The 115027-nt window shown below is 69.9% G+C and carries 98 protein-coding genes and 12 pseudogenes (1 of these 110 cut by a window edge); 54 read left to right on the top strand and 56 right to left on the bottom strand.

What is annotated here, in order from left to right:
• Window positions 1-70: 70 nt before the first annotated feature.
• The gene (locus NRF20_RS38890; protein WP_413754086.1) at window positions 71-2089 is read left to right on the top strand and encodes an NPCBM/NEW2 domain-containing protein; all 2019 of its coding nucleotides are present in this window, start codon (window positions 71-73) and stop codon (window positions 2087-2089) included.
• A gap of 116 nt (window positions 2090-2205) precedes the next feature.
• Here NRF20_RS38890 and NRF20_RS38885 read toward each other — a convergent pair whose 3' ends face one another.
• Window positions 2206-3156: an ROK family protein gene (locus NRF20_RS38885; RefSeq protein ID WP_398634681.1), complete on the bottom strand. Its 951-nt coding sequence runs from the start codon at window positions 3154-3156 to the stop codon at window positions 2206-2208.
• A 179-nt stretch (window positions 3157-3335) separates the two neighbouring features.
• Between NRF20_RS38885 and NRF20_RS38880 the strand changes: the two genes are divergently transcribed.
• Complete coding sequence (locus NRF20_RS38880) at window positions 3336-4364, top strand: LacI family DNA-binding transcriptional regulator (RefSeq protein WP_398634692.1); 1029 nt, start codon at window positions 3336-3338, stop codon at window positions 4362-4364.
• 51 nt (window positions 4365-4415) lie between these two features.
• On the opposite strand, the gene NRF20_RS38875 is transcribed toward NRF20_RS38880, so the two are convergent.
• From NRF20_RS38875 to NRF20_RS38850, 6 genes are all read right to left on the bottom strand, one after another.
• The gene (locus NRF20_RS38875) at window positions 4416-5714 is read right to left on the bottom strand and encodes a DUF6986 family protein (RefSeq protein ID WP_398634680.1); all 1299 of its coding nucleotides are present in this window, start codon (window positions 5712-5714) and stop codon (window positions 4416-4418) included.
• A gap of 183 nt (window positions 5715-5897) precedes the next feature.
• The gene (locus NRF20_RS38870) at window positions 5898-6860 is read right to left on the bottom strand and encodes an electron transfer flavoprotein subunit alpha/FixB family protein (protein ID WP_398635371.1); all 963 of its coding nucleotides are present in this window, start codon (window positions 6858-6860) and stop codon (window positions 5898-5900) included.
• A gap of 54 nt (window positions 6861-6914) precedes the next feature.
• A complete protein-coding gene (locus tag NRF20_RS38865) occupies window positions 6915-7700 on the bottom strand; it encodes an electron transfer flavoprotein subunit beta/FixA family protein (protein ID WP_413752363.1) in 786 nt (261 codons plus the stop codon).
• Window positions 7701-7901: 201 nt separating this feature from the next.
• Window positions 7902-8408 carry a flavin reductase family protein gene (locus NRF20_RS38860; RefSeq protein ID WP_329832242.1) on the bottom strand — a complete coding sequence of 169 codons (507 nt, stop codon included), beginning with the start codon at window positions 8406-8408 and terminating at the stop codon, window positions 7902-7904.
• Between the two features lie 43 nt (window positions 8409-8451).
• On the bottom strand, window positions 8452-8532 hold the full coding sequence (locus NRF20_RS38855; RefSeq protein WP_323180820.1) for a putative leader peptide: 81 nt from the start codon (window positions 8530-8532) through the stop codon (window positions 8452-8454).
• A gap of 72 nt (window positions 8533-8604) precedes the next feature.
• Window positions 8605-8931: a TlpA family protein disulfide reductase gene (locus NRF20_RS38850; protein ID WP_266364080.1), complete on the bottom strand. Its 327-nt coding sequence runs from the start codon at window positions 8929-8931 to the stop codon at window positions 8605-8607.
• Window positions 8932-9149: 218 nt separating this feature from the next.
• Here NRF20_RS38850 and NRF20_RS38845 point away from each other — a divergent pair, with 218 nt between their 5' ends.
• Complete coding sequence (locus NRF20_RS38845; protein ID WP_329832245.1) at window positions 9150-9872, top strand: lysophospholipid acyltransferase family protein; 723 nt, start codon at window positions 9150-9152, stop codon at window positions 9870-9872.
• Window positions 9873-9902: 30 nt separating this feature from the next.
• On the opposite strand, the gene NRF20_RS38840 is transcribed toward NRF20_RS38845, so the two are convergent.
• The 5 genes from NRF20_RS38840 to NRF20_RS38820 all read right to left on the bottom strand — a co-directional run bounded on the left by NRF20_RS38840 (window position 9903) and on the right by NRF20_RS38820 (window position 14555).
• Complete coding sequence (locus NRF20_RS38840; protein ID WP_398633321.1) at window positions 9903-10595, bottom strand: B3/4 domain-containing protein; 693 nt, start codon at window positions 10593-10595, stop codon at window positions 9903-9905.
• Between the two features lie 26 nt (window positions 10596-10621).
• Entirely contained in the window at window positions 10622-11233 is a 612-nt protein-coding gene (locus NRF20_RS38835; protein WP_398633320.1) for a transglutaminase domain-containing protein, read from the bottom strand.
• Between the two features lie 69 nt (window positions 11234-11302).
• Window positions 11303-12385 carry a threonine aldolase family protein gene (locus NRF20_RS38830; RefSeq protein ID WP_398633319.1) on the bottom strand — a complete coding sequence of 361 codons (1083 nt, stop codon included), beginning with the start codon at window positions 12383-12385 and terminating at the stop codon, window positions 11303-11305.
• Complete coding sequence (locus NRF20_RS38825; RefSeq protein WP_398633318.1) at window positions 12364-13131, bottom strand: SDR family NAD(P)-dependent oxidoreductase; 768 nt, start codon at window positions 13129-13131, stop codon at window positions 12364-12366. Before NRF20_RS38825 ends, NRF20_RS38830 begins: the two co-directional genes overlap by 22 nt.
• Before the next feature lie 26 nt (window positions 13132-13157).
• Window positions 13158-14555, bottom strand: coding sequence for a DUF6421 family protein (locus NRF20_RS38820; RefSeq protein WP_266364071.1), 1398 nt, complete (start codon window positions 14553-14555; stop codon window positions 13158-13160).
• A gap of 523 nt (window positions 14556-15078) precedes the next feature.
• On the opposite strand from NRF20_RS38820, the gene NRF20_RS38815 reads away from it, so the two are divergent.
• Window positions 15079-15762, top strand: a complete 684-nt coding sequence (locus NRF20_RS38815) for a glycerophosphodiester phosphodiesterase (protein ID WP_398633317.1) — start codon at window positions 15079-15081, stop codon at window positions 15760-15762.
• Between the two features lie 12 nt (window positions 15763-15774).
• On the opposite strand, the gene NRF20_RS38810 is transcribed toward NRF20_RS38815, so the two are convergent.
• Window positions 15775-16326: a GNAT family N-acetyltransferase gene (locus tag NRF20_RS38810; RefSeq protein ID WP_398633316.1), complete on the bottom strand. Its 552-nt coding sequence runs from the start codon at window positions 16324-16326 to the stop codon at window positions 15775-15777.
• 78 nt (window positions 16327-16404) lie between these two features.
• On the opposite strand from NRF20_RS38810, the gene NRF20_RS38805 reads away from it, so the two are divergent.
• The 6 genes from NRF20_RS38805 to NRF20_RS38780 all read left to right on the top strand — a co-directional run bounded on the left by NRF20_RS38805 (window position 16405) and on the right by NRF20_RS38780 (window position 20644).
• The gene (locus NRF20_RS38805) at window positions 16405-16791 is read left to right on the top strand and encodes a VOC family protein (protein WP_398633315.1); all 387 of its coding nucleotides are present in this window, start codon (window positions 16405-16407) and stop codon (window positions 16789-16791) included.
• A 538-nt stretch (window positions 16792-17329) separates the two neighbouring features.
• Complete coding sequence (locus NRF20_RS38800) at window positions 17330-17920, top strand: DUF5134 domain-containing protein (protein WP_413754085.1); 591 nt, start codon at window positions 17330-17332, stop codon at window positions 17918-17920.
• Between the two features lie 86 nt (window positions 17921-18006).
• Window positions 18007-18942, top strand: a complete 936-nt coding sequence (locus tag NRF20_RS38795) for a M56 family metallopeptidase (protein WP_383972351.1) — start codon at window positions 18007-18009, stop codon at window positions 18940-18942.
• A gap of 33 nt (window positions 18943-18975) precedes the next feature.
• Window positions 18976-19674 (top strand): phosphatase PAP2 family protein, encoded by a 699-nt coding sequence (locus tag NRF20_RS38790; protein WP_398633313.1) that lies wholly within the window; start codon window positions 18976-18978, stop codon window positions 19672-19674.
• Window positions 19675-19693: 19 nt separating this feature from the next.
• Window positions 19694-20395, top strand: coding sequence for an HAD family hydrolase (locus tag NRF20_RS38785; RefSeq protein WP_398633312.1), 702 nt, complete (start codon window positions 19694-19696; stop codon window positions 20393-20395).
• Window positions 20396-20464: 69 nt separating this feature from the next.
• Window positions 20465-20644, top strand: coding sequence for a hypothetical protein (locus tag NRF20_RS38780; protein ID WP_398633311.1), 180 nt, complete (start codon window positions 20465-20467; stop codon window positions 20642-20644).
• A 108-nt stretch (window positions 20645-20752) separates the two neighbouring features.
• On the opposite strand, the gene NRF20_RS38775 is transcribed toward NRF20_RS38780, so the two are convergent.
• A complete protein-coding gene (locus NRF20_RS38775) occupies window positions 20753-22243 on the bottom strand; it encodes an LVIVD repeat-containing protein (RefSeq protein ID WP_398633310.1) in 1491 nt (496 codons plus the stop codon).
• Window positions 22244-22401: 158 nt separating this feature from the next.
• On the opposite strand from NRF20_RS38775, the gene NRF20_RS38770 reads away from it, so the two are divergent.
• Together NRF20_RS38770 and NRF20_RS38765 are read left to right on the top strand one after the other, a co-directional pair.
• On the top strand, window positions 22402-23088 hold the full coding sequence (locus tag NRF20_RS38770) for a DUF305 domain-containing protein (RefSeq protein WP_398633309.1): 687 nt from the start codon (window positions 22402-22404) through the stop codon (window positions 23086-23088).
• A 77-nt stretch (window positions 23089-23165) separates the two neighbouring features.
• On the top strand, window positions 23166-24584 hold the full coding sequence (locus NRF20_RS38765) for an FAD-dependent oxidoreductase (protein ID WP_413754084.1): 1419 nt from the start codon (window positions 23166-23168) through the stop codon (window positions 24582-24584).
• A gap of 2 nt (window positions 24585-24586) precedes the next feature.
• Here the strand turns inward: NRF20_RS38765 and NRF20_RS38760 are convergent, their stop codons facing one another.
• Both NRF20_RS38760 and NRF20_RS38755 read right to left on the bottom strand, forming a co-directional pair.
• A complete protein-coding gene (locus NRF20_RS38760) occupies window positions 24587-24967 on the bottom strand; it encodes an ArsR/SmtB family transcription factor (protein WP_398633307.1) in 381 nt (126 codons plus the stop codon).
• Window positions 24968-25057: 90 nt separating this feature from the next.
• Entirely contained in the window at window positions 25058-25435 is a 378-nt protein-coding gene (locus NRF20_RS38755; protein WP_398633306.1) for a winged helix-turn-helix transcriptional regulator, read from the bottom strand.
• Window positions 25436-25536: 101 nt separating this feature from the next.
• Between NRF20_RS38755 and NRF20_RS38750 the strand changes: the two genes are divergently transcribed.
• Together NRF20_RS38750 and NRF20_RS38745 are read left to right on the top strand one after the other, a co-directional pair.
• Complete coding sequence (locus tag NRF20_RS38750) at window positions 25537-26172, top strand: NAD(P)-dependent oxidoreductase (protein WP_413754083.1); 636 nt, start codon at window positions 25537-25539, stop codon at window positions 26170-26172.
• A gap of 70 nt (window positions 26173-26242) precedes the next feature.
• Window positions 26243-26647, top strand: a complete 405-nt coding sequence (locus NRF20_RS38745) for a transcriptional regulator (RefSeq protein WP_398633304.1) — start codon at window positions 26243-26245, stop codon at window positions 26645-26647.
• Here NRF20_RS38745 and NRF20_RS38740 read toward each other — a convergent pair.
• The 4 genes and pseudogenes from NRF20_RS38740 to NRF20_RS38725 form a co-directional block, all read right to left on the bottom strand.
• Window positions 26637-27053, bottom strand: coding sequence for an acyl-CoA thioesterase (locus NRF20_RS38740; protein WP_398633303.1), 417 nt, complete (start codon window positions 27051-27053; stop codon window positions 26637-26639). The genes NRF20_RS38745 and NRF20_RS38740 overlap by 11 nt on opposite strands.
• 178 nt (window positions 27054-27231) lie before the next feature.
• On the bottom strand, window positions 27232-27558 hold the full coding sequence (locus tag NRF20_RS38735) for a hypothetical protein (protein WP_398633302.1): 327 nt from the start codon (window positions 27556-27558) through the stop codon (window positions 27232-27234).
• A 164-nt stretch (window positions 27559-27722) separates the two neighbouring features.
• A pseudogene (locus NRF20_RS38730) lies at window positions 27723-28400 on the bottom strand (aldose epimerase family protein); the annotation flags it as partial.
• Window positions 28401-28556: 156 nt separating this feature from the next.
• Window positions 28557-30998 (bottom strand): GH92 family glycosyl hydrolase, encoded by a 2442-nt coding sequence (locus NRF20_RS38725; RefSeq protein WP_413754082.1) that lies wholly within the window; start codon window positions 30996-30998, stop codon window positions 28557-28559.
• 181 nt (window positions 30999-31179) lie between these two features.
• Here NRF20_RS38725 and NRF20_RS38720 point away from each other — a divergent pair.
• Window positions 31180-31535, top strand: a pseudogene (locus tag NRF20_RS38720) (DinB family protein); the annotation flags it as partial.
• 115 nt (window positions 31536-31650) lie between these two features.
• Here NRF20_RS38720 and NRF20_RS38715 read toward each other — a convergent pair.
• The 4 genes and pseudogenes from NRF20_RS38715 to NRF20_RS38700 all read right to left on the bottom strand — a co-directional run bounded on the left by NRF20_RS38715 (window position 31651) and on the right by NRF20_RS38700 (window position 34621).
• Window positions 31651-32748 (bottom strand): NADH:flavin oxidoreductase/NADH oxidase, encoded by a 1098-nt coding sequence (locus NRF20_RS38715; protein WP_413754081.1) that lies wholly within the window; start codon window positions 32746-32748, stop codon window positions 31651-31653.
• Window positions 32749-32922: 174 nt separating this feature from the next.
• Window positions 32923-33303, bottom strand: a complete 381-nt coding sequence (locus tag NRF20_RS38710) for a hypothetical protein (protein ID WP_398633299.1) — start codon at window positions 33301-33303, stop codon at window positions 32923-32925.
• 35 nt (window positions 33304-33338) lie between these two features.
• A pseudogene (locus tag NRF20_RS38705) lies at window positions 33339-33908 on the bottom strand (glycosyl hydrolase); the annotation flags it as partial.
• Window positions 33909-33982: 74 nt separating this feature from the next.
• Window positions 33983-34621 (bottom strand): hypothetical protein, encoded by a 639-nt coding sequence (locus NRF20_RS38700; RefSeq protein WP_413754080.1) that lies wholly within the window; start codon window positions 34619-34621, stop codon window positions 33983-33985.
• A 211-nt stretch (window positions 34622-34832) separates the two neighbouring features.
• Here NRF20_RS38700 and NRF20_RS38695 point away from each other — a divergent pair, with 211 nt between their 5' ends.
• Window positions 34833-35375, top strand: a complete 543-nt coding sequence (locus tag NRF20_RS38695; RefSeq protein ID WP_413754079.1) for a GNAT family N-acetyltransferase — start codon at window positions 34833-34835, stop codon at window positions 35373-35375.
• Here the strand turns inward: NRF20_RS38695 and NRF20_RS38690 are convergent.
• The gene (locus NRF20_RS38690) at window positions 35363-36079 is read right to left on the bottom strand and encodes a cupin domain-containing protein (RefSeq protein WP_398633296.1); all 717 of its coding nucleotides are present in this window, start codon (window positions 36077-36079) and stop codon (window positions 35363-35365) included. The two genes, NRF20_RS38695 and NRF20_RS38690, sit on opposite strands and share 13 nt — an antisense overlap.
• Window positions 36080-36262: 183 nt before the next feature.
• Between NRF20_RS38690 and NRF20_RS38685 the strand changes: the two genes are divergently transcribed.
• A complete protein-coding gene (locus NRF20_RS38685; protein ID WP_398633295.1) occupies window positions 36263-37351 on the top strand; it encodes a WD40/YVTN/BNR-like repeat-containing protein in 1089 nt (362 codons plus the stop codon).
• 140 nt (window positions 37352-37491) lie between these two features.
• On the opposite strand, the gene NRF20_RS38680 is transcribed toward NRF20_RS38685, so the two are convergent.
• Window positions 37492-38169 carry a uracil-DNA glycosylase gene (locus tag NRF20_RS38680; RefSeq protein ID WP_398633294.1) on the bottom strand — a complete coding sequence of 226 codons (678 nt, stop codon included), beginning with the start codon at window positions 38167-38169 and terminating at the stop codon, window positions 37492-37494.
• 216 nt (window positions 38170-38385) lie between these two features.
• Between NRF20_RS38680 and NRF20_RS38675 the strand changes: the two genes are divergently transcribed.
• Together NRF20_RS38675 and NRF20_RS38670 are read left to right on the top strand one after the other, a co-directional pair.
• Window positions 38386-39441, top strand: coding sequence for an N-acetylglucosamine kinase (locus NRF20_RS38675; protein ID WP_398633293.1), 1056 nt, complete (start codon window positions 38386-38388; stop codon window positions 39439-39441).
• A 119-nt stretch (window positions 39442-39560) separates the two neighbouring features.
• Window positions 39561-40484: a sirohydrochlorin chelatase gene (locus NRF20_RS38670; protein ID WP_266364016.1), complete on the top strand. Its 924-nt coding sequence runs from the start codon at window positions 39561-39563 to the stop codon at window positions 40482-40484.
• A 98-nt stretch (window positions 40485-40582) separates the two neighbouring features.
• Here the strand turns inward: NRF20_RS38670 and NRF20_RS38665 are convergent, their stop codons facing one another.
• The 5 genes from NRF20_RS38665 to NRF20_RS38645 form a co-directional block, all read right to left on the bottom strand.
• A complete protein-coding gene (locus NRF20_RS38665; RefSeq protein ID WP_398633325.1) occupies window positions 40583-41653 on the bottom strand; it encodes a lactonase family protein in 1071 nt (356 codons plus the stop codon).
• 145 nt (window positions 41654-41798) lie between these two features.
• Window positions 41799-43304: an FUSC family protein gene (locus tag NRF20_RS38660; RefSeq protein ID WP_398633292.1), complete on the bottom strand. Its 1506-nt coding sequence runs from the start codon at window positions 43302-43304 to the stop codon at window positions 41799-41801.
• 278 nt (window positions 43305-43582) lie between these two features.
• Window positions 43583-44884 carry a sensor histidine kinase gene (locus tag NRF20_RS38655; protein ID WP_413754650.1) on the bottom strand — a complete coding sequence of 434 codons (1302 nt, stop codon included), beginning with the start codon at window positions 44882-44884 and terminating at the stop codon, window positions 43583-43585.
• 216 nt (window positions 44885-45100) lie between these two features.
• Window positions 45101-46264: an acyltransferase gene (locus NRF20_RS38650; protein ID WP_398633291.1), complete on the bottom strand. Its 1164-nt coding sequence runs from the start codon at window positions 46262-46264 to the stop codon at window positions 45101-45103.
• Complete coding sequence (locus tag NRF20_RS38645) at window positions 46257-46538, bottom strand: hypothetical protein (RefSeq protein WP_398633290.1); 282 nt, start codon at window positions 46536-46538, stop codon at window positions 46257-46259. The genes NRF20_RS38650 and NRF20_RS38645 overlap by 8 nt, the downstream gene beginning before the upstream one ends.
• A gap of 229 nt (window positions 46539-46767) precedes the next feature.
• Here NRF20_RS38645 and NRF20_RS38640 point away from each other — a divergent pair, with 229 nt between their 5' ends.
• The 5 genes and pseudogenes from NRF20_RS38640 to NRF20_RS38620 all read left to right on the top strand — a co-directional run bounded on the left by NRF20_RS38640 (window position 46768) and on the right by NRF20_RS38620 (window position 53663).
• Window positions 46768-47253, top strand: coding sequence for an Lrp/AsnC family transcriptional regulator (locus NRF20_RS38640; protein WP_413754078.1), 486 nt, complete (start codon window positions 46768-46770; stop codon window positions 47251-47253).
• A gap of 25 nt (window positions 47254-47278) precedes the next feature.
• Window positions 47279-47671, top strand: a pseudogene (locus NRF20_RS38635) (HAD family hydrolase); the annotation flags it as partial.
• A gap of 354 nt (window positions 47672-48025) precedes the next feature.
• Entirely contained in the window at window positions 48026-49219 is a 1194-nt protein-coding gene (locus tag NRF20_RS38630; RefSeq protein WP_398633288.1) for a protein kinase domain-containing protein, read from the top strand.
• Window positions 49220-49368: 149 nt separating this feature from the next.
• Window positions 49369-49932 carry a hypothetical protein gene (locus tag NRF20_RS38625; RefSeq protein ID WP_398633287.1) on the top strand — a complete coding sequence of 188 codons (564 nt, stop codon included), beginning with the start codon at window positions 49369-49371 and terminating at the stop codon, window positions 49930-49932.
• A 251-nt stretch (window positions 49933-50183) separates the two neighbouring features.
• Window positions 50184-53663, top strand: coding sequence for a M28 family peptidase (locus NRF20_RS38620; protein ID WP_413754649.1), 3480 nt, complete (start codon window positions 50184-50186; stop codon window positions 53661-53663).
• Window positions 53664-53722: 59 nt separating this feature from the next.
• Here the strand turns inward: NRF20_RS38620 and NRF20_RS38615 are convergent, their stop codons facing one another.
• Window positions 53723-55168 (bottom strand): helix-turn-helix domain-containing protein, encoded by a 1446-nt coding sequence (locus NRF20_RS38615; protein ID WP_413754077.1) that lies wholly within the window; start codon window positions 55166-55168, stop codon window positions 53723-53725.
• Between the two features lie 495 nt (window positions 55169-55663).
• Between NRF20_RS38615 and NRF20_RS38610 the strand changes: the two genes are divergently transcribed.
• The 5 genes from NRF20_RS38610 (at window position 55664) to NRF20_RS38590 (ending at window position 60225) form a co-directional block, all read left to right on the top strand.
• Window positions 55664-55864, top strand: a complete 201-nt coding sequence (locus NRF20_RS38610) for a hypothetical protein (RefSeq protein WP_398633285.1) — start codon at window positions 55664-55666, stop codon at window positions 55862-55864.
• A 187-nt stretch (window positions 55865-56051) separates the two neighbouring features.
• Window positions 56052-56720 (top strand): DedA family protein, encoded by a 669-nt coding sequence (locus NRF20_RS38605; protein ID WP_266364000.1) that lies wholly within the window; start codon window positions 56052-56054, stop codon window positions 56718-56720.
• 173 nt (window positions 56721-56893) lie between these two features.
• Window positions 56894-58030, top strand: coding sequence for a sensor histidine kinase (locus NRF20_RS38600; protein WP_398633284.1), 1137 nt, complete (start codon window positions 56894-56896; stop codon window positions 58028-58030).
• Window positions 58030-58665 carry a response regulator gene (locus NRF20_RS38595; RefSeq protein WP_266365812.1) on the top strand — a complete coding sequence of 212 codons (636 nt, stop codon included), beginning with the start codon at window positions 58030-58032 and terminating at the stop codon, window positions 58663-58665. Before NRF20_RS38600 ends, NRF20_RS38595 begins: the two co-directional genes overlap by 1 nt.
• A gap of 231 nt (window positions 58666-58896) precedes the next feature.
• Window positions 58897-60225 carry a geranylgeranyl reductase family protein gene (locus NRF20_RS38590; RefSeq protein ID WP_398633283.1) on the top strand — a complete coding sequence of 443 codons (1329 nt, stop codon included), beginning with the start codon at window positions 58897-58899 and terminating at the stop codon, window positions 60223-60225.
• A 437-nt stretch (window positions 60226-60662) separates the two neighbouring features.
• Here the strand turns inward: NRF20_RS38590 and NRF20_RS38585 are convergent.
• A pseudogene (locus NRF20_RS38585) lies at window positions 60663-61434 on the bottom strand (FG-GAP repeat protein); the annotation flags it as partial.
• A gap of 29 nt (window positions 61435-61463) precedes the next feature.
• Complete coding sequence (locus tag NRF20_RS38580) at window positions 61464-62225, bottom strand: LysR family substrate-binding domain-containing protein (RefSeq protein WP_398633280.1); 762 nt, start codon at window positions 62223-62225, stop codon at window positions 61464-61466.
• Between the two features lie 58 nt (window positions 62226-62283).
• Here NRF20_RS38580 and NRF20_RS38575 point away from each other — a divergent pair, with 58 nt between their 5' ends.
• The 3 genes from NRF20_RS38575 (at window position 62284) to NRF20_RS38565 (ending at window position 65271) form a co-directional block, all read left to right on the top strand.
• A complete protein-coding gene (locus NRF20_RS38575) occupies window positions 62284-62688 on the top strand; it encodes a DUF5997 family protein (protein ID WP_266363991.1) in 405 nt (134 codons plus the stop codon).
• A 652-nt stretch (window positions 62689-63340) separates the two neighbouring features.
• Complete coding sequence (locus NRF20_RS38570; RefSeq protein WP_413754076.1) at window positions 63341-63994, top strand: GntR family transcriptional regulator; 654 nt, start codon at window positions 63341-63343, stop codon at window positions 63992-63994.
• Window positions 63995-64083: 89 nt separating this feature from the next.
• Window positions 64084-65271, top strand: a complete 1188-nt coding sequence (locus NRF20_RS38565) for an amidohydrolase (protein WP_413754075.1) — start codon at window positions 64084-64086, stop codon at window positions 65269-65271.
• 222 nt (window positions 65272-65493) lie between these two features.
• Here NRF20_RS38565 and NRF20_RS38560 read toward each other — a convergent pair whose 3' ends face one another.
• From NRF20_RS38560 to NRF20_RS38535, 6 genes are all read right to left on the bottom strand, one after another.
• The gene (locus tag NRF20_RS38560) at window positions 65494-66300 is read right to left on the bottom strand and encodes a thioesterase II family protein (RefSeq protein WP_413754074.1); all 807 of its coding nucleotides are present in this window, start codon (window positions 66298-66300) and stop codon (window positions 65494-65496) included.
• A 525-nt stretch (window positions 66301-66825) separates the two neighbouring features.
• Window positions 66826-67980, bottom strand: a complete 1155-nt coding sequence (locus NRF20_RS38555; RefSeq protein WP_398633276.1) for a glycosyltransferase family 4 protein — start codon at window positions 67978-67980, stop codon at window positions 66826-66828.
• Between the two features lie 16 nt (window positions 67981-67996).
• Entirely contained in the window at window positions 67997-68680 is a 684-nt protein-coding gene (locus tag NRF20_RS38550) for an FkbM family methyltransferase (protein WP_398633275.1), read from the bottom strand.
• Window positions 68681-69290: 610 nt separating this feature from the next.
• Entirely contained in the window at window positions 69291-69962 is a 672-nt protein-coding gene (locus NRF20_RS38545; RefSeq protein WP_413754073.1) for a response regulator, read from the bottom strand.
• Entirely contained in the window at window positions 69959-70414 is a 456-nt protein-coding gene (locus tag NRF20_RS38540; protein WP_413754072.1) for a sensor histidine kinase, read from the bottom strand. Before NRF20_RS38540 ends, NRF20_RS38545 begins: the two co-directional genes overlap by 4 nt.
• Before the next feature lie 102 nt (window positions 70415-70516).
• Window positions 70517-71479: an alpha/beta hydrolase gene (locus NRF20_RS38535; RefSeq protein ID WP_398633272.1), complete on the bottom strand. Its 963-nt coding sequence runs from the start codon at window positions 71477-71479 to the stop codon at window positions 70517-70519.
• A 306-nt stretch (window positions 71480-71785) separates the two neighbouring features.
• Between NRF20_RS38535 and NRF20_RS38530 the strand changes: the two genes are divergently transcribed.
• Window positions 71786-71989: a hypothetical protein gene (locus NRF20_RS38530; RefSeq protein ID WP_398633271.1), complete on the top strand. Its 204-nt coding sequence runs from the start codon at window positions 71786-71788 to the stop codon at window positions 71987-71989.
• Between the two features lie 109 nt (window positions 71990-72098).
• Window positions 72099-73820, top strand: coding sequence for a protein kinase domain-containing protein (locus NRF20_RS38525; protein WP_413754071.1), 1722 nt, complete (start codon window positions 72099-72101; stop codon window positions 73818-73820).
• 78 nt (window positions 73821-73898) lie between these two features.
• On the opposite strand, the gene NRF20_RS38520 is transcribed toward NRF20_RS38525, so the two are convergent.
• The 4 genes from NRF20_RS38520 to NRF20_RS38505 all read right to left on the bottom strand — a co-directional run bounded on the left by NRF20_RS38520 (window position 73899) and on the right by NRF20_RS38505 (window position 80682).
• A complete protein-coding gene (locus tag NRF20_RS38520) occupies window positions 73899-77456 on the bottom strand; it encodes an indolepyruvate ferredoxin oxidoreductase family protein (protein ID WP_398633269.1) in 3558 nt (1185 codons plus the stop codon).
• 373 nt (window positions 77457-77829) lie between these two features.
• Entirely contained in the window at window positions 77830-79506 is a 1677-nt protein-coding gene (locus NRF20_RS38515) for an FAD-dependent monooxygenase (protein ID WP_398633268.1), read from the bottom strand.
• Window positions 79506-80018, bottom strand: coding sequence for a VOC family protein (locus NRF20_RS38510; RefSeq protein ID WP_398633267.1), 513 nt, complete (start codon window positions 80016-80018; stop codon window positions 79506-79508). The genes NRF20_RS38515 and NRF20_RS38510 overlap by 1 nt, the downstream gene beginning before the upstream one ends.
• Window positions 80019-80115: 97 nt before the next feature.
• A complete protein-coding gene (locus tag NRF20_RS38505) occupies window positions 80116-80682 on the bottom strand; it encodes a TetR/AcrR family transcriptional regulator (RefSeq protein WP_413754070.1) in 567 nt (188 codons plus the stop codon).
• 145 nt (window positions 80683-80827) lie between these two features.
• Here NRF20_RS38505 and NRF20_RS38500 point away from each other — a divergent pair, with 145 nt between their 5' ends.
• Window positions 80828-81718 carry a fumarylacetoacetate hydrolase family protein gene (locus NRF20_RS38500; protein ID WP_413754069.1) on the top strand — a complete coding sequence of 297 codons (891 nt, stop codon included), beginning with the start codon at window positions 80828-80830 and terminating at the stop codon, window positions 81716-81718.
• 140 nt (window positions 81719-81858) lie between these two features.
• Here the strand turns inward: NRF20_RS38500 and NRF20_RS38495 are convergent, their stop codons facing one another.
• Window positions 81859-82824: an aldo/keto reductase gene (locus NRF20_RS38495; protein ID WP_398633323.1), complete on the bottom strand. Its 966-nt coding sequence runs from the start codon at window positions 82822-82824 to the stop codon at window positions 81859-81861.
• A 347-nt stretch (window positions 82825-83171) separates the two neighbouring features.
• On the opposite strand from NRF20_RS38495, the pseudogene NRF20_RS38490 reads away from it, so the two are divergent.
• A pseudogene (locus NRF20_RS38490) lies at window positions 83172-83639 on the top strand (DUF6519 domain-containing protein); the annotation flags it as partial.
• A 182-nt stretch (window positions 83640-83821) separates the two neighbouring features.
• Here the strand turns inward: NRF20_RS38490 and NRF20_RS38485 are convergent.
• The 3 genes from NRF20_RS38485 to NRF20_RS38475 all read right to left on the bottom strand — a co-directional run bounded on the left by NRF20_RS38485 (window position 83822) and on the right by NRF20_RS38475 (window position 86872).
• A complete protein-coding gene (locus NRF20_RS38485) occupies window positions 83822-85699 on the bottom strand; it encodes a transketolase (protein ID WP_413754068.1) in 1878 nt (625 codons plus the stop codon).
• 145 nt (window positions 85700-85844) lie between these two features.
• Entirely contained in the window at window positions 85845-86600 is a 756-nt protein-coding gene (locus NRF20_RS38480) for a dienelactone hydrolase family protein (protein WP_398633263.1), read from the bottom strand.
• 8 nt (window positions 86601-86608) lie between these two features.
• Window positions 86609-86872 carry a hypothetical protein gene (locus tag NRF20_RS38475; protein ID WP_413754067.1) on the bottom strand — a complete coding sequence of 88 codons (264 nt, stop codon included), beginning with the start codon at window positions 86870-86872 and terminating at the stop codon, window positions 86609-86611.
• A gap of 270 nt (window positions 86873-87142) precedes the next feature.
• On the opposite strand from NRF20_RS38475, the gene NRF20_RS38470 reads away from it, so the two are divergent.
• Together NRF20_RS38470 and NRF20_RS38465 are read left to right on the top strand one after the other, a co-directional pair.
• On the top strand, window positions 87143-87541 hold the full coding sequence (locus NRF20_RS38470) for a DUF6221 family protein (RefSeq protein ID WP_398633261.1): 399 nt from the start codon (window positions 87143-87145) through the stop codon (window positions 87539-87541).
• Between the two features lie 568 nt (window positions 87542-88109).
• Window positions 88110-89381, top strand: coding sequence for an FAD-dependent oxidoreductase (locus tag NRF20_RS38465; protein ID WP_398633260.1), 1272 nt, complete (start codon window positions 88110-88112; stop codon window positions 89379-89381).
• Window positions 89382-90249: 868 nt separating this feature from the next.
• On the opposite strand, the gene NRF20_RS38460 is transcribed toward NRF20_RS38465, so the two are convergent.
• The 3 genes and pseudogenes from NRF20_RS38460 to NRF20_RS38450 form a co-directional block, all read right to left on the bottom strand.
• Complete coding sequence (locus NRF20_RS38460) at window positions 90250-90765, bottom strand: transglycosylase SLT domain-containing protein (RefSeq protein ID WP_413754066.1); 516 nt, start codon at window positions 90763-90765, stop codon at window positions 90250-90252.
• A gap of 745 nt (window positions 90766-91510) precedes the next feature.
• Complete coding sequence (locus NRF20_RS38455) at window positions 91511-92452, bottom strand: NADP-dependent oxidoreductase (protein WP_413754648.1); 942 nt, start codon at window positions 92450-92452, stop codon at window positions 91511-91513.
• Window positions 92453-92621: 169 nt separating this feature from the next.
• Window positions 92622-92789, bottom strand: a pseudogene (locus NRF20_RS38450) (LuxR C-terminal-related transcriptional regulator); the annotation flags it as partial.
• A 203-nt stretch (window positions 92790-92992) separates the two neighbouring features.
• Here NRF20_RS38450 and NRF20_RS38445 point away from each other — a divergent pair.
• The 5 genes and pseudogenes from NRF20_RS38445 to NRF20_RS38425 all read left to right on the top strand — a co-directional run.
• A pseudogene (locus NRF20_RS38445) lies at window positions 92993-93070 on the top strand (acetyl-CoA acetyltransferase); the annotation flags it as partial.
• A 116-nt stretch (window positions 93071-93186) separates the two neighbouring features.
• On the top strand, window positions 93187-93840 hold the full coding sequence (locus tag NRF20_RS38440) for a flavin reductase family protein (RefSeq protein ID WP_398630895.1): 654 nt from the start codon (window positions 93187-93189) through the stop codon (window positions 93838-93840).
• Window positions 93841-94724: 884 nt separating this feature from the next.
• On the top strand, window positions 94725-95822 hold the full coding sequence (locus tag NRF20_RS38435; protein WP_398630894.1) for a hypothetical protein: 1098 nt from the start codon (window positions 94725-94727) through the stop codon (window positions 95820-95822).
• Between the two features lie 490 nt (window positions 95823-96312).
• Window positions 96313-96819, top strand: a pseudogene (locus tag NRF20_RS38430) (molybdopterin dinucleotide binding domain-containing protein); the annotation flags it as partial.
• Window positions 96809-97453 carry a protein-L-isoaspartate(D-aspartate) O-methyltransferase gene (locus NRF20_RS38425; protein WP_398630893.1) on the top strand — a complete coding sequence of 215 codons (645 nt, stop codon included), beginning with the start codon at window positions 96809-96811 and terminating at the stop codon, window positions 97451-97453. The pseudogene NRF20_RS38430 and the gene NRF20_RS38425, both read left to right, overlap by 11 nt.
• A gap of 5 nt (window positions 97454-97458) precedes the next feature.
• Here the strand turns inward: NRF20_RS38425 and NRF20_RS38420 are convergent, their stop codons facing one another.
• On the bottom strand, window positions 97459-97911 hold the full coding sequence (locus NRF20_RS38420; RefSeq protein ID WP_398630892.1) for a YbhB/YbcL family Raf kinase inhibitor-like protein: 453 nt from the start codon (window positions 97909-97911) through the stop codon (window positions 97459-97461).
• A 109-nt stretch (window positions 97912-98020) separates the two neighbouring features.
• On the opposite strand from NRF20_RS38420, the gene NRF20_RS38415 reads away from it, so the two are divergent.
• The 8 genes and pseudogenes from NRF20_RS38415 to NRF20_RS38380 all read left to right on the top strand — a co-directional run bounded on the left by NRF20_RS38415 (window position 98021) and on the right by NRF20_RS38380 (window position 108936).
• On the top strand, window positions 98021-98578 hold the full coding sequence (locus NRF20_RS38415) for a nucleoside-triphosphatase (RefSeq protein WP_398630891.1): 558 nt from the start codon (window positions 98021-98023) through the stop codon (window positions 98576-98578).
• An 844-nt stretch (window positions 98579-99422) separates the two neighbouring features.
• Window positions 99423-99689, top strand: coding sequence for a hypothetical protein (locus tag NRF20_RS38410; protein WP_398630890.1), 267 nt, complete (start codon window positions 99423-99425; stop codon window positions 99687-99689).
• Between the two features lie 3 nt (window positions 99690-99692).
• Window positions 99693-100025 carry a hypothetical protein gene (locus NRF20_RS38405; RefSeq protein ID WP_398630889.1) on the top strand — a complete coding sequence of 111 codons (333 nt, stop codon included), beginning with the start codon at window positions 99693-99695 and terminating at the stop codon, window positions 100023-100025.
• A 591-nt stretch (window positions 100026-100616) separates the two neighbouring features.
• Window positions 100617-102126: pseudogene (locus NRF20_RS38400) on the top strand (ISL3 family transposase).
• Between the two features lie 377 nt (window positions 102127-102503).
• The gene (locus tag NRF20_RS38395; protein WP_413754065.1) at window positions 102504-104180 is read left to right on the top strand and encodes a hypothetical protein; all 1677 of its coding nucleotides are present in this window, start codon (window positions 102504-102506) and stop codon (window positions 104178-104180) included.
• A 12-nt stretch (window positions 104181-104192) separates the two neighbouring features.
• Window positions 104193-107198 (top strand): DEAD/DEAH box helicase, encoded by a 3006-nt coding sequence (locus tag NRF20_RS38390; protein WP_413754064.1) that lies wholly within the window; start codon window positions 104193-104195, stop codon window positions 107196-107198.
• Window positions 107195-108412, top strand: coding sequence for a hypothetical protein (locus tag NRF20_RS38385; protein WP_413754063.1), 1218 nt, complete (start codon window positions 107195-107197; stop codon window positions 108410-108412). The genes NRF20_RS38390 and NRF20_RS38385 overlap by 4 nt, the downstream gene beginning before the upstream one ends.
• Window positions 108409-108936 carry a hypothetical protein gene (locus tag NRF20_RS38380; protein ID WP_398630885.1) on the top strand — a complete coding sequence of 176 codons (528 nt, stop codon included), beginning with the start codon at window positions 108409-108411 and terminating at the stop codon, window positions 108934-108936. Before NRF20_RS38385 ends, NRF20_RS38380 begins: the two co-directional genes overlap by 4 nt.
• A 204-nt stretch (window positions 108937-109140) precedes the next feature.
• On the opposite strand, the pseudogene NRF20_RS38375 reads toward NRF20_RS38380, so the two are convergent.
• Window positions 109141-109359, bottom strand: a pseudogene (locus tag NRF20_RS38375) (DUF2399 domain-containing protein); the annotation flags it as partial.
• A gap of 197 nt (window positions 109360-109556) precedes the next feature.
• Window positions 109557-109760, bottom strand: a pseudogene (locus tag NRF20_RS38370) (TIGR02679 domain-containing protein); the annotation flags it as partial.
• A gap of 89 nt (window positions 109761-109849) precedes the next feature.
• Here NRF20_RS38370 and NRF20_RS38365 point away from each other — a divergent pair.
• From NRF20_RS38365 to NRF20_RS38355, 3 genes are all read left to right on the top strand, one after another.
• Window positions 109850-110005, top strand: a complete 156-nt coding sequence (locus NRF20_RS38365; protein ID WP_229846167.1) for a hypothetical protein — start codon at window positions 109850-109852, stop codon at window positions 110003-110005.
• A gap of 396 nt (window positions 110006-110401) precedes the next feature.
• Window positions 110402-111892 carry a DUF4139 domain-containing protein gene (locus tag NRF20_RS38360; protein WP_413754062.1) on the top strand — a complete coding sequence of 497 codons (1491 nt, stop codon included), beginning with the start codon at window positions 110402-110404 and terminating at the stop codon, window positions 111890-111892.
• An 8-nt stretch (window positions 111893-111900) separates the two neighbouring features.
• Window positions 111901-113463: a mucoidy inhibitor MuiA family protein gene (locus NRF20_RS38355; protein WP_413754061.1), complete on the top strand. Its 1563-nt coding sequence runs from the start codon at window positions 111901-111903 to the stop codon at window positions 113461-113463.
• A 1-nt stretch (window position 113464) separates the two neighbouring features.
• Here the strand turns inward: NRF20_RS38355 and NRF20_RS38350 are convergent, their stop codons facing one another.
• Both NRF20_RS38350 and NRF20_RS38345 read right to left on the bottom strand, forming a co-directional pair.
• Complete coding sequence (locus tag NRF20_RS38350) at window positions 113465-114571, bottom strand: hypothetical protein (protein ID WP_398630882.1); 1107 nt, start codon at window positions 114569-114571, stop codon at window positions 113465-113467.
• A protein-coding gene (locus NRF20_RS38345; protein ID WP_413754060.1) for a hypothetical protein crosses the window boundary here: on the bottom strand, window positions 114562-115027 show its 3' portion. The gene runs 785 nt beyond the window's last position; only the last 466 of its 1251 coding nucleotides appear in the window; its start codon lies beyond the right edge, outside the window; the stop codon is at window positions 114562-114564. The genes NRF20_RS38350 and NRF20_RS38345 overlap by 10 nt, the downstream gene beginning before the upstream one ends.

The following is a 115027-nucleotide window of genomic DNA, read 5'->3' as shown; positions in this document are numbered from 1 at the left end:
CTAACGTAATCGCACGCTTTGGCGTGCACATGCCGTGACCGATCCAGCACGAGTATGGAGGAACGTAACGATGCGTCATCTTCCAACCCGTACAACCCGAACCAGCCACCGCGGAGTCATCGGAGCGCTGCTGGCCGGGCTGCTCTGCGCCGCAGGGGCGACCGTTCCCGCCGTCGCGGACTCGCCCGCTCCGCAGGCCGGCAACGGCCTTGCCCTCACCCCTCCGATGGGGTTCAACAATTGGAACTCGACCCACTGTCGTACCGAGTTCAACGAGGCGATGGTCAAGGGCATCGCCGACATCTTTGTCGAGAAGGGCCTCAAGGACGCGGGCTATCAGTACGTCAATCTCGACGACTGCTGGGCAAAGCCGCAGCGTAATGCGGACGGAAAGCTGGAGGCCGATCCGCAGCGCTTCCCGAACGGCATCAAGTCCGTCGCTGACTATGTCCACTCCAAGGGCCTGAAAATCGGCATCTACACCAGCGCCGGCACCAAGACCTGTGACAGCTTGGGACTTCCGGGCGCGCTCGGCCATGAGTACAGCGATGCGCAGCAGTTCGCGGACTGGGGCATCGACTACCTCAAGTACGACAACTGCAACAACCAGGGCGTCGACGCGAAACAGCGCTATACGACAATGCGGGACGCGCTGGCGGCGACCGGCCGCCCCATCGTCTACAGCATCTGCGAGTGGGGCGAGAACAAGCCCTGGGAGTGGGCCGGCGAAATCGGCAACCTCTGGCGCACGACCGGCGACATCAACGACAGCTGGGGCAGCATGCTGTCGATCATGAAGCAGAATCTGCCCCTCGCCGCCGCAGCGGGCCCGGGGCACTGGAACGACCCCGACATGCTGGAGGTCGGCAACGGCGGCATGACGGACACGGAGTACCGCACCCACTTCTCCATGTGGTCCGTGATGGCGGCACCGCTGCTCATCGGTTCCGATCTGCGCAAAGCGGGCCCGGAGACCTTCGAGATCCTCTCCAACCACGAGGTCATCGCGGTCGATCAGGACCCGCTGGGCAAGCAGGGCACCGTGCTCTCCTCCACCGGCGGGCGCTGGGTCGTCACCAAGGAGATGCAGGACGGCAGCCGCGTCGTGGCCCTCTTCAACGAGACCGGCAGCGCACAGCGCATCTCGACGACGGCCGAGGCGGCAGGGCTGCCGAAGGCCACCGCGTACACGATGCGTGACCTGTGGGAGCACACGACGTACAACACGGCGGGCAGCATCTCGGCGACCGTCCCGGCGCACGGGACCGTACTGCTGCGCATCACCGCCGACCGCAAGTGGGCCGCGCATCCGCCTGCCGTGCAACTCGACCTGAACGGAAGCCCGTTGGTCGAGGCCGGGCGCACGGCCGCACTGACGACGACGGTGACCGACCTCGGCCGGACCCCCGCCACGAAGGTCTCCGCGGCGCTCACCGGCCCCTCGGGCTGGCAGGTGAAGGCCGCATCGCCGACCGGATCGCCGGCTCTGCCGACCGGCCGGGCCCTCAACACCCGCTGGCAGGTGACTGCCCCTGCGGGCACAGCCACCGGTACGTACGATCTGACGCTCACCGCGCAGTACCGCTCGCCGACCGGGACACGGGTGAGGTCCACGGTCCCGTTCCAGGCCCATGTGGTGGTCGCGCCACCTGCGGGCGCCGGCTACCTCAGCGATCTGCCCCAGCTCTCCGCCGCCAACGGCTGGGGCCCGGTCGAGAAGGACACCAGTAACGGCGAGAGCAGGGCGGGTGACGGGAATCCACTCACCATCGGCGGCGCGGTCTTCGCCAAGGGCCTCGGTGTGCATGCCGACAGCACCGTCGAGTTCTACACCGGCAAGGCATGCAGCGCCGTGACGGCGCAGGTCGGGGTCGACGACGAGAAGGGCGCCAAGGGAACGGTCGCCTTCGAGGTCTGGGCCGACGGTACGAAGGTGGCGTCGACCGGCGTACTGACCAATGCGATGCCCGCGCAGCCGCTCTCCGCGGATGTGAGCGGTGCGCAGGTGGTACGTCTGGTGGTCACCGACGGCGGGGACGGTGTCGATTCCGACCACGCGGACTGGGCGGACCTGCGGATCACCTGCTGACAGGAGAGCCGACAGGGAATCGCGGTCGCGGCCATGCCGCGCCTTCGATCGCCGGACGGGCCCCGGGACACCGGTCCTGCCCGTCCGGCGCTTCTCGCCCCGCCCGACAGCAGGCCCTAAACGGCCACCGCCCCGCCCGAGTCCACCCGCACCGCCGCGGCCGCCGCGCCCACCAGCCCCGCGTCGGTGCCCATCACCGCCGGGGCCACCGTGAGCTGCTGGACGAAGGAGAGCGTGGCGTACTGGCGCAGGGCGCGGCGCAGCGGAACGAAGAGGATGTCGCCCGCTCCGGCCACTCCCCCGCCGATCACCGCGATGTCGATCTCGACGAGCGTGGCGGTGGCGGCGATGCCGGCGGCCAGTGCCTGAGCGGCGCGCTCGAACGAGGCGATGGCGATCTGGTCCCCGGCGCGCGCGGCGGCAGCCACGGCGGCGGCCGAGGCATCGCCGTCCGGTCCGGGACGCCAGCCGGCCTCCAGCGCCCGGCGGGCGATGTTCGGTCCGCTGGCGATGCGCTCGACGCAGCCGCGCGAACCGCACGGGCACGGGTCACCGTCCAGGTCGACGCTGACATGGCCGATGTGCCCGGCGTTGCCCGTGGGGCCGGGGTGCAGTTTTCCGTCGAGGACGAGTCCGCCGCCCACACCGGTCGACACGACCATGCACAGCGCATTGTCGTAGCCGCGGGCCGCGCCCAGCCAGTGCTCGGCCGCCGTCATCGCGACGCCGTCACCGACCAGTTCGACGGGCAGTCCACCGGCCGCCTTACCGACCCGTTCCACCAGCGGGAAGCCGCGCCAGCCGGGGACATTGACGGGGCTGACCGTACCGGCCGAGGCGTCCACCGGGCCCGCGCTGCCGATACCGACGGCCGTCGCCCGCTCCCACAGCGGCGATCCCGACAACTCGGCCAGGACCTCCGTCACGGCCCCCATCACCGTCTCGGCGCTCTCCCGGGCGGGCGTCGGCCGCTGCGCCCGCACGAGGAGCGCGCCGCTGCCGTCCACCAGCGCGGCGGCGATCTTGGTGCCGCCGATGTCCAGCGCGGCGACGAGGTCGGTATGCATCGGTACGGCTCCGTGAGTAGGTGGCGAGGACCTGCGGCTTCGGTAAACAGTCTGCCCAGTCTCCATTCAGCTGACAACGTTGTCCAGGGCCTATGCTCGACGGCACAGCCTCCGGCCCCTCCGCGGCACCGCTCGCGGGCCCGCCGGACCGCCCGCACCCGACGACAGGACAGCGCACCGTGGCCGAGACCGCCCGTCACTCCGAGACCCGTTACGGCAACCGGCCGACCATGAAGGATGTGGCCGCCCGCGCCGGAGTGGGCCTCAAGACGGTCTCCCGTGTGGTCAACAGCGAGCCGGGGGTCACGCCCGACACCGAACGCCGGGTCCAGGAGGCCATCGAGGCTCTCGGCTTCCGCCGCAACGACAGCGCGCGCGTCCTGCGCAAGGGCCGCACCGCTTCCATCGGCCTGGTCCTGGAGGATCTCGCCGACCCGTTCTACGGTCCTCTGAGCCGCGCGGTGGAGGAGGTCGCCCGGGCACACGGCGCCCTGCTCATCAACGGGTCGAGCGCCGAGGACCCGGAGCGCGAGCAGGAGCTCGTACTCGCCCTGTGTGCGCGCCGGGTGGACGGGCTCATCGTGATTCCGGCCGGCGACGACCACCGCTATCTGGAACCGGAGATAAAGGCCGGCATCGCCACCGTCTTCGTGGACCGCCCGGCAGGCCGTATCGACGCCGACATGGTCCTCTCCGACAGCTTCGGCGGCGCCCGCCAGGGCGTCGCGCATCTGATCGCGCACGGCCACCGCCGGATCGGCTTCATCGGCGACCAGCCACGCATCCACACCGCCACCGAGCGACTGCGCGGCTACCACGCGGCCATGGCGGACGCCGGGACAACGGTCGAGGACTCATGGGTCTCCCTCGGCTCGACCGACCCCGACCGGGTCCGGGCCGCCGCCGAGCAGATGCTCTCCGGCCCCGAGCCCGTCACCGCGCTGTTCGCGGGCAACAACCGGGTGACGGTGACGGCGGTACGTGTCCTCGCCGAGCAGGAACGCCGGGTCGCCCTGGTCGGCTTCGACGACATCGAACTGGCCGACCTGCTCGGCATCACCGTCGTCTCCCAGGACGCCGCCGCCGTCGGCCGCACCGCTGCCGAGCACCTCTTCCGCCGTCTGGACGGCGCGGACCACGCCCCGGCCCGCGTGGAACTCCCCACGACGCTCATCCAGCGCGGCTCGGGCGAACTGCCGCCCGCCTGAGCCGCCGCGCCGCCACGGTCACCATGACACGACGGCCGGCGCGAGCACCTGTTACGGCGCGGTCACCGTGAGCCCGCCCCGCCGCGGCGACGCGAATGCGTCCAGGTCGGCGCGCGTCAGCCCGGTCAGGCGGGCGACCTCGGCGGTGTCCAGGGCGCCGCAGTCGATGCCGCGCAGGAGGTACCCGCTGAGCGCCTTGGCGGTGGCGGGTTCGTCCATGACGTCACCGCCGGCCTTGGCCACATACGCGGCGAGCCGGGCTGCGGCCTGCTCCAGGCCCTCGCGGTAGAAGGTGTAGACGGCTGCGTAACGGGTCGGCAGGTGGCCCGGATGCATGTCCCAGCCCTGGTAGTAGGCGCGGGCCAGGGCACGACGGGTGAGGCCGTAGTGGAGTCGCCAGGCCTCGTGGACCTGGTGGGTCGGGCCGACCGGGAGGACGTTGGTGGAGCCGTCGCAGACCCGTACACCGGTGCCTGCGGCGGCGACCTGCATGACGGCCTTGGCGTGGTCGGCGGCCGGGTGGTCGCTGGCCTGGTAGGCGGGGCTGACGCCGATGCAGGCGCTGTAGTCGAAAGTGCCGTAGTGCAGACCGGTGGCGCGGCCCTGCGCGGCGTCGATCATGCGAGCCACGGCGGCGGTGCCGTCGGCGGCGAGGATGGACTGGCTGGTCTCGATCTGGATCTCGAAGCCGAGGCGGCCCGACGGCAGCCCGTGCGCCTGCTCGAACGCTTCGAGGAGCCTGACGAAGGCGGTGACCTGCTCGGGGTACGTCACCTTGGGGAGAGTGAGGACAAGCCCGTCGGGGAGGCCGCCCGCCTGCATCAGGCCGGTGAGGAAGATGTCCGTGGTGCGGATGCCGCGGTCGCGTACGGCGGCCTCCATGCACTTCATCCGGATGCCCATGTACGGGGCCGCCGTGCCGTTCCCGTACGCCTCCGAGACCAGCCGGGCGGCGCGGGCGGCGGCCTCGTCCTCCTCGGCATCGGGGCGGGGGCCGTAGCCGTCCTCGAAGTCGATGCGCAGGTCTTCGACGGGCTCGCGCTCCAGCTTGGCACGTACCCGGTCGTGGACGGGTGCGGCGAGCTCGTCAGGGATGCCGAGGACGGCGGCGAACGAGGCCGCGTCGGGGGCATGCTCGTCCAGGGCCTTCAGCGCCTGGTCGCCCCAGGAGCGGATGGTGCCGGAGGTGAACGTGTCGCCGGGGACGTAGACCGTGTGGACCGGCTGGCGCGTCCCCGGGTCGCCCGGGTAGCGGTGGGCAAGCTCGGCGTCGACCGCGGTGAGGGAGGCGCTGATCTCCTCGCTGACCGCACCGGCGAGGCTCGTCGACACCTTCTCCTGCTGACCCATTTCCACACCCTCCACAGTCACACCGTTTCCGCTTCCCGGAATCAACAATCCGTATAGTGAAGTTATAAGGCCACCGGATCTGCGTCAATGGTGATCGGAAACGGTCCGGGGCCGCGCGGTGAGTTCACACCGTGCGGCCCCGGACCGTCGGAAAAAAAGGGGGGAGTGCAGCTGGACGGCGAGTCAGCCCTTGCGGGACTTGACCTCGTCGGTGAGCTGGGGGACGACCTGGAAGAGGTCGCCGACGACGCCGTAGTCGACGAGGTCGAAGATCGGGGCCTCGGCGTCCTTGTTGATCGCGACGATCGTCTTGGACGTCTGCATGCCGGCGCGGTGCTGGATCGCGCCGGAGATGCCGGAGGCGATGTACAGCTGCGGGGAGACCGACTTGCCGGTCTGGCCGACCTGGTTGGAGTGCGGGTACCAGCCGGCGTCGACCGCGGCACGCGAGGCGCCGACGGCCGCACCGAGCGAGTCGGCCAGCGCCTCGATGATCGCGAAGTTCTCCGCACCGTTGACGCCGCGGCCGCCGGAGACGACGATCGCGGCCTCGGTCAGCTCGGGGCGGCCCGTCGACTCGCGCGGCGTGCGGGACAGCACCTTCGTGCCGGTGGCCTGCGCGGAGAACGACACCGCCAGGGTCTCGACCGCACCCGCCGCCGGGGCGGCCTCGACCGGAGCCGAGTTCGGCTTGACCGTGATGACCGGGGTCCCCCTGGAGACACGGGACTTGGTGGTGAACGACGCGGCGAACGCGGACTGCGTGGCGACGGGACCCTGCTCACCGGCCTCCAGGTCGACGGCGTCGGTGATGACGCCCGAACCGATCCGGACCGCGAGACGGGCCGCGATCTCCTTGCCCTCCGCGGAGGACGGGACCAGCACCGCCACCGGGGAGAGTGCCGCGTGAGCGGCCTGCAGCGCGTCGACCTTCGGCACGACCAGATAATCGGCGAACTCCGGCGCATCAGCGGTCAGGACCCTCACCGCACCGTGCTCGGCCAGCACCCCCGCGGTGCCGGCGGCACCCTCGCCGAGCGCGACCGCGACCGGCTCACCGACCCGACGCGCCAGCGTCAAAAGCTCCAGGGTCGGCTTGCGGACGGCACCGTCCACGTGATCGACATAAACGAGAACTTCAGCCATGGGACTTCAATCTCCTGCGAGTAGCGAAGAAACGACGGGGGACGAACAAGGGGGTCAGATGAACTTCTGGCCGGCCAGGAACTCGGCCAGCTGCCTGCCGCCCTCGCCCTCGTCCTTGACGATCGTGCCCGCCGAACGGGCCGGACGCTGCGCCGCGGAATCCACCACGGTCCAGGCACCCGCCAGACCGACCTCGTCCGCCTCGATCTCCAGGTCCTCCAGATCCAGCGACTGAACCGGCTTCTTCTTCGCCGCCATGATCCCCTTGAACGACGGGTAACGCGCCTCACCCGACTGGTCCGTCACCGACACCACCGCCGGCAACGACGCCTCCAGCCGCTCCGAGGCCGTGTCACCGTCCCGGCGGCCCGTCACCGTGCCGCCCTCGACCGACACCTCGGACAACAGCGTGACCTGCGCAACCCCCAGACGCTCCGCCAGCACCGCCGGCAGCACACCCATCGTGCCGTCCGTCGACGCCATCCCACAGATCACCAGGTCGTAACCCGTCTTCTCGATCGCCTTCGCCAGCACCAGCGACGTGCCCATCACATCACTGCCGTGCAGATCGTCGTCCTCGACGTGAACAGCCTTGTCCGCACCCATCGACAGCGCCTTGCGCAACGCGTCCTTCGCATCCTCCGGACCCACCGTCAGCACGGTGATCTCCGCATCGTCCGCATCGTCCGCGATCTGCAGCGCCTGCTCCACCGCGTACTCGTCGAGCTCCGACAGCAGACCGTCGACATCCTCACGGTCCAGCGTCAGGTCATCGGCGAAGTGCCGGTCGCCGGTGGCGTCGGGCACGTACTTCACACAGACAACGATCCTCAAGCTCACGCCGGCTCTCCTACTGCATCGTCATTTCTGGGCTGCCTTGTTGCACGCAGCATAGGCGCCTGATGGGGCGGTTTCCGGTCGGGGCGACCGACGCTCCGAAGGAAATATTACTAGCCAGTACACCCAGTGTTTCCCCCATGAGCAAGCGCTTGGAACTGTGATCTGGCCAACGTGCGGCGCCCTTGCGCCGCTTGGGAATTCTCAGTCCCGCAGAGCGGTGAAACGTCCCTGGTGATACAGCAGCGGGCGACCGCCTCCGGCCGGGTCGCCGACCACGGCCTCCGCGATCACGATCCGGTGGTCCCCCGCCGGAACCCGGGCCACCACGCGGCAGACCAGCCACGCCAGCACACCGTCGAGCACCGGCACGCCTTCGGGCCCACTGCGCCAATAGGTGGACGGGCCGAACCGGTCGGCGCCGCTGCGGGCGAAGGTGGCGGCCAGCTCCTGCTGGTGCTCACCGAGTATGTGGACGCCGATGTGTCCGGCCTCGGCCACGACCGGCCAACTGGAGGACGAGGTCCCCACACCGAAGGAGATCAGTGGCGGCTCGGCGGCGACGGAGTTGAGAGAGGTTGCGGTGAATCCGACCGGCCGGTCACCTGCGGCGGTGATCACTGCCACACCGGCGGCGTGCTGCCGGAAGACCGAGCGGAGGAGTTCGGGGGATGCCGTGCGGGAGGTGCCGAGCTCGGGCGAAGCCGTCATGGAGGTGTCCTTCTGCGGAGGAGGCGTACGGGGCCGTGGTTGCTCAGGCACCCGGACAGCGCGCACTCGCGGTGCGGGCGAGATCCACATGGACCCGGCCGTAGAGAAGGAGTTCCGGCGGCATAGCGTCAGACTGACGATGCTCGGTGGGGGCAGTCAAGAGCGTTCCGCAATGTGGGAGATGCATCACGGTCCGTCACATCGCGCGTCCCAATGCGGCGACGACGTCGACGGTGCGCGGCTGCCCGACGGCCCGGCGGACGATGCGGCCGGTGGCGTCGAGGATCAGCACGGTCGGCGTCCGGCTGATCCCCAGCTCGCGCACGAGAGTGAGATGCGCCTCGGCGTCGATCTCGACATGGGCGACGCCGTCCACCATTCGCGCCACCTGGACGAGGGTGCGCCGGGTGGCCCGGCAGGGCTGACAGAACGCGCTGGAGAACTGCACAAGGGTTGCCCGCTCCCCCAATTCCGCGCCGAGTTGGGCCGCGTCCAGCGTTCCCTCGTATGCTTGCCCGTCCACCTTCGGCCTCCTGTCAGAGCTCTTCGCAAGGGGTCAGCGCCACCGGGTACCAAGACATTCCCGGCGGTTCCACGTGACGAGAATCTCGCGGCCCACGCCCTCGGAGACTGGCCACCGCGTCGCGCATGGGGCACGATCGGCGCAATGCCGAAAACCTACGGCTGCGTAACTTCCGCCGGGAGAACCCTCCTCAGGCGCTGAAGAAGGGTCTTCTCCAGATGGCAGAACTCGTCTATCGGCCGGTCATCGGCGCCGCATGCACGTTTTTCAAGGCGCTTGACCTGAAGATCGACACTCAGGGTTCCGAGCACATCCCGAAGACCGGTGGCGCGGTACTGGTCAGCAACCACATCAGCTATCTGGACTTCATCTTCACCGGGCTCGCGGCGCTGCCGCAGAAGCGTCTTGTCCGCTTCATGGCGAAGGAATCGGTCTTCCGGCACAAGGTCTCGGGCCCGCTGATGCGCGGCATGAAGCACATCCCCGTCGACCGCAAGCAGGGCGAGGACGCATATGCGCACGCCCTTGCCTCGCTGCGTTCCGGCGAGATCGTCGGCGTGTTCCCCGAGGCCACGATCTCGGAGTCGTTCACGCTGAAGAGCTTCAAGTCGGGCGCTGCCCGGCTGGCCCAGGAGGCCGGCGTGCCGCTGATCCCGATGGCGCTGTGGGGGACGCAGCGATTGTGGACCAAGGGCCGGCCGCGCAATTTCAAGCGCAACCACATTCCGGTGACGATCCGGGTCGGCGAGCCGGTGGAGGCACCCGCCGACCAGTACGCGGGCGCGATCACCCGGCGGCTGCGGGAGCGGGCCCAGGAGCTCCTCGAAGCGGCTCAGCGCGCCTATCCCGTGCGTCCGAAGGACGCGAGCGACACCTGGTGGGTGCCCTCGCACCTCGGCGGTACGGCTCCGACGCCCGCCGAGGTGCGCGAGAAGAGCTGACGCGGCCGGCTCACGGCCACGACCGGAATATCACTCCGGGGTGCCGACAGCGATCCGCGCCCCGGGGCTCAGCTTCTCCAGCCATTCGGCGAGTTCGGCGCCTGCGGCTTCGAGTTCGCCGATCGTCATGGGCGCGAGGCGCTCCAGCAGGAATACGGCGTTCACGGACTGCTCGGTGAGCCGGGTGCGCACACCCTGTCGCCAGTTCCAGCGACGGCAGGTGACGCCCTCGTCGTCGCACCAGACGACTTCGCCGGGCTCGGGGTGCTCCACGGTCTCCTCGCCGCCCGCGACGGTGGCGAAAGGCTCCTGGCCAGTGGAACGTACGAGCTGCATGGTGCCGTTGATGCGGTCGGTGTCCTCGCCGCCGACCGGAATCAGGTGGGCAACGCTGATGGCGTTGTAGAGGTCGACCAGGAGATTGATGCGCGGCAGCCCGGCGTCGGTGAGCGCACGCCGGGCCAGGGCTTCGGCGGAGTTGCGGGTGCGGGAGGGCTTGGCGCCAAAGGCTGTGTAGGTGTCGCGCCAGGCGGCGAGGTGGGGGTCCTCGTGCGGGGCCCGGCCGTCGAGCCGCCCGGCCAGGCGCCGGGCCGCCTCGTCCAGCAGGGCCGAGCTGTCGTCGTTGCTGGGCCCGTTGACCAGGCCGCGCGCTTCGACGGCGAGGTGACTGAAGCCGGGGGCGAGGGTACGTACGTCGTCGGAGACGGTGAACGTCAGGGTCATCGGCTGCCTTGCCTCGGGACGGGATTTCAGAGCGCTGTGGGGAGCGTGCGCCACAGCTGCGGGCGGTCCTCGGCGGACCGGAGGCCGCGCAGTACCGCCGGATGCGGTGCCACATAGAGTACTGGATAGTCCACTTCATTGAACTCCCGGCGGACGGGCCATGCCAGCCGCTCCTCGTCGAGCGAGAAGTGGGCGTCGACGCCCGGCTTGTTGCCCCGGGGGTCCTGACGGTCCCAGCGGCCGCGGCCGGGCAGCCGAACCGCGATCAGCCCGTGCACGGGGCCCGGATCCCCGTTCTCATCGCCGAGCCCCTGGTAGCAGAGGGCGGTCGGGATGCCCGCCGCGCGGAGGAGGGCGGCCAGAGCGTGGGACTTGGAGTGGCAGATACCGTTGCGCGTCGCGAGGACGTCAAAGGCGCGCCAGGCGACCCGCATGTCGCCCGAATCGGCGGAGTGCGGAATGGCATCACGCACCAAAGCGTAGGCGGCGGCCGCGTATGCGTATGCGTATGCGTATGCGTCGGTGGTATTGCTGCGGAGATCGGCGACCGTATCCCGTACCAGCGGATGCTCGTGGTCGATGGCCTCATCGGCGGCGAGACAGGCGGAAAGTTCCGGAACTTGCTGGATCAGCTCCATGGCCGTCGAGCGCAGGTAAGCGGCCGACTGGATGTCAATGACTTTCCGGTCGACCGCATACTTATTCAGCTACTGCTTCGCCATCTCTTCCTTCAGCGCAAGGATGAATGCGTCGACATCGTCCTCCGTGGTGTCGAAGGAGCACATCCAGCGCACATCACCGGCAGCCTCGTCCCAGAAGTAGAAGCGGAAGCGCTTCTGCAGCCGCTCGCTCACCTCGTGCGGCAGCCGGGCGAAGACGGCATTGGCCTGGACGGGGTGGAGGATCTCCACGCCGCCCACCGCACGCACGCCCTCCGCGAGCCGCTGGGCCATGGCGTTGGCGTGCCGGGCGTTGCGCAGCCAGAGGTCTCCGGCGAGCAGTGCCTCCAGCTGTACGGAGACGAAGCGCATCTTCGAGGCGAGCTGCATCGACAGTTTGCGCAGGTGCTTCATGGCACGGACGGCGTCCGGGTTCAGGACGACCACGGCCTCGCCGAAGATCGCCCCGTTCTTCGTGCCGCCGAAGGACAGGACGTCGACGCCGACGGTGTTGGTGAACGTACGCATCGGTACGTCCAGCGACGCCGCGGCGTTGGCTATCCGGGCCCCGTCCAGGTGGACCTTCATGCCGTGGCCGTGGGCATGGTCGCAGATGGCGCGGATCTCGTCGGGTGTGTAGACCGTGCCCAGTTCGGTGTTCTGAGCAATCGACACGACCTGCGGCATGGCGCGGTGCTCGTCGTCCCAGCCGTACGCCTGCCGGTCGATGAGCTCGGGCGTGAGCTTGCCGTCCGGGGTGGGCACGGTGAGCAGCTTGAGGCCGCCCACCCGCTCCGGGGCACCGCCCTCATCGACATTGATGTGGGCGGACTCGGCGCAGATCACCGCGCCCCAGCGGTCGGTCATCGCCTGGAGGGAGACGACGTTGGCGCCGGTTCCGTTGAAGACCGGAAAGGCTTCGGCGGTCGGGCCGAAGTGACTGTGCATGACGCGCTGGAGATGCTCGGTGTAATTGTCCTCGCCGTAGGCGATCTGGTGACCGCCGTTGGCAAGGGCGATGGCCGCGAGGATCTCCGGGTGCGTGCCGGCGTAGTTGTCGCTGGCGAAGCCGCGTACCTGCGGGTCGTGGTGGCGTCGCGCGTCGGTCCTTACGGTTGCGGGGTCAGCCACAGGCGCTTTCCGTTCACTTCCGGGGCGGGCCTGTCCCAGACGCCGGCGATGGCATCGGCCAGCTCCTTGACGTCGGTGAAGCCCGCGAATTTCGCATTGGGGCGCTCGGCGCGCATCGCGTCGTGCACCAGTGCCTTGACGATCAGGATCGCAGCCGCGGTCCTGGGCCCTTCGTCGCCCCCCGCTTTGCGGAAGGAGTCCGCGAGCGCGAGCGTCCAGGCCTCGGCCGCCGCCTTCGACGCGGCATAGGCTGCGTTTCCCTCAGTGGGCTTGCTCGCCCCGGCCGCGCTGATCAGCACATAGCGACCCCGGTCGCTGCGCTGCAGACCCCCCTGGAAGGCCAGCGAGGTGTGCTGGACCGTACGGATCAGCAGCTTCTCCAGCAGGTTCCAGTCGGCGAGGTCGGTCTCGGCGAAGGTGGCACTGCCGCGCCAGCCGCCGACGAGGTGGACCAGGCCGTCGATCCGGCCGAATTCCTTCTCCGTCTTGTCCGCCCATTCGCGGGCGGCAGCGAGGTCCAGCAGATCGACGGTGTCACCCGTGACCGTGGCGCCGCCGTGGGCGTAGCGGGCGGCGTCGACCGCCTCGGCCAGGCGGGTGGCATCGGCGTCGGAGGCGACGACGGTCGCACCGGCCTCGGCGAGCCTCAACAGGGCGGCCCGGCCGGCCGGGCCCGCGGCCCCGGCGACCGCGACCACGGCGCCTTCGAGAGCACCGCTCCCATTGCCCTTGCCATTTCCGTTCATGGCCACCGCCTCCTTGTGCCCGGCGCTCACGCGGCTGCCCGCTCGGCATCCGCGGCGGTGATCCCCTTGGTCGAGGCAATCACGTTCTTCAGCTTCTTGGAGAGTGCCTCATAGAACATGCTCAGGGGAAACTCGTCCGGAAGCACGTCGTCGACGAGCTTCCGCGGCGGCTGGGAAAGATCCAGCGCGTCCGGGCCCTTGGCCCAGCGGGAGCCCGGGTGCGGGGCGAGGTAGGTCGAGACCAGGTCGTACGCGGCGAACCAGTGGACGAGCTTGGGGCGGTCGATGCCGTCGCGGTAGAGATTCTCGATCTCGGTGCAGAGCTGGTTGGTGACCTGCGGGGCACGGTCCCAGTCGATCCTCAGCGTGTTGTCGGTCCAACGGATCACGTCGTGCTTGTGAAGGTACGCGAAGAGCAGCTGGCCGCCGAGGCCGTCGTAGTTGCGGACGCGCTCGCCGGTGACGGGGAAGCGGAACATCCGGTCGAACAGCACGGCGTACTGCACATCGCGGCCCTGCGGGAAGCCGTCGGCCTCCAGCTTCACGGCCTCCTTGAAGGCGGTGAGGTCGCAGCGCAGCTCTTCGAGCCCGTACATCCAGAACGGCTGGCGCTGCTTGATCATGAAGGGGTCGAACGGCAGGTCGCCGTGGCTGTGCGTCCGGTCGTGGACCATGTCCCAGAGGACGAAGGCCTGCTCGCAGCGCTGCTGGTCACCGACCATCTCGCGGATGTCGTCGGGCAGCTCGACGCCGAGCAGATCGACCGACGCCTCGGTGACCCGGCGGAAGCGGGCGGCCTCGCGGTCGCAGAAGATTCCGCCCCAGCTGAAGCGCTCGGGGGCCTCGCGCACGGCGACGGTCTCCGGGAAGAGCACCGCGGAGTTGGTGTCGTATCCCGAGGTGAAGCCCTCGAAGGTGATGCCGCAGAACAACGGGTTGTCGTAGCGGGTGGCTTCGAGCTCGGCCAGCCACTCGGGCCAGACCATCCGCAGCACGACCGCTTCGAGGTTGCGGTCCGGGTTGCCGTTCTGTGTGTACATCGCAAAGACGACCAGGTGCTGGAGCCCGTCGGTGCGGTCCTTGGCCGGCTGGAAGGCGAGCAGCGAGTCGAGGAAGTCCGGCACGCCGAAGCCGTCCGCGGCCCAGCGACCCAGGTCCATGACAAGGGCACGGTGGTAGGCGTCGTCGTGCGGAAGCAGCGGGGAGAGCTCCTCGACCGCGGCGATCACGCGATCCAGCGTCGCCCGGGCAGCCGCCCGGGACGGCGCGCCCTCGGCGTCGAAGTCGATGGAACCGTCCTTCGACTGCCAGGGGCGGATCTCCTCCACGGCATTCTTGAGCGCGGGCCAGGCGGGGTGATCGACCACCCGCTGGTCCGTAGGTATGTCACCTGCGGCAACGTCGTGCACAAGAATTTCCGTCATAACACTTCCTCCACAGGAGAACCTCGCGTCAAGCAACCGTATCCATCCACTGTTCCTTCGGACAAGTGGGCCCCAGAAGATTATCCTGCCGACCCCCTATGGTCACCGCGATTCTTCCTGCCCAGAACCTTTCCTGCGAACGCTTCCGTCGGCCGGACCCATTGTGGAGGCTCCGCTTCCGCCGGCCTCGCACACATGAGCGGTCAGGCCATGCAGGGCGCGCCCACGCACGGGTGACACAGCTCGCCCGGCACGGCCGTCTGCCGGTAGGACGGACGGGATCCGCCCTTCGCGCCACCTCTGGAGATCCGCCGCGTGAGTATCCGTGCCGTTCTTGTCGCAGCCGTCATCACCGGGTTCCTGCTCGGTGCCGCCGACGTCCAGGGACACAGCGCCACTCCCCCTCGTCCGAGCGGCCCTCTCTCGGGGGTGGGCCATTAGGCTGCCGAATTGCCGTAATGCCGTAGTGCCTCGTGGGTAGGAGCCGCACGCGGGAAGACGCCGTCGACGGAAGCGAGTTGCCTTGTCTTTTCTCACCATCGGTCATCGCGGAGTGATGGGTGTCGAGCCGGAGAACACCCTGCGGTCGTTCGTCCATGCGGAGCAGGCCGGGATGGACGCCATCGAACTGGACCTTCATCTGAGCAAGGACGGCGCGCTGGCCGTCATGCACGACGCCGATGTGGACCGTACGACGGACGGCAGCGGTCCGATCGCCGAGAAGACCCTGTCGGAGCTGCGCGAACTCGATGCCGGGCAGGGCGAGCGCGTGCCGGTCTTCGAGGAGGTGCTCGACGCCGTACGGTCCCCCGTTCAGGCGGAGATCAAGGATGTGGCCGCGGCCCGCGCCCTGTCCGAAGTGATGCTGCGACGCGGTCTCGTCGACCGGGTCGAGGTGTCGTCGTTCCACGACGAGGCGGTCGCCGAGATCGCCCGACTGGTGCCGGGGGTTCGGACCGTACTCATCGCGAGCCGCTGGCGCAGCGATGTGGTGGACCGGGCGAAGGCGGTGGGTGCGGCGACGCTGGCGCTGAACATCCGCCGCCTCACCCTGGAGGTGGTCGAGCAGGCGCACGCCGAAGGGCTGAAGGTCATCGGCTGGGTGGTGAACACCCAGGACCATCTGCGGCTGGTACGCGCCCTGCGACTGGACGGCGCGACCACCGACTACCCGGAGATCCGCCGCGCCGGCCGCTTCACCGCCTGATTGCCGGCCCGGTCAGACCAGGTCCTTGATCAGCAGCTCGAACGCGAGATCGTCGCGCTGCGGGACACCGAAGCGATCGTCGCCGTACGGGAACGGGCTGAGCTTTCCCGTACGGCGGTAGCCGCGGCGCTCGTACCAGGCGATCAGCTCCTCGCGCACCGAGATCACGGTCATGTGCATCTCGGTCACCCCCCAGCTCTTGCGGACGGTGCGCTCGGCCTCGGCGATGATCACCTTGCCGAGACCGGCTCCCTGCAGCTCGGGACGGACCGCGAACATCCCGAAGTAGGCGGCGTCACCGCGGTGTTCGAGCTGGCAGCAGGCGATGAGCGCACCGTCGCGCTCCACCACGAGCAGTCGGCTGCCGGGCGCTTCGACGACCTCGCGGACGCCGTCCGGGTCGGTCCGCTGCCCTTGCAGGATGTCCGCCTCGGTGGTCCATCCGGCCCGGCTGGAGTCCCCCCGGTACGCCGACTCGATCAGCGTCACGAGTGCGGGCACATCGACGTCGGCCGCGTCGCGGAAGGTCAGCTGTCCCGAGTCCTCGGCAGGGGCTATGTCCATGGTGGTGGCTCTCCATTTCTCTGCTGTGGCCGTGCCGAAGCAGCGTAACCCGCGTGTTCCGGACCTAGAGTTCGGCGCATGGTTCATGTGCTGAGCAGCCGGATCCTGCTGCGTCCGGCCGATCCCGAGCGGTCACGGATCTTCTACGGCCAGGCCCTCGGGCTGCCCGTCTACCGGGAATTCGGCACCGGCCCCGAGCGGGGCACGGTCTATTTCCTCGGCGGCGGCTTCCTGGAGGTCTCCGGGCGCGCCACCGCACCCCCGGCGCCCGGCCTCGAACTGTGGCTGCAGGTCGCGGACGTCCGGGCGGCGCACCAAGAGGTGTCGGCCCGTGGCGTCGAGGTGCTGCGACCGCCGGCGCGCGAGCCGTGGGGGCTCGTCGAGATGTGGATCCGCGATCCGGACGGGCACAGGATCGTCGTGGTGGAAGTACCGGAGGACCATCCACTGCGCCACCGCCCGTAGAAGTGCCGGTGCGCCGTCAGTGCGCGGCGCGGCTTCTCTGCGGGCAGTCCTGGACAGGGTGCCAATGATGGCGGCGCGCGGCAGCTGGGCGGCGAGGGAGCCGGTACGGCGTCGTGGTGCAGGGACAGTTCGCGTAGGCGTTTTCCTCCAACGGCGTACAGGCCCCGCTCAACCAGTACGGCGACCCAGGCACGGCGGGTGTGCTCGTCCACGCTGCGTCCGGTGGGGTTGTGGACGGAGGGCTGCGGATGGGCGAGGCGTGTGCGGATGCGGCCGGCCGTGCCAGTGCGGCGGCGTTGTCGCCATGGGCGGCGTCCGCAGGCAGCGGGAACAGCTCCCGCCGAGCGCGCCATCACCGACCGGGCACGCACCTTCAAGTCCTTCACGATCGGCTGACCCAGCCGGCGGGAGCACACGGCGCGGCAGGGAACACCCCCTCCGCGCGCTCCCCGTATACCTCAGTGCGCCGCGTACGACGGTCCGGGCCCGGGCATCGACTAGGAGGGACCGACGTCGTACGCCCAGGGGGAGGTGCGCTGTGCACGGACCGGCGATGTCCGGCTGGCTGCTGATGGCGTTGTGCGGGGCGACGGGCGTGTACTGCCTGCTGCGCACGCGCAGAGAGACGGGGGAGCGGCGCAGGACGGCGCGTGCGGAGGCGTTGATGGGCTTCGGCATGGCCGCCATGGCCGTGCCGGCCGCCGTCGTGACACCACCAGTGTGGGGGTGGGCGGTGTACGCGGTGCTGTTCTGCGCGGCCTCGTTGCGCGCACTGTGGTTCTCCCGGCGCAGCACGCACCATCTGCACCATCTGGTCGGGTCGTCGGCGATGGTCTACATGGCGCTGGCGATGGCACCGGGCGCTGGAGGTGCGCACGGCGAGCACGGCGGACACACGGGCCATGATGTCGCGGTGGCGGCCGGGGGCATACCTCTGCTGACCGGACTGCTGCTGGCTTACTACGCGGTGTATGTGCTGCGTTCGGGAGCCCGGTTGATGCCGGCGGCCACCACGGCGGGGAGCGGTGGCGGGCCGGTCGGGGGCGGCTGGGGCGCATGGCCCGAGCTGGCTCTCGCCTGTCGGCTGACGATGGGGATAGCCATGTTCACCATGCTGCTCACTCTGTGAGACAGGGGGCAGGCCAAGCCGTGGCGTGCATCACTTGCCGCGCGCAGCCATACCCGTGGCTACCGCACCGCTCATAGGCTGACGCCATGTTGGTCTCCCTCGCGCTGCTGCTGCTCGGTGCACTGGCCGCCGTCGTGACCCCACGTCTGATGGCGCGGGCGGATTGGCCGGAGCGTGAGCCCGTCGTTGCGCTGTGGGTCTGGCAGTGCGTGGTGGCCGGGGTGCTTCTCTCCTTCGCGCTCTCCATGACGTTCAGTGCGGCCGCGGCCTGGCAGGCGGTGCGCGGACATGTGTTCGCACCGGCGCCGCGTGCCGTGGTGGAGGCGTATGCACTGGGCGGGCACGGGCGGTGGTCTGCAGCCATGGCCGTGCTGCTGGCGCTCGGAGGGGTGTGGACCGCGGCGATGCTGACCCGGGAGATCCACCGAGCCCAGGTACGTCGCAGGCGACGGCGCGCCGAATTGCTGGTGCGTTCCCCGCTGATGCCCGGCGAGGAGCCCGGCAGTGGTCGACTCGTCGTACTGGAGGGAGAGCGTCCGGATGCCTGGTGGCTGCCGGGCGCTGCGCCTCAACTGGTCATCACCACGGCGGCACTTGGCCGCCTGAAAGGCCGTCAACTGGATGCGGTGCTGGCCCATGAGCAGGGACACGCGAGGGCCCGGCACGACTGGCTGCTGCACTGTTCCGGCGCACTTGCGATCGGGTTCCCGCAAGTGCCGGTGTTCGCGGCCTTCCGCGACGAGATGCACCGGCTGGTCGAACTGGCCGCGGACGATGTGGCGTCCAGGCGCTTCGGACGGCTGACGATCGCTCTTGCCCTGGTGGAGCTCAACGAGGACCGTGGCGTGTTCGGCCCGTGCCCGGCGCCGGACGCTCAGCTCCCGCTGCGGGTGAACCGGCTGCTGACCCCGGTGGAGCGGCTCACCGCGGGCCGTCGGCTCCGGCTGACCGCGGCGGCCGCCCTGGTACCAGTGGTTCCGCTTCTGGTGGCATTCATTCCGGGACTCAGCGCACTGGGATAGCCTGGTGTGCGGACCGTCCGCGAAGATCGCCTCATGCCATCCCCGCCGCTCGCCCCACCGGCCCGCACCCGTTCCGGCATCACACCTTTCGGCACAGCCGTGGTCTGCGCGTCTGCTGCCCTGGTCCTGCTGATCCTGGTCGCCGTGCGCTGGTCGCCGCTCATGACACTGGACCGTACGGTCGCGGACGCCCTGCACCGAAGGGCGGTCACCGAACCCGGACTCGTCCACGCGAACCGGATCCTGACCGACTGGGTGTGGGATCCATGGACCATGCGCGCCCTGATCGCGGTGGCCGTGGTGATGCTGTGGTGTCGCGGGGCGCGCGCGCTCGCGGTATGGGTGGCAGTGACGAGCGCACTGTCGACTCTCCTGCAGCAGGGACTGAAGTCCGCAGTCGGCCGGGAGCGGCCGCACTGGCCGGACCCGGTGGATTCCGCCCACTACGCGGCGTTCCCCTCCGGTCACGCGATGACGGCGACCGTGACCTGCGGTCTGCTGCTCTGGCTGCTGCGACGGCACGGTACGGAACCCCGGATGTGGCGGACGGCGCTGGTGGTGGCATGGGTCTCGGTGGTCGGGGTGGGCGTCACCCGGCTCTACCTGGGGGTGCACTGGATGAGTGATGTCCTGGGCGGCTGGTTGCTGGGGGCGGCCCTGGTCGGGTTCTCCGTCGCCGGGTTCGCCAGGTACGAGGGGCGCAGCAGGCCGGCCTTGCCGCGGCGCTCCTGAACCGGGAAGGATCGCGTCCATGCAGATCAAGGGTGTGCTCTTCGACTTCTCCGGGACCCTCTTCCGTATCGAATCGGTCCGGTCCTGGTTGCGTGCGGTCCTCGCCGAGCGGGAGGTGACGGTGGGAGCAGCCGACTTCGAGCGGTACGCGCGGGCGCTCGAAGCCGCCGGGGCGTTGCCGGGCGGCCCGCCTCCCCAGCACGTTCCTGCCCGCCTCGCCTCCGTGTGGGCCACCCGCGACGAGAGCGCGGAACTCCACCGGGAGGCGTACACGGGACTGGCCCGGCAGGTGGCCCTGCCGGATCCTGGGCTGTACGACGCGCTGTACGAGCGGCACAGATCACCTGCCGCTTGGCAGCCCTACCCGGACGCGGCGGAAGTGCTCGGTGCGCTGCGCGACAGCGGCACCCGTATCGGTGTGGTCAGCAACATCGGCTGGGACCTGCGGCCGGTCTTCCGGGCACATGGCCTGGACTCCCTGATCGACGCCTACGTTCTGTCGTACGAGCACGGCGTCCAGAAGCCGGACACACGGATCTTCCACACGGCCTGCACACTTATAGGGCAGCATCCGACGGATGTGGTGATGGTCGGCGACGAGCGGCGCGCGGACGGCGGGGCGGCGGCACTGGGCTGTGACGTGCGCTTTGTACAGCATCTTCCGGTGGAGGAGCGGCCCGACGGGCTGCGGATGCTGGGACTGGCGCCGGGGGTTGCCTGAGAGACATGTGAGAGATGTCCCTGACGCCCAATGGGTCGGATTGTCACATCGGGGCCTTAGCCTGTATGCATGTCCCGTTCTCCGTGCCCCTCCGATTCCGTGCGTACCGCCGCCGTGGTGAACAAAGAGATTCGTGACCTGTGGCAGCGCTCCGGCGGCTGCCTGTCCCCGGAGGACGAGGAGCAGTACCAGAGGCTGCTCGTGGAGTGGGCCGCGGCGACCGGCGGGAGCGCCAGGACGGCCGCCTGACGCAGCCGTCGATCGCGGTGTCCCGCCGGGCGGGGGATCCGCCCGGCGGGACGTGCTCGGTGCGCGGTGGAGCAGGATGGTGTCGGCCGATCGGATGAACCGGCCGGATCAGCGGTCGAAGTAGTCCGGCTGCGTCTGAACATTGAGCTCGTCCAGCCGCACCCGCTTCGCCGGGTCGGTCCGCCGGTCGTCGAGCTTCAGGACGTCGAAGCCCTTGGCGATGTCGTTGGAGTAGATGTAGCCGTTGTAGTAGTACGCCGACCAGGGGCCGGCCGTGGTGACCGCGTCCGTGCTGACGGGACCGCGCTCGAAGTAGCCGATCTCCTTCGGCTTCGAGGAGTCGGTGAAGTCCCACACCGAGACTCCGCCCTGGTACCAGGCCTGAACCATCAGGTCGCGGCCCTTGACCGGGACGATCGAACCGTTGTGGGCGACACAGACCTCCGTGTCGGCCTGCGGACGGTCGATCTTGAAGTAGCTGCGGAAGACCAGCTTGCGGTGGTCTCCCCTGCCGACGATGTCGTAGATGCCGTCGGCGCCGCGCTTCGGGCCGATCTCCTCGTTGCAGGTGGCTGCGCCACCACCGCCGAGTTCATCGGTGAAGACGACCTTGTCGGCCTTCTGGTTGAACGTCGCGGAGTGCCAGAACGCGAAGTTCACGTTGTCCTGCACCCGGTCGATGATCCTCGGGTTCTCCGGGTCCTTGATGGAGAACAGCAGACCGTCGCCCATGCAGGCACCGGCGGCCAGGTCCTTCGAGGGCAGCACCGTGATGTCGTGGCAGCCGGTCGTCTTGGAGACGCCCGGATTGGTCGGGGCGCCCGGGTTGCCGCCGTCCGGGAAGAGCACCGGGAAGTTCACGACCGCGGCCTTCTCGGGTGCGTTGCGCGGCACCTTGATGACGGAGATCCCGTCGTGCGGCGGCTGACAGTCCGGGAACGTGTCGCTCGGCGAGTACGAGGAGACGTACACGTATACGTTCTTGCGTTCGGGGACCAGCGTATGGGTGTGCGATCCACAGGCGGTCTCGACAGCGGCGACATACTTCGGGTTGCGCTTGTCGCTGATGTCGAAGACCTTCATGCCCTCCCAGGAGGACTTCTCCGTGGCGGGCTGGGTGGAGCTGGTGCAGGAGTTGTCGCTGCGCGAGGAGTCGGTGGACAGGAAGAGCAGGTTTCCCGAGACCGAGACGTCGTTCTGCGATCCGGGGCAGAGGACCTGGGCGACCGTCTTCGGGGACTTCGGATTGCTGATGTCGTAGATCCGGAAGCCGTCGTAGTTTCCTGCGAAGGCGTACTTCCCCTGGAAGGCCAGGTCCGTGTTCAGCCCCTTGAGTGCGTCCTTCGGAACGTTGGCCAGATGGGTGATGTTGCTGCTGTGGACGATCTCGTCCACGCCGGGTATCTCGCCACTGCTGATGGCGGCCGCGGCTTCGGCCTCCTGGGCGGCGGAGACATCGGTACGGGCGGTGGCCGTATCACCGGGGTCGGGCGTCGCGGCCGCAGGGCCGGCCGTCAGCAGCGTGGCCAGCAGCCCGGCGGCTGCCACGGCCACACCCAGACGTCTGCGCCGCGCCGGGCTCGTGTGCAATGAAATCACTGCGTCCTCCCATGCATCCGTACGTAGTTGAACAGTTCACGGACACCGGCAGTATCGTCCTCCCCACAGGTATCCCAACAGATGGCAACAGAGACGTAATGAAAGTTTCTGACCGCTGTCGTGCGGAAGCGTGTCAGGACGGTTCGCAACCGCCCCATATGGCAATGGAGGTCCACTTGTTGATCCGCCGTCGGACCATGTGTGTACGCAGATCTGTTCTCGCCGTGGCCGTCATGTCCGCCGTTCTCACCCTGGGCGCATGCGATGAGGGAGGCGGTGACAACCGTACGAAGTCACAGGCGGGCGGGGGGACTTCGGTTGTGGCGCCCGGGAAACCGGGAGAGCCCGCGCGGACCCTGTCCGCCGAGGAGGCCGCGAAGGCCGCCGGGGACGACACCCCCAACTCGGCCGACTTCCGATATGTGCAGATGATGATCCAACACCACGCCCAGGCGCTGGAACTGGCCGGCCTCGTCCCCGCCCGCTCCGACTCCACCGCGGTCAAGCGGCTCGCCGAGCGCATCACCGCAGGCCAGAAGCCGGAGATCGGCGCCATGGAAGGATGGCTCAAAAACAATGGCGGAGAGAAGCGCAAGAGCAGCCACGATCACTCGGCGATGCCCGGAATGGCGACCCCGGCGCAGCTGGATCAGCTGCGGACGGCGGACGGCGCGGCCTTCGACAAGCTTTTCCTGAAGTTGATGACCACCCACCATCAGGGGGCGATCACGATGGCGACGGAGGTGCTCTCGCAGGGGAACAATGTGCAGGTCGAGGAGATGGCCGGGGACGTCGTCGCCCAGCAGACGGTGGAGATCGACAGAATGCGCGCGATGTCGTCCTGACCGCACCCCGAACGCGCCTCTCCCCTGCCCCGCCCACCGGTGCCATGCTGGAGGCATCCTGCGGGAAGAGGTGCGCCGTGCTCCGTGTCGCTGTCGTCGGCTCCGGTCCCAGCGGGGTCTACACCGCCCAGGCCCTGGTCGAGCAGGACCGGGTGCCCGATGTCCGCGTCCATGTGCTGGACCGGCTCCCCTGCCCGTACGGCCTGGTGCGCTACGGCGTCGCCCCCGACCACGAGAAGATCAAATCGCTGCAGAACAGTCTGCGGACCGTCCTGGAGCACGAGCGGATCACCTTCCTCGGCAATGTCGAAGTGGGCGGCGACGGGATCCCGTCCGAACGGATCGGCGAGCTCTACCAGGCGGTCGTGTACTGCGTCGGGGCGGCGACCGACCGCGGCCTCGCCATCCCCGGCGAGGGCCTGCCCGGCAGTTGCTCCGCGACCGAGTTCGTCTCCTGGTACAGCGCACACCCCGACGCCGCCGCCAACAGCTTTGCGCTGCAGGCCCGTTCGGTCGTGGTGATCGGGGTCGGTAATGTGGCGGTGGACGTGGCGCGGATTCTCGCCCGGAGCGCGGAGGAGCTGCACCCCACCGACGTACCGCACGGGGCGCTCGGCGCGCTGGCCGGAAGCCGGGTGCGCGAGGTCCACATGGCGGGCAGGCGCGGACCCTCCCAGGCCCGGTTCACCACCAAGGAGCTGCGGGAGCTGGGCGCGCTGCCGCGGGCGCGGGTGGTGGTGGACGAGGCGGAGCTGGCCCTCGACCGGGCGTACGTCGACCCGTCCCCCCGGTCGGCGCCGGCCCCGTCCTCACCACCGAACGCACCGCCCCTGACGGCGGCGGCGCGGCGCAATGTCGAGGTGCTGCGCGGATGGGCCGCGGCCGGCGCCACGGGTGCGGGCGCGGAGGGAGACCCACTGCGCACGATCCACCTGCGGTTCTTTCTGCGCCCCGTCGAACTGCTGGAGCGGGACGGGCGGGTGGCCGGGGTGCGGTTCGCCCGTACCGTGCCGGACGGCAGCGGGGGCGTGCGCGACGCCGGTACGTACGAGGACATCGACGCCCAGCTCGTACTGCGGGCCGTCGGCTACCGCGGGCTGCCGCTGCCCGGCCTGCCGTTCGACCCGGCGCGCGGGACGGTGCCGCATCTGGCGGGGCGGGTGCTGCGGAACGGGGTGTCGTCGCCCGGGGAGTACGTCGCCGGTTGGATCAAGCGGGGGCCGACCGGAGTGATCGGTTCGAACCGGTCGTGCGCGAAGGAGACGGTGACATCGTTGCTCGATGACGCCACACTGCTCGCCGGGCGCCCGTCGGCACCCGATCCCGTGGCCGCGCTGCGGACGTGGGGGCTGCGCCCGGTGGAGTGGGACGGCTGGCTGTCCATCGAGCGGGCGGAGGCGGCGCTGGGCCGTTCGCTGGGCCGGGGGCCGGTGAAGATCCCGGACTGGGCGGGGCTGCTCAGCGCCGCGGAGGGTGGCGACCGGGACGCGCCGTAAGGCTATCGGTCCTCGCCGATGCGCTGCACCTGCCGGTTCGCGGCGTCGAGGATGCTGTCCAGGAGCCCGGGGAACAGCGCCTCCAGATCGTCGCGGCGCAGCCCGTTCATCTTGGCCGTGCCGCGGTAGATCTGCTGGACGATCCCGCTCTCGCGCAACACCCGGAAGTGGTGCGTGGTCGTCGACTTGGACACCGGCAGGTCGAAGCGGGAGCAGGTGAGCTCGGCATCGGCGGCGGCCAGCTCGCGGACCACGCGCAGCCTCATCGGGTCGGAGAGTGCGTGGAGCACTGCCTCGATGCGGATCTCGTCCCGCGTGGGGTGGTCGAGCGAGCGGCCGCCGACCGCAGCGGCGCTTGTGGCAGGGGCGCTGGCTGGGGTCACGATGGCTCCACTTCCTGGCTTGGTCCGGTCTCCCATAATACGAGACTCATCGTAGGTTGAGATTCACCGTACGACGGGGCCGGCCGCGCATCACCCGGCGCGGTCGGCGCGCGATGCCGCTTCACGGGCGTCGATGACCTCTTCCATGTGGAGCTCCGCCCAGGCGCGCACGGTGTCCAGCAACTCAAGGAGACTCCGGCCGAGCGAGGTCAGTTCGTACTGGACGTACCGTGCCGGTCCGGCCCCGGCCGTACGGACGACGAAACCGTCACGCTCCAGCGACCGGAGTGACTGGGTGAGGACCTTGGGCGTGACCGTACGCAGCGGGATCCGTAGCTCGGAGAAACGTCGCGGGCCGCCCTCGAGGCACTGGACGATCATCGCGGCCCATTTGTCCCCCACGCGGATCGGCATCAGTCCGGTCGGACAGACCGGGTCGAACATCTCCGGGTCCAGCGGCTTGGTCACAGAGCCACATTAGCGAGGTATCCGGGAGGTAACCACGGGTCCGGCTACCTTGCCCGAGCACGTCGGCACAGAGATTCCAGGACGCGAGGCGAGGTAGGCACATGAGCAGGATCATCATCTTCGGCGCAGGTGGCAGGGCGGGACGGGCAGCCGTCGGCGAGGCCCTTCGCCGCGGACATCATGTCACCGCGGTCGTACGGGAACCGGCCAAGTACCGAGAGCTCGAAGGTCCGGGCGTCCGGCTCGTGGCCGGCGATGTCACCGAAGTCGGGGCTGTTGCCGACCTCGCGACCGGGCACGATGCCGCGATCTCCGCCGTCCACGACGGTGGCGCCCTGCCCGATGTCTTCTTCACGGCTGCCGCCCGCGCTCTCAGCGACGGGCTGACGCGGGCCGGTGTGCCCCGGCTGATCTCCGTCGGCCTGTCGGCAACCATGGAGACCGCCGACGGAACCCCGTTGATGGACACCCCCGGTTTCCCTCAGGAGTACCGGCTCTTCAGCCACGGCCACGCAGCCGGAACGGCGGTGCTGCGTACCGCGGCCACCGCACTTGACTGGCTGGTCGTCAGTCCGGCCGGGGACTTCGACCACGAGAGGACGCGCTCCGGCCGTTACACCACGGCCACCGTCGACGCTGCCGCCCGTATTTCCTGCAGCGACTTCGCCATCGCCCTGCTCGACGAGGTCGACGCCCCTGGTCACCACCGCACGCACATCGGTGTCAAGGAGGCATGACCGAACCGGCCGGCCGCAGCAGGCCGGTCGGCCGAGACCGTCACGCCGCCAGCCGGGCGACGGCCAGTGCGTGGGCGCGGTCGAGGGCATCTGCGGCGAGGCACAGGACGTCCGGCTGCACGCCGGTGCCCTCCCGGTTGGACGCCGGGTCCGCGGCGGCACCGAGCAGTGCTACCGGCGCACGGTCCGCCGCATCGTCGTCGCCGAACCCCAAGAAGCAAGCACCGCGGCGGTGTTCGCCGCGGTCGCCCAGGAGCTGGACCGCTCCCCCGCCGAGACGTACCTGACGCTGCGCCACCTGCGGCTCAGCCCCGCGAAGGCACAACAACTCGGCGAGACCCTCGCCAGGCTGGTCGACGAAGCCGAGGAGGACGCCCGAGATCAGCCCGTGCACGGCGTGCTGGTGGCGCTGTATCAGCAGGCGGGCCCGACCACCGGCACACGCATAGCCGCGGGGCGGCCGGTCAGCCGCTGAGCAGGTCCGGGTTCTCGGCGAGCGAGGCGAGATGTCCGGCCGGATCGGCGATCAGTTTGCGGGCCGTCAGATCGAGCAGCCCCGCCACGCCCGTTATCTGCGCCGCGACCGTGCCGTCTTCCTTGAAGATCTTCTGCGCGACCTCGAACGTCTTCCCCTCGCCGTATACGAACTGGCAGGTCACCCGCACCCGGTCGCCGCCGCGGAGCTCCCGCAGGAACTTCACCGTCGTCTCGAGGGCCACCGGCCCGACGCCGCTGGCCAGCAGCTTCTCCTGTGACAGGCCGGCAGCGCGCAGCAGTTCCCAGCGCGCATGCTCGGCGTACTGCAAATAGACGGCCTGGTTCAGATGCCCCTGCGTGTCGAGTTCGTAGCCCCGGACGGTCACGTCCACAGAAAAAGTCATGGACGTCTCAACATCACGGCGCATTCCGGCATTCCCCCGCACCCGCACAACTGCCGACGCCGCAGCTCTTTACGCACCTGTCATGCCCAGCTAACTTCCTGACCGCAAAAAATTGCAGCAAAATTCCGACAGCTCTTGCTGTTCGGGAATGCACTGCCAGCCCGAACCCCGAGGCGCGTCAGGGCTCTCCTGCGGGACCTCGCACGTGGTCCATGAGTGCCTGACCGCTTGGTTTCTTCTCCGCCCGGCGCAGGAACCGGGGCGACCGCACGCGGAAGCCGTCCGACATGACGGCGAAGTACGTCAGCCCGAGGTCGATGCCCTGGTCACGGTCGAGCGGCGGCAGTGCCTCCGCTGCCGGGTCTGTCTCCACGACGAAACTGGCCCAATACCGACCGGCGGCCGCATCCCTGACCACCGTCACTGTCGACGGGACCGACGGCACGACACGGGACCAGCGCACCCGTACCGGGCCGATCTTCGGCAGGTTCAGCTTCCCGTCCACCGTGATCGACCACTTGGCATTCGCGGTGAACCGCACACACTGACGGCCGTCCCGCTTCGACTTGAACCGCGGCTCTCTGGGCTTCGGCCCCTTCCGGGCGCCCTTGATACTCGCGAAGAAGTTCCGGTATGCCGCATCCCGGTCCCGCAGCGACTGCTGCAGCGCCACCGAGGGTCGAAGCCGCCCGCCATCCGCAGTTGTTCGTCCGGCAGCGCGAACCGCTCCCCGACGGTGCGCGGGGCGGTGAGGTCGAACGGGGTGTGGTGCACATCGACGGCGGGTCCCTGAGGGATGCCGTCGCCGTCGACCGGCAGATAGGTGTCGGCGTCCGCCTGGAGGGTGTGGCCGAGGACGTCCCCGGTCGCGGTGAGGTCGAGGTAGGCGTGGTTGGTGAGGTTCGGAACCGTCGGACGGTCGGTGGTCGCGGCGTAGTCGATGGCGAGCGTGCCGGTGGTGTCGAGGGCGTACGTCACCGTGACATCGAGCGCCCCGGGGAAGCCCGTGTCGCCGTCGGGGCTGTGCAGGGTGAGCCGGAGGGTGGCGGCGTCCTCACCGGTGCCTGCGGTGGCCTGCCGGATTCTGGTGTGGAAGCCGTCGGGGCCGCCGTGCAGGGCGTGGCCCCGGTCGTTGGCGGGGATGTGGTGCGTCGTTCCGTCGAGGGTGAAGCGGCCGTGGGCGATGCGGTTGGCGAAGCGGCCGATGAGGGCGCCGAAGAACGGGTTCTTGCCGGTGTAGTCGTCCAGCGTGGCCAGGGATCGTACGACGGATGCGGTGGTTCCGGCGGTGTCCGGCACGGTGAGACTGTGCAGGATGCCCCCGTGGGTAAGGATCCCGGCCCGGACCGAGCCACAACACCAAACACAGAGCAACGGTCGTGCACGCAGAATTTTCAACGCTAGAAAGCTGCGGCAGAAAGCTGCTCCCGGCAGACAGACTCGCGCGGCATGCTTGCCTGCTCGCCTGTCTGCCGAGGACCGGAGTATCTCCGTTGCGCGCTCCTACTGCGGCAGCCCCGAAGGCGCGGTCGCCCAACCGGTGTTGGGCTCCTCGGACAGCCGGTAGGCCATCGAGCCTCCTCGGGTGACCAGGCGGGAGTCTGTCCAGGACCGGTCGCTGATACGGCCGTTGACCTTGACGGCATCGATGTAGGGATGCGTGGCATCGGCGCCCGGGGCGCTGATCGTGATGTCCTTGCCGTGCGGCCGGCCGATCACCGCGTTCGGGAAGAGCGGGGCGCCCAGCAGCATCGTGGCTGTGCCCGGCGTCTGCGGATACAGGCCCAGCGCCGAGAAGACGTACCACGCGGACATGGTGCCCAGGTCGTCATTGCCGGGCAGGCCGCCGGGGCCCGTACCGTACACGGTGTCGAGGATCTCGCGGACCGTCGCCTGCGTCTTCCACGGCCGGCCCAGCGCGTTGTAGAGCCACGGGGCGTGGATGCCGGGCTCATTGGTCGGGTCGTAGCGCAGGGCATCGCCGCCCTTCACCGACCAGGATCCGTCGGGCTTGTGGAAGAAGCCGTCGAGCCGCTTCGCCGCGGTGTCCCGGCCGCCCATGGCCTCGGCCAGCCCCTGGACGTCCTGGGGGACCATCCAGGTGTACGTGGCACTGGTGCCCTGCGCGAAGCCGCGGTCGCTGCCCGGGGCGAACGGGGTCACCCATGAGCCGTCGAGGTTGCGCGCCTGGATGTGGCCGGTGGTCCCGGCGCCGTCGGTGGCCGCGGAGTTGAACACATTGCGCCACCAGCCTCCGCGCTCCTTGAAGGACTTGGCCTCCTCGCCGCGCCCGAGCAGTTCGGCCCAGCGGCCGAGCGCGGCGTCGGCCACCGCGTCCTCCAGCGTCTCTGCCGCGCCGCCCCAGCAGTGGCACACGTCCTGGGGTGCGTAGTGCGACTTCAGGTACTGCGCCAGATTGGGCCGCTGGCCGGTGCACTGGCCGGGGCACCCCGCGTCCGAGAGTCCGTCGTCGACGGGGACGGTCGCCTGGCGGGCCAGCGATTCGTAGGCCCCTTCGTAGTCGAAGTTCCTTACACCCATGGCGTAGAAGGTGGCCAGAGTGGCCGCCGTGGGGTCGCCGGTCATGACGTGCGTGGCACCGTTGATGTGCACCCAGCGATCCCACACCCCGCCGTTCTGCTGCGCGAAGTTGTACAGCGACTGGGCGAAGTCACCGGCGATCTCCGGCTTGAGCAGTGCGAGCAGCTGAATCTGGGCCCGGTACTGGTCCCACCCGGAGAAGTTGCTGTACTGCGCCCCCTGCCCACGCTTCACCCGGTGCGGCGCGCCGTCCATGCCGGGGTAGCGGCCGTCGGTGTCGCTGATCAGGTTGGGCTGCATGAGGGAGTGGTAGAGCGCGGTGTAGAAGGTGGTGCGCTGTGCGGTGCTGCCGCCGCCGGTGCGTACGGAGCGCAGCTCCCGGTCCCAGGTGCGCTGCGCGGCGGCCGCGACGTCGTCGACCCCGGCGTGCGGGGCCACTTCCTCCTTGAGGTTGGCCTCGGCCCCGGCCAGACTGACGTACGAGATGCCGATCCGCATATGGACATCGGTGCCGGCACTGGTATCGAACCCGACCCAACCGCCGGAGCCCCGCCCGGCCCGGTCCGCGCCGGTGGCGTAGCCCTCGCCGCCGCTTCCCGTGGTCGCGCCCGGGGCGAGCGTGCCGTCCTTCCATGTACCGGTCGAGGAGAAGTCGCGGTCGAAGGAGGCGCTGAAGTACAGCCGGTAGTAGCTCTTGCGGTTGTTGGTGCCGCCATTGGCGCGGCGCCCGCAGAAGGCCCCTGTGAGGACCGAGCCGGTGACCTTGCGGTGCGCGGTGTCGATGTCGACCTGGGCGTCCTCGCTGCCGTTGAGCGAGTTGGAGACACGGAAGAGCAGGTTGGCGGGCTTACCGGCCGGAAAACTGAAATCGGCCACGCCCGCGCGCCTGCTGACCGCCAGGTCCGCGGTGGTGCCGTTGTCCAGCCCGACGGTGTAACGGCCCGGTACGGCACGTTCGTTGTCGTGCGAGAAGTTGGCGGCGTAGACGGCGTCCTTGGTGTCGGCGGACGGCGATGAAGTGACGTCCCCGACGAACGGCATGATCGGTACGTCACCGGCGGCGCCCGGATTGCATCCGGCACCGTTGACATGGGTGAGGCTCAGTCCACGCAGCCGGGTGGTGCCGTAGTCGTAGCCGTTGGCGGCGCCGGTGCTGGTCTGGTCCCCTCTGGTGCTCGTCGGCGACCAGCCGATCATGCCGTACGGGAGTGTGGCGCCCGGGTAGGTGTTGCCGCCGTTCGAGGAGCCGATCAGCGGGTCGACGTAGGCGGTGGGATGTGTGACGAGGACGGCGGCCGCCTCGGCGGCCGGGGGCATGACCGCGGCGGCGAGCGCGCCGGTGACGAGCACGGCAGCCGTTCGCGCACCGAAGCGCCTCGCCGCGGGCAACGGTCTGGGGGGCATGTCGCAGTACCTTCCAGGAGTTTGGACAACGTTGTCGAAGCTGAGGACCGGCCGGAACAACGTTGATCGATGCGCGGCCGAGAGTAGGTGCCGACGACGTGGGAGGGAATGCTGCGAACGGCATACCTGGTGAATGAGCGGTGAACACAGGCAGTGGGCGGCCGAGTTGTCGGCCGATATCCCCCCGCCGCCGCCGTTCACCACCCTCGCGTGGCGGTTGAGTCACCTCAGTGAGCTGCCGGCCCTGCGTGCCGACCACACGAACGGCAGCCACTCGCTGACCCGTGACGACTTCCGCGTCATCGCGGACGCCGCCGGGGCGGTCGCAGACTTCGATTCCGGTGCCACGGCCTGGCGCGAGGGCTGATTGGCGTCGACGCCTCGGCGCCGGACACCGTGGGGCACAGCACGTACCCGGATGGCAGCCATCCGGAGGACCCGTTCATCGAAACGGTCTGGTGGGTCAATCAGGAACTGCTGCACCACGGAGCCGAGATCGCCCTGCTGTGCGACCTCTTCCGCGCCCGACAGCGATGACGGCGCTCGGCCGGGACCGGCACCGCGGGCGGACGCATCTGGGCCCCCACCGGTTGTACGACGGAGGCCCAGGTGCAGCGCCCGGGTGCAGTGCCCGGCTGCGGCCGACCAGCTGTCAGACCGCGCGGAGGTACTGCTCCGGCGTGCGGAGTTCGCCGCCCAGCTCACGGGCTGCGTGCTGGGCCCACGACGGGCTCCGCAGCAGCTCGCGCCCGAGGAGAACCGCGTCCGCCCGGCCCGCTGTGATGATCTTCTCGGCCTGCTGCGGCTCGGTGATCAGGCCCACGGCCGCCACGGGGAGCGCGGTCTCCGCCTTGACCCGCTCGGCGAAGGGAACCTGGTAGCCCGGCCCGGTCTCGATGCGGGCGCGCGGGGCGTTCCCGCCGCTGGAGACGTCCAGCAGGTCGACGCCGTGGATCTGGAGCTCCTTGGCCAGTCGTACGGTCTCGTCGACGGTCCAGCCCTCGCGCTCGTCCTCGTCGTTCTCCGTGAGCCAGTCCGTCGCGGAGATCCGGAAGAAAACGGGCAGTTCCTCCGGCCAGACCTCCCGCACCGCGTCGACGACCTGCAGTGCGAAGCGGATGCGGTTCTCGAAGCTGCCGCCGTACTCGTCGTCACGCCGGTTGCTGTGCGGGGAGAGGAACTGTCCGAGGAGATATCCGTGGGCTCCGTGCACCTCGGCAACCTGGAAGCCCGCGTCGAGCGCGCGGCGGGCGGCCTCGCGAAACCGGCCGACGACGCCCTGGACCTCCTCCACGGTCAGCTCGTGCGGCACGGGGTGACCGTCGTCGAACGGCAGCGGGCTGGGGGCAACTGGCGTCCAGCCGTGCACATCCGGCCCGACGGGACCGCCGCCCAGCCAGGGGGCAGCCGTCGACGCCTTGCGACCGGCATGGGCGAGCTGGATGCCGGGAACCGATCCCTGCCCCTTGATGAAGTCCGTGATCCGACGGAAGGCGGCCACCTGGGTGTCGTTCCAGATACCGAGGTCTGCCGGGCTGATCCGGCCCTCGGGGCTGACGGCCGTCGCCTCGGTGAGGACGAGTCCGGTGCCGCCGACGGCGCGCGCCGCGAGGTGGGCGAAGTGCCAGTCGGTCGCGACACCCGCGTTCGGCCCCACAGGTTCGGCACTGTACTGACACATGGGCGCCATCCACACCCGGTTGGGAATGACGAGCGACCGCAGGGTGTAGGGCTCGAAGAGGGCACTCACGTCGGACTCCGTTTCGACGGCATGGAAGAATCGCTAGTACGATACATCCCGTACTACGACACTCGTCAAATTACGATGAACCTCGTATAAGCGCGTGGACATGCGCGAGGCCCACTCCCGGTCCGTTTCCGGCCGGGAATGGGCCTCACGCGCCGCTGAGCGGCCCTGCGCGGGCTATCCGCGACGCCTCAGCGTGATGTCGGCGTCCACGCTGTAACCCTGGGTCCAGCTGCGTCCGGCGCCCGACTTCCAGGTGACATGGGCGGTGGTGCCGTCGATCCTGACGCCCTCCACCGTCATGGCCCGGTCGCCGTCCCGTACATCCCCTCGACGCAGTTCGCGCGCCTTGACGGTGACGGGCTCCGCCGACTGCGCGCTCTCGGCCTCGTCCGCCGCGAGGGCGAGAGCCGCCGCCAGTTCCCGGGCGCGGGCGGGGGTGCAGATCACAGTGAGCTCTCCCGACGGTGCCACGCCCCGAACCTGGACTCCCGCCCCAACGGGGGTCACCTCCAGGGTCGCAACGTGTCCGTCGCGGTCCTCGATCCCACTCGCCATCGCTCTGTCTCCCCTTGCCCGATGCGCCCTTCGGCTCAGTGCAGCCGGAGGCTCTCCGGCGGGCCCAGGTAGCTGGGCTTGAGGCCGCCGGTGTCGACCACCAGGTTCTGCAGCACCACCGTCGGGTCGACCATCCAGAATTTCAGCACATGGACTCCGGGACGGCCGATCCGGTGCACCGTACTGGTGACTTTGACGTTGTCCGAGGTGTTGCGGGCCCACTGGATGTTCATCGTGCCGTCGTCGGAACCCGTCACCGCCGTGACGTTCACCTTCTGCGGTGCGTCGTCGTCGAAGGAGACGGCGTACGTGAGCCCGTCGGAGGCGAGGACGTTGTTATGGGGCGACAGGTAGGCGTGGACGGTGACCGGTCCGGTCGTGAACAGGGAGACCCGGTACTCCAGCCGCGGGCTGTTGCCGTCCGGGGTCTGCCGGGCCGCGGTGACCGGGAAGGGTTCCATGCCGGCGCCGGTCCGGCCGATGCCGGGGATGCGCTGCCGGCTGATCCCGCCACCGCCGACGGAGCGGGAGTAGTGGTCGGCCTCGATGGAGACGTACCCGTTGGCCTCCACGAAGCCGTCGAGCTGCGAGCGGGACACCTTCGGGTGGTCGATGCCGCGTCAGAGGGCATCAAGCACAGCGAACTGCGCGTCCTGGCCACGGGTTCCAGACGCCTGTACTACCGCAACAACGGAAGCCTTCGCTGGACCACGCTGGTGAACGGGGCAGCCCCCGTACGCGCCGCAAGCAATGCCCTGTACTGGGCATCCACGTGGTAGAGGGCGACCATGAGGCGGTCGCGAGGGTCGTCGAGGCGGTCGAGGCGGTCGAGGAGGCCGGCGATGCGGTCGGAGGGCAGGGCGGTCGGCACGGTTCGGTTGCTGGTGAGGGAGATACTGCGGGCGGGATCGCGGAAGACGAGGCGTTCGCGCTCGAGGGCCCTGAAGAGGGAGCGCAGCGCGGTGTGCAGGCGGCGGGCCTGGTCGCCGCGGAGCGGGTCCAAGGCATCCTCGATGTACTTCTTGGTGATCTCGCGGGGATCGGTGAGCCCGTCGGCGATCCATGCTTCGAGGGTGTCCAGGATGGCGGCCACGTAGTTCTCGACGGTCTTGGGGCTGCGGGCCCGGATGGGGGTGTTGCCATGGCCGGGGAAAACGTCGATGAAGGTGTGCACCGCGGCGGAGAAGGCCGGGCGGCTGATGGTGGTGGCGTGGTGTGGAGCGCGGGCGATGCAGGGGTCGCTGGGTGGTTGGGCGTCGAGCAGGCCGCGTAGGCGGAGGTAGTTGATGACGCGGGCGCCTTGGAGGTTGGCGCGCATGGAGGCCGAGACCGCCGCCCGCCTGGTCCTCGACCTCGGCCGGGGCGCCCGGCCCGCGACCACCCGGTCGCTCCGGCCACCAAGCTGGTGGTACGCAGCAGCACCGCCGAGCCCAGCCGCCGACCTCTCCTGCCCGCACCCCGCTCACCCGGTCCGACCTGCGCTTTTATTCCGTTGCGGGCAGGCCGGGAACCGCGTACCTTCCCCCGCCATGACGACCCCCACCCTGCACACCGGGCGGCTGCTCCTGGAGCCGTACACACTCGCGGACGAGGACGGCTTCGTGGCGCTCTTCCAGGACGCCCGGGTGTCCCGGTGGATGGGTGACGGACCCTGTACCGAGTCCGAGGACCGCGCCCTGTTCGAGCGGATCTTCAGCAAGGTGTACGCACAGGAGCTCTTCGACGTATGGGCCGTGCGACAGGGCGGCCGTCTGGTCGGCCATGCGGAGATCAAGCCCTCCCCGTCCTCGGACGTGGACGGCCACGAGATCGTCTACGCCCTGGCTCCGGCCGCATGGGGACATGGGTTCGGCACCGAGATCGCGCAGACACTGACTTCGTACGGGTTCGATGTCCTCGGGCTCACCGAGGTGCATGCGACGGTGGCCGCCGAGAACGCGGCGTCGCTGGCACTGCTCGGCCGGATCGGCTTCCGGCACGTCCGGGACACGGTGGAGGACGACGGCAGCACGACCCGGGTCCTGACGCGCTCCGCCGGCGCCGGCATCGCCGGGGCGGATCAGCCGCGGTAGACGTCCAGACGGCCGCACATGCCGAACTTTCCGTACGCGGAGGGCTGTTCGGCGTGCACACAGGCGTCGGCGAGGTATCCGCTGTCACCGCGCGCCAGAGCGTCGAGCTGTCCGCCGGTCACCTCGGACGCGGCAGCGGCCCCTTTCTGCCAGCACCCCCGCCAGTCCTCGGTCCTGGGGCGTACGAGTGCGGCGGCGGCCCGGTGGAAGTCGGCGAGCGGTTCGGGGTCACCCGCCTCGGTGGCCCGGCGCAGCGCGAGAAAACCCTCGACGGCGAGATCACGGCGGGCGCGGGCGGCCCGCTCCTGTTCTTCTTCGGAGCCGTCGACGGGAAGGACGACCGCCGCCCGGTAGGCGTCGGGGTCCGCGAGGTGGCGGGGCGGCAGAGTGAGTACGGCGTCACCGGCCTCGGGCAGCCCGCTGTTCTCCATGAGGACAACGATGCGCAGCCCGTCCTCGTTGACCAGGCGGTGGATCGTCCCCGGCGTGAACCAGACCAGAGCGCCCGGGGCCAGTGGCGTCTGCCGGAACCCGGACGCGGTGAGGGTCTGCACCGAGCCCGTGCCCCCGACCACCACATACCCCTCGGAGCAGGTGAGGTGGAGATGGGGCGTCCCGCCGCGCAGGCCGTCCGCGGTGGGCCAGTCGTAGACCCGCAGGTGGGAGACGGCGACGGCACCGGGCAGCCCTTCGAAGGTCGGCACAGCTACTCCTCGGTCTCTCTGCGTCAGCGCCGGGGCAAGCGCTTTCCACACCTGCTGCACCGTACCGTCGCCGACCGCGGAAGCAACAGGGTCCGGGGACCGGAGCTGCCCTGCGGGCCACTGTCAGTGGTGGGGTGCAGACTGGCCCGTATCCGACACAACGGCGTTTCGGGAGGTTCGGCCATGACCGACGTACTACTCACCGTGGGTACCCGCAAGGGACTCTTCATCGGCCGCAGGCGCGGTGGCGCGTGGGAGTTCGACGGCCCGCATTTCAATGCCCAGGCGATCTATTCGATCGCCATCGACACCCGCAGGCAGGTCCCCCGGCTGCTGGTCGGCGGGGACAGCGCGCACTGGGGCCCTTCGGTCTTCCGCTCCGACGACCTGGGCAGCACCTGGGTCGAACCACAGCAACCGGCCGTGAAGTTCCCTCAGTTCACCGAGGCTTCGCTGGAGCGGGTCTGGCAGCTCCACCCGGCGGGCCCCGAGGCGCCCGATGTCGTGTACGCGGGAACGGAGCCGGCGGCGCTGTTCCGGTCTCAGGACGGCGGGGTGTCCTTCGAGCTGGTCCGCCCGTTGTGGGAGCATCCGACGCGTTCGAAGTGGGTGCCGGGCGGGGGCGGTGAGGGTCTGCACACGATCCTCACGGACCCCAGGGATGCCCGGGCCGTGACGGTCGCGGTCTCCACGGCCGGGGTCTTCCGCACCAGGGACGGCGGCGCGAGCTGGGCTCCGTCGAACAAGGGAGTGTCGGCGGTCTTCCTCCCCGACCCGGATCCGGAGTTCGGTCAGTGCGTCCACAAGGTGGCCCGGGACGCGGTCGATCCCGACCGGCTCTACCTCCAGAACCACTGGGGAGTGTTCCGGAGCGACGACTCCGGGGACAACTGGACGGACATCGGCCGGGGCCTGCCCTCCGATTTCGGATTCGCCGCAGCCGCGCACCCGCACCGCGCGGACACGGCGTACCTCTTCCCGATCAACGCCGATGCCGACCGTGTACCGGCCGAGCACCGCTGCCGGGTCTTCCGCACCGGCGACGCGGGCAACACCTGGGAGCCGCTGTCGGCGGGCCTGCCCGAGGAGACGCATTACGGCACGGTGCTGCGCGATGCACTGTGTACGGACGACGTCGACCCTGCGGGCGTCTACTTCGGCAATCGCAACGGCGAGGTGTATGCGAGCGCGGACGACGGGGACAGCTGGCAGCAGCTCGCCTCGCACCTGCCGGACGTCCTGTGCATCCGGGCGGCGGTCATCGGCACTTGACCGGCGTGGTCGTCAGCAGTGGAGCATGGCCGCGGCAGCAACTGCCCCGTCGATGCGGTCGGTCAGGATGCAGAACCGCACGACGTGGCGACCGGCGTGTACGCCGGCGCCGCCGGTCCCGGACCGGCGGCGGCTTCGGCTCATGGCAGCTGCCAGTCCACCGGCTGGGCCCCCTGGCGGAGCAGGAGTTCATTGGTGCGGCTGAACGGGCGCGAGCCGAAGAAGCCGCGGTCCGCCGACATGGGCGAGGGGTGCGCGGACTCGATCGCCGGGAAGCCGTCGAGGAACGGCCGCAGATTGCGGGCGTCGCGCCCCCACAGCACTGACACCAGGGGCTTACCACGCGCGGCCAGGGCCCGGATGGCCTGCTCGGTCACTTCTTCCCAGCCCTTGCCGCGGTGCGCGCCCGGTTTGCGGGGCGCCGTGGTGAGCGCCCTGTTCAACAGCAGCACGCCCTGGCGCGTCCAGGGCGTCAGGTCGCCGTTGGACGGTCGCGGAAGCCCAAGGTCCGTGTGCAGCTCCCGGAAGATGTTCTCCAGACTGCCGGGCAGCTGACGCACTTCGGGGGCCACGGAGAAGCTCAGCCCCATGGCCATCCCGGGTGTCGGGTAGGGGTCCTGACCGACGATCAGGACACGTACCTCGTCAAAGGGTCGCTGGAACGCGCGCAGAACGTTCGCGCCGGCCGGCAGATAGGTGCGGCCGGCTGCGACCTCCGCACGGAGGAAATCGCCCATCGCGGCGACGCGTCCGGCCACAGGGGCCAGCGCCTCGGCCCAGCCGGGCTCGACTACTTCATTCAACGGTCGTGGTGCCACGAAGCATCACTCTACCGGCGTACTGGACCCGCTCCCCGCCGCTGTGGCGGCTTCCGCCGCCGGTCTCCTGCGCCCCGAAGTCCCGCGTCCGGGACTCGGGATAGGCTGCCGCCGTCATTCGTCTTCTCACCTCTTCTCTGTCTGGAGCCGGTCCATGAGGTCACGCAGGCGTTCGCCGGAAAGCGGCGGTGCTCGTTGCGCCCGGTGGAGGCTGTCGTGACGGCGCAGACGGAGACGGACGCTTCGGCCGGCGCGACGGGTACGTCGGGGCCGTTCGTGCTCGGCGTGGACTCGGGCGGTTCCGGGTTGCGGGTGGCGCTGGGCAACGTCGGCATGTCCGCCCCGGTGGGCACGACTGTGTGCGCCGAGCCGGTGCGCACCGGACCTGCCGGGATCGATGCGGGTCATCTGCTGGAGCAACTGCTGCCCGCTGCCCGCCGGCTGCTGGAGCGGCACGGCAGCGGGGAGGGCACCGGGATCGCCGCCGTGGCGATCGGCGCCGCCGGTATGGCGACGCTCGGCGGACAGTTGCGCGCTGAGCTGCCTTCGGCCTTGGAGAGCGCGCTCGGGATGCGCCGGCTGGCTCTCGCCGCCGACGCGGTGACCGCCTACGCGGGTGCGGTCGGTCAGCGCCCGGGGGCAGTGGTCGCGGGCGGCACGGGCCTGATCGCGCTGGGTACGGACCTGACGAGCTGGCGCCGGGCCGACGGCTGGGGTCATCTGCTGGGTGACAGCGGCGGCGGCGCCTGGATCGGGCGGGCCGGGCTCGATGCGGCCATGCGGGCGCATGACGGGCGGCGCGGTGGGTCTGCCGCACTGCTGGCCCGGCTGGAGGCGGTGTTCGGGCCGGCACCGGAGCTGCCGGGACTGCTGTATCCGCGCACCGACCGGCCTGCGGTGCTGGCCTCGTTCGCGCCCGAGGTCGCCGCGTGCGCCGGGCATGATCCGGTCGCCGCGGGGATTCTGCGCGAGGCCGCCGGACATATCGCGGAGGCGGCCGCAGCGGTGTGTCCGAAGGCCGGAGCCGACGACGAACCGTGCGAAGTGGCCCTGACGGGCGGCTTGTTCCGGATGGGCGATCCATTGCTCGTACCGTTGCGGGAGGAGCTGTCCAAGCAGCTCCCGCAGGCACGCACGGTCCCCGGTTCGGGTGATCCGCTGACCGGTGCGCTGTCCATCGCCCAGGCATTGGCCGCCGGGGATCTGCGACTGCCCCGCCATCCGACGCTGCTCTGCGTACCCGGCCACGGGCCTGAGCAGGAGCCCCGATAGGTGCCGACAGAGCAGGACAGTCGACCGGTAAGCCTCTCATCGGATAAAAGCGGACAGATGACGCCCGGCCGGGCCCTCCCCGAACAGAGGGGCAACCAAAACCAGTAGCATGCGGCGCCATGAGCACCCCCACTGGGCCCGCTTCCGGCCTGCCTGTACGAATGCCGCGACCTCGCCAGTCCGGACGGCACCGCCGCCCGGAGCCCGTGGTCGCACCTGAGGGCGCTGCCGCGCTCGTTCTCGCCGTTCCCGGTACCCCCTCTTCGGCCACGCGCAGCCTGGTCGAAGAGGTGATCAGCATCGCCCGTTCCGAGCTGCCCGGCCTCAATGCCCGGATCGGCTACCTCGACGGCGACGATGCCGAGTACCCGAAGCTCTCGTCCGTACTCACCCACAGCGCCGCCGAGCGCATCGCGCGCTTCGAGCAGGCGCAGGCCGCGGGCCGCGAGGTCGCCGAGCCCGAGGGTCCGTCCGCCGTCGTGGTGCCGCTGCTCGCGGGGCCGGACAGCGCCCTGATCCGGCGCATACGGCAGGCCGTGATGGACAGCGGTACGCAGGTCGAGCTGACCGATGTGCTCGGCCCGCACCCGCTGCTCGCCGAAGCGCTGCACGTACGCCTCTCCGAGGCCGGTCTGGCCCGCGCCGACCGTGCCAGGCTCTTCACGGTGGCCACGGCCGCCGACGGCATCGTGCTGGCCACGGTGGGTGGCGAGGAAGCCGTGCAGGCCGCCGGGATCACGGGCATGCTGCTGGCTGCCCGGCTCGCGGTACCGGTGATGGCCGCCGCGCTCGATGTGGAGGGTTCCGTCGCGTCGATCGCGGAGCAGCTCACGGGCTCCGGCTCGGTGCAGCTCGCGCTGGCTCCGTACCTCGTCGGCCCCGAGGTGGCCGAAGGGCTGCTGGATGCCGCCGCGAAGGAGGCGGGCTGCGCGACGGCCGAGCCACTCGGCGCGTATCCGGCGATCGGCAAGCTCGTGCTGTCGATGTACACGACGGCGCTCGGTATCGCGCCGACGACGCCGCAGGGTGCTCAGGCGCACTGACCCATTGCCGGGTACGCCCGGCAGCGGTCTGTCATCGATCGGCGGGCGGGCTCGATCTCTCCGGCCCGCCCGCCGATTCGGCTGTGCATGGCGTGATGTCAGGCGAAGATCACGCAGGACGCGGCAGGGGCTTCCAGCGAGCCCGTGCGGTGCGGGATGCCGGTCGCCGGGTCGACGGCGAACCAGCTGACGTTCCCGGACCGCTCATTGGCCGCGTACAGCCATCGGCCGGTGGGGTCGAGCGCGAGATCGCGCGGCCAGTGCCCGCCGCAGCCCACGGTCGTGACCAGCGTCGCCTTCCCGCCCGTTCCGTCGAGCGCGAGAACGGAGATGCTGTCGTGCCCCCGGTTGGCCGTCCAGAGGAACCGTCCGTCGTGCGAGACGAGCACCTCGGACGGGTAGGTCGCCGTGTCCCCGCCCCGCACCGATTCCTCAGGCAGCACGGACGTCTCAGCGACCGGTTCCAGGGCTCCCGCGGCGGCGTCCCACCTGCATAGGGTGACGGTCGGTTCGAGTTCGTTCAGGACGTAGGCGTGGCTGCCCGCAGGGTGGAAAGCCAGGTGGCGCGGGCCCGTGCCCGGCCGCAGGGCCGTCTCGCCGTGCAGCCGCAACGCCCCGGTGGTCGTGTCGAGCGCGCAGATCCGTATGGAGTCGGTTCCGAGGTCCACACTGAGCACCCAGTTCCCCGACGGGTCCGGCAGCACCTGGTGTGCGTGCGGGCCCCGCTGACGGTCGGCGTTCGGACCGCTGCCCTCGTGCCTGAGCACGGTGGTGACGGCACCGAGGGAACCGTCCTTGCGCACGGACAGAGCGGTGACGCTGCCGGAGCCGTAATTGGCGGTGAGCAGGTGACCGCCCGCGAGCGCGAGATGGGTCGGGCCATCGCCTTCCACCGGCCGGAGCTCGCCGACCGGCTGCGGCACATCGCCGGTGATGTCGAGTGCGGCGGCCGCACCGTGCTCGGTCTCGCTGACCGTGTAGAGCACCCTGCCTCCCGGACCCGGCCCGTGGCCCACGACGAGATACGAGGGATCGGGAACAGTGTCTGTCGAGCCGAGGACGGTCAGGGCCCCGGTCTCCTGATCCATGGCGGCGGCGGTGATTCCCCGCCCGCCCGCCGAGGTGAACGACCCGATGAATACCCGTCCCGCGCCGTTGTCGCTGCCCACCGCACTGCTCGTCACCGCACTGCCCCTCTCCGCCGACTGAGCACGACCGCTCGTACCGTCGTGATCTTCCCGGGCGACGGTAGCAGTCGGCCCATCGAGGTCTGGACCAGGCCTCGGTTGCCTGGCCGGCTCTGCGGGGGGCGCTTCACACACCGATCAACGGGGAGCGCGGATCGCTGTGCAGCGGGGCGGCGAGCTCGGCGAGCGCCCGCTCCAGACCGTGCAGGTGGGCGAGCGCGGGCTCTGCGACGGTCTGGTGCGGCGGGATGCTCGGCACGCCGGCCCGCTGCGGCAGGTCCGGGGCCGTCAGCGCCTCCACGGAGGCTTCGACGCGCCAGCAGGCAGCAGCGAGGCGGGCGTCGTGGGATGCTTCCGGGTCCGCGGCGACGGAGGCCAGTCCGCGCACCTCGCGTGCGCACGTGTCCAGCAGAGCCAGTACCTGTCCTGCGCGGGCCTTTCGGGCGCGCAGTGGGCTCAGTGGATGCACCAGCGGGGCCAGAGACAGCCGCACCCGCCCGAGGAGCGCCTCCAGCTCGGCGATTCGGGGCGCCGGGTCGGCGGTCGTCGAGCCGGAGAGCCGCGCCGCGGCTTCCGCGGTGCAGGCATGCACGCAGCGCAGGGCCCGCTGGATCCACGCGTCGGTCGTGGCGTGTGTGGTGACCGGCAGCACGAGGAGCACCGCAAGCATCGCACCGAGCGCTCCGGCACCGGTCTCGGTGAGTCGCAGCATGAGCAGGGCCGGGTCCAGCACGCCGAGGAGTCCGTAGAGCGACCCCGCCATCACCGTCACGGAGAACACCATCCAGGTGTACGAGACCGCAGCGGTGTAGAAGATTCCGAAGACGCCGATCGCGACGACGACCGCGCTGGGCACGGCAGCGCCGTGCAGCGGGACGACGACGGCCAGGCCGATGGGGATGCCGATCAGTGTTCCCAGGACCCTGCGGAAGCCACGTACCAGCGTCTCGCCGCGCGAGGCGGTGTTCACGAAGACCCACCATGTGGCGCCCACGGCCCAGTACCAGCGCTGCTCGGAGAGGAGCAGCCCCGCCGTGAGCGCGATCGCTCCGCCGACGGTCGCCTGAATCGCCTGGCGCGTGGTCGCGCGGGCCAGCCCCTTGCCGGTCGTCGGGGTGGGTACGGCGGCGGCGGGCAGCCGACGCTCGTAGCACCACAGCCCGAAGCGGACGGTCGACGAGGCGAGCAGCGAGAGGGCGACCGCGGAGTACAGCTCGGGCAACTGCCCGGGCAGGGTGTGGAGGAACTGCGTGGTGAAGAAGGCCATGAAGGCGAACACGCCCAGTGAGTGGCCGCGCGGCCCCCATCGTCGGGCGTAGACGCCCAGGCCCATGACCGCGAGAAAGGCCGCGTCCCGTGCCAACGGATGGTCGTGAAGCCCTGCGGCGAGGGCGAGCACGGGAAAACCGACGGCAGGCAGCAGGGCGGTGGTGATCGCCTGATCGCGCACCGTGGCGTCCAGCACCGTGAACAGGGCCAGCAGCGCGGCAAGCCCGCCGGTGACGGCCGCGACGAGCGAATGACCGGCCAGACCGCACACCACGACGGCCAGTCCGATGCCGAGGACGGCCCTCAGACCGCTGCGCAGCCGCAGTCGGCCCGGGTCCGGGGAAACGAACATCCTCTTCAGCACGGCATGCTCCCGCTTCTGCATGCCGGCCCTGCACACCGGCATGAAAAAGGCGCCGCGGGGATCCGCAGCGCCATCGACGGGTACATCACAACATCTCTGCGGCCCGTGGCTCAAATGAGAGCGAAATCATTGGGCCATTGGCCCAGCCACTGGCCGCTGATGCACACCATGGGTAGACCAACGGACCGAAATGGGGCCGAACGCCGTCCGCGGCACCCCGGCACCTGTGTGCCGTCGCGTGGACGAATGTCCCATGCCGCCCCAACAGGGGCGGGAAGTCATCGGCGATGGGCAGGGGGCTGTGTGGGCAGTGTCGCAGTCACTTCGTAGCCGCCGTCAGGGGTGGCTCCGGTGGCGAGTTCACCTCCCAGCATCGCGGTGCGCTCGCGCATGCCGAGCAGACCGTGGCCCGCGCCGGCCGAGGGCGGGGCGGCCCGCTCCGGCGGGGTGTTGGTGACCCGGACCGTGACGGCCGACGGGTGGTGGCCGATCTCCACCCGCACCTTTGCGCCCGGTGCGTGACGCATCGCGTTGCTGAGCGCCTCCTGCACGATGCGGAACGCCGACAGCTCGACGCCCGGCGACAGCGGATGCCGCTCCCCGGTGGTCTCTGCGGTGACCGAGAGCCCGGCGCCGCGCGCGTTGTCGATCAGATCGTCCAGCCGGTCGAGGGTGGGCTGCGGGGCGTGTCTCGCCGCCTGCGGCACGGGGTCCTCGGAGCGCAGTACGCCGAGCACCCGGCGCAGTTCGGTGAGCGCGTCGACCGCATTCTCGCGGATGCCCGCGAGGTTCTCCTTGAGCTCGTCGGACGGATTCTCGACCAGGTGCGGGGCGACCTGCGCCTGGATGGAGATGACCGACATGTGGTGGGCGACCACGTCGTGCAACTCGCGGGCGATCCGGTTGCGCTCCTCCAGAAGAGTGCGCCGGTTGCGCTCCTCGGCGGTGAGTTCCTCCTGTGCGACCAGCTGGGTACGCGCCACCCCGGTGCCACGCAACGCGGCGCCGACCACCACGGCGACGACGAGAACCGCGACGGCGAGGTGGACGTCGTTGCTCCGGCGCCAGGGGGCAGCTGCGCCGCAGGCAAGACCCGCCACGACACTGATCGTCAGCGTCTCGGCGGCGATCCGGGGCCGGACCCGCAGTGCGAGCAGGAACAGCACCCCGGCCTGCAGCGCGATCCCGGCTCCGCTCCACGCGATCCCGGCTCTGCTCCAGGGGGACAGCATGCCGCCGGGACCGGAGGCTTTGGCGAAGGGAGTGATCACGACCGTGACGAGCATCAACACCCACCAGGCCGGGATGGGGCGGAACAGTGCGACGACGATCGCGGACGACTGGATACCGGCGAACAGAATGCCGAGCTGTATGCCCATCCCGTACTCGGAGGCGTACTGGTTCGTGTTGAAGAGGAAAATGCTCAGCGCGAACATCACCAACGGCACCACGAGAGCCGGCCGCCACTCCAGCCAGCGCGGCCGCCGCGCATCCGGGGTCGGGTCGGCCGCCGACGTCACCAGATCTTCGCGCAGGGTACGGGGCAACGCCCGCAGGACCTCCGCCGACCGCCTCACCATGTCCCCCCGCTTCACAGAACTCACCTTAGGCCGACCGGCACATGGGGGGTGGAAGGAGCGGGGCTGGGTGCGTGCAACTGCAAGGCGGAGGAGGGAGGCAACGCGAAGAGGGTCCCCCCATGCCTTCAGGGCTATGGGGGAGTTGTCGACCGACGACGACGCCGCAGATGTGCGTGCCCAGCCCCGCGACGCCGCCCCCCCCTGTGCCGGTCGGTCTCAAGCGCGCCGCGCCTCCGCCGACCGGGCGGGACGTCCCTTGCGGACGACCATGCTCTTCTTTCGCGGCCGCCCCTGCTCGTAACCACGGAACGCCACCCAGCAGATCAGCAACGCCACGGCGAACACGGGCAGCCAGGACAGCCGGGCGAGAACCCAGCCGGGGACGTCGGGGACGGTGTGCAGACCCGGCAGGGTCCCGCCCGCCAACAGGCCTGTCGCGGTGACCGCGATCATCGCGGTCTGGTGCCACAGGAAGATCGTCATCGCGGAGAGGTTCACCGTCGCCACCACCGCCCAGACGGCCGGGCGTTGCAGCACCCGGCGCAGCGGGCCGAGCAGCAGCAGTGCCGCTCCGCACTGCGCGAGGCCGAAGGTGACCACGGCGAGGGTCGGCGGGTCGAGATTGGAGATCGCCAGGCCGGGCACCCCGACCATGGCTGCCGGGTAGCCGGCCCAGAGGACGAGTCCGGCGGTGGCGGCGGCTCCGCCGAGCAGCAGCGTCCAGCCGGCCCTGCGACTGTGCAGTTCGCCGCGGGCCCGGGCCGCGCCCAGGCAGTACGGAACCAGCCAGCCGGCAACCACGTTGACCGAGGCGAACTCTCCGGGCGCGTCCAGGCCGAACCGGTAGAGGTCGGTGATCAGCACGACGGCGAACGGCCACAGCGGATGCAGCTTCGCCACCAGTGGGGTCGCCGCCGTCAGCGCCGCGAAGACCGCCAGGAACCAGAGCGGGGACCACACGAGCTTGCACAGCGCGCGCACGGTGTCCTGGTCCACCCCGGAGGCGAGCATCGTGCACGCCGCCACGGTCCATACGACCAGCACGACGACCACCGGCCGCAGGAGCCGGGCCATCCGCGTACGGAGCCACCGGCCGTAGTTCTCGCCACGGGCGCGGGCGGAGGCGTAACTCTTCGCGCCGACCTGTCCGCCGACCAGGAAGAAGATGGCAAGGGTCTGGAACACCCAGGAGACCGGGGTGAATTGGGGCATGTACTGGAGCGGGCTGGAGCCGTGGATGGTGCCGCTGTCGACGACCAGTGCGGTCACCAGCCAGTGGCCGAGAACCACGCCGAGGATGGCGATGGCGCGCAGGGCGTCGGTCGCGCGGTCACGGTCGCCAGGAGTGGCGGAGTCTATCCGCCGGACGAAGTCACGCATGGCGCTCTCCCGAGGGCTTTGCGGACGTAGCCGTTGCGGCCACGATCCGGGCGATGTTCTTCAGCGGTGAGGAACCGTGCTTCAGGTAGTCGCTGTGGCCGCCGTCGCCCGCCGCGAAGATCTCGGTGCCGAACTCGGGCGAGACCGGGTCCGTCGCGAACCCGATGTCCATAAGGGCAGTTGGAGCTTCATGTGCGGCACATCGGCGCGCCATGGCGTCCTGCGCGGTCAGCAGGCCGCGAGGCAGGCGGCCTCTGCGCGGACGGAACGACATGGCGGGTTGTTCCTTCCGTACCGGATGGCTGCGCTGCTTCGGGTACAGAAGCTATGGAGAGGGCCTTGTAATCCGCGTCCCACCAGGGTGTGAACCTTTTTTGTAGCTCTACAGGACTACGGGTATGAGATGCGGGTGAGGGTGCGTCGGATCGCTCCGACGGGGCTGCTGCCGGGCCATTGGTACAGTCGCAGCCCGGATCGGCCTACCAGGAAGAGACCAACGGACCATGGCGGTGGACGCCCTCGACACCCGCATCCTGCGATTGCTCATCGAGCAGCCGCGTACCAGCGTGCGCGAGTACGCACGCATCCTCTCCGTCGCCCGGGGCACCCTCCAGGCCCGTATCGACCGGCTGGAGCGGGACGGTGTGATCACCGGTACGGGTCCGATCCTGTCCCCCGCCGCGCTGGGTCACCCGGTGCTGGCCTTCGTTCATCTGGAGGTCACCCAGGGGCATCTGGACGAGGTCGGTGGAGCGCTCGCCTCGGTGCCGGAGATCGTCGAGGCCTTCTCGACCACGGGCGGCGGCGATCTGCTGGCCCGGGTGGTGGCCCGCGACAACGGGCATCTGGAGGATGTGATCCAGCGGCTGATCCAACTGCCCGGTGTGGTCAGGACACGTACCGAGGTGGCGCTGCGCGAGCGGGTTCCGCACCGGCTGCTGCCGCTGGTCGAATCGGTGGGCCGCACGGCCGCCGGCAGCCCGAAGTGATCACCGTCTTGGCATGCTGGACGGCATGAACTCCCGGCGCGTCCCCGTCCCCATCGTCGTCTTCGAACTCGACGCCACACTGGTGGACAGCGAGCCGAACCATTACGAGGCGGCGCGCCGTCTTCTGGAACGGTACGGCGCGCCCTGCTTCACCTGGGAGCACCACACCTGCTTCATCGGGATCGGTGTCCGCGAGACGCTGGCGGTCCTGCGTACCGAGTACGGGATCGAGGCGCCCGTCGACGAACTGGTGGCGGGTCAGGACGCCCTGTATCTGGAGCCGGCGCGATCGTCGACCGAGGTCTTCCCCGAGATGCGGAAGTTCGTGGAGCGGCTGTACCAGGAAGGCGTCGGGATGGCGGTGGCGTCGGGCTCGTCCCGGGCAGCGATCGAGGCTGTGCTCGCGGGCACGGGACTCGTGATCGACCCGGCGGACTCCCGGGCCTGGATCCTGTCGGCGCTCGACGGCCGGGCACCCGAGGAGGTCCCCGCCCCGGCCCTCCCTCCCGGCAGCCGCCGTCGGTTCGTCGACACCTGGTGAGGAATCCGCGGCACTGCCTCCCGGCGGCGCCTCTGCGGACAGCGTCTCGGCTGCTCGGCGTGCCGTCGAGGTCCGGCGGCCCGATATCCTGATCATGCCGCGCGCCCCACCCCGCCCCGATCCCGGTCGGGTCGCCGCCGTGGCAGTCGAAGCGGCCCACAATTCGAGATTGGTGCACAGGTGCTGGTAGCTGGTCGGTACCGCTTGTTGTCTCCCATAGGCCGCGGCGGCATGGGTGAGGTGTGGCGCGCCGCCGACGAAGTGCTCGGCAGGGCGGTGGCCGTGAAGCTGCTGCTCGGCGACCACGCGGACGAGTCGGCCACCGCCCGGTTCCGTCTGGAGGCCCAGACCGCGGCCCGCCTGAGCCACCCTCATCTGGTGGCCGTGTTCGACTTCGGGGCCTGGGAGGACCGCTTCTACCTCGTGATGGAGCTCGTAGAGGGCAGAAGCCTGGGCGATCTGCTCGCGGCCGAGGAGCGGCTCGGCGCCGAGCAGGTCGCCCGGATCGCGGGCCAGGCGGCCGCGGGGCTCGCCGCCGCCCATCGGCAGGGCATCGTGCACCGTGACATCAAGCCCGGAAACCTGATGCTGGACGCGGAAGGGTCCGTCAAGATCGGCGACTTCGGCATCGCCCAGTTCGTCGACGACCCTTCCGCCGCGCTGACCACCACGGGGCAGATCGTCGGCACCAGTCTCTATCTCGCCCCGGAGCGCGCCCTGGGCCGTACGGCCGGTTCGGCGTCCGACATGTACTCCCTCGGCTGTGTGATCTACCAACTTCTGCTGGGTGAGCCACCGTTCCGCTCCGACACTGCGACCGCCACGCTCTATCAGCATGTCGACACGGCCCCCGTGCCGCTCAGACAGCGGGGAGTCGACCTGTCTCCCGCCTTCGACTCCTATCTGCTCGGGCTGCTCGCGAAGCAGCCCGAGGACCGGCCCAGCGCCCAGCAGGTCGCCGACTGGTTCCAGAACGATGCGTGGCGGGGACAGCCGGAGCCCATGCCCATGTACGCCCCCATGCCCCCTCCGGCAGCGCCGAGTGCTCCTTATGCCCCGGCACCTGCCCCCGCGTTCGGCACAGCCCCGGCATCTCCCTCCGCTCAGCAGGCCGACGGCGTGACGACATATCGCCTGCCGCAGGCCGGCGGCCACAGACGGCGTCCGGCGGACCGGTCCGTGCCGGTCCGGCGGCGCACCGGCGCCCGCGAGGCGATCAGGCGTCGGCCCAGAGTGGCCAGCGCCATTGCCGGTACGGTCGCCTTCGTCGCGGCCGTGTACCTGGGAATGAGCCTGTTCTCCCCGGATTCCGGCTCGGCCGACACCCCGGGCACCGGTCCCACCGCATCCACCGGCCCCGATTCACCGGCCCCCGACCAGCCGGCACAGGACAGCGAGGGCGACGGGGACGACGAGCAGGACTGAGCCGCTCTCCGCTGCCCGCCCCGGCCCCATGACCGTACCGCCCCTGCCACGGCACCACCCGTCAAGCAGCCGTCAGGACCGGCGGTTACGGCGTCAGCGGTTCATCAACGGACGCCGACGGGCCGGCCGGCTTCCATAACGTCGCTGCCATGCGACGACGTGACATCCGAGCTGTGCCCGGCCCGCACACCGGCCGAGCACACCCTCCGCCCGATACGACCGCCCACGACCACGGCTGGGCCGGGGACCTGCGGTTCGCGGTCCGCTGCGCCGTGACGCTCCTCGGGCTGCTCCTGGCCGTCGATGCGACGGCCGGTCACCTCACCTGGCTGCGCGCACTGCTGTGGACCGGCCTGGCCGCCCTGCTGCTGGTGGTCCTGGTGCCGCCACGGGTCCGTGCGGGTGCCGGGTGGCTGTCCTGCCGCGGCCTGGTGCGCGAACGGATCGTGCGCACCGACCGGCTGGTGTCGGTGCGCTGGTCGGACGGAGTCTCCCAGCGTCTGGTGCTCCGTGACGCGGACGGCGGCCGGGCCGAGGTCGACCCCCAGGTCTTCCTTGCCAATCCGGCGCTGTGGCACCGGCTGGACGACGACGCCCGCGGCTGTGTGAAACGTGGGACGCTGCGGTGCGGGGTGACGGCGCTGCGTCAATTGGCCGACCGTATCGACCGCCGGACCGCGCGTACGGTGTTCACGATCTCCGGCCTGGAGTAACCGCCCCGCACGCCCGGGTTGTTGTGCGATCCCACCATCGCGGCTTGACCAGACTTGCCAAGTCCCCCGGCAGCCCTCGCTTTTCATTGACGAGGCCATGACGACATGTGAGTGTTCGGTCGCTCGATCAGGGACGACGGCGACACGGGCGACGGGGCCGGCCTTGGACGGCCGGAGCAAGTGCGTCATCGTACGCCGCTGCCCGTGATCGAGGCCCCCCGACTCAAGGAGCCTCGATGAAACGCAGACCGATGACGGCCGGGACAACCCTGGCCGTCCTCGCCGGAATGCTGGTCGCCACCAGCGGCCGGCCAGCATCTGCCGAACCGTCTCCGCCCGCCCCGACCGCGCTCTCGACCGCGGTGTCGGCAGCCGACCGAGCTGCCGCCAGTGGTCTCGACACCCTGGCGAAGGGACCCGACGAGCAGTACGAGCGGCAGATGGTGACCCCTTGGGTCAATGGTATGTACTCCGTCGCCTACCAGCGCACCTACCGCGGTCTGCCGGTCGTCGGCGGGGACGCGGTCGTGGTGGCCGACTCCGAGGGCCGGGTACGCGGCACCCAGTCGGCGGTGTCCCGGCGGATCAACGTGCCGACCACACCGACCGTTTCCGCCAAGGCGGCCGAGACCACCTCCCGCAAGAAACTCACCACCGTGACACGGGTGGACTCGCACCGTCTGGTCGTGCGCGCCACGGGAAGGACCTCCCGGCTGGCCTGGGAGACGGTGCTCACCGGGCGCAGCGCCAAGTCCCCCAGCCGTCTGCATGTCTTCGTCGACGCCGGCACCGGCAAAGTGCTCGACAGCTACGACGACGTCAGGGCGGGCACCGGCAACAGCCAGTGGAACGGTCCGTCGCCGCTGTCCATCGACACCACCGCGTCGGGCGGCAGCTACTCGCTGCGTGACCCGAACCGGCCCGGCCTGAGCTGCGCCGACTACAGCACGGGCAGTGTCTTCAGCAAGTCGAGCGACTCCTGGGGCACCAGCAGCGCCTCCAGCAAGGAGACCGGCTGCGTCGATGTCATGTGGGCGGCGCAGCACGAGTGGAACATGCTGAGGGACTGGCTGGGCCGCAACGGGCACGACGGCAACGGCCGCAGTTGGCCGGTCAAGGTCGGGCTGAACGACGTCAACGCCTACTGGGACGGCTCCTCGGTATCCATCGGCCACAACAACGCCAACCAGTGGATCGGCGCGATGGACGTGGTGGGCCATGAGTTCGGCCACGGCATCGACCAGTACACGCCCGGCGGCGCCAACAACGAGTCCGGTCTCGGCGAGGCCACCGGCGACATCATGGGCGCCCTGACCGAGGCGTACACCAACGAGCCCGCCCCGTACGACGACCCGGACTACACCGTCGGCGAGAAGATCGACCTGGTCGGCAACGGGCCGATCCGGATCATGTACAACCCGTCGCAGACCGGCGACCCGAACTGCTACAGCTCCTCCATACCCAACACCGAGGAGCACGCGGCGGCCGGTCCGCTGAACCACTGGTTCTATCTGCTGGCCGAGGGCTCGAACCCGGGCGGCGGCAAGCCGTCCAGCCCGACATGCAACAGCTCCTCGGTCACCGGTGTCGGCATCCAGAGCGCCGGCAAGGTCTTCTACGGCGGCATGCTGCTCAAGACGAGCGGAATGACCTACAAGCGCTACCGCACGACCACCCTCACCGCCGCCAGGAACCTCGACTCCGGTTGTGTGCTCTTCGACCGGACCAAGGCCGCGTGGGACGCCATCAGCGTGCCCGCCCAGAGCGGCGACCCGACCTGTACTCCCAGCGGCAGCAACGACTTCACCATGTCCCTGGACCCGGCGTCCGGCTCGGTGAAGCCCGGTAATTCGGCGACGGCCACGGTGCGGACATCGGTCAGCTCCGGGAGTGCGCAGACGGTGAACCTGACGGCGAGCGGTCTGCCGAGCGGTGTCACCGCGTCGTTCAGCCCGTCGTCGGTGCAGTCCGGAGCGTCCTCGACGATGACCGTGTCCGCGTCGTCGAACGCCGCACCCGGCGCGTACACCTTCACGGTGAAGGGTGACGGCACCCAGAGCCACACCGCGCAGTACACACTGACCGTCGACAACGGCGGCAGTCCGGGCGGCAGCGCACCCGACATCAGTGTCGCAAACGTTCAGTCCCATCTGGCGCAGCTGAACACCATCGCTTCGCAGAACGGCGGCAACCGCAGGGCCGGCAGCGCCGGATACACGGCCTCTGTCGCCTATGTGAAGGGCAAGCTGGAGGCGGCCGGTTACACCGTCAGCGAGCAGACCTGCACCAGCTGCACGTACCGCGGCAGCAACCTGATCGCCGACTGGCCGGGCGGCCCGTCCGACCAGACCGTCATGTTCGGCGCCCACCTGGACGGCGTCGCGGCCGGCCCCGGGATCAATGACAACGGCTCGGGTTCCGCCACCCTGCTGGAGAACGCGCTCGCCCTGGCGCAGCGGAACCCGACGATGACCAAGCATGTCCGCTTCGCCTGGTGGAACGGCGAGGAGCAGGGCCTGCAGGGTTCCGAGTACTACGTCGGCCGGCTCACCGCCGCCGAGCGCAGCGCCATCAAGGCGTACTACAACTTCGACATGGTCGCCTCGACCAACGCGGGCTACTTCATCAACAACGTCGACTCGGCCGCCTCGGCCCCGATGAAGGAGTACTGGGATTCGCTGAACCTCGCGCCGGAGGAGAACGTCGAGGGCCAGGGACGGTCCGACGACTACTCCTTCCAGCAGGGCGGCATTCCCACCTCCGGTTACGCGACGGGCGCGAGCGACGCCAAGTCGTCGGCGCAGGCCACCAAATGGGGCGGTACGGCGGGCAGGTCCTACGACTCCTGCTACCACCAGTCCTGCGACACCACGAGCAATATCAACGCGACCGCGCTCGACCGCAGCGCCGACGGCGTCGCCCATACGGTGTGGAAGACCTCCGTCGGCACCACCGCGCCGGCCGATGACTTCTCCGTCGCGGTGAAGCCGGTCTCCGGCAATGTCCAGCCGGGCGGCTCGGTCGGCGCGAGTGTGTCGACGGCGACCACCAGTGGCTCCGCGCAGACCGTGAAGCTGACGGCCTCCGGGGCGCCGAGCGGTGTCACGGTCGCATTCGCCCCGGCCTCCGTACAGTCGGGTTCGTCGTCGGCGATGACCGTCTCCGCCGGGTCCCAGGCCGCGCCGGGTACGTACACCATCACGGTGACCGGGACCGGTTCGGCCACGCACGCCACCACGTACTCGCTCGTCGTCGGTGGCGGCGGCACCTGCCAGGCACGACAGGTGGTCGCCAACGGCGGCTTCGAGGAGGGCGTCGCGCCGTGGACCCAGACGGACGGCGTGATCAGCAACCGGACGTCGGAGAAGCCCGCGCACAGCGGCGCGTACATGGCCTGGCTCGGCGGCTGGGGATCCACGCACTCCGACACCGCCTCGCAGTCACTGACCATTCCCCCGGGCTGCTCGGCGTACAAGCTGTCGTTCCATCTGCGCACCGACACGGATGAGTCGGCGGGCGACCCGACCGCGTACGACACATTCACCGTGAAGCTGGGCACCAAGACGCTTGCGACGTACTCCAACACGGACGCCGCGGGCTCCTACGTCCAGGAGACCTTCGATGTCGGCGCCTTCGCCGGTCAGACGGTCACGCTCGGGTTCACCAGCAATGAGGACGCCTATCTGCAGACCAGCTTCGTGGTGGACGACGTGACGCTGAACGCGAACTGATCCGTCATCAGGATGCGGGCCGGGCGGGGCGTGTCCGCACACGCCCCGCCCTCGGTGTCTCAGCGGACGACGGCCGCCAGCCGGCGGGTGAAGTCGTCGATCTCCGGCCGATTGCCGTGCCGTTCCGCCAACCGGCCGTGCAGGCCGCGGAGTTCGTGGCCGAGCAGCGTGGATGCGGTCACCTCGGTGGTGTCCAGCACGGGTTCGGCGATGGCGATCGCGGCGAGCGGTTCCTGGGCGCAGGCATGGGCGTCGGCCATCCGAACCAGGAACAGCATCCGTGTCGAGTGCATCCCCGCGGGGAGCAGGCCCAGCGCGGTACGGGTCGCCTCGACCGCGCGCAGCGCCAGTCGACGGTCACCGGTCGCCGCGGCGAGGTCCCTCAGTGCCCCGGCGGCGCCCGACTCCACCCGCAGACGCACGGAGGCGACGGAGAGCCAGGGTGCCTCCGTCTCGTCCTGCTCGCCGACCCGGTCCATCTGTGACCAGGCACGGTCGATATGAACCAGGGTCTGCCGCGTGTCGCCCCGCACCGCATGCCCGCGCGCCTCGTACAGATCGCTCATGGCGCCCGCCCAGTGCCGGCCTGCGGCCGCCCGCCGGATCGCGCCGCCGTAGGCGAGTGCGGAAGGGACGTCGCCCTCCAGCCGCGCCAGGGTGCTCATGTCGCTGAGCGCGGCCACCTCCGTTCCGACGTGACCGGCCAGGCCGGCCCAGACCAGCGACCGGTCGAGCCAGGCCATCGCTGTCGCGTTCCGGCCCCACAGCAGCCGCAGACAGCCGGCCGACTGTGCGTACTCGGCTGCAAGTGGCGCGAGTTGGCGTTGGTACGGCGCTGCGGGCAGGGCCATCCAGCGGAGCATCGCGTGCAGGGTGCGCTCGACCACGACGGTCGCTCCCGGCCAGGCGCGCTCCTCATCGGCCCGCTGGCAGACGGCGAGCAGCGCCGTCAGGGCATGCACGGTGTCGATGTCCAGCGGCGGACACGAGACGGTGGCCGGGCCCAGGGCGCAGAAGGCCGAATGCAGGGCGATGACGTCGGCGAGTACGGGAACGGTGCAGCCGTCGCGGCCGTGCACCGGACACACCAGCCCGTAGGTGGGCAGGCTCATGGGCAGGACGGTGTCCGGCGGCAGCATCGAGAGCAGGGCGCCACCCGCGGGTTCGCCGGGCAGGGGGCCCGTCCGTGCGGTGGTCGCGACCGGACGTAGGCCCCCGCTCCCCTCGCCCGTAGCACCCGGTCCTTCGGCCTCCGCCGCCTCGCAGGCGTCGAGCAGGTCGCCGCCGGCCGTCAGCAGATCGTCCAGCCTGCGGGCGAGCGGCAGCGGCGTCTTCCGGGTTCCGTGCTCCAACTTGCTGATGGCGGTGTGGTCGTAGCCGACGCGGGCACCCACCTGGGCCTGGGTGAGCCCGGCGCGCCTGCGCCACCGACGTAACCGGGTCCCGAAGGCTCTCCACGCCTCTGCGGTACGGACATCCGGCGAAGGGCCCACGCCCTCGGTCACCCGGAACCCCTCGGAGCCCCGCCGGATCTCGCACCCGTGCCACGCTCATGGCTCATAGCCGGGAGGATAGCGAGCGCGTGTGCGCGGTGTCCCCGGTTGCCGCGGGAAGATGGCGCCTTCCCGCGCCTTTCTCTCATCACCCTGGCCGATTACGTAACACTCTTGCGCAGTCAACCAGTTGAGCCGGACTGAGCCGCATGAAGAGGCAACCCGCCGGGCATATGACCGATGACTGACAGGGGGTGGTGGCAATGAGCCGCATCCAGATCGTCCGACGTCCGCAGCTGCCGTCACGGCCGCCGCCACTCGATCTGCGAACCCCGTCCGGCCGCCCGCTGCCGTACTGAGCACGGCCCCGGCGCGACCGGCGACAGCTGCGTCGGTTCGACCGGCCGACACTCGCCTTCTCCGGATCCCGGGCCGAGCTCCTCCCGGCCATCGAGGCGGCACCATTGAACCCGCTGCCTCCCACGAAGAATCCGAGCGCGTACTTCCGTGGCAGCAACCGAGCGGCACCGCACAATCTCTGCCTGCGACGGCACACCGGCCCGTACGGCCGACGGTGGCCGGCTCGGCGCGGCCGATGTGGTGGTGCCGTACGCGACCGTGTGCCCCTCGCTCCATCAGGACCGATGGGGCAGCACATCTGCGTACACCGAGACCGTGAGCTCCGGCATCGTCTTCGCGCCGAAGTGACGCGAGCGGCGTCGGCGTGATCGTCACGGGCTGCGGGTGTTGAGGAAAACCGCAGGGTGGCGGGTGCGGAGAACATCACCCGGTTCGACGGCAATCCCCGTACCGGCGCCGGGCGGCGCTTCCTAGCGTTGCCGTTGAGGCGCGACGGACTTCTCACGCCTCTCCACCACCGGCCAGGAGTCAGTTCATGGATCTCGTCACTCTGGGACTCCCCCAGGAACCCGCGGGCGGTGTCGCAGGCTGGGCAGCCGGTCTCGTCGACACCATGGGGGGTCCGGGAGCCGGCCTCGCCATCGCCCTGGAGAATCTCTTTCCGCCGCTGCCCAGCGAGGTCATTCTCCCGCTGACCGGGTTCGCGGCGGGGCAGGGCGTCATCGGCCTGGCCTCCGCGCTCTTCTGGACCACGCTCGGTTCGGTGGTGGGCGCGGTGGTTCTGTACTGGATCGGAATGCTCTTCGGCCGCGACCGGATGCATGCGATCTGGGCGAGGCTACCGCTGGTCAGGAGTTCCGATCTGGAGCGTACGGAGCGGTGGTTCGCCGAGCACGGCACCAAGGCCGTCCTCCTCGGGCGTATGGTGCCGATCTTCCGGAGTCTCATCTCCGTGCCGGCCGGCGTGGAGCGCATGTCGCTGCCGCTCTTCGTGACCCTGACCGCTGTGGGCAGCCTGCTGTGGAACTCTGTGCTGGTGATGGCCGGGTACTGGCTCGGCGACCGGTGGGACCTGGTGGAGACCTATGTCGGGTTCCTCTCCAAGGCCGTTCTCGTCCTGGTCCTTGCGGCCGTCATCGTGTACGTGAGTCTGCGGTTGCGCTCCCGTCCCCGTGAGCGGGCGCAGCACCGTCGTTCGTCGTGAGCTACGAGCCGTTGTCACGCGCTCTCCCGGTCTCCCCCGCCCGCCAAGGTCGATCTTGCCGTGACGGTGCCGCGCGACTAGCCTCGGCATCCGTGCAGGGGGACTCCACAGACAGTGCAACCGGTCGTCTTCCGGGGCCGCTCGGCCCGAGGCGCGACGAAGGGGGCACCTCGGTGGCGCGCACCTCCCCCTGGCCCCGCAGAGTCACGGGTGCCCTGCTCGGCTGCTGCACCGCCCTGCTGGACCTGTTGTATTTCGCCGTGCCGGGCGCTCTGTTGGGCCCGTTCATTCTGTGGCCCCGTACGCGTCGGCGCGCCCTGGCCGTGCTGAGTGCCGGGGCCCGTCGGCTCACGGAGCTGGAGCGGATCCGTCGCAGCGTCTTCTTCGGCGACGTGTTCCCCACGCACCGCGCGTCCGACCGGAAGGTCCTTCGCTACCTCGCCACCCACACCTGCACGGGGATGCTGTCCGGATTCGTGGTCACGCTGCTGGGGTTCGGGGTCGTGCTGGCCGGACTGCTGGCGGCCGGGGTCGCACGCGCCACCACGAGCTGGCAGGAACTGCTGACCCAAGGGGTCCTCGGCGGTGTCCTCCTCTTCCTCGACCTCCAGGGGCTCTTCTCACTGGACGCCCTCGACGCACGGCTTGCACGAGAACACTTCGGCCCGTCCGAGCGGGAGTTGCTGGAGCGGCGCATCGCAGAACTGGCCGCCAGCCGTGCCGGGGTGCTCCGGGCGGTCGACGTGGAGCGCAAGCGCATCGAACGTGATCTGCACGACGGCGTGCAGCAGCGGCTCGTCGCACTCGCCATGCTGCTGGGCCGGGCCCGCCGCAACCGGACACCCGAGCAGGCCGATCTGCTGCTCCAGCAGGCGCACAAGGAGTCCCAGGAGGTCCTCACCGAGCTGCGGGAGGTGGCCTGGCGCGTCTATCCGTCGGCGCTCGACAACCTCGGGCTGGAGGAAGCACTCGGCGGGGTGGCCCAGCGCTGCAGCATTCCCCTGCGCATGGAGTTCGACCTGGCGCTGCCATTGCCCCGGCCCGTCGAGACGGCCGCCTACTTCGTGGTGTCGGAGGCTGTGACCAACGCGGCCAAGCACTCCCGCGCGACCCACATCTCCGTCAGCGTCAAGGGTGACGGGAGCGGAGTGTCCGTATGCGTCCGGGACAACGGCACCGGTGGAGCCGATCCCACAGGCAGTGGACTGGCCGGGCTGCGCAGCCGGGTGGACGCACTTGACGGCCGGCTGTACATCGACAGCCCTTCCGGGGGCCCCACCACCATCATCGCGGAGCTGCTGTGCGCGTAATGCTTGCCGAGGACTCGACCCTGCTGAGGGAGGGTCTGGTCCGATTGCTCGCCGAGGAGGGACATGAAGTCCTCGCCGCGGTGGGTGACGGGACGGCTCTCGTCCGGGCAGTCGAGGCGGACCCGCCGGACCTCGTCGTCGTCGACATCCGGATGCCTCCCACCCACACCGATGAGGGGCTGCGGGCCGCGCTGGAGATCCGTGAGCGCTGGCCCCTGGTCGGTGTACTGGTGCTCTCCCAGCATGTGGAGCGCAATTACGCGGTGCGGCTGCTGTCCGCGAACGCCGAGCGGGTCGGCTATCTGCTCAAGGACCGGGTCGCGCAGGTCGACGAGTTCCTGGACTCGCTGGAGCGGATTCACGCGGGCGGCGCGTCCATCGACGCGGAAGTCGTACGGCAGTTGGTGGTCCGGACCACGCACAGCGACCCCTTGGCCAGGCTGACGCCCCGCGAGCGCAGTGTCCTGCAGGAGCTGGCGCAGGGCCGCACCAACGCGGCCATCGCCCAGCAGCTGCACATCTCGCTCAGTTCGGTCGAGAAGAACCTCAACTCCGTCTTCGACAAGCTCGATCTGGCGCGGACCACGGGATACAGCAGACGAGTGCTGGCGGTCCTGCGCTACTTGGAGTCGTAGGCGCCGGTGCGCCGGTCCCTACGGGCTCGGGTGGCACCATGCGCCCGTCGCCCGCCCGGACGACGACGGCTTCCGTGATCGAAGTTCCTCACGCAGTGGTCGATGGCGCATCAGGCGGGTGCCGGACATCCGGGCCTGGTTCCGCACCGGCTCTCCTTGATCGATGATGATGCACAGGGCTGCCGTCCTCGGTGCGGCACCGCCTGTCCCAGGAACAGGAAGGGGTTCCCCATGCGGGAAACGACGCCGGACCATTCCCCGTCGGACGATCGGTCGGTCCACGGCTCGGACGAGGAAGCTCAGGTGATCGTGGTGGGGGCGGGACCGGCGGGCTCGGCCGCGGCCTTCCACCTCGCCAGGGCGGGCGTCGATGTCCTGCTCCTGGAGAAGTCCCACTTTCCCCGGGAGAAGGTGTGCGGGGACGGTTTGACGCCACGAGCGGTGCACCAGCTCATCAGGATGGGCGTCGACATCAAGGCTCCGGGGTGGACGCGTTCACGGGGGATGCGATGGGTGGCCGGGGACCATCAGGTGCACATCGACTGGCCCGCGCTCGGGCGTTACCCGGATTTCGGGCTCTCGCGCAGCCGGCACGACTTCGACGACATCCTGGCCCGGCACGCCGTCGCCGCCGGAGCCCGGCTGCACAGCGGCGTGAAGGTGACCCAGCCTCTGACCGATCGCGCCGGCCGTGTCACCGGTGTCACCGCCACGACCTCGGCGAAGGAGCCATTGGCCTTCCACGCGCCGATCGTCATCGCCGCCGACGGCGCCTCCGCCCGCCTCGCTCTCGCCATGGGCCTGCAGCGGGACAGGAGCAGGCAGATCGCGACGGCCGCCCGCCGCTACTACCGAAGTCCGGAGCGTTCCCAGGAGGAGTACCTGGAGCTGTGGGCCGATCTCCGCTTCCCGGGGAGCGATCACTACCTTCCCGGATACGGCTGGATCTTCCCCATGGGCGACGGCCGCGTCAATGTCGGTCTCGGTGCGCTGCCCCACCGGCGGCACGGAAAGGCGGACCTGCGGGCCACGTTGGACGAGTGGCTGGCGCGCACCCCGCACGCCTGGGGACTGCGCGAGGAGAACGCGGAGGGCCCTGTCCGGAGCGCGGCCCTTCCGCTGGGCTTCAACCGTCACCCCCTCTACACCCGCGGGCTCCTCCTCGTCGGCGACTCCGGAGGCATGATCAGCCCCTGGAACGGCGAAGGCATCGGCCAGGCCATGGAAGCCGGCGAAGTCGCGGCCGAGACCGCTGCGCTCGCCCTCGCACTCCCCCGGGGGCCCCGGCGGGAGCAGGTGCTGCGCGGCTATCCCGTCGAGATGAACCGCCGCTGGGGGCGCTACTACCGTCTCGGGAACACGGCCGCCGACCTCGTCTTCAGCCGTTCGGGTTTCCAGCCGGTCCTCAACCGTTACGTCATGGGGTCGCCATTTCTGCTCAACACCCTGGCCCGGCTGCTGACCAACCTCACGGACAAGCCCTCCCACGACCTGATCGACCATCTGCTCAACGGCGTCGTGCGTCTCGTCCCGGAACCGAAGGTACGACGCAGGCGCTGAACCGCGAGTCCCGGCCGGGGGTTCACAACTGCTGGTCCAGTACCTTGTTTTGGCGAACATGGGCACGATTGAGTGAACGGTGTTCCGGTCTGTGGGTGCGCCTGACTGGGTGTGTGTGACGTGTGTGACGCGATCTGGGACGCCGGGTGTGGCGTCAGCAGTCGGGGCCCCGTATCACCGGAGTGGTGGTTCGGGGCCTCCTCGTCGCCTCTGGCCACACCCACATGGCCAGGTCGTAGGGATTCCGCCCGCCTGGGACGGACCGCATACGGGATATGCGTCACCGCCCAGGACGCGAAAGCGGAGGACCAGCGTGCCCAACACCGTTCGGGGCGTGCCGGTGAGACAGGACTCACTCCTGCTCACTGCCCAGGAGCGGTACGAACAGCACACCGGGGAAAGCCTGCCGGCTGCCCCCGGAGCGCTGTGTCCCGTAACTACTCGTCGATCGTGGCCCCGTACGCCGCGTCCAGTGACGGAGCCCTGAGCGAGCCCCCGCCGTACGTCCACGAGCCGGTGGCCGTGGCCCCGCCCGAGCCGGCCGAGAGCACCCACGCCACGCCGTCGCCGGTGTTCTCACCGGGGGGCGGACGCCAGCAGGCCGAAGCGGCCGTCCCTGTTCGGGTCGGTCAACCTGACCCGACCGCCCCAGCGGTCGCTCTTCTGCGCGGTGCCCGACACATGCGCGGAGTTCTGGTCCCACGACTTGGCACCGGTGGCGGTCAGCCCGCCGGCTGTACCACGCAGCACCCACACCGCTCCCGCGTCCGCGACCGTGCCGATGTCCTCGCCGGACGCCCCGATGGCCACGTCCGCGTACCCGTCGCCGTCGGTGTCCGCGACGGAGAGGTCCGTGCCCCAGCCGTCACCGCGCTCGGCCGTCCCCGGGACACCGGGTGTGTTCTGGGTCCACCACTGCGGCGGGCTGTCCGCACCGTCGACGCCGAGCGGCCCGTCGGGGCTGCCGTAGTGGACGCCGACCAGACCGCCGGTCATCGATTCGCCCCCGTTGTCGGGGATGTGCGGTTCGCCGGTGACGAGGTCGTCGTAGCCGTCGTTGCTGATGTCGCCGGATGCCGCGACGGGGCCGCCCCGCAGATCGCGCTCGTACACCAGGCCCTGCACCTGCCCGGAGAAGAACGACGACCAGCCGTGACCCGGCTCGTCGCCGACGGTGACTCCGGAGACGATGAGGTCGGCGAGACCGTTGTCGGCAGAGGGCCGTTCGACGACGAGACCTAGGACCGGCGGCGAGGCTTTCCTCGTTTGCCGCCCTTGGCGCCACCGGAACCGCTTCGCGTGCTCTTCCCGGCCGCCTTGCCGGCTGCGGGCTTGCGGCGTGCACCGCCCGCTTCGGGGCGCTTGCCCTTCGGCTGCGCCGGGGTCTTGGGGCGGCCCCGTGAACTGTTGACGGTCCGCCCCCGGACGATCCCGATGAAGTCCTCCACCAGGTCTGTCGTCTCGTCCTCCAGCCACGACAGTGCGACGCGAGACTCGGGGGCGTCCGACACCGGCCGGTACGTGAGGTCCTTGCGGTGGTGCAGGCGGGCGAGCGACTGCGGGACGACGAGAAGGCCCACTCCGGCCGCGACGAGCTCGATCGCGTCCGCCGTTGTGGCGGGCCGCTCGATCGCGGGCCGTCCCGGCCGGTGCTCCCATTCGAGGGTGTCGTCGAGCGGATGCAGCACGATGTCGTCGGCGAGATCCCCGGCGGAGACCTCGTCGACCGCTGCCACGACGTGGTCCTTCGGGATCACGACCACCGTCGTCTCGGTGTAGAGGGGGATCGCGCTGAGGGCCGTCCGGTCGATGGGCAGCCGCACGAGACCCGCGTCGGCGCCGCCGCCCCGCAGCACGTCGGACGCCTCGGCGGCCGACACCCCGATGAGGGTCAGCGGGACGTCGGGCAGCCGCTCGTTCCAGATCCGCACCCACTTGGTGGGCGTCACCCCCGGGACGTACGCGAGCCGGAACGAAGGGGTTTCTTCCGAGCTTGTCACTCAGCCAGGTTACCGGCCCTGGTCAGAGGTAGCGCACATGCTCGATACCCTTGGCATCATGACGTCGCACAAGACCACCCAGACAATGAAGCCCGCAACCGCGGCAAAGAAGCTGGGTGTGTACCTCGAGGCCACCCCCGCCGAGTTCCAGGAGGGTGTCGTCTCGCGCACCGAGCTGAACACACTGCAGTCCGATCCGCCCGAGTGGCTGCAGGAGCTGCGACGCAACGGCCCGCACCCCCGGCCGGTGGTCGCGGCAAAGCTGGGCGTCTCCATCTCCGGTCTCGCCCGTGGCGGAATCACGGACGCCCTCACCACGGACCAGATCGAGGCGCTGAAGAAGGACAACCCCGACTGGCTCCAGCAGGAACGCGCCACCCAGGCCGAGGTCCGGAAGGAAGCGGTTCGCATCAAGGAGAAGAACGCGGCGCGCGCCGATCAGTCCCCCGGTCCGCGTTCCTGACCTTTGTCCCTCGGCTGTCCCTCGGCGTGACGGCCCACCGTCGGCACGCGCCTCGTTCGACAGTGCCGCGCCGACGGCGGACGGCGCGGCCTGGACGGCACAAGGGCTGCCGCCCGTGACCCTGTGCGCGGCATCCTTCATCGCCCCGTCGCGTTCGGCTGCGCCGGTCTTCGTCGGCAGTCTCGGCTACCTCGCCGTGGGCGACACGGCGTCGCTCCTGACTTCGCTCGCGCTGAACGCCGCGCTCGTACCACTCGTCGGACGGTGCGTCGCTCGGAGGGTATGCAGCACACCTTCCCGGGGTTCGGGCCACCACGGCCGACGGCCGGCTTCTTCGTACGGTTCGGTATCCCCACGGGCCTCGCGGCCGCCTTCCTCGGCATGCTGCTACCGGTGCTCGGCATCCCGTTCTCCGTCTGGGTCCTCATTCGGTGTCGCGCAGATGGCCGCGGCCCCGCGGACCGGACGGCGCCCGGTGTGGCGCCCCTGACCGTAGGTGCGGCGCCCACAGAGCGTGCCGCCTCCGCCGTGCCCCGGGCGACGGGCGATCAGTGGCCATTGCGCTCCGCGGCGGTGAGGGCCTTCTCAGGCACGGTCGCCTCGTCGGCGATAGCTTCCCCCGTTCGGAAGCGGGTTTGGGAGAATGATCGGTATGACAGGGTCTGAAGCTTTCGAGCCGGAGTCGGAGCGCGTCACTCGACAGCTGCGGGACGACATTCTTGATGGTGTTCGACAGCCGGGCAGCAAGCTCGTCGAACGCGAACTCGCCGCAGAGCTCGGGGTGAGCAGACTGCCCATCCGCGATGCGCTCAAGGTGCTCGTGACCGAGGGCCTGGTCACTCCCCGGCCGCGGACGTGGGCGGTCGTCCGGGAGTTCACGTCCACGGACATCGCGGATCTCAACGAGATTCGTACGCCCCTTGAGCTGCTCACCTTCCGGCTCGCTGCTCAGCGGCGTACTCGGCCGGGCCTCGAAAAGCTTCGTTCGGACCTCGACGCCGAGCTGGAGGCCGCTCGTACGGGAGATGCCGTGCGGGCTCGACGGGCCGCCGCCGACTTCCACCAGGCAGTGACCTCGTTGGCCGGCAACGCGATGCTCAGTGAGCTGGAGCGGACACTTCGGAGCAGGATGCGATGGCTGCTGGCGCAGCATGACGATCTCATGGCAGTCGCGAACGAGCACGAGGCCCTGTACGCCGCGATCGCGGAGCGGGACGTTCACCGAGTGGAAGAACTGGTCGTGAAGCACCTGGCGAGCAGCCGTAGCGCGGCCGCTGCGCGTCGGAGGCGGTCTCAGGGTTCCTGACGGAATGCGGCCTCGGGGCGATCCGTGATCGGCACAGCCGGTAGGGAGCCGCATCACAGCTCGAATTCATTTGGGATACCATTTTCTTCATGACCCGAGTGACACTGGCGAACGTCCGCCCTTGGGGTGCGGCACCCGTGGACATCGTGATGTCCGGCGCCGAGATCCTGGCCGTCGTGCCCGCCGGAACCGCGAGCGATGACGGTGAACACCTCGATGGGGGCGGCCTCCTCGCTCTTCCCGGCTTCATCAATGCGCACGCCCACGTCGACAAGAGCTGGTGGGGCCAGCCGTGGGTTTCCTATGGCGGAGAGGCCACGACTCAGGGGCGCATCGCCCACGAGCGCGCCATGCGTGACGGACTCGGTATCCCAAATGCGGCCTCGACCACCGCGGTGCTGGGCGAGTTTCTCCGGCACGGCACGACAGCGGTGCGCAGCCATGTGGATGTCGACCTCGCTGTCGGGCTGCGAGGGATCGAGGCCGTCCGCGAGGCGGTGGACGCTCTCGATGGCGCGATCGAGGTGGAGATCGTCGCATTCCCGCAGGACGGTGTGATGCGCCGTCCCGGTGTGCTGGAACTGCTCGATCAGGCAGCCGGCGCGGGGGCGACCAGTATCGGCGGCATCGACCCGGCTTCGATCGACCGTGATCCCGTGGCGCAGCTCGACGGTCTGTTCGACATCGCGCAGCGCCGCGACGTCGGTCTTGATATCCATCTGCACGACGGAGGGGAGCTCGGCGCGTTCCAGTTCGAGCTCATCATCGACCGCACCCGGCGTACGGGCTTGCGGGACAGGGTGACGATTTCGCACGGCTTCGCCCTCGGGGAGCTCTCGGTGAGCCGACAGCAGGACCTGCTCGACGGCTGCGAGGAGGCCGGCATCGCGTGGGCAACCGTGGCCCCGCCCCGTACCGCGCCGCTTCCCTGGCGAGGGATGCGGGACCGCGGCATCCCGGTCGGTCTCGGCACCGACGGAATCCGCGACCTGTGGTCCCCGTACGGTGACGGCGACATGCTGCGCATCGCGCTCGGCTTCGCGCGGCTGCACGGACTGCGCACCGATGAGGAGCTCGCGTACGCGGTGGAGCTGTCCTCCACCGGTGCGGCCGGCTTTGTCCACCGCCGCGTCCACGACATCGTCGCGGGAGCACGCGCGGACATCGTTCTGGTGGACGCCGAGAACGTCCAGGACGCCCTCGTCCGCTCTCCGCGGCGCCAACTCGTGGTCGCGGGTGGGCGCGTGGTTGTCCGGGACGGGGAGCTTCAGGTCTGATGCCGGTCGGCGAGCGCGGCACGGCCACGACGGACACGTTCCGGTAGCGGTGCCCCCTCTGTGCGCAGCGCTGCCGTCCGTCGCCCGCGAGCCGCCGCGCCCGCAGTGCGACACTCGGCCGGCGAAGCAGCCGTCCCGGGCACGGGTGCCCGCAGTGCTCGCCTCGGCCTTCCGTGCCTGGGTACTGTCCGCAGCCCGCCGCCCGCCGACGGGCGAGGGGAGTTACGAGGCGCCGGGCGCCGTGATGATGCGTTCGGCGGCGGCGCGGGCCGCGCGCACCGACGCGGTGACGGTGCGGATCAGGGCAGCACGGTGGTCGTGCAGATAGAAGTGGCCGCCGGGGTAGAGGTGGACGCCCTGGAGGTGCGGGGAGTGGTCGGCCCAGGCCTTGAGCCTCCTGGGTTCCACGACAAGGTCCTGTTCACCGCCGAAGACGGTGAAAGGCAGCGGCGGTGAACCGGTGGCGGGGTCGCGCGCCCAGGTGTCGACAAGTTTGAAATCGCTGCGGAACACGGGCTCGAACAACTGCCACACATCGTCGTTGTCGAGCAGCTCGGCGGGGGTACCGCCGAGCGATCGCAGCCAGTCACGCAGTTCGGCGTCGGAGCTCTCGTGCCGCCCTGGGCGGCGCCGGTACTCCGCTCCCCTGGGCGGACCGAAGGCGGAGAGCCCGAGCCAGACCGGCATCGGCCCGCCCTGCGCGGCGAGCCTCAGGGTCAGTTCGTACGCGGCCAGGCCGCCCATGCTGTGCCCGAAGAAGGCGAACGGCCGGTCGAACAGCGGCAGCAACTCCTGATGGAAGTGGTCGACCAGATCTTCGACGCGGTCGACGGCGGGCTGATCGCGCCGGTGCGCACGCCCAGGGGCGTTGAGCAGACACAGCTCCCAGTCCGGCGGGAACTCCGGTACCCAGTTCCGGTAGAGCAGATGCGAGCCACCGGCGTGGTGGAAGAGGAAGAGGCGCAGGGACGGGTCGGCGACCGGGCTCGGGCAGACGGCGGATCCACGGAACACGGCGGTATGTGTCATGCGCCGGCCCTTCCCGTGGCGGCCCGGGGGCCGGGGACGGTCAGGACCTGCTGTGCCCGGCGCGGCTCGACTGACTCCAGCAACTGCACTCCCATCGTGGCAATCCTTGTCGCACAGCGCGCCACATGACGTCGCAGGGCGATTGTCGCATTGCCCTCGGACATCGGAGCCGACTTCCGTGGCGACATCGGCTGGGGTCTTCCGTTTGGATCAGGCCGGATCAGGGAGCGGGGTGAGGAGGGAGGCGGATGGGGTCTCTCCTGCTCGAGCGCAGCCGAGAGCCTGGGGAAGGAGCGGCCCCTCCGAGACCTGCCACGGACATCACTGTCATCACCACGACTTGGCGCGGCGTCATCCCGATCGGCTTGAGCATGCCCACGTCGCCGCGGCGCTCCCGGGTACTCAGGAGGACGGTGTGCATCGGCCTGCGCCGTGCGCACGAGGAGCAGCCCAAGCGGCGCAGGGCCCGGGCGTCCCACCCGGGGCGGGAAGCCCGGGCCCTGCGCGTCGTATGCCGCGGCGCCCCTACTCCTGCCCCGGCATGACCGCCGGGATGGCCTCGGGGTTCAGCAGTTGCGTCAGATGACGGGCCGATGCGTCCCAGGACCAGGACTCCTGAGCCCACTTACGGCCGGCGGCGCCCATCTCGGCGGCCTGGTCCGCGTCGAGCAGTATCCGGGTCAGCGCGCCCGCGATCGCCGCCGTGTCGGTGCCGTCCACGACCCGGCCGGTCCTGTCGTCGAGCACCGTGTCCGGGGCGCCGCCCGAGTCGCCGACGACCACCGGCAGTCCGGTCGCCGCCGCCTCCAGGAACACGATGCCGAGCCCTTCCGCCTCCAGACCGGCCTTCCTGGTACGGCACGGCATGGCGAAGACATCCGCCGCCGCGTAGTACGGCGGAGTCTCGGTGTGCGACTTTCCGCCCACAAAACGGACCGAGCCCTCGGCGTGCCGGTGCGCCAGCTTGCGCAGCCGTGCCTCGTCCGGCCCCCGGCCGACCACGACGAGCACCGTGTCGGGCACCTCCCGCCGGATCAGCGGCAGGGCCCGGATCAGCATGTCCTGGCCCTTGCGCGGGACCAGGCGGGCCACACACAGGATCACGCGCTTGCCGTGCAGGCCGAGCTCCGTACGCAGGTCGAATCCGGCTTCGGCGTCGGGCCGGTACACCTCCGAGTCGACCCCCGGCACCAACCGGCTCATGCGCGCACGCGGGCCCAGGGACGGCCCGATCCGGGCGCGCGTGTACTGACCGAGATAGGTGACGACGTCCACGCCGTCGCCGATACGGCGCATCATCTGACGCGGACCCGGGGTCCTGGCCCACCAGATCTCATGGCCATGGGTGGTCGCCACCATGCGCTGGATCCCACTGCGGCGCAGGGCCGGCGCCATGAGGGCCAGGGGCGCAGCAGCCCCGAACCAGACCCGGTCGCAGCCGTGGGCCCTGGCTATCTCGACGGCCCTCCGGGTGACCCGCCCGGTCGGCAGCAGCATGCCGCTGGAGTCCCGTACGACAGGGAACGGAAGGGCCGCGTCGTACGCGGTGTCGCCCGGCTCGCGCGAGGTGTACACGACCACGTCGTCGTCCGGTATGCGCGTGGCCATGGCGTGCACGAAGGTCTCTATGCCTCCCTGGCGCGGCGGGAAGTCATTGGTGATGACAAGGGTGGAGCCCATGGGTGTGTTGGATCCTTCAGCTGGATGCGGTCGAGCGGGCCGAGAAGAGGTAGTTGCGGCAGTCATCGGTCACGTCGGCAACACGCTTCCAACCCCGGTTCCGCCAGCGGTACATGTCGTAGCCGAGCTCGCCGAGCCGGCTGACGAGGTCGCCCGACTTCGTGTCGTACTTCTCGAGGTGACGGTCCTCGATCTCGAGCAGGAGCGCGGGCCGGTGGCGCAGCAGCGTGCGCCGGGCCCCCGACAGCACGGCTGCCTCCGCCCCTTCGACGTCGGCCTTGATGAAGTCGACGCGATCGAGGCCCATGTGGTTGCACAGACCGTCCACCGTCCGCACCGGTGTGGTCACGGGGTGGGAGGTGGGGAATTCGACGTTGGGTCCGGGTCCCGAGGCGCCCTCGGTGAGATAGGCGCGTCCGTGGACGGGCAGCAGACGGCGCCGGGGCAGGCTCATCGTTCCTTCATGTGCCCGCGCGCCGAGAGCCATGCGGTGAACGGTGACGTTGTCGCAGCCGAGGGCGGCTGCCGTGACCCTCAGCCATTTCGCGGGGCCGGGCAGCGGTTCGACGCTGTGCACCTTCCCCGACGGTCCGGCCAGCGCGGACAGGCACCAGGTGTAGAGGCCGTACTCGGCCCCGATGTCGAGGCAGACAGCGCCCGGCCGCACCAGCGGCCGCAGGCCCGCCACTTCTTCTTCCACGAAGGGCCACCGCGAGGACGCCCAGCGAAGCGCGAGCGCGACGGATGACACACGCAGCCCCAGGTGCGGGCGACCGCCGGACCGGAGAACCGAGGCATCCGGCCGACGCGTCAACCTGCCGTTCATCAAAAGCCTTTCAGCCTGCTTGGGCGTACGGATCCTGCTGCCGGAGCGACGCCACACTCGATCGGCATTCCATCGCATCATCAGATGCGGGGTGATCCCATCCTTCTCCGGAAGCAGATTGGCCGGCACGTCAGACCTGAGATGTACATCTCAGGGTTGGTCCCACAACCGCTGAAACCCTCATGAAAGAACGCAGATCATGGCTTCGCACCCTGTCCACGAACAATGGGCGGGGTGCGAAGTCTTCGGGTGAGACAAAGACCGGCCAAAAGGGAGTGCCGATTCCACCCGTTGACCAGAACCAGATGGTTGGCAACGGGGTAGGGCGGGAACTTGGCTCGCGCCGTTCTCCATGTGGGCGCGGGCCTGCCGTGATCAGCATGAGGGAACGGTGCCATGGTGGAGGCGCGGCACAGGCGTACCGCAGGTCGCCGACCGAAAGCGGCTGCCGGCCCGTCGCCGTGCTCGATGTGGCGGTGCCTCCTCAGTACCCGCCCGGTCGCACCAGGCCCGTCTCGTACGCGTGGATCGCGGCCTGGGTCCGGTCACGCAGGCTGAGCTTGACCAGAATCCGGCTCACATGCGTCTTGACGGTCTGTTCGGCCACCACCAGCCGCTGGGCGATCTCCGCGTTCGACAGGCCCTGCGCGATCAGGGACAGAACCTCCGTCTCGCGCTCCGTGAGGTTGCCGCTGCGGCCCTTGACCGGGCCGCGGGGGACGTCGGACACCCGGGAGAACTCGGCGATGAGACGCTTGGTGATGTTCGGCGCGAGCAGTGCCTCGCCGGACGCCACCACCTTTACGGCATGGGCGAGTTCCGTGGCCGACGCGTCCTTCAGCAGAAACCCGGACGCGCCGGCACGCAGCGCCTCGTACACATACTCGTCGAGGTCGAAAGTGGTCAGGACGAGGACCTTGGAGGTGGCGGCGGGCGATGCCATGATGCGGCGCGTCGCCTCGATGCCGCCGACCCCGGGCATCCTTATGTCCATCAGTACGACGTCGGGGGCCAGTTCGGCGACCCTGGCGACGGCGTCGAGGCCGTCCACGGCCTGGCCGACGACCTCGATGCCGGGTTCGGCATTGAGCAGGACCGTGAATCCCTGACGGACCATCACCTGATCGTCGGCGATCAGCACGCGGGTGGTGGTCACGGGTTGTCCTCCACAAGGTCGGCAGGCATGGCGGGAAGCTGCGTGGGCAGCATCGCGATCACTTCGTATCCTCCGTCGGAGGTGGCGCCGAAAGCCAGCGTGCCACGCAGCACCGCAGCGCGCTCCCACATGCCGAGCAGACCGTGGCCGGCGCCCGGCGAGGGCTGGGCGGTCCGGGTCGGCGCGGTGTCGGCGATCCGGAAGGTGCCCGCGGACGGGCGGTGGCCGGCCTCCACCCGTACCTCCGCTCCGGGCGCGTACCACGTCGCGTTGCTGAGCGCCTCCTGGATGATACGGAACGCCGACAGTTCGATGCCCGGTGTCAGATGGGCCGGCTCGCCGGTGGTGTGAGCGCTGACGGTGAGCCCGGCGCTGCGCACATTGCCGAGCAGCTCGCCCAGCCGGTCGAGGGTGGGCTGCGGGGCGTGCCGCTTCCACCCCGGAAACGCCACGGCAGCTCGCCGGAACCGAACGTTCCGCGCCAACAACCGGTCACCTCTTCGACTGCCGTACCACGCCGGGCGGAGCAACGGTTGGGGTCCGCCGCACCGGTATCACGCACGAGGGGTGTCCGGGGTCCGTCCGTCCACGATCCGGGCGATGTTCTTCAGGGGTACGGAACCGGGCTTCAGGTAGTCGCTGTGGCCGCCGGAGCCCGCGTCGAAGGTGTGGGCGCCGAAGCCCTCGGACACCGGGTCCGCACCGAATCCGACCTCTACGGTGGGGAGTTCCAGCCGTACGTGCGGAACATCGGCAATCCAGTCGGTGCCGCCCCGGCCCGCCCAGACCGCGGCCCGGGTGTGCATCGCGGCCACGTCGTCGACTCCCACACCGGGGCTGCCGTACAGGACGATGTCCGCGACCTCTACTCCGGCCGCGGCCCGTGCGCAGACGACGGAACCGTAGGAGTGGCAGAGCAGAGAGGTCCGGGCCGCAGGCTTGGCGCCTTTCAACTTGCGCAAGAAATCGCTCAGTTCGGGAGCGGCGTCGTCGGCCCGCCCCGAGGTGGCCGCCGTCAGGCTCACAGTGGCCGGCGTCTCGTACCCGAGCCAGGCGACGACGGCGGACCGGTCGCCGAGCTCCCTCTGCAGCGCCTGGGCGCCGCCCTTCAGCCGCCAGTAGTTGTCGACACTTATGCCCGCACCCGGGACCAGCACGGCGATCCGGTCGGCCCGGGCGAGGTCGCCGAAGACCTCGACGGTGCGGCCGCCGTCCCGGCCGTCGAAGGAGATGAAGTGGCGCGCAGGGTCTGCCAGGACGCGCAGCGCATCGGCCCGCCTCCCGTCGCCGTGGCCGTCGGCCATCCGCGCGGCCGCCGCGATGTCCGCGCGCGTTGCAGCCCACCGCTCGACGAGAGCGCCCGGGGTGGCGGCCGGCAGCGGACCCGGGACGGTCGGAACGGGCGCCGGTACGCCGGCGGGCCTGACCGCACCCGACACCGGTACGGTCACCGAGGCGACGACGAGTGCGGCGAGCAGGGCGCGGCACAGGCGGCTTCTGCGTGGGCGGGACACCATGTAGATGGTTCCTTCCGTACCGGATGTCTTCGTGCTTGCAGTACAGAAGCTATGAATCGCACCTCGTAGTCTGCGTCCCGCCGGGGAGGGAACCTTCCGCGTAGTTCTGAAGTACGAGGGGTAGGAGGCGGAGCCGCTCAACCGCCGATCTGCTCGAGGGGCGTATGTGGGCGCTCGCGCCGACGGCGGACACCGATACCGATACGCTCAACACGGCCCTGGAACTGGTAGCGCTGTGCGGCGCCGTGCCGGTCGGGCCGTGCCCGGATCTCCGGCAGGCACGGTACCCAGCCCGAGCGCTTCAAGGTGGCGACCATCATAATCAGGGACCAACCGGGCGAACTGGCACGACTGTTCGCGGATATCGATCGCGCGGGCATCAACATCGAGGACGTCTGCATCGAGCACGCCACCAGCCAGTTGACCGGGCTGGTCCACGTCAGCGTCGCACCAGGCCCGACGGTGCCCCTGAAAGAGGCTCTCCAGGCCCGGGAATGGCGGCTGCGCTGAGTGCAGGAAGCATCCGGCCCGCGAACACATCGCCGCGCACCGAGGGCGGTGGTGCGTCGGTTGCGGTCCGCCGGTCCGACAAGTGAGCGGATATGGCACAGTCGTGCCGGTGGAAGAGCTGCGACCTCAGGACCCCGCGCACATAGGCGCGTACCGGATTCTCGCCCGGCTCGGCGCGGGCGGCATGGGACAGGTGTATCTCGGTCGGTCGCCCGGAGGACGGCTGGTGGCCGTGAAGGTGATCCGCGACGAGATCAACGATCACCCCGAGGCACTGGCCCGGTTCCGGCGGGAGGCCGCGACCGTGGAGGCCGTACGCAGCGCCTACACCGCCCAGTTGATCGAGGCGTCGCTCGGCTCGTCCCCGTACTGGCTGGCCACCGAGTACGTGCCGGGGCCCACGCTGCGCGGCGCCGTGGGCACGAGCGGCCCGTTCCCGCCGGACAGCGCCCTGCGGCTTTTCGCCGCGCTCGCCGAGGGGCTGGCCGCGGTCCATGTCCACGGGGTCACGCACCGGGACCTGAAGCCGCAGAACGTCATCCTCGCGCCGCAGGGACCGCAACTGATCGACTTCGGCATCGCCCGGGGACTTGAGCAGACGATCCTCACCCGGGACGGAATGGCACCAGGAACGCCCGGGTACGCGGCGCCCGAGGTCGTCCTGCGCAACGAGGTCGACCCGGCGGCGGACGTCTTCGCGCTGGGGGCGACGATCGCCTACACGGCGACCGGCCGGCCCCCGTACGGCACGGGCGATGCGGCTGCGGTGAGCTACCGGACCGTGCACGAGGACATCGACCTGGCGGGGGTGCGGCCCGCGCTGGCCGCACTGATCCGGCAGTGTGTCGCCAAGGACCCGGCGGAGCGGCCCGAGCTGGCCGCCGTGATCGCCCACTGCGCGGTGGACTCGGCGCTGGCTACGGACGCCCACTACCGCGCGGTGGCCCGCGACGCCGAACCCGTGCCCGTCCATTTGAGCACGCCACCTTCGGAGGCGGAACCGGAGACCGGGGCCCTGACGCGGCCGGCGGATCGCGAGCCGGAGGATCAGGTGCCTGAGCGGTCAGCCGAGACCGTACCGCCGGGGACGCCCGACACCACGCCGTACGACGCGCCGGATCACCAACGGCGGCATCCCGCCCGCACCACACGTCGCAGGGGCTGGCTCGCCGCATGTGCGGTGGCGCTCGTCGTGCCGGCGACGGTGTGGCTGCTCCCCGAACAGGACAGCCGAACCCCCGGAGCCGCACCCACGACCGACGTCTCCGCGTCCCGGTCGGCGACCGAGGGTCCGGCGGGCCGGCCACCGGACCACATCGTGAACGGCCGTGTCTCGCAGGACCGCTGGACCCTGTCGGACGATCCGAAGCAGGCCGCGCAACGCATGGGCTCCTGCGACCTGGCCAGTTTCGCCGGGTCCTCACCGTCGATCGACCTGCTGTCGTCCGTCTCGCACACCACCGGCTCGGACACCGCCGCGGTGGAGCTGCGTCCCAAGACTTCCGGCCAGGGAAAGCGGCCCGCGCCGTACTACATCTCCGTGGGGGTACGGCCCCCGCACGAGACCGACCGCGCCACCGGCCGGCCCCTCCGGTCCGTGGGAAAGGGCATCGGCTTCACGAGCAAGCCCGTCGACATCTACTCCCGGTGGTCCTCGGGCGGGACCATCAAGCTCAACTATCCCGACGACTTCCGGGCCCACTTCGGCAATCGGACCGTCGACGCGATCCCGGTCGGTGACGACAGGGGCGACTGGACCGTGGTGCTGTACCACGTCGAGGGCGGGCCCACGAAGTACACATCCATCGGGTGCAACGGCTTCCATGCCTAGGACACCGTTCACGGCGGTGCCGACGTGTAACTCCCCACCGCCCGCAGAACGGGACCGGGTCCGCGACCGGCCCTCCAGTCACCCGCTCTGCTGCCAGGACGCCGCTGTGTCGGCACCCGTACGTTCGCGGCCCGAGGACAGCCGGCCCACGAGGTCCGCGGACCGGGTCCTGTACCGAGTCACGGATGCCATCTTGATCTCCTCGTAGCCACGCACGATGTCGGGCAGTGAGGCGATCTCGACGGCCAGCTCGTGGGAGTCCATGTCGAGATTCCGGCAGACCTCGGTGATCGTGGCCTCGTACTCGACGACCAGGGCCCGTTCCGTGCGCCGCACGCGCGCCGCTCCGAAGGGGTCCAGGCGCGTGCCACGGAGCCTGCGCATCGCAGCGAGGGCTTGGAAGGCCGGCTTGAACCAGGGTCCGAGTTCGATCTTGCGGTTCATGCCGAGTGCCCGCAGGACGGGCGGGTGGAGACGGTAGGACATCCGTGCGCCGTCCCCGAAGCGGGCCTTCACCTCCCGCTCGACCTCGGGGTCGAGGGAGAGCCGGGCCACCTCGTACTCGTCCTTGTACGCCATCAGCTTGTGCAGGTACCTGGCCACTGCCTCGGTGAGTGCGGTCGAGCCGGGGGCGCGCTCACACTCGGTCCGGCGGACCTGTTCGACGAAACGTGCGTATCTCGTCGCGTACGCGGCGTTCTGGTACGCGATGAGATCCGGTACGCGGACCTCCAGGAGCCGGGCGAGCTCCGACCCGGGGGCGGCCCCGACCAGTGCGAGGGTGTGCCGGGCCTCGGCGGACAGGCCGCGTCCCGACTTCGCCGGGGTGACACGCCCTTCCAGGAGGTCGGCGAAGGCTCCGGGGTCGGCGACGGCCTGGCGGCCGAGGCGGAACGCCTTGATGTTGGCTTCGGCCTTCACTCCGTTGAGGGTGATGGCCTCCTCGATGGCGTGGGCCGGCAGCGGCAGCCCGCCGGTCTGGTAGGCCGCGCCGGTGAGCAGGAGATTGGCGAACTGGTCCTCGCCCAGCAGGTCGTTCGCGAGTCGGCGCGCGTCGAGGAAGACTGTGTCCTTGGCCTCTGCCCTGATCCGTTCCTTGAGAGGTTCGGCAGGCGGGAACGACACCTCCGGGTCGATCACCATCTGTCCGGTCGGGACCTCTGCCGTGGAGACCACCGCCACCGTTCGCGCCGGGGCCGCCGCGGCCAGATGTCCTGGTTCCGCGGCGACGAGCAGGTCACAGCCGAGGTAGAGATCGCACTCGTCCAGGGCCGCCTTGCCGGCCTGTTCCGTCGCCTCCTCGGTGATTTTGATGTCGGAGACGACCGCGCCGCCCTTCTGGGCCATGCCGGTCTGGTCGAGGGCCCTGACGTGCAGGCCCGCGAGCGAGGCCGCGGTGCTGAGGATCTGCGCGAGGGTGATCACCCCGGAGCCTCCGACGCCTGTGATCCGGGTGGTGTGGGAGGCCGGTACGACGGGGTCCGGATCGGGCAGCGTCGCGCCGTCCGGCATCGGGGCGGGAGTGAAGTCGGCCTTTCCCTTGGCGGGGACGACGGTGAGGAAGGAGGGGCAGTCCCCCGCCAGACAGGCGTAGTCCTTGTTGCAGGAGGACTGATCGATCCGGGTCTTGCGGCCGTATTCGGTGTCGACGGGCTGCACGGAGAGGCAGTTGGACTGCTGTCCGCAGTCGCCGCACCCCTCGCACACCCGCTCGTTGATCATCACGCGCTCGGTGGGTTCGGGCACAAGACCACGCTTGCGCTTGCGCCGGAGTTCCGTCGCGCATTCCTGATCATGGATGAGCAGGGTGACGCCGGGGGTCCGGGCAAGCACCTCCTGGGCCTCGGCCAGCCGGTCGCGGTGCCAGACGACCACGCCCTTCGGAAGCGTGACCTTCCGGTAGCGCTTGACGTCCTCGGTCGTGACGATGATGCGCTCGACACCTTCCGCCAACAGCCCTTGGGCGATCGCGGGCACGGGCATGACGCCGACGGGCTGCTGACCGCCGGTCATCGCCACCGCCGAGTTGTGGAGCAGCTTGTACGTGACGTTCACCCCGGCCGAGACCGCCGCCCGAATGGCGAGACTGCCGGAGTGGTGGAAGGTGCCGTCGCCGAGATTCTGGATCAGGTGGTCGCGTTCGAGGAACGGCTGCATGCCGATCCACTGGGCGCCCTCCCCTCCCATCTGGGTCATGCCGATGACGTCCCCGGCCTGGGAAGGGTCCATGAGTGTGACCATGGCGTGGCAGCCGATCCCGGCCCCGACGGCGGCGCCCTCGGGTGCCTTGGTCGAGAGGTTGTGGGGGCAGCCGGAACAGAAGTAGGGGGTGCGGCTCAGCACGGGCAGGAGTGGCAGCGTCTTGCGCCGGGCCGCTGCCCGAGTGGTGTCCAACCAGCTCTGTACGGTGGGGAGTCCGCCCAGTGCGTTCAGACGGGGCGCAAGCCGCGCGGCGACGGTGTCGGGGTCGAGTTCTCCGTCGAGGGGGAACAGGACCGAACCGTCGGGTGCGCGCTTGCCGGAGACGGACGGCTGGTCACCGCGCCCGTAGAGCAGGTCCTTGACGGCGGTCTCGATGAGTGGCCGCTTCTCCTCCACGACGACGATGTGGCGCAGCCCTCTCGCGAACCGTTCGACGATCGTGGGTTCCAGCGGATGGATCATGCCCAGGTGCAGCAGGCGCACACCGCGGCGCTCCAGTTCGGTGTCGTCGAGTCCGAGGATGCGCAGGGCCTGGCGGAGGTCGAGGAACGTCTTGCCTGCCGCGACGATGCCAATGCGGTCGTCGGGGCCCGTCCTGGTGATCCGGTTGAGGTTGTTGGCGACGGCGTAGCGGCGGGCGATCTCGAGGCGGGCGCCGTCCCGGCTGCGTTCCAGGTCGCCGAGGGCCGGTTGCAGCATCCGGGTGCCGACGGTGTGGCGGTACGGCACTCCGTCGGCCGTGAGGTCCGGGACGACCGGTGCGATCCGTCCGGCGCTCACGTCGACGGTGCCGGAACCGTCCGCGACCGCCGTCACGATTTTCAGCGCCACCCATAGGCCGGCTGCCCGGGACATCGCCACGCCGTGCAGTCCGAAGTCGAGGGCTTCCTGCGGGTCGGACGGGTAGAGCGTGGGCAGTCCCAGGTCGGCGAGGAGCAGTTCGGAGGCGCCGGGCACGGTCGACGACTTGGCGGCGGGGTCGTCGCCGACCAGGGCGAGCGCACCACCGTCGGGGTGGGTGCCCATCAGGTTGTTGTGCCGGATGGCGTCCGAGGCGCGGTCGAGGCCCGGGGACTTGCCGTACCAGATCGCCGTGATGCCGTCGACGCGCTTGTCCGGCTGCGCTGCGGCCAGTTGGGTGCCCTGGACGGCCGTCGCCGCGAGTTCCTCGTTGACGCCGGGACGGAAGACGATGTCGTACTCGTCGAGGAGGGAGCGGCAGCGGGCGAGCTCCATGTCGTATCCGGCGAGCGGCGAGCCCTCGTATCCGGAGATGAATCCCGCGGTGCTGCGGCCCTCGCGACGGTCGGCGCGGCGGATGTCGAGCGGCAGGCGGGCGAGCGCCTGGATGCCCGTGAGGTGGAGGGTGCCCTCCTCGCGCACGTATCGATCCTGAAGCGTGGGACGGGGGCCGGTTGCTTTCTGAGGGGTCACCACTGTGTTCCTCCGGAGGCATCTGTGGTCGTCGGGGCGGGCGAGGAGTCGGTCCCGTACGAGAGGGGCGGCGGCCGGGACGGCCGTGTCGGCGGGGCGCAGCCGCGGTGCGCGGGGCGGGGCGGCGGGCGTCGGCCGACACCGGTCGGCGCTGGTCGATACCGGTCGGCGTCGGCCGGGGCCGGGGCAGGCGTGACAGACCGGGCGGCCGAACTCGGCCTTCCAGGCCGAAAGGCCGAAAGGCCGAAAGGCCGAAAGGCCGCGGTGAAGGGACTCCGGGCGAGGGCCGGGAGCGCCGGGCTCGGGGCCCCGGCGCTCCGCTCGCGATCCGCGCCGGAACAGGGCCTGTCTTTCGGATCAGGCCGAGCCGGCCCTAGGCGGTCTGCTCGACCGCGTCGAGCAGGGCGGCGAGCGCGGACGCAGGGGATGATCCCGCGGCGCTGTGCCACGCGATGTGGCCGTCCGGTCGGACGAGGAGGGCTCCGTCCTCACCGATCCGGAGCAGCTCCGGACAGTAGCCGTCCGGGCTGGTGACATCCCGGCCGATCACGACAGTCTGTTTCGCCACGCCTTCCCCGGTCTCCGCGAAGGCATCGGCCCAGGCGGCGCCCCCGGGCCCCGTGAGGAGGGTGAAGCCCGGCATGAGGAGGTCGTGCGTCGACACCCGTTCCCCGTCACGTTCGACCCAGGCGTGCGGAAGTCGCGCTCCGGGGACGGCAGTCGGTGTGTAGTCGGTGGCCGAGAGCGGGGCTCCGCCGACGCCGCCGGCGTGCCGGCTCGCCCCGTAGATGTATCCGATCTCCTGGTTGAGCGCGTCGAAGTGCGGGCGCTGCAGAGGGACGGCTTCCGCGATCCGCCGGCGTTGCGCCGCGGCAACTGACGGGTCCGGGCTTTCGAGGCGTGCGGCGATCCTGGCCGTCTCGGGCCCTATGCCGACCTCGGCCATTCTGATGGCGTTGAGCATGCTGTGGCGGGCGTTGTCGACGGCGACCGGTCGACGTTCACGCTCGTAACTGTCGAGCAGGGCGTCGGAAGCGCAGCCCGCCAGCACGGCGGCGAGTTTCCAGCCGAGGTTGTCCGCGTCGGCGAGGCCGCTGTTCATGCCCAGGCCGCCTGTCGGCGGGAACTGGTGCGCCGCGTCACCGACGAGGAGGACACGGCCGCTGCGGTAGGTCTCGGCGGTCCGGGCCGTCATGGTCCACGGCCCCACGGAGCGGATGTCCACGTCGAGTTCGGTGGTTCCGACAGCGTCCCGGATGATCTGGGCGCACCGTTCGGGCGGGTAGTCCCGCGGCGATTCGGCAGCTGGGTCGAAGCTCCGCTGGAAGGTCCACCGGCGAACGCCGTCCATCCCGATGAGGAGTCCCGGGGAGGCGCTGTTGATCAGCCAGATCAGCAGGGCGGGATCCTGCCCCATCCACGGGGACAGGTCGGCGTGGAAGTAGATGTTCAGCTGGTGGCCGAGGACCGGAGAGCCGTCCATCGCGATGCCGAGCTTGTCGCGCATGCCCCCGGTCGCCCCGTCCGCCGCCACGACGTAACAGGTGCGCAGGATCTGCCGCTTGCCCACGCCTTCCACGGTGACGTCGACCGAATCGCCATGGTCCGTCACCTCCACGACGGCGGTGCTGTAGTGGACGGTGGCCATGCCCTGGGCGAGGACGGCGTCGAGGAGGTGCTGCTGCACACGGTCCTGGGCGCAGGAGGTGAGCTGCTCGGCGGAGGCGTGGACCCGGCGCAGGAGTTGGTCCTCCGGCCCTTCGACGAGGTCGATCCGGCCCAGGGGTTCCCCGGCGAGGGTCTGTTTCCACAGGATCGTGCCGGCCCACGCCGGGTCGACCGCGTCCGCGCGGACGGCATCCGCGATGCCCCAGGTGCGGAACAGTTCCATGGACCGGGTGTTGACGACATGGGCCCGGGGGTGCGGATTGACCCCGTCGTACTGTTCGAAGACCACGCTGCGGACGCCATGCCGGCCCAGGACGAGCGCGGTCGCCAGCCCCACGGGGCCGGCTCCGATGATGACGACCGGGGTGTCGGTGGCGGTCATCAGCGCCTGACCAGTTCGGCGAAGGACTCACCCGAATCGAAGCGGCGCACCAGGTCGTCGGGGTCGAACTCGACGCCGATCGGATTGGCTTCGAAGGCTCCGGACCGGAACCACTCGTCGAGGGCTTCCCCGGTGGCGAAGTTGTCGATCTGGAGCTCGATGTGATTGCCGTCGGGATCCTCGAAGTACATCGAGGTGGTCGGACCGTGGTTGATGCACCAGAAGGGGAGGATGCCGTCCCCCTTCAGCCGCTGGTACGTGCCGAGCAGATCGCCGATCGTGGCGTAGGTGAATGCCGCGTGGTGCAGACCGGTGTGCGCGTCCGTCGGACGCTCGGACGCTCCGGTGGCGACCAGCGCGACACGGTGGTGTTCATCGTCGTAGGTCAGGAATGCGAGGACGTCATTGGCGAAGGTGACGCGGCCTTCGAGAACGTTCATGTACCACTCGGTCATGACCGGCAGACGGCCGGTGCGCAGGACGATGTGGGCGAGTTTGCCTGGAGAAGCCATGGGACAGCGACCTCCTCATCGAGGGCACGGCAGCCCTCTTGGCTGCCATACAAGAGAACCCTAGACAGGCTCTTGTATGACAGTCAAGAGATGGCGCTCAGCGTGCCGCCGCGACGGCCACCAGCGCCTCCATGAGGAGGTCGATGAACTCTTCGACCGGCCGGTCCAGCTCCCGGGCGCTGACCAGCAGCCCCTCGAACAGCACATGGGCCATGTCCGCCACAGGCTCGACGTCGGCCCCCTCGGACAGTCGGCTCGCGACGGCCGCCAGAAGGCGACCCTCCAGCCACTCCCACATGCGGGAGTAGACGTCAGCGAGGGCCGGCGACTCATCCATGCGGTCGTACGCCTCCCGGTGCAGTCCGCGATACGCCTCCAGGTCGGCAAGGAACGCCACCAGCTGCCGCCGCGGATCACCTCCGATCACGGGGTCTGCCTCGACACGCTCCCGCTCACGCAGGAAGAGGCGGTCCAGGGTGGCGGCGAACAGGTCGTCCTTGGTCGGGAAGTACCAGCGCACGGCATTGGCCGCGACACCGGCCGCCTTGCCGACCTCGGTCAGACTGGTCCCCTTGTACCCCTTGACGGCGAAGAGCTCCCAGGCACTGTCGACCAGGACGGCCTCGCGCTCGGCTTTCGGGATCTGCTGACGGTTCCGTGGCATAGCAACCCAGCCTAGGCGGCGCACACTCACCCCCATTCACGGCACCGGGAAACAGCAACCCCGCAGCCCACAAACTCTTGACTCCAAAACAAGAAAGCTCTTGACTCGGGAGCAAGAGAATGTCCCCGACACGTGGGAGTCCGTGATGCGCCTGTACAGCACAGCCCTGGGCATCGCCAGGGAGGAGAGCCCCGGCGAGCTCTCCGTACTCGATCTCCCCTTCGCCGACCTGGGCGCCCTCCTGCGCGGACCGGGTATCGACGCCGCACGCGCGGCGGCGGTCGTCCGGCGGGTTGCGCTCGATGAGGTCCGGGTGCACGCCCCCGTTCCCCGGCCCGGGAAGATCCTGATCGTCGGCCTCAACTACCGCAGCCACGCGGAGGAAGCCCTGGAGATGTTCGCCGCGATGGGGCGGCCCGGCATCACCCTGCCGACGGAGCCGAATTTCCAGGTGGTCGCCGGATCCGCGGTCACCGCACCGGGCGGTGACATCCGCCTGCCGGCCGTCGCGGCAGGCCAGGTGGACTATGAGGGCGAGGTGGCCGCCGTGATCGGCAGGCCCGCGAACGCCGTCCGCGCCGCCGACGCAAAGAGCCACCTCGCCGGCCTGACCATCGCCAACGACGTCTCCGCACGCGATATCCAGCAGCGCGCCATAACGGGCGATCCGACCGCGTCCATCGGCGTGGCCAAGAGCTTCGACACCTTCAAGCCGCTCGGCCCCTGCCTGGTCACCCCGGATGAGTTCGCCGACCCGCTCGACCTGAGGCTGCGCACCCTGGTCAACGGTGACGTACGCCAGGACGACCGCACCAGCGGCTTCATCCACGGCGTGGCCGGGCTGATCTCCTACCTCTCCCGCTACCAGACCCTCGAACCCGGAGACGTGATCCTCACCGGAACACCGCGCGGCGCCGGCGTCTTCTCCGGTCGCCACCTTCGCCCCGGCGATGTCGTCGAGGTCGAGGTCGAAAACATCGGCACGCTCCGCAACCGCGTGACGGCCGCCCCCGAGCACGGGAGCACGGGCACATGACCGGCAGAACGCACCGCATGAGCCACTCCGCCCCGACCGCGGCGTCACCGGGCTGATACCGCTCAATGCGGGCAGCACTGCGCCGGGCGGTGCGCGGAGGTGAACCGCGTACCGCCCGCCCCGGAAATGGCGCCCGTGGATCAGGAGTAGAAGTTGCGCTGCCACCGGTGCTTGGCCAGCAGGGCGAGCTGGTCGGCGGTGAGCGCACGCCCGTCGCTCAGGGCCGTGTTGCGCTCGACGTTGCGTACGGTGCGCATGCCGGGGATGACGGTGGAGACCGCCGGCGAACTCAGTACGAACCGCAACGCGTTCTCAGCGACCTCATCGGGTGCGATGCCGAGTTCGGCGACGATCGCGGCCACCCTCTGTTCGACCTGCGCCGGGCGGTCGTCGCGGAAGTAGCGGTTGCGCCAGTCGCCCTCGGGGAACGTCGTACCGGCGGTGATCCGGCCGGTGAGGCCGCCCTCGTCCAGCGCAACCCGCACGATGACACCGACGCCGTGCTCCTCACAGGCCGGCAGCAGCGCGTCGGCGGGCGCCTGGTCGAAGAGGTTGTAGATGACCTGCACGCTGTCCACGGCACCGCTGCGTACGAGTGCGAGTGCGCTGTCGGGCTGGTGGTCGTTGATGGAGACTCCGAACAGGCGGATCTTTCCCTCCTGCTTCAGTTCGGCGATCGTCTCCAGCCAGTCGCCCCGGCCCACCCAGTCGTCGCTCCAGACGTGGAACTGCAATACGTCGAAGTGGTCCAGGCCGCTGATGCGCAGACTGGTCTCCAGGCTTGCGCGGATGTGCTCGCCCGGAAACGTCTCGGCCGGGTCCAGACCATCGGGCGCCGGCCACATTCCGTTCCTCGGCGGCACCTTGGTGGCGACGAGCACCTCGTCGCCGGCCCGCTCGCGGACGACCCGGCCGACGATTCGCTCGCTCTCACCGTAGCCGCGGGCGGTGTCGATGAAGTTCACGCCGAGGTCGATGGCCCGGTGCAGGGCGCGTACGGATTCGTCCTCCGTGGCACCCACCCAGGCTGACTCACCGATGCCCCAGGCGCCGTAACCGATCTCGGACACGGACACTCCACTGCGTCCCAGCTCGCGATAGCGCACAATCACCCTCCACGTCATGGTCCTCGCCCTGGACGGGCCGAGGCCTCCGCCAGGAATCACGTCGACGATAGGCGACCGGGGCGGCGTGGTCAGGCGGGTTTCCGCGTCGCCGCGGTCCGCGAAGGCCGGGTCCGCGATGCCGGATCTCATCACCGTCAACCCGTGCATCACCATCATGGTGATCGGCGAGAAGTGCGCCGACATGACGAAGGAGGACGAACAGGGGTAGGCCGTCGCCCAAGTGCCCGGCGGCCCCGCACGCCGCGAACAATCCCTTCGCAGGACCTCCCCCGAGGTGTCCTGAACAGACCTTCCTTTGTCAACTCCGGGCGTTCCAGGGTGGTTTGAGTTGGTCGCGCGAGAACGGCTCGCTCGTCTTCCCGGTGGACGAACTGGACGGAACATGGGTGCAGTTGGCGAGCTTCGGCAGGGACGACAGGCTGGACCCGGACGTGGGCGACCAGGTGGAGTTCACCGACACCGCGTACGCCTCGCGTCTGGAGGCCCTCCCCCTGCTGCGGGTCGAGGAGCTGGACCTGCCGGGACGGCGGGTGCGGCTGTCCGCAGAGCCGGAGCCGGGCGTGGGACGGCTGCCCCATCTGCACCCGTTCCTGCGCCGCTGGGACCACCGTGCGGGCACCAGGCGCCAGGGCCGTTCGGCCGGCCTGCCGGGCGGAGCGGTCCGTGTCGAGGAGGGCGAGCGGCTGCCTCTCGAGGACGGCGTCGAGGTGTACTTCGCCAAGGGCGGCACCTACCGCACCGGCGATCACTGGATCGCCCCGGCCCGCACCGCGACCGGCAGCGTCGAGTGGCCGGCTACCTGACCGCGGCGGTCGTGGCGCGGCGCTGTTCGACGGCGTGGTCGACGTCCTCGTCCCGTAGGTCGGTGTTGGTGGCGAAGGCGGCGGCAGACCCATGCACGCGGCGACGACCCACTGGCGCAGGAGCAGGGCGAGGCGCACCGCCGTACTCTCATCGCCGATCACGGCGGCAGCTCTCAGCCGGCGGCGAGGTCCTGGACTGTTCGAATGATGTGGGTACGTGAGATGCCTGCGTTGTCGAGGAGTTCGGCGGGGGTTCCGGAACCCGGCAGGTTGCGCACGGCGAGGTGGACGACTGCGGGGGCCAGTCGCTGTGCGGCGAGTGCGGACAGCACGGCCTCGCCCATACCGCCTTCGGGGTGGTGGTCCTCGACGACGACCAGTGCGCCGGTTGCCTGGGCGGCGCGGGCGAGCGTGTCGAGGTCCAGGGGCTTGACGGAGTACAGGTCGACAACCCGGACGGGGATGTTCTCGGCGGCGAGCCGGTCGGCGGCGGCGAGGCATTCGTGGAGGGTGACGCCGGCGCCGATGAGGGTGACCTTGTCGTTGTCGCTCGCGCGCAGGGTCTTGGACCCGCCCACGGGGAAGGTTTCGTCGGGGGTGTAGAGGACGGGGTAGGCGCCCCGGGTGGTGCGAAGGTAGGAGATGCCGTCCAGGTAGGCCATTGCGGCGGTCAGAGCGGCAGCGGATGTGGCGTCGCTGGGGTAGAGCACGGTGGAGCCATGGACGGCGCGCATCATGGCGATGTCTTCCAGGCCCATCTGGGAGGGGCCGTCCGCGCCGATCTCGACACCGCAGTGGGTCCCGCACAGGCTCATGGAGATCTGGGAGACGGCCGCCATACGGATGAAGTCATGGGCTCGGGTGAGGAAGGCGGCGAAGGTGGTGGCGTAAGGGCGGTAGCCGCGTGCGGCCATACCGACCGCGCCGGCGATCATCTGCTGTTCGGCAATGTACATCTGGAAGTACCGCTCGGGGTGTGCCTTGCCGAAATCCTCCGCGTGGGTGGAGTTGCCCACCTCGGCGTCCAGGGCCACGATGTCGGGCCGGGCGCCGATCGCGGCGAGCGCCTTGCCGAAGGCGACGCGGGTGGCGACGTTTTCGCCGACCTCGAAGTGCGGCAGCGCCACCTCCACGGGAGCGGCCGGGGCACTGGGGGTGACGGCGGGCGGCTGGGGGCCACGGACGGTGAGGTGGCGTACGCCGCCCAGTTCGGCGATGGCGCGTGCGGCGAGATCTTCGGGCAGTGCCTTGCCGTGCCAGCCCTCGGCGTCCGCGACCTCGAAGACGCCCTGCCCCTTGACGGTCTTGGCGACGATGACGGTGGGGGCCTGCCCGTCGTCCGCGGTGGCCAGGGCTTGTTCGACGGCCACGAGGTCATGGCCGTCGACGACCAGGGCACGGCAGCCGAAGGCTTCGACGCGGCGGGCGTAGGCGCCGGTGTCCCAGCCCAGCTCCGTGGGGCCGCGCTGGCCGAGGCGGTTGACGTCGATGATCGCGACGAAGTTGGCCAACCGGTGGCGGCCCGCCTTGTCCAGGGCTTCCCACACCGACCCTTCGGCCATTTCGCTGTCGCCGCACAGCACCCACACACGGTACGGCTGGTGTTCCAGGTCCCGTCCTGCGAGCGCGATGCCGACGCCGTAGGCGATGCCCTGGCCCAGGGAGCCGGTGGCCGCATCCACCCAGGGCAGGACCGGAGTGGGGTGGCCCTGCAGTCGGGCGCCGTTGCGGCGGTAGGTGGTCATCAGTTCCTCTTCGTCGATCGCACCGGCGGCGAGGAACATCGCGTACAGCAGGGGGGAGGCGTGCCCCTTGGAGAAGATCAGGTGGTCATTGGCCGGATTCTTCGGGTTCTGCCAGTCGTAGCGCAGTTGGCGTGTCATGAGGACGGCCATCAGATCCGCGGCGGACAGGCTGGAGGTGGGGTGGCCGGAGCCGACCGCGGTGCTGGCGCGAACGGAGTCCACGCGCAGCTGCTGAGCCAGCTCGAAGACCTGGTCCAGGCCGCTGTCGGGCCCGAGGGAGACAGTGGGGGTGTTCTCGACCGACATCGCGGCTTCCTCTCGTGTCCTGCGTTCTGATCCGGTCACTGACGGCTGCCGGCTCGCGGGCCGTGCGCAGAGGCTGCGTGGGGCGCCTGTGCCCTTGCCGACCGTATGTCCGTGGTGCAGTGGCCGCGATCTGAACGCGTGCCGGTCAGAGGGTGCGGTCCAGGAGTGCCGTCAGTGCTTTCCAGTGGCGTTCGTCCGCTGTGCTGTCGTAGGCGGCGGTGTCTGCCTGGGTGAAACCGTGGTGTGCCCCGGTGTAGACCTCGCTGCGGTGGCGCACGCCCGCTGCGGTGAGGGTCTCGTCGAGGCGATTGATCTGCTCGGGGGGCAGCGAGGGGTCCTGGTCGGCGTGGCCGAAGTACATCTCCGCGGTGATCCGGTCGGCGACAAGGTGCGGGCTGTCGGCAGCGTCGGTGGCCAGGCGCCCGCCATGGAAGCCGGCCACGGCCGCGACCCGCTCCGGGTAGGTACCGGCGGTACGCAGGGCAAGTCCGGCGCCCATGCAGTAACCCGTGATACCGACCGGCCCGTGGGTGGCCAGGGGGCAGTCCGTCAGCCAGGCCAGGTAGGCGCCGGCGTCGCGCATCGCCAGATCGGGTGTCAGCGACTGCACGATCGGGCCGAGACGCTCGAAGATCTCCGGGCGTCGGGCCGGGTCGATGAAGTCGGGCAGCTCGACCACCGGCGTTCGCCCATGGCGGTAGAAGACGTTGGGGACCAGGACGGTGTAGCCGGCTTCGGCGAGACGATCGGCCATCTCCTTCAGGTGAGGACGGAGTCCGAAGGCGTCCATGTAGAGCAGGACGCCGGGGTGGGGACTTCCGTCGTCGGGATGGGTCAGGTAGGCGTCGGCGGCGCCGTCCTGTGTGGGGATGTCCACGGATGTTCCGCGCACGGCGGTCATGGGCGGTCCTACCTTTCAGGAGTGGGTTTCCGCTGGTCATTCGTAGGATTGGCGACCCGCTCCCGTGGTCCGAGGCGGCTCCACAGGACCAGCTCATGGCTCGGCGCCACGACGTTGACGGGGTCCAGTTGCACATAGCGCAGTGCCCGGAGAACGGTGCGCAGGCTCGTCGCGTCCGCCGGCGGTCGGGAGCCGGCCAGGTGCTGCCGAGAGAGGGCCAGACGGCGCGCATCCACCTGGCTGATCGTCAGGTACCGCTGGGACGTGGGCATCGTGCGACTCCTAGCTCCGCCACCTGAGCCCGTGGGCGAGCCGTCGGACGGCCCACCCTACGGTGTCCGGCCAGTCGGTGTACCCGTGGGGCGACGGCGGTCCCCATCATCTCGGCATCGAGACAGACGCACTACAGGTGGTGTCCCCGGGGCGCCGGACTTTCGACTCGGTATCGTCGTCCGACATCCTCGGTGAACCGACAGAACCGACACAGACGGCAGGTGCGGTTTCCGGTAGGGAGCCATGACGGTGAAGGATTCGAAAGGCCGATGACGGACAACTCCGACATGATCGACTTCGTTCGGGCGCGTCTTGCTGAGGAAGAACAGATTGCGCAAGCGGCAGGCGGCGACAGTTGGCGGTGCCCGGCCGACGTGCCCGGCGAAGTGCACGACCGGTCCGGCGCCATCGCGTTCAGCGTGCGGCATCTCGGCTTCGACCAGCACATCGCCTTCCAGGACCCTGCGCATACACGCCGCCGCATCGAGACGAGCAGAGTTCTTCTCAATGAGTACGCGGAGGTCGCCGACAAGGACACCGACCGCCCCGACCACGACTTCTCGTCCGGCCGCGCCGTCGGGCTCGGTTTCGCCGTCCGGCAGATGGCCGCAGAGCATGCCGGCCATCCCGACTACCGGGCCAAGTGGCTGCCGCGTTTCATCCAGTAGTGCCAGGCCACTGCACGCCGGCCCGTGCCTTCACCGCCGACGACCGGGACGGCGTCGGTGCACTGCTCGACTTCTGGAATTTCGCCTGGCCCGGGCGATTCGCCACCGGAGGCTTCCTCAACGACACGGCACTGCCCCGCTCATTGAAGTCGGCTCTGCAGACGGTCGTGCCGTCGGGCGGGCGGCCTGCTGTGCTCGGCCTCCCGGGGCAGACTGCTCCGGGAGGCCGAGCACAGGCTCGCCGCGGTACAAGCCGGCACTCGCCGGGAAACCCGAAGCGCTGTTCCATTACCTGAAGTTCGGTGGTCACTCCCCCATCGCGTCCGGCGCGCAGGACACGGCCGGTCCAGCAGTCGGTGCGAGGGCGTCGCCGATGTGCTCGCCGCGCTCGATGTGGAGCTCCGCACGCAGAGGCCGGCGGCCGGGGCACCGGCACGGTTGCCGTGTCCCGCAGCCAGGACGCGGCGAGTTTCATCACTTTACGACCTTTTAGTGAGAACTTATTCATAAATGAGGGCATATGTCACCATGTCGTTGACCCGGGGGGTTCACCGAAGGGAGCGGTTGCATGGAGCGGACCACGTGCTGCGTGGTGGGCGGTGGTCCCGCCGGAATGGTGCTCGGGCTGCTGCTGGCCCGGGCGGGGGTGGCGGTCACGGTCCTGGAGAAGCACGGCGACTTCCTGCGCGACTTCCGCGGTGACACTGTGCATCCGTCCACCCTGGCGCTGCTGGAGGACCTCGGGCTGGCAGGGCGGTTCGGCCGATTGCCGCAGCGGCGGGTGACGACGGTACAGCTGCCGCTCGGCCCGGACCGTGCGCTGGTCACCGTCGGAAACATCGGCGCACTACGGGGCAAGTACAACTACATCGCGATGGTGCCCCAATGGGATCTCCTCAACCTCCTCGTGGACGAGGCCGGGCGGGAGCCGTCCTTCTCCGTGCGAATGAACACCGAGGTGACCTCCTTCCTGATGGAGCGCATGGAGGTCCCCCCTGGTCGAGCGGAGCCGAGAGCTCGGGGGCGGGTCACGGGGGTCCGGTACCGCACGTCGGACGGCCGTACCGGTGAGCTGCGGGCCACCCTCACCGTGGCCTGCGACGGCCGGAGCTCGCTGGCCAGATCCTTGCCCGAACTGGGACTGCGGAAGTTCACCTGTCCGATGGACGCCTGGTGGTTCCGGCTGCCGCGACGGGAGGGCGACCCGCACGGGCTCGTGGGAGGCGTCGGCGACCGGTTCCTCACCGCCATGATCGACCGCGGGGACTACTGGCAGTGCGCCGCACTGATCCCCAAGGGAACCAACACCCAGCGCCGCGCCGCCGGCCTCGACCGGTTCATGGGCGAATTCACGGCCGCCGTTCCCTGGCTCGCGGACCGGATGCACGCGCTCGGGTCGTGGGACGACGTGAAGCTGCTCGATGTACGGCTCGACCGCCTACGGCGCTGGCACCGCCCCGGACTGCTGTGCATCGGCGACGCGGCACACGCGATGTCACCGGTCTTCGGCATCGGCATCAACCTCGCCGTCGAGGACGCGGTGGCCGCCGCCCGGTATCTCGTCGAACCGCTGCGCGGGGGCGCGGTCGGCCTGCGGACCGTACGCCGCGTCCAGCGCCGTCGCTGGCCCACTACCGCCGCGACGCAGGCCCTTCAGCGCTTCGCCCACACGAACGTCATCGAACCGGTCCTGTCGGGCCGCCCGGCGTTCGGCGACCCGAAGCGCGCCCAGCGGCTGAGCGAGCTCATCACGACCTCACGGTGGCTGAACCGCCTACCGGCGTACTTCCTCGCCTACGGCGCCCTGCGCGAGCGTCCGCCGGCCGCATCGGTACGCTGAGCCCGCCTGCCGTCCTCCGCCTGGAGGCCGTGTGCTGCGCCCACGGCCCCAGCACACGGCGCACCACGTCTGCGAAGGGACCACGCAGATCCTGCGCGAGCGCTTCGACCGTATGGAACGCCTGTTCACCGGTCCCGGGAGGAATCCGCAGGAATGACCGGGCGCTCGCGACGGCCTCATCCCGCCTTGCCGCTCGCGCCTCCTCTCCGGGCCCCGCTGCATCAGCCGGCCACCGGAAGATGCGCATCGTCCCGCAGCAGAAGTGGAATACGGTCGGCGGAGCATCCAGGGTGCGCCAGGTGCCGCCCTCGTACGTCGTACCCGTCCGGGCACACCTCCAGTGAGCACCCGTCGGCAGATAGGTCTCGCGGCCGACAGCACCGGATTCCGTGACCGGGGCAACCAGCGGATCCATGCGAATCAGCCCATCGAGCAGTGCGGTATCCAGTACACCGTGCTCGGCGTGGCCGGTGAGCAGCAGGACGTTGCACTGATGGCGGCGCGCGGCGACGCCGGCGGAGAGCATGAACCCGGCGATCGGCGGCCGGTGCGTGCCGTCGTCGCCCCGTACAGCCCGCCTGATGGCGCGGGAGCGGGCAGAAGCCGGCGGCCGGTAGCCGAGGACTGCGACGGAGTCCAGGACCCGGCTGCGCGTGGGCGGAGACATCTGCCCGTCTTCCTGTCTTCCCGTGGCGGTTCCGTTCGTCGAAAGATTTCGACGGACAGGGATTGCTGCGCCTACCCGGGCTCAGCAATGGGGCCACCTGCAATGGCCCGTTACTGGTTGACACGCCGAAGGACCGGCATGGGCAGCGGTGTTGCTGCCTGTGCCGGTCCTGGCTCGCGAGGTGGGTGCTGAGTCTGTGGCTCAGTAGGCGGAGTTGACGTTGTCGATCGACCCGTAGCGGTGGGCGGCGTAGTTGGCGGCCGCGGTGATGTTGGCGACGGGGTTGGTGAGGTCGTGCGCGGTGCCGGCGACGTGGTAGGCGTTGAAGGTCGGCTGGATGACCTGGAGCAGGCCCTTGGAGGGTATGCCGTTGCGCGCGTTGACGTCCCAGTTGTTCTGGGCGTTGGGGTTGCCGCTCGACTCGCGCATGATGTTGCGGTGCAGGCCCTCGTAGGTGCCGGGGATGCCCTTGGCCTTCATGATGGCCAGCGACTCCTTGATCCAGCCGTCGAGGTTGTTGGCGTAGCCCCTGCCGGCCGGTGCGCCCTGGGCGCCGTCCGCGGAGGCCTTGACCACGGAGACGCTCGCCGGTGCCGCCTCGGCCGCCTGCGCGGATGTCGACGTCAGCGTGAGGGCGGCGGCCGCGGCACCGAGGGTGGCGATGCCCGCGACGGACATGGTGCGGAAGCGGGCGATGCGGCTGGTGCGGGTCTGCATGTGCGTGGTCATACGGAAGGAACTCTCCAATGGGGGACGTCACGGTGTTGCCGACCGGTTGCGGTGGCTCGCGGGGCAGTGCCCCGCGCTGCGGGCCGGAGCGAACGGATCCGAAGGAATCCACCCGGCCCTGTCGCGGCTTCCCGCAACGACAGCCATGGTTAGCGACGTGCACGGCGGAACGCAATGATGTGACGTACTACCCAACATCGGACAAATGTCCGAAATGACATGTTTTATGGCGCTTGCGCACTGTTCGGGCGCCCCCGGCCCTACTACCCGCCTTAGGATGTGACACAGCTCCTATGGGTGGCATCACATCCACGGCACCAAATCGGTGGCCTCGACGGGGCATCGGCGACGCGCGAGCCGGGGCAGGCGAAGCGGGACGGCTCACGGCCCACAGCCCGGACGCGAACATCTCCCGGCCCATCAAAGCCGGCGTGCATCACCCCGGCGGGCGCGGGAGCCTGCCGCCGTGATGGCGCCGTCCACTCCACCCCGCCCGGCAGTGAGGAGAACCGGGCCTCTGCCCGAAGCGGCTCCTGGCCGAGGAAGCTCCATCGGACCTGACGGTCAGGACTGTCGACGTTCATGTCCGCCAACCTCTGCTGGGGCAACCCCAGCACGGCTGACCTGCGCGGTGACAGCCCCAGCATCAGGACTGGCTACCCGGCTCGGACGCCGGTCGTGGACTCGGCCCGGTCGTCCAGCTGAGCCTGCGGCCACGCGCCAACCGGTCCCACTACCCGGCGACGTGGATCACGACCTTGCCGCGACGATGTTCCTGGGCGAGTGCCTGGTACGCATCCCGGGTCTCGGCCAGGGGCAGGACCCGGTCCAGGACAGGATTGATCCGGCCGTCCTCGATCAACCGGGCGACAGCTTCCAGCCCGGCGCGGTCGGGTTCGACGATGAAGAAGACGCCGCGGACCCCATGGCTGGTGGCCTCCTTCGGGTCCGGCGGTGCCGCGATGCCGACCAGGGCTCCGCCGGGGCGCAGCACAGCCCAGGACCTGGCCTGGGTGGCGCCGCCCACCAGGTCGATGACCACGTCGACGTCGGTGACGTGGTCCTCAAAACGGTCGTGGGCGTAGTCGACAGCCCGGCGGGCGCCCAACTGCCTGACGAGATCCAGGTCGGTTGCGGAGGCAGTCGCCGTGACATGCGCGCCGAGGGCCGTGGCGATTTGCACGGCAAAGGAGCCCACTCCGCCGGCGCCGCCGTGTACCAGGACGCTCTGGCCCGCCTTCACGTGGGCGTGGTCGACCAAGGCCTGCCAAGCGGTGAGGGCCGCCAGAGGGACCGCGGCGGCCTGATCGTGGCTCAGGGTGGCCGGCTTGGTGGCCAGGATGTCCGCAGGCAGGCTGACATATTCGGCTGCCGCGCCGTCGTGGGTGAAAGGGATCAGTCCGTAGACCTGGTCGCCCTCGGCCCAGCCTGTCACTCCCCCGCCCAGGGCGGCGACGACCCCGGAGAACTCATGGGAGGGAATGATGGGCGTGCGGCTGCGGCCCGTGCTGTCGAAGCTGTCCGTCCACGTCGCATCCCAGTTCAGCTCGTCCGCAGTGACGGATGCGGCTCGCACAGCGACGAGCACTTCACCGGGTCCCGGTTCGGGTCTGGGGGCCTGCTCGTACACGAGTTGCTCGGGACCGCCGCGGCGGTGCGCCCGTACGGCTTGCATGGTGACCACAACTATTTCCCCCTCCCGCGCCTGCGCCGGTGGAGCGGGACCGTGACGGCCCACGAGCGCCAGGATCCCACAGCTGAACCGTTCCGGCCCGCCAGGGCCGGACTCGCTCAGGGCTTGCCAGAGCATCCGCCAAGCCGGAGCGGGCAGCGAGCCATGACGTTCACCGCTCTCGCACCGGCCCGTACGCTTCCCGCTGGGGCGGCTCCTGAGGAGGCATGCGGGCCGATGCGATGTGTGTCGGTGCCACCCTGGTGTTCACTCCCAGTTCGGCGAAGACATGGCGCAGGTGTGAGTTGACGGTGCGAGGGGACAGATGGAGCCGGTCAGCGTCGGCGCGGTTGGTGCGTGACCGAAGCGACTACGGCCCCATCGAACAGGGCCCGCAGGGACAGTTGTTCCAGTCTGGCTCGGATGGCCTCGGCTCGGGACCGGTCGTTCGCGGGGAACACCACGGAAGCGAGTTGCGGCCACAGCCTCGGGGGCAGCATCAGTAAATCCGCCACGGCGCCCTCCTCGTAGAGTCGTGCGCCTCGCCGCGGCTCCGGCACCGGCGTTGCCGCCCTGCGCATCGGCGCCGGCCAGGGGCTCGCCCTCGTCCTCGAACGCTGACAAGAACGGTCTGCGGCCGCAGCCTGCCGTCGCCGCCCGCATATCTCCGTCGCCTGGAAACCGTGCCGACACCGACACGTGTCGCACTCCTGGACAGCACCTCGGATACTCAACGCATGCGCGTCGAATTCGATCCGGAAGCCATGAGTACTGCCAGCTTCTACAGGTTCATGACTTCTGTCGTCGTTCCACGCCCCATTGCATGGGTATCCACCATCACACCCGACGGTGCCACCGAGAACCTGGCGCCACATTCCTTCTTCAGCATCGCCAGCACCGACCCGCCGATCGTCCAGTTCACCTCCATCGGCCGCAAGGACTCGCTGCGCAATGTGGAAGACACAGGGGAATTCGTCGTCAACTTCTCTTCGGAGCCGTTGCTGCATATGATCAACGCGACAGCCACCGACTTTCCCCGGACCGTCAGCGAATTCGACTTCGCAGGCATCGAACGCGAGCCCAGCCTGCGGGTCCGCCCGGCCAGAGTGGCCGCCTCCCCCGTCGTGCTGGAGTGCCGCTCGCACACCACCCTGCGGATGGGCAATTCCACCCTCGTCTTCGGTCGCGTGCTGCAAGCCGCTGCAAAGGAGGAGTACATCGTCGACGACCGGCCCAACTCCGAGCGACTGCGCCCACTCACCAAACTCGGAGGCGATGAGTGGGGCACTCTGCGAGATGTCATCCACTTGAACCGCATCCCCTACGAGGAGCCCGGACCAGAAACCTCCGCCCCCGGCTCCACCCGGACCGGCCAAGCCCCAAGCGAGTAGCGGCATCGCTGCGGTTGACTCCGCCGGTCAATTCGTGGGCCGGCGAGCTGGCCGAGCACTGCGGCGATTGCGGGCAATTCCCGCAGGTGACTGTGTGAACCGGCGCCGGTCTACTGCCAGCTGGGCGTGCTCGGCATCGAGGATTCGCCTTTGACGCTGTTCCCAGCGCCTTTGCGTTTCCGCCGGCGTCTGGCTCATCGGCACAGCCGGCGAGGGGAACACCACGTTGCCGTGAATGGCACCGGACTGCACCACGTGGCCTGCGCCATGGCCACTCGACTCATTGCGAACATAGGACCGTTCGGTCATGCATCGCAACCTGCGCCCGATGCTCAAGTGACTCCGTTGGAGGGCCCATTCCTTTGCCGGAGCACGGCACCCCTTGACCCCCTACGCAGCGAGTCCTGCACTACTGAGCTGAACGCCGGCGGCCGGTGTGGGTCTGCTCGGTCCGCTCAGATCCCCGGCGACCCGACCTTGCCGACTCGTAGTGGGCCGACGTTGCCCATTGGCCGGCAGCGCCGGCCTTGATCGTGGCGTCGCGATTCCGGCGCCGTATGGCACGCAGTTCCATCTGAGCGCCCCAGGCCTCGACAGTGGAGCGGTGACGAGCAGCTTCTTCTCGTCCCGTATCCGTGGCCGGTGTTCAGGCAGTCGACAACGTTACGGCCGAGGCGGTCCATTGTGTGGCGACGAGACCGTCCCGCCCCGCGGCTTGGCCGTGCTGGACGGCCGGGTCGCCGCCACCATGCTCACGATGGGCCGGCTGCTGCCGGCCGGCGCCTGACCGCCCCGCGTTCCGCACCGCTTTGCGCTCGTCGAGCTCCATCGCCCCCCGAGGCGCGCATCATCAAAGGAGGGGAGACCATCGACTAGGAGTGGCGATGAGGTTGTCGTTCCTTGAACCCCTCTACGCGGAGCCGGGCCCGTTCGCCTCCGTGTACCTGGACACCTCCCGAGACGTCGACCATCCCGAGCGGGCGATCGCGCTGCGCTGGCGGCGGCTGCGCGACAGTCTGTCCCGTCAGGGCTCGGACCGCGCGCTGCTGAACGTACTGGAGGAGGCGGTCGGCGCCGACACAGAGGTGCCGGGGGTGCACGGTCAGGCCATCTTCGCCGCCCACGGCACGCTCGTCCTGGACGGGGAGCTGCCCAGGCCACCCGAGCACGACTCCGCGCGCTACAGCACCCTGCCGGACGCGATGCCCCTGGTCACCCAGCACGTTCCGGAGATCCCCTACATGGCCGTAGTCGTCCACTACGGCGGCCTTCCGACCGCCGAGACCCACGGTTGGGTAACTCTGGAGGCGGAGACCGGCACCTGGCCCGCGTCCACCGTCACCCCAGGTGAGCGGCTGCACCGCAGGGTCGCGGTGGCGACCTGGCACCGCACCTCCCTCCGGCTCGGCCACCAGCTGGACGAACGGGCGCGGCGCGCCCATGCCGACGCCGTCGTCGTGGGCGGGAACGAGTGGGCGTGCAACGTACTGATCCGCCGCCTGCCGCACACCCTGCGGGACAAGGTCGTACGCGTGGGCGGCCGGACCCCCACCGACACCGGACGCGCCCTGTTGGAGCCGCAGCTCGACGGCGTCTTCCGTGGCCGCATGGCCGCCCACGACCGGGAACTCGTGGACATCTTCATCGGCCGGCGTGCCCTGGACGGACCCATGGCGGAGGGGCTGGCCGCCACCGTCGCCGCCCTCCAGCGCGGCCAGGTCGCGGCCCTGCTGCTGAACCGGCCGCCAGGGTCTTCGCTGCGGCTCTGGGCGGGCTCCCAGCCGACTCAGCTCGCCCTGACGGAGGCGGAGCTGATGTCCTTCGGCGTGCGGGCCCCGCGCGAGGAACGCGCCGACGAGGCCCTCGTCCGGGCCCTCGTCGGCACCGGTGCCGAGCTGGTCGTCGTACCGGAGAGCGAGCTGAGGCTGTACGAGGGCGTGGGCGCCCTGCTGCGGTACACCGACCCGGGGACCCCGTCCTGACGCCGGCGCGCTGCGCCTCCCGCATCACACGTCGCCCCTTGCGCCCGACCGCCCCGGATCGCGCCGCGCGCGGAACGTGCCGACACTGGGCTGGAGCGGCAGCGCGGCGGATGAGCGGCGGATGGGGCGCATGGACAGGAGCAGGAGCGGTGCGGAGGAGACGGACGTCTCGATCACCCCGCCCAAGACCTGGGCGGTAGGCGTGCCGGCAGTGGCCAACGCGCTGCCGTACTCCCTGGAACAGACGGCGGTCCCCCGTACGGCGCTGCCCCTGGGCGTCAGCAAGGGGAGCGTCAGCCTGCACCACCTCCACCACGCCGATCTGCTCCTCGTCGTGGGCCAGAGCCCCGAGAGCAACCATCCGCGGATGCTCTCCGCCCTGGAGGAGACCATGCGCAACGGCGGGCGCATCGTCAACGTGAATCCGCTGCCCGAGGCGGGCCTAAAGCGGTTCAAGCATCCGCAGAAGCCGCGCGGCGTGATCGGCCACGGGACCGTGCTCGCCCACCCCGTGAACGAAGGAAGGTTCCCCACCCCCGGCGGCAGGGCCGTCTTCACCCGCACCTCCTACGCCATGCTGCGGGCGCCCCAAGGGCATCTGCTGTTGCAGACCCTGCGCTCCCACGACCGGTGGAACACCGTTCCGTACACGGACAACGACCGCTGTCGCGGCGTGCGAGGCACCCGGCGCGTCGTACTCGTGAGCCCGGCGGACCTCACCGCGCTCGGGCTCTTTGACGGCGAACGGGTGGACCTCATGAGTGTCTGGACGGACGGCACCGAGCGCCGCGCGGAGGACTTCCGGCTGGTCGCCTACCCGACCGCACCCGGCTGCGCCCCCGCCTGCTACCCGGAGACCGATGTCCTGGTGCCGCTGGACAGTACGGCCGAGATCAGCAACACGCCGACGTCGAAGGGGATCGTGGTCGGACTGGAACGCACCACGATCGGGGCCGCCGGCGCCACCGCCACGGCCCCGCGGTCCGATGGCCCATGAAGGGACCCCCGAGGACCTCGTCCGCGCGGCCCACGCCGTGGGCGTGACCGACGACCGTCTCCTGGAGGCCGTACGGAGCATCCCCCGGGCGGAATTCGTTCCCGCGGACGAGGTGGCATCCGCGTACCGGGACACGCCCGTTCCGCTCCCCCACGGGCAGGTGACCACCCAGCCCTCGCTGATCGCCATGATGGTCTCCGCTCTCGGCCTCACCGGAGACGAACAGGTCCTGGAGGTCGGGACCGGATACGGCTGGCAGACCGCGCTGCTGGCCCGCTCGGCCGCGTACGTCGTCAGCGTCGAGCGTTGGCCCGACCTGGTCGACGAGGCCCGCCTGCGGCTGGCCGCGCAGGGCGTCGGCAATGCCGAGGTCGTACTCGGCGACGGGACCCTCGGAATGCCGACCCGTGCCCCGTACGACGCCGTCATCGTCTGCGCGGCCTTCCCGCGAGTGCCCGAGCCGCTCGTGGATCAGCTCCGCACCGGTGGCCGGCTCGTCCAGCCGATCGGGCAGGGCGGGCAGGAGCGCGTCGAGCTGTACGAGCGGCGGGCCCTCGGCCTGGTGCATCGCAGGACGGTCACCGCAGCCCGGTTCGTCCGGCTGTACGGCGCCCATGGCTACGACCAGCGGTGACGCGCTCAGCGCTGATAGGTCCCGACCAGGGTGCCGGAGGCCAGCTCCCTGCCCCTCAGGGCACGGTGCACGTCCTCGGCGCCCGGGTGGTCGTGCAGCGACAGCGACTCGGACAGGGCGTACAGGCGGAAGAAGTAGCGGTGCGGCCCGTGCCCCGGTGGAGGCATCGGCCCTCCCCAGCCCACGCGGCCGAAGCCGTTGGGCCACGGCAGACCCCCCTGGGGCTTCTGGCCCTCCGCCGCCCCGGTGATCCCCGGATCGATGCCGGTCACCAGCCAGTGCAGGAAGGTCGTCCCCGGCGCGTCCGGGTCCTCGCACAGGAGCACCAGCTCCGTGGCCTCGTGGGGCACCCCCGACCAGGTCAGGGGCGGTGAGATGTTCTCACCCTCCCCGCTGTACCGGCGGGGGATCACCGTTTTGTCGTCGAACGCGGTGCTGCTGAGTTCAATTCCGCTCATGCGCGCCGCCATACCCGCAACGGCGGCACCGGCACCGGTCCGCACCCCAAAACCCCCGTTCGGCCGAGCCCACCCGGGCCGCCTCCGGAAGCGGGGGGAAGATGGCAGTGTGCCGACAAGGATCCTGCTCGAGGGCCGCCCTGGCGCGGGCAAGACGACCGCCCTCCGTCGGCTGGCCGCGCTGCTGCCCACCCACGCGGCCACCGGCTTCACCACGGAGGAGATCCGGCAATCCGGCGCCCGCGTCGGTTTCGCCCTGGAGACCCTGGCGGGCCGGCGGGAGGTGCTCGCCCATGTCGACCTGCCCGGTCCGCCACGGGTAGGGAAATACGGCGTCGACCTGGGCGTCATGGAACGACTGGCGCTGCCGTCGCTTCGGCCGGCAGCAACCGAGGAGGCAACAGGGCTGGTGCTCATCGACGAGCTGGGGCGGATGGAACTGACGTGCACGGCGTTCCGGCACGCGGTCGACGCGCTGTTCGTCGCAGAGGTCGACGTCGTCGCCACGGTCCACGCGCACCGCGATCCGTTCACCGACGCCCTCAAGCGGCGCGCCGACATCGAGGTCGTCCAGCTCACTCCGGCAAACCGGGACGTCCTGCCGGGTGAGCTCGCGGCCCGGCTGCAGCAGCCCCGGACGCGCGGAAGGCCTCCCTCTCACGGATGAGAGACCGGCCTCCGACCTGCTGAAAGCAGATCCGGGGCGACAGGATGTGAAGTCGCCCGATCGGTGCGACCGGCGGCGCCCACTACCAAGGGTCAGTGCCTGCCCACCGAGTACGCGGCCGGCATCGCCTTCATCACCCGGTTCGGCGCCCGCCCCTCCCCGGCCTCCCTGCTATGCCGCCCGGCACCCTGCCGGTGACGGCAATGCCAAGGGCGGCAGTGGTGAGCACCGAGTCGGCGGTCTCCAGGCTCCCCGCTGAGAGCTGGGAAAGGTCGTAGAGGAGGGTGAAGCCCTGCTCGGGCAGCAGGTCGATGGGGAACCGTCCGGGAGGACGAGGCTCTTGGTGCCCCGCTCGGCGAGGGTGGCGGCGATGGCGCCCGAACCCCGGCAGGCGGCCGATGGTGCCGCCCGCGCCGGAGCAGCAGACGGGCGGCGAGCACGCCGGCCCGCTGCACGAGGGCGAGGCGTCCGGGCAGGACGGACCTCCTCGTCTCAGCGGTAGCCCGCGCCGGCGAACAGCGCCGCGGCGGTCCGCACCGGCCGCCCGGGGCGGCGCCCTGACCTCGCGGACCGGCTGGCGGAGATCGGCTCGGCACTGTTCCTGTCACGCTGACCGCCGCTTGGTACGGCCGGACATCGCGCTTACAGTGCCGCTACCCAAGACTCCTAGATCGCCGGATACTTCTCGGCCGACCCGCTCGGCCTGAGCGCCGCACCTCACCATCACGCGTACGTCCCCAATCCCTTCGGCTGGACGGACCCACTCGGGCTCAAGTGCCTCGACGCCGACACCCAAGCGCGACATGACTCCGCACGCGGCACAGCACTCGAGGAAGACGGCAATATGCCGGGAAAGGAGGACATCCCGGGCGTCAGGATGATCGACGAGGTGCAACTTGAGCGGGTCCGCCTGGACCTGCACGCGAAGCTCGGTGAGCCCGACGTCAAGAGCACTCCGAAGGGCAACATCGAGTTGTGGCAGCTGTCCGACGACCCGAAGGCGACCGTCACCTACCGGCCGTTCAGCAAATCCGGCGGAGCGACCATCGACTACAACGGCGTAGACGGTCTGGACATGAAACGATTCCACATTCCGCAGCACGGGAACTGAGCGATGATCAACGAAGACACCTACCGTAGCGAGCTGGAGTACCTGATCCAGTACGCGCACGACGACTGGCTCGGCTTCTCGGTCATCAGCGGATCCGCAGGCAGCGTTCTCGGCCGTGGCGCCTCATTCGAGGAACAGTTGGCGCTGCTCCTCCGCATCGTCGGTGACCTGTACGACGCCAGCGTCCGTGCCGGCGAGCTGACGGAGTCGACCGAGAAGCCCTTCCTGCCATGGCACCTGGAGAAGGCCGACGCCCTCGCACGGATTGCGACGGAAGTCCGCCACCTGTCCCGGCTGCCCGATTCCGGCGACATCTATTGGTTCACGGTGCTGTGATACGCGAGTCGAGGTCGCGTACCACCAAGAGACAAAGAACCTGCTGGCCGCCTTCGCCCACCATGCGACAGCAACGCGCACTGCTCATTTGGTGCGGCCGGACTTCCCCTCTACAGTCCCACCGAAGCAACCGACTAACCGACGAAGCTCAGCCGCACCTGCCGGTTGGTGTTATCCCTGTTCGTGTCCACCAACCTCCGTTAAGGCAACTGCCAAGGTACTCGATCGCACCCTCGACGTGGCGCCTCATCGAGAAGATGACGCATTAAGCGGGAACGAACATAGCTGCAGGTCAACGCAGGTATGCGGCCGCGCCAAGCGCCCTTTCGGGCATCTGGAGCGTTCACAACCGGTCAGAGGAGCACTCCTGTCGGAGCCGAAGCCCGTCCACCCCGGCCCTCTCTCGGACGGCGTCAGGTAGACGAGCTACGCCCCCGCCAGGGTCCCACGACGGCGCAGGCGAGCTCCGTCCTCCAGGTGTGCTGGAGAGGGCCTGTCAAACGAACGGCTCTGGCCCGTACCAGGTGGTGACGTTGAGTAGCTATCCGTGATCATGACCTTGTGATGGATGTCAACTCCCTTATGGTCACGGTGTTTTCCGGGCTGTCGGTGCTGGTCGTCGAGGACGTGGCGGACGGCGGTGACGCGGTGGCGATCACGGCCCGCACCCCGGATGTGGCGGTGCCATGTCCGGGGTGCGGGACTCCGACGGCGAAGGTGCACGGGCACCACGGCCGGACGGTGACGGACGTGCCGGTCGACGGCCGCCAGGTTGTCGTCCACCTGCGCGTACGGCGGCTGGTCTGCCCTGTCCCGGGCTGCCGGCGGCAGACCTTCCGCGAGCAGATTCCCGGACTGCTGGAGCGCCATCAGCGCCGCACAGTGCGGCTGGCCGACCAGATATCCCAGGTGGCGCGGGAGTTATGCGGCCGGCCGGCCGCGCGCCTCGCCGGTCTGCTGGCTGTGCCCGTTTCCCGCAGCACTGCGCTGCGCCATCTGCGGCGCCTGCCGCTGCCGCACCAAGCGGTCCTGCGGGTGATCGGCGTGGACGACTTCGCCCTGCGCCGCCGGCATCGATACGCCACGATCATCACGGACGCCGAGACCGGCGGACGCGTCACGGTCCTGCCCGACCGCGAGGCGGCCACCCTGGAGTCCTGGCTGCGGGAGCACGGCAGCGGTGTCGAGGTCGTATGCCGGCACGGATCAGCCACCTACGCCGAGGCCGTCCGTTGCGCTCTGCCCGACGCGGTGCAGGTCAGCGACCGATGGCACCTCTGGCACAACCTCTGCGCCAAAGTCCTGCTCGAGGTCCGCGCGCACGCCGGCTGCTGGGCTACCATCAACCCGCCCCGCCCCGGCGGAGTAACGCGAGCAGACCACCCGCGAACGCTGGAACAAGGTCCACGATCTCCTCGGCCAGGGCGTCGGCCTGCTCGACTGCTCCCGCCGCCTCAACCTGGCCCTGAATACCGTCACACGGTATGCCCGCATGCCCGAACCCCAGGCCCTGCGCATCGCCCCCGCCTACCGGCCCACCCTCGTCGACCCCTACCGCGACCACTTCCGCGAACGGCGCCAGGCCGACCCCGCAGTCCCCGTCACCCAACTGCTGCGAGAGATCCAAGAGTTGGGCTACACCGGCAGCGCCAACTTGTTGGTTCGCTACCTCAACCAGGGTCGCGCCGAAGGCGACCGCCCCGTAACCACGCCGCGTCATGCCAGCCGTCTCCTACTCACCGACCCCGAGAATCTGCGCCCGAAGGAAACGGCCCTGTTGGAGAAGATCGCCGCGACCTGCCCGGAGATGACCGCGCTCACCGATCTCGTACGCGGCTTCGCCGCCCTGCTGAAACCGGCCGAGGGCAACGATGTGAAACTTACCGGGTGGATCACCACCGCCCGCGCCGTCGGCCTGCCGCACCTGCGCAGTCTCACCAACGACCTCGAAATCGAGCGGGCCGCCGTGGACGCCGGCCTCACCTTGCCGTACCACAACGGCCGCACCGAAGGCGTCAACACCCGCACCAAGAGGATCACGAGACAGATGCACGGACGCGCCGGAATCGACCTCCTCCGCCACCGGCTCCTCCTGCCCTGACGGACACCCAGCGTCACCACCGACTACGTGCCAGAGCCGAACGATTTACAGTCCCGGCGAACGGCGAACCCCAACAAGAAACGATTTTGCCGCGCTTAAACGCCAAGCGAAGTTGCTAACCCTCGACTCCGTGAGTCTCCCTTGAGGCAACCGTCGACGAGGCGCTGGATTGGCTCGTTCCTTACTGTTCCGGCAGCGGGCGTCATCAGGCGAGACCGACTCACGAATACGCTTCGATGGGCCAGGCTAGAGTGCTCGTTCTTGCTGCTTCCCACGCTGAGCGGGACGACAGCCGGGAGTGACGAGGTTCAGTCTCAGACCTGTGAAGGTGAGGGTTTCTGTTGGGGGGAGCGAGCAGGCGACGACCCACTGTGGTTGTGCTCACTGCTTTGCAGGTGGAATACGAGGCGGTGCGCCAGCACATGGTGGACGTCCACGAGGTCGAACTGCCACAAGGCACCCTTCTCGACGTCGGCCGGATGCCGGGCCTCAACTGGGAGGTGGCGCTGGCGGAGACGGGCCCCACCAACACCCGTGCGGCCCTCGTCGCGCAGTCCACGATCGAGCACTTCAATGCCGAGGCTGTGCTGTTCGTCGGCGTCGCCGGTGCGCTCAGGGACGATATCCACCTCGGTGACGTCGTCGTCGCCAGCAAGGTTCACGGCTATCACGGTGGACGCGAGAGCGTGGACGGATTCGCCGCCCGCCCTGACACCTGGTCGCCGGAGCACGACATGGACCAGCTGGTACGCTCCGCCCGTCGCAACGAACCCTGGGCTTATCTCCGCCCGGACACCCGCCTCTCCACACCACCCAAGGTTCATTTCGAGCCGATCGCGTCAGGTGACGTGCTGCTCGGCTTCCGCGACTCCGAGACGGCCCGACGGATCCGCCGGCACTACAACGACGCGGTGGCCGTCGACATGGAGAGCCACGGCGTCACCCACGCGACCAGGATGAACAGCGCGGTGCGGGCCCTGTCCATCCGCGGCATCAGCGACTTCGCCGACCCGAACAAATCCACACGCGACGCCACGGGCTCGCAGGAGACGGCGGCGCGGCACGCCGCCGCCTTCGCCATGCGGGTGCTGCGCGACCTGCGCCCGAAACGGCAGGTTGCCCAGGAGCCGCGCAGCGCACCCGCCGTGGTCGTGGTGTCCGCCCCCGACCGCTCCCCCGAGCCGGCCGCCTGGGACAGCCGGCCCGTCGTCGATGTCGCGGGACAGCAGTACCTGCTGTACGAAAGCCCCGGTGATCTCGTTCACGAGTCGCGGGACGGCGACGTGCTGCGACGTCAGGCAGTGGCACGCGTGGTGCCCGACGGGGGTGGTCGCGGCGCCTACGCCTGGCTGCGCCAGGTCGAACGGACAGGGCCGCTTCCCGGCCCGAACCAATTCGACCCGCTGGCCGCGCTCGAACAGGAAGCCGAGCTGTGCCGCAGGCTCCGTGGCCCCGACGTCGTACAGCTGACCCGCAGCGGGAAGACCTCCACGCTCGCTCTGGCCTGGCCGGGCGACGCGAGGCTCGGCAGCCCCATGGGGACTGTCCATGAACTGCTGCCCGAGTCGCCGACGCCGACGGACCCGCAGCGCCTGTGGTCCATCGTGAGAGGGCTCGCCCACGTGGCCCACGTCCTCGAACGGTTGAGCGGCGCGGGCTTCTCGCACCGCGCGCTCCGGCCGACCGCGGTCGTCATGCACCGGCCCCAGATGGTGCTGCGCGACTTCGGTCTGGCCACCGTGCCGCCCCGCCCGGGCGAGAACGCCGGGCCCTACCAGGCACCCGAGCAGCGGCACGGCTCCCGTAGACGCCCTGGGCCGGCCACCGACGTCTACCAGTTGGGCGCGCTGCTCCACCGCGCGCTGACCGGCCGTATCCCCGACCCCAGGCTGCCTGCCTACCGCGGCTCGGACTCCGTACCGGACAGTCTCGTCCACGCGGTCGCCGGTGCGCTGCGGGAGGATCCGGGGGCCCGCCCGGAGGCGCGTACGCTCCGCCTCGCTCTGCTGTCCGCCGCACGCGAGCTGGCATCCGTCCCGCCGCCCCAGCGCTGAGGAGCGCCGCCGATGCCCGTCACCACCATCGCCCTGCGCGCCCCGCTGGTTCTCGTACCCGGCTTCGGTCTCGATGAACAGCTTCGCTCGAAGGCCGAATCCAGCGCCGGTCTGCCACCGGACGCCTCACAGATCGTTCACGACCTGAACCAGCTGAAAGCCGGCGTGGCCGTGATCGTCAACCCGGCTGGCGGCAAGTACAAACCGTCCTTGCTGGTTCATACACGCGCGTACCGGATACGCCTCGAAGCGACGAACCGAGGGACCGGCTACCTCGTCAAGCACATCGATCCGCTGCGCCTCACCGACCACGCGCGACTCGCCAGGTCCTGCCTTGTGGTGCGCCCGCCTGTCTGGCACATGGTGTTTGAGCTGCGGGCTGTACCCACGGGCTCGGACGCCCAGTGGCAGGTCCTCGAACAGGCTTGGCAGCGTCTCGGTCAGGCGCGGGCGGATCAGCCGGAAGTCCAGTCTACCGGCGATGCCCAGTCGGATTTTCTCGACTCGGTGGACCGCCTCATCGACGCCACCGAGGAGATCACCACGCGGGAGGCACGCCAAGCCGCCCCCTTCCCGTATCAGAGCTTCACGGCCACTGGTGGCAAGCGCGGCAGAGCCCCGCAGTCCGTCTACGAATTCGAGCTCATCGGACCGGAGCTGCCGCCGTCCGGCGCCTTCGTCCGCATTCAGGGCGACACGGAGACCCGTGGCAAAGTGGGCCGGGCAGCGGGCCGGTGCGTCACCGTCCGATTCGATCAGCCCGCGTCATGGGACCGGCTGCCGACGCGCGGCGCTCTGGAGCTCATCCCCAGCAATGTGATCTTCAACAAGCAGCGGCAGGCCGTGGCGAGCCTCCGCGCACGCGATTCCAAGAACCCTGGCCTCCTCCCTGCCATGGTCGAACACCAGGTGCGCCCGATCCCGGCGACTGGCGCGCAACCGCACCAGGAACTCGACCCCGAACAACTCCGGGCGTTCCGCAAGGCGTTGACCACCGAGGACCTGCTGGTGGTGCTCGGCCCGCCCGGCACGGGCAAGACCCGGACCATCACGGAGATCGCCCACACCGCCGCAACCACGTCCGCCGCGGACAGCGGCCGAGTGCTTGTCACGTCCCACACCAACCGCGCCGTGGACAACGTGTTAGCCCGGCTCCCGCAAGATCTCGTGGTGATCCGGGTCGGGGACGAGAGCAAGGTTCACGCCGACGTCAAACCGTTACTCCTGGAGGAACAGTCGGAGAGCCTCTCCGAAGAGATCCGGCACGCAATGGCCCAGCGTACGCAGGCCTACCAGGAGGCAGCAGCCGTAGAACCGTGGACAGCCGAGCTCGCCACGCGCGTTCAGCAGGTCGACAGCCACGCCGAGGAGGCGCGGACCGCGGACCTGCGCCTGCGCGCAGCGATTCGGGCCGCGGCCGCACCAGCCCAGGAGCATTTGGCGGCGCTCCGGCGCGAGGAACAACAACGGCGGTCGATCCTGGAGGATCGCACCGAGCGTGCCGAGTGGCTCCGGGCGAAGGCCCACTCCGAACGGCAGCGTTCCAACGCCCTGTTCACCGGTCGCCTGCACCGCACCCGGGCTCGCCGCCGGGAAGAAGAGCTCGCCACCGAGACAGCCGAGATCGAGAAGCTGAACGCGCTCGCCCCCGGCATCCTCCGGCGGACCGAGGCGGCGAGCGCCGGGGCAGAACGCGCGACCCGCGAGAACCCCGCAGTCATCGCCGCCCGAACCACACTTCAGACGGCGGAAGGCCACGTCGCCAAGAGCGTCCAGTCCGCCTACGAGGCAGCCGACACGGCCGTCCACGCGCTGCGCTCGGTCGTGCCGGGCACGGCGCTGCCGGCTCGCCTGCTGGATCCGGCCGATGGGGCGACCGCGCTGCGCGCCCTGCACGGGCAGCTGAAGGACTGGCTCCCGGTCCTTTCGCGACGCCAGGAACTGACCCAGCAGTGGCGAGCCGCCATCGGCCAGGACCCGGGGCAGCTGGTGCCCGAACTCGTCCGCTACGCCCAGGTGGTCGGCGCCACCTGCATCGGCGCCGCGTCACGCGCCGAACTGGCCGGCGTCGACTTCGACTTGGGAATCGTCGACGAGGCCGGCCAGATCGGAATCGCGGACACACTGGTGCCTCTGGCCCGGGTCCGCCGTGGTGTCCTGGTCGGCGATGACCGGCAATTGCCGCCCTTCCGCGATGCCGACGTGGACGAGTGGGCCCAGGACATCGGTGATCCCGAACTGATCCGGCTGATGTCACAGAGCGCCTTGGAACGCTTGCGTGCCGGGCTGCCCTCTTCGCATGTCGTGCAGCTGACCCGCCAGCGTCGCATGCCCGCCGAGATCGCCGACTTCATCTCGGCCGCCTTCTACCGGGGAGAACTGCTCACGGAGAAGGACCACAGTCACCGCGATCCCCTGTTCGCGAGCCCGATGGCCTTCGTCGACACTGCCGCGCTGCCCGACCGCGTGCGTCGTGAGTCGGGGGGCGGGCGCACCGAAGGCCGCAGCCGCAAGGGCCCCTTCAACCCCTGCGAAGCGCGCCTTCTGGCCCGGCTCGCCGCCTTCTACCACCGCCGCGGCGCCGAGTGGATGGTGATCGTCCCCTACCTCGCTCAGCGGCTGGAGGTCGTCCGCTACCTCACCCCGCTGATCGGTGACTCTCAGCTCGCGGATGCTTCGGTCGGCAGCGTCGACTCCTACCAGGGTGGAGAGCGCGACGTCGTCCTGTACGGCTTCACCCGCAGTAATCCGGAGGGCCGGATCGGCTTCCTCAAGGAACTGCGCCGTGCCAACGTCGCCTTCACACGGGCCAAGAGCCAGCTCGTCCTGACCGGCGATCTGAGCACTCTGATGCGTGCGGACGATCCAGGATTCCGCACTCTCATCGGCGACCTTCATCAGCATCTGCTCGAACGTGGCGATCTGCGGGACTACCGGGAGGTCACGGCCGCCCTCGACGAAACCGTCCCGGACCTGGGCGATGCCGCCCGCCTGGCCCGGGAAGGAGGCCGGCCATGACCACTGCACCTCGCCTGATGAACTTCCCTGAAGAGCGAGTTCTGGAGGACGCCGCCTTCGGACAGGGCATCGTGCCCACCCGGCTCTACGCACTGCTGTTGCCGGTGTGGAAGGTGGAGATCCGCGCCGACATCACCGAGGGCGAGGCCTTCTTCCTGATCGACCGATTTTTGGAGCGCGGGCTGCGCCACGGTTCCTTGGACACCGTGGACGAACTCGCGGCGTTCTTCGCACTGGACCGCGCCCTGGTCGCGCAGGCCGTGCGTTTCCTGACCGCGATCGGCCACACCCAGGAAGGGCCCGGAGGCCGGCTGCACCTGACGCCGCTGGGACAGCGCTCCGTGGACGACGACATCCGCTACGTGGTCACCCGCCAGGACCGACGCCAGCTGTACTTCGAGGCACTGAGCTGCGGCCCGCTGACCCGGGCCCACTACGACGACGAGGTCGTGACGCTGCTGTCCGCCGAAGAGATGGACCGGGCGCAGCGCAGCAAGCACTACCCACGCTTCACACCGGTCGCTGTGGCATCCGGCTTCGACCGCTCAGCCCTCGACCGCCTCAAGAGCCGCAAGGACCGGGCCCGGTTCAACCTCCCCGTCGCGCTGAACGCCGTGGAGTGTCTGAGCGAGACACTCGTCTTCCTGCCCGTCTACCTGGTGCGTGGCCGGGAGCGGCTTCTGGTCTACGGCCAGGCCGAGGCGGGGACAGCACACGACTCGGAGCTCAGTGCGCTTTGCGCCGGTACGCCGGAGCTGATCAACGCGCTCGACAACGAGGAGCTGGACACGGAGGCGGACGAGCGCCTCCTGCGGTCCGCCCTGAAGTGGCTCCGCGAGCAGGGCCTCGACACGGTTGCCCCGGAACAGGACGACGACGGCACCTGGTCGGTCTCTCTGCCTTCCTCCGCCTTCGGCGAGAAGGGGATCCCGTTCTCCCGCATCGGGAGCTATCGCATGGCGGGCAGCCGCTTCTTCCGTGTCTGGTGCCCGGAGGAAACACCACGGAAGCACGCCTTTCTCGACCGACTGGACCAGAGGATGGGCTCGCGCCGGCAGGTCACTCGACAGGAAGCGGAAGAACTCATCACTCGCCTGGCCCTCCAACTACGCTTGGAGATCCCCGATGTGTCCCTTGTCCGCAGCGGCGCGGAGAGGAACGGCCTCAGCGGTCTGGAAGCCCAACTGGCTCGTCTGGAGAATGAAAAACTGTGATCGACATCGGTCAACTCCTGCTTGCCGAGTACGAGCAGATCAAGCAGGAGCAACGAGCCAGGATCGGCTTCCGCGACAACCTCATCTACGCCACCCTCGGCGTCATGGCGGCGGTCATCGGCTCCACGCTCGCACGGGGCGGCCACCTCGAAATGTTGCTGCTGCTCCCCCCGTTGTCCGTAGTCCTGGGGTGGACCTACCTGGTCAACGACGAGAAAATTTCCGCCGTCGGCCGGTACATACGCGACGACCTGTCCCCTCGCCTCAAGGAGTTGACGTCAGTCCAGACAGATGTCTTCGGCTGGGAATCCGCACACCGTCGCGACGCACGCCGCGGCTCTCGGAAACGATTCCAGCTCACCGTGGACCTGATGACGTTCTGCGGGGCACCGCTTGCGGCACTGGCCGTCTACTGGCTGCTCGGCCCGACACCTTGGCCACTGCTGGTGATCTCGCTGGCCGAAACAGCCATGGTCATCGTCTTGGCGGTCCAGGTCGTCCGCTACGCCGAACTCGGGAGCTGAACCAGCCCAGCGGCCATTGCCCCGGGGCGATGGCAGTGAGGTCTTCCAACAGCACATCGGCCACCGGTTCCTCGACCACGGCGGTGCCGTACTCAGCCATGGCCTCGACGGCCAACGCGGGGTCCCACGGCGCTCCGGTGATGCCCCGGGTAGCAGACCGTGTGCGTTGCGGACGACCGCGGCCCGGTAGTCCGCTGCCGTCATGCGCCAGGGGTGCGCCCGCGTCTTGTCCAGGACGTATGCGGCAATGCGGATGTCCTCGCCATCGAAGTCACCGTGGTAGCGAAGAGCGGCATCCCGGTCGACGAGTAGGCACAGGAGCTGGATCGCGGCAGTGCTGGGCCAGCCAGACGTGCAGACAAGCGGCGGACAGTCGGGGCCGAAGCGGCGAAGGGCGAGGGCCAGGATGCTGGGGTTCTCCACCACGTGGACAACGAGTGGGGCGAGGGCGGCGGGCAAGGTGAGCTCACCCGGGTTCCGGACGTGGGCGAGGGGCTGGCTGCCTGACCTGCCTCGGTGCACAGACGGGCCACACGGGCGAGCAGACCGTCGCTGACGAGGCGCAGTCCGCCGACGACGACGGTGGCGGACAGCTCGTCATCGGCTACGCCCGCGCGGCTCCACAAGGCGCGCCGTTCCGCCGCGGACTGCGGTGGCACAGTGCCGTACAGGGTCGCCAGGGCGCGCAGGACGAGCGTGGCAAGAGGTGTGTCGTCGCCGAGATCATGCGCGTGTCTGTTCAGAACCCGGGCAGCGAAGACGGGCAGGGGTTCAGTCTGACAGGGGAGTTCGGCGAGCACATTGAGCGCGTCGGTGAGCAGCATACGGGTACGTTCCGCCGAGCCGCGACCAGGGCTTCGACCCGACAGGAAGCGGCCCAGTCGGCGAACACCAGTTGCGCCCATACCGTTTCATGACCGGCCAACCAGGGCCACAGCCCCGAGCGTTCATCGTCCTGGCGGCGGCGCTCACCGGCGCTGTCGCCGAGCGGTCCGACAAGTGCGGTGACGACTTCTCGGACGGTACGGCCGGGCTTCCCCTCTACAGTGCCACCGACGCGACTCACTAACCGAAGAAGCTCAAGCGGACGTTACGGTTGGTATTGCTGATGTTCGTATCCGCCAACCTCCGTTAAGACAACCGACAACGTACCGAGAGTGGGAGCTCAGCGTGATGCGTCGTCGAAGAGATGTCCGAGGAACACGCCCGGGCGCTTCCGCCGACGCGAGTGCCGCGATGCGGCGACCCAGGTGGTCATTCGTCGGCACACGCAGCCGTTCGGTGAGATGCGAGGCACTCAGCCTGCCCAGTGGACCGGTGACAAGGGCTTCGTCGGCGGAACTCAGGATCCCATGGGCCTCACCCACCTCGGCGCACGCGAGTACGACCCGACGACCGGCCGCGGACGCGCAGACCGCCCGGGCGTAGGCTTCGCTCAGCATGGACGCGGCAGGGGGCGGAGCACATGACGGCTGAGTCAACACAGAGGTGGGGGTCGACCCTCGATTCGGTCGTGGTGTACGCGCAGGGCGCGGTCTGCCGGCGCCTGGCCCGGGGCAGCGTGTCGCCTGACGGCCGGGTGCGGGTGACAGGACTGCCCCGCTCGCTGGACCCGGGCTCGCTGCTGGCCCGTGTCCTGGGCGCCCCCGGGGTGCGCGTCACCGAGGCCCGGGTGGAAATCGAGGCCGAGCCGCTCGGCAGGGGCATGCCCGACGAGTTGCGGCGCGAGATCGAGCGGCTGAGCGACGAGTACGCGGCGGCGCAGGGACGCCGGGACCGGCAGCTGAGCCTGATCGAGGAGGTCAGGGCCCTCCACCCGGTCCCACCCGGCCGCAGGCGCGAGGACCCGCACCGCCGCACCCCGGTCGATGCGTGGCTGGAGCTCGCCGACTTCGTCGACGAGCGGCTGACGGGACTGCACAACCGCCTCGTCGAGCTGGAGGAGGCACTGCGCAACGTCGAGCACGAGCTCACCGTCGCCGCCGACAGGCTCGCCCGCGCCTCCACCGACACACCGTCAGCACACGTGGAGAACAAGGTCTGCGCGGTCCTGACACTCGACGGCACCGGTGATGCGGAAGTGGAGCTGGAGCTGGAATACGGGGTGCCTGGCGCCGTCTGGGTGCCGACCTACCGTCTCACTCACCGTCAGGGCGACGGCAGCGGCCGTCTGGTGCTGCGCGCCTCGGTCGCCCAGCGGACCGGCGAGGACTGGACCGGCGTGCGCATCGCCCTGGCCACCGCCGATCTTCGGCGCCGCACCGACCTGCCGAGGCTCCGTTCGATCCGGATCGGACGTAGTCAGCCCGCCCCCGCGGCTTCTGGCTGGCGCGAGCCCCCGGCCGGGCTCGTCGACCTGTTCTCCGGGTACGACGCGGCAGGCCCTGGCCCAGCCACGACCGCCGCACCCACAGCTGTCGGGGCCGGCTCCGCGCCCGTGGGTGCCGCGGGCGGCTCCGTGTCCGGTCCCGTTCCGCCACCGCCGCCTCCCCCACTGCTGGCCGGCCCGGTGGAGGTCACCGTCGATGACGACTTCCTGCTGACCGCCGCACTGCCCACGCTTGCCCCCGGCGGTGTCCGCCGGGTGGGGCTCGGGCCGGCCGAGGGCATCCGGGTCACCCGCCGTACGAACCTGCACGAGTCGACCTCGGGCCTGCGCAACAACACCACCGTGCTCGACCACCGCGTCCACGTGGAGCTGGCCAACCGGCTCGCGAGGCCCGTCACCGTGGAAGTCCGCGAGCGAGTGCCGGTCGCCTCCGAACCGGACGTCCGGATCGAGGAACGGGCCGACTGGACGGCACCCGAGGAAGGCACGGGGCCCGATCGACATGCGCCGGGCACCCGCGTCTGGCGACTGGACCTGCCCACAGGCGCCACTGCCGCCCTCGACGGCGGCTACGAGATCCGCATCCCGACCGGCAAGGCCCTGGTCGGCGGCAACCGCAGGAGCTGACACCCGCCATGTCCACGGCCCCGAAGCCGATCGCCCTCCCCGTCACCGCCGTCACGTGCCTTGAGGATCGCGCCCACATCGAGCGCACCGTCGTGCTCGACCTGGAGGCCGGCGTCCAGCAGCTGCGTCTCGGGCCGGTCAGTGCGCTGGCCGTCGACCGGACCCTCCATGCCGAGCTGACCGCCGATCACCCCGCGACCGTGCTCGACGTGCGGATCGTCCGCAGCTGGACGCCGCGCGGGCCGCTGCCGTCCACCGACGACGACTCCGCCCTGCGCCACCGCGTACACACCCTCGAAGAGGAGCGGCTGGCCCTGGGGCAGCGACGCGATCGGCTGCATGCCCGCCTTGACCAGCTCGGCCGCCTCGCCGCCGATCTGCTGCGGGAGATCGGCGAAGGCGCCGGCTCCGGGGAGACCGAACAGCCCCGCTGGGCCCGCGAACTGGACCGGGTGGACGACGAGCGCGACGCGCACGGCGAGCAACTCCGCACCGTGGAAGCCCGGCTGGCCGCCCTGGCCGTCGAACTCGGGCAAATCCAGCGGGCCATGCAACTCTCCGGGGAGAAGCCCGCCGAGCTGGTCGGCCATATCGAGTTGACCGTGGGGTCCACGGCCGCCGGGCCGGTCGGGCTGCGCCTGAGCCACCTCACTCCGTGTGCGCTGTGGCGGCCCGCCTACCGGGCCGTGCTCGACGGGGACTCCCTGACACTGGAGACCGACGCGATGGTCTGGCAGCGCACCGGTGAGGACTGGTCGGACGTACGGCTGACATTGTCGACGGCCCGCTCGGCGCTGGCCACCGATCCGCCACGGCTGGGCGAGGACCGGCTGACGCTCAAGGACCGCTCCGCGGCGGAGCGCCGCACGGTCGACGTCGAGCTGCGCGAGGAGGAGATCGGGACCCTCGGCCCGGCCCCGGTGCTGGGCCTGCCGGGGGTGGACGACGGCGGTGAGGCGCGGGTGCTGAGATCCCCCGCGCCGGTCTCGGTGCCTGGTGACGGCCGCGCCCACCGAGTGCCGCTCTCCGCATTCACCACAGCCGCGCCCAGTGAGTACGCCTGCTCACCGGAGTTGTCCCCCCTGGTCACCCAGGTGGTGCGGTTCGACAACCTGTCCGGCCACGCACTGCTCGCCGGACCCGTGGACCTGGTCCGCGGCAGCGGATTCAGCGGCCGCGGCACGCTGGACTTCACTGCCTCCGGCGCCCCCGTCGAGCTGGCCTTCGGCAGCTGCGACGACTACCGGGTGGCCCGGCATGCCGAGGAGTCCCGCGACACCGCCGGTATCACCCAGCGGACCGTGGTCACCCGCACTGTCCGGCTGCACCTGTCCCGGTTCTCCGCCCCCGGGGAGCACGACGAGCGGGTGGTCGTCCTTCGGGAGCGGATCCCGGTCTCCGAGGTCTCGGCGGTGGAGATACGCCTGCGCAAGGATTCCTGCTCCCCGGCGCCCGACGCGGTCGACGCCGAGGGCATCGCCCGCTGGGACGTCGCCCTCCCGCCCGGCAGCCGCCGTACGGTCACCCTGGTCTACGAGCTGTCGGCGAGCGCCAAGGTCACCGGGCTCTGAGTCAAGGCGTGACCGGGGCGGAGCATCCGTGGGCTTTCGCCGAGCGCTCGGCGAAAGCCTTGAGTACGGCACGTTCGTAGGCGAGGTCCGCCTTGCCTCTCGGGTACTTGCGCTCCTCCGCCCTCTCGAACGAGGGGTGCAGGGTGAACAGGGCCTGTCCGCTGCGGCACTTGGCCGTCGTCCAGCTCACCCGGCCGTCAGGGTCGCGGTGGTGCGCGGGTGTCTCGGTGTTCGGTACGTCGTCATAGGACTCCTCCTCGTAGCCGAGAAACCGCTCCTGCGCATAGGGGCCGTAGTCCGCTTCGAGTTCGTAGCGTGTGCTGTTGTCGGCGTCGGCGAGCCGGCATGTTTCGTGCGGGGCGCCCGCGCGGGCGGTCTCGGTGGCGATCGTCACGCCGCGTGCGGCGGGGATGCCGGAGCAGGTTCCGTCGGACGTGCGGAGCGGCTCGTACTCGTCCTGGTTCACCGGCAGGCCGAGGCTGCCGATGGGCTTTCCGAGCTTGGCTCCGCAGTGCCGGGCCTTCGATGCCTCGGCCGCCGTGGAGGTGGCGATCCTGGTGAACTGCGGTCGTTCGGCCGGGTTGTCCAGCGCCTTGTCGAGGGTTGTCTCGACGGTGACGGACAAACCCTTGGCGCTGCTTTCCCCGGTGCACTCGAGGACCAGGCTCGTGGTCACCTTCTTGTACTCGTCGGCCCTGAAGGGGTCCGCCGCTCCGAAGCGGTCGGGGGCGGCCCCGAAGAGCCCCGTCCATCCGTGACCCACCGGCACGGCGGGCGCGGTCGGCGATCCCGCGTAGAGGGAGGGCAGCAGGGACGGTCCGACGTGTGCGGTGTCGAGGACACGGATTTCGGCGATGCCGCCGCCGTAGACGTGCACCTCGCAGCCCACCAGGCCCGCACCGCTTCTTTCGTTCTCGACCTCGACGGCTCCCGGCCCGAGGACGCCACGCACCGCGTTCCGGTCGAGCAGGCCGTCACAGGCTCCGTCGAGCGCCGACTCGTCGCTCCAGCGCTGGAAGTCGCCGTGCACCTGGAGATACCCGGCGACGACAACGGCCGCTGCGACCAGAGCGACGACCGACCGCAGGACGATCCGCCTCACCGCCATCCCTCCACCTCTCCAAGGATCTTGGTGTCATGGCAGCGCTGCTGCCCGGGCCAGCCGTCGGGGTCGGCGAGATAGCTGTCCATCAGCTTGCGGGCGTCCTTGGAGAACTTGGTCCGCTCTGCCTCGCTGAGCGTGTACTCGCTGAGATCGGACGGCTCCGTGCGGACGGTGACACGGTGGTACGTGGTGCCCGCGGCGCACTCCGACCCTGCCCACAGGGCGAGTTCGCGCGGCTCCGATTGGGGGATGACCTTTGTCCGCGCCCCTTCTCGGAAGGCGAAGCTGTCACCGGTACGGTGGTACGCGCCGTTGGCGGACTCGCTGAGCGGCCCGGCCCAACTCGCCGCCGAGACATTGACGACCGCACCGTCGGGTGGAGTCGGATCAGTGTCCATCGGGTCCTCGCGGTCCAGGATGGTGGCTTCGCAGACGCTCAGCAGCCGTGAGTCCTGCAGA

The organism is Streptomyces sp. R-74717, from assembly GCF_047305335.1.
Classification (GTDB): domain Bacteria; phylum Actinomycetota; class Actinomycetes; order Streptomycetales; family Streptomycetaceae; genus Streptomyces; species Streptomyces atratus.
This window is presented reverse-complemented; position numbering and strand designations above follow the sequence as displayed.

Coding starts and splice junctions, on each gene's coding strand:
- NRF20_RS38890 (WP_413754086.1), top strand. CDS start 71: ATGCGTCATCTTCCAACCCGTACAACCCGAACCAGCCACCGCGGAGTC.
- NRF20_RS38885 (WP_398634681.1), bottom strand. CDS start 3,156: ATGCATACCGACCTCGTCGCCGCGCTGGACATCGGCGGCACCAAGATC.
- NRF20_RS38875 (WP_398634680.1), bottom strand. CDS start 5,714: ATGGGTCAGCAGGAGAAGGTGTCGACGAGCCTCGCCGGTGCGGTCAGC.
- NRF20_RS38870 (WP_398635371.1), bottom strand. CDS start 6,860: ATGGCTGAAGTTCTCGTTTATGTCGATCACGTGGACGGTGCCGTCCGC.
- NRF20_RS38860 (WP_329832242.1), bottom strand. CDS start 8,408: ATGACGGCTTCGCCCGAGCTCGGCACCTCCCGCACGGCATCCCCCGAA.
- NRF20_RS38855 (WP_323180820.1), bottom strand. CDS start 8,532: ATGCCGCCGGAACTCCTTCTCTACGGCCGGGTCCATGTGGATCTCGCC.
- NRF20_RS38845 (WP_329832245.1), top strand. CDS start 9,150: ATGGCAGAACTCGTCTATCGGCCGGTCATCGGCGCCGCATGCACGTTT.
- NRF20_RS38840 (WP_398633321.1), bottom strand. CDS start 10,595: ATGACCCTGACGTTCACCGTCTCCGACGACGTACGTACCCTCGCCCCC.
- NRF20_RS38835 (WP_398633320.1), bottom strand. CDS start 11,233: ATGGAGCTGATCCAGCAAGTTCCGGAACTTTCCGCCTGTCTCGCCGCC.
- NRF20_RS38825 (WP_398633318.1), bottom strand. CDS start 13,131: ATGAACGGAAATGGCAAGGGCAATGGGAGCGGTGCTCTCGAAGGCGCC.
- NRF20_RS38820 (WP_266364071.1), bottom strand. CDS start 14,555: ATGACGGAAATTCTTGTGCACGACGTTGCCGCAGGTGACATACCTACG.
- NRF20_RS38810 (WP_398633316.1), bottom strand. CDS start 16,326: ATGGACATAGCCCCTGCCGAGGACTCGGGACAGCTGACCTTCCGCGAC.
- NRF20_RS38805 (WP_398633315.1), top strand. CDS start 16,405: ATGGTTCATGTGCTGAGCAGCCGGATCCTGCTGCGTCCGGCCGATCCC.
- NRF20_RS38795 (WP_383972351.1), top strand. CDS start 18,007: ATGTTGGTCTCCCTCGCGCTGCTGCTGCTCGGTGCACTGGCCGCCGTC.
- NRF20_RS38790 (WP_398633313.1), top strand. CDS start 18,976: ATGCCATCCCCGCCGCTCGCCCCACCGGCCCGCACCCGTTCCGGCATC.
- NRF20_RS38785 (WP_398633312.1), top strand. CDS start 19,694: ATGCAGATCAAGGGTGTGCTCTTCGACTTCTCCGGGACCCTCTTCCGT.
- NRF20_RS38780 (WP_398633311.1), top strand. CDS start 20,465: ATGTCCCGTTCTCCGTGCCCCTCCGATTCCGTGCGTACCGCCGCCGTG.
- NRF20_RS38770 (WP_398633309.1), top strand. CDS start 22,402: ATGGCAATGGAGGTCCACTTGTTGATCCGCCGTCGGACCATGTGTGTA.
- NRF20_RS38750 (WP_413754083.1), top strand. CDS start 25,537: ATGAGCAGGATCATCATCTTCGGCGCAGGTGGCAGGGCGGGACGGGCA.
- NRF20_RS38740 (WP_398633303.1), bottom strand. CDS start 27,053: ATGACTTTTTCTGTGGACGTGACCGTCCGGGGCTACGAACTCGACACG.
- NRF20_RS38725 (WP_413754082.1), bottom strand. CDS start 30,998: ATGCCCCCCAGACCGTTGCCCGCGGCGAGGCGCTTCGGTGCGCGAACG.
- NRF20_RS38710 (WP_398633299.1), bottom strand. CDS start 33,303: ATGGCGAGTGGGATCGAGGACCGCGACGGACACGTTGCGACCCTGGAG.
- NRF20_RS38700 (WP_413754080.1), bottom strand. CDS start 34,621: ATGCGCGCCAACCTCCAAGGCGCCCGCGTCATCAACTACCTCCGCCTA.
- NRF20_RS38695 (WP_413754079.1), top strand. CDS start 34,833: ATGACGACCCCCACCCTGCACACCGGGCGGCTGCTCCTGGAGCCGTAC.
- NRF20_RS38685 (WP_398633295.1), top strand. CDS start 36,263: ATGACCGACGTACTACTCACCGTGGGTACCCGCAAGGGACTCTTCATC.
- NRF20_RS38670 (WP_266364016.1), top strand. CDS start 39,561: ATGAGCACCCCCACTGGGCCCGCTTCCGGCCTGCCTGTACGAATGCCG.
- NRF20_RS38655 (WP_413754650.1), bottom strand. CDS start 44,884: ATGGTGAGGCGGTCGGCGGAGGTCCTGCGGGCGTTGCCCCGTACCCTG.
- NRF20_RS38650 (WP_398633291.1), bottom strand. CDS start 46,264: ATGCGTGACTTCGTCCGGCGGATAGACTCCGCCACTCCTGGCGACCGT.
- NRF20_RS38645 (WP_398633290.1), bottom strand. CDS start 46,538: ATGTCGTTCCGTCCGCGCAGAGGCCGCCTGCCTCGCGGCCTGCTGACC.
- NRF20_RS38640 (WP_413754078.1), top strand. CDS start 46,768: ATGGCGGTGGACGCCCTCGACACCCGCATCCTGCGATTGCTCATCGAG.
- NRF20_RS38630 (WP_398633288.1), top strand. CDS start 48,026: ATGGGTGAGGTGTGGCGCGCCGCCGACGAAGTGCTCGGCAGGGCGGTG.
- NRF20_RS38625 (WP_398633287.1), top strand. CDS start 49,369: ATGCGACGACGTGACATCCGAGCTGTGCCCGGCCCGCACACCGGCCGA.
- NRF20_RS38620 (WP_413754649.1), top strand. CDS start 50,184: ATGACGGCCGGGACAACCCTGGCCGTCCTCGCCGGAATGCTGGTCGCC.
- NRF20_RS38605 (WP_266364000.1), top strand. CDS start 56,052: ATGGATCTCGTCACTCTGGGACTCCCCCAGGAACCCGCGGGCGGTGTC.
- NRF20_RS38595 (WP_266365812.1), top strand. CDS start 58,030: ATGCTTGCCGAGGACTCGACCCTGCTGAGGGAGGGTCTGGTCCGATTG.
- NRF20_RS38590 (WP_398633283.1), top strand. CDS start 58,897: ATGCGGGAAACGACGCCGGACCATTCCCCGTCGGACGATCGGTCGGTC.
- NRF20_RS38575 (WP_266363991.1), top strand. CDS start 62,284: ATGACGTCGCACAAGACCACCCAGACAATGAAGCCCGCAACCGCGGCA.
- NRF20_RS38570 (WP_413754076.1), top strand. CDS start 63,341: ATGACAGGGTCTGAAGCTTTCGAGCCGGAGTCGGAGCGCGTCACTCGA.
- NRF20_RS38565 (WP_413754075.1), top strand. CDS start 64,084: ATGACCCGAGTGACACTGGCGAACGTCCGCCCTTGGGGTGCGGCACCC.
- NRF20_RS38560 (WP_413754074.1), bottom strand. CDS start 66,300: ATGACACATACCGCCGTGTTCCGTGGATCCGCCGTCTGCCCGAGCCCG.
- NRF20_RS38555 (WP_398633276.1), bottom strand. CDS start 67,980: ATGGGCTCCACCCTTGTCATCACCAATGACTTCCCGCCGCGCCAGGGA.
- NRF20_RS38535 (WP_398633272.1), bottom strand. CDS start 71,479: ATGGTGTCCCGCCCACGCAGAAGCCGCCTGTGCCGCGCCCTGCTCGCC.
- NRF20_RS38515 (WP_398633268.1), bottom strand. CDS start 79,506: ATGACCGCCACCGACACCCCGGTCGTCATCATCGGAGCCGGCCCCGTG.
- NRF20_RS38510 (WP_398633267.1), bottom strand. CDS start 80,018: ATGGCTTCTCCAGGCAAACTCGCCCACATCGTCCTGCGCACCGGCCGT.
- NRF20_RS38505 (WP_413754070.1), bottom strand. CDS start 80,682: ATGCCACGGAACCGTCAGCAGATCCCGAAAGCCGAGCGCGAGGCCGTC.
- NRF20_RS38500 (WP_413754069.1), top strand. CDS start 80,828: ATGCGCCTGTACAGCACAGCCCTGGGCATCGCCAGGGAGGAGAGCCCC.
- NRF20_RS38485 (WP_413754068.1), bottom strand. CDS start 85,699: ATGTCGGTCGAGAACACCCCCACTGTCTCCCTCGGGCCCGACAGCGGC.
- NRF20_RS38480 (WP_398633263.1), bottom strand. CDS start 86,600: ATGACCGCCGTGCGCGGAACATCCGTGGACATCCCCACACAGGACGGC.
- NRF20_RS38475 (WP_413754067.1), bottom strand. CDS start 86,872: ATGCCCACGTCCCAGCGGTACCTGACGATCAGCCAGGTGGATGCGCGC.
- NRF20_RS38470 (WP_398633261.1), top strand. CDS start 87,143: ATGACGGACAACTCCGACATGATCGACTTCGTTCGGGCGCGTCTTGCT.
- NRF20_RS38465 (WP_398633260.1), top strand. CDS start 88,110: ATGGAGCGGACCACGTGCTGCGTGGTGGGCGGTGGTCCCGCCGGAATG.
- NRF20_RS38460 (WP_413754066.1), bottom strand. CDS start 90,765: ATGCAGACCCGCACCAGCCGCATCGCCCGCTTCCGCACCATGTCCGTC.
- NRF20_RS38455 (WP_413754648.1), bottom strand. CDS start 92,452: ATGCAAGCCGTACGGGCGCACCGCCGCGGCGGTCCCGAGCAACTCGTG.
- NRF20_RS38440 (WP_398630895.1), top strand. CDS start 93,187: ATGCGCGTCGAATTCGATCCGGAAGCCATGAGTACTGCCAGCTTCTAC.
- NRF20_RS38435 (WP_398630894.1), top strand. CDS start 94,725: ATGAGGTTGTCGTTCCTTGAACCCCTCTACGCGGAGCCGGGCCCGTTC.
- NRF20_RS38425 (WP_398630893.1), top strand. CDS start 96,809: ATGGCCCATGAAGGGACCCCCGAGGACCTCGTCCGCGCGGCCCACGCC.
- NRF20_RS38420 (WP_398630892.1), bottom strand. CDS start 97,911: ATGAGCGGAATTGAACTCAGCAGCACCGCGTTCGACGACAAAACGGTG.
- NRF20_RS38410 (WP_398630890.1), top strand. CDS start 99,423: ATGCCGGGAAAGGAGGACATCCCGGGCGTCAGGATGATCGACGAGGTG.
- NRF20_RS38405 (WP_398630889.1), top strand. CDS start 99,693: ATGATCAACGAAGACACCTACCGTAGCGAGCTGGAGTACCTGATCCAG.
- NRF20_RS38390 (WP_413754064.1), top strand. CDS start 104,193: ATGCCCGTCACCACCATCGCCCTGCGCGCCCCGCTGGTTCTCGTACCC.
- NRF20_RS38385 (WP_413754063.1), top strand. CDS start 107,195: ATGACCACTGCACCTCGCCTGATGAACTTCCCTGAAGAGCGAGTTCTG.
- NRF20_RS38365 (WP_229846167.1), top strand. CDS start 109,850: ATGACCGGCCAACCAGGGCCACAGCCCCGAGCGTTCATCGTCCTGGCG.
- NRF20_RS38360 (WP_413754062.1), top strand. CDS start 110,402: ATGACGGCTGAGTCAACACAGAGGTGGGGGTCGACCCTCGATTCGGTC.
- NRF20_RS38355 (WP_413754061.1), top strand. CDS start 111,901: ATGTCCACGGCCCCGAAGCCGATCGCCCTCCCCGTCACCGCCGTCACG.
- NRF20_RS38350 (WP_398630882.1), bottom strand. CDS start 114,571: ATGGCGGTGAGGCGGATCGTCCTGCGGTCGGTCGTCGCTCTGGTCGCA.